Annotated in this window: 93 protein-coding genes, 3 pseudogenes and 3 riboswitches; of the genes and pseudogenes, 11 read left to right on the top strand and 85 right to left on the bottom strand. The window is 39.9% G+C overall.

Annotation, left to right across the window (positions count from 1 at the left end; translation table 11 throughout):
• From J7E66_RS07565 to J7E66_RS07460, 23 genes and pseudogenes are all read right to left on the bottom strand, one after another.
• A partial coding sequence (locus tag J7E66_RS07565; protein ID WP_214998838.1) for a hypothetical protein occupies nt 1-182 on the bottom strand: 182 nt, incomplete at its 3' end.
• Nucleotides 136-648 carry a hypothetical protein gene (locus J7E66_RS07560; RefSeq protein WP_214998836.1) on the bottom strand — a complete coding sequence of 171 codons (513 nt, stop codon included), beginning with the start codon at nt 646-648 and terminating at the stop codon, nt 136-138. The genes J7E66_RS07565 and J7E66_RS07560, both read right to left, overlap by 47 nt.
• Complete coding sequence (locus tag J7E66_RS07555) at nt 641-1834, bottom strand: restriction endonuclease subunit S (protein ID WP_214998834.1); 1194 nt, start codon at nt 1832-1834, stop codon at nt 641-643. Before J7E66_RS07555 ends, J7E66_RS07560 begins: the two co-directional genes overlap by 8 nt.
• Nucleotides 1835-2331: 497 nt before the next feature.
• Nucleotides 2332-4236 carry a DUF5011 domain-containing protein gene (locus tag J7E66_RS07550; RefSeq protein ID WP_214998832.1) on the bottom strand — a complete coding sequence of 635 codons (1905 nt, stop codon included), beginning with the start codon at nt 4234-4236 and terminating at the stop codon, nt 2332-2334.
• A 2-nt stretch (nt 4237-4238) separates the two neighbouring features.
• Nucleotides 4239-5303 (bottom strand): nucleoid-associated protein, encoded by a 1065-nt coding sequence (locus tag J7E66_RS07545; protein WP_214998830.1) that lies wholly within the window; start codon nt 5301-5303, stop codon nt 4239-4241.
• Between the two features lie 94 nt (nt 5304-5397).
• Nucleotides 5398-5640: a hypothetical protein gene (locus J7E66_RS07540; protein ID WP_214998828.1), complete on the bottom strand. Its 243-nt coding sequence runs from the start codon at nt 5638-5640 to the stop codon at nt 5398-5400.
• Between the two features lie 393 nt (nt 5641-6033).
• On the bottom strand, nt 6034-6339 hold the full coding sequence (locus J7E66_RS31675) for a reverse transcriptase domain-containing protein (RefSeq protein WP_251032816.1): 306 nt from the start codon (nt 6337-6339) through the stop codon (nt 6034-6036).
• 965 nt (nt 6340-7304) lie between these two features.
• A pseudogene (locus J7E66_RS32795) lies at nt 7305-7634 on the bottom strand (competence protein ComK); the annotation flags it as partial.
• 1342 nt (nt 7635-8976) lie between these two features.
• Nucleotides 8977-9108 (bottom strand): hypothetical protein, encoded by a 132-nt coding sequence (locus J7E66_RS32270; protein ID WP_285289199.1) that lies wholly within the window; start codon nt 9106-9108, stop codon nt 8977-8979.
• Nucleotides 9109-9396: 288 nt separating this feature from the next.
• Entirely contained in the window at nt 9397-9816 is a 420-nt protein-coding gene (locus tag J7E66_RS07525) for a hypothetical protein (protein WP_214998824.1), read from the bottom strand.
• A 43-nt stretch (nt 9817-9859) separates the two neighbouring features.
• Nucleotides 9860-10495, bottom strand: coding sequence for a DnaB-like helicase C-terminal domain-containing protein (locus tag J7E66_RS07520; RefSeq protein ID WP_214998823.1), 636 nt, complete (start codon nt 10493-10495; stop codon nt 9860-9862).
• Nucleotides 10488-10715 (bottom strand): DnaB-like helicase N-terminal domain-containing protein, encoded by a 228-nt coding sequence (locus J7E66_RS07515; RefSeq protein WP_214998821.1) that lies wholly within the window; start codon nt 10713-10715, stop codon nt 10488-10490. Before J7E66_RS07515 ends, J7E66_RS07520 begins: the two co-directional genes overlap by 8 nt.
• Nucleotides 10715-11716, bottom strand: coding sequence for a DnaD domain protein (locus J7E66_RS07510; protein WP_251032821.1), 1002 nt, complete (start codon nt 11714-11716; stop codon nt 10715-10717). The genes J7E66_RS07515 and J7E66_RS07510 overlap by 1 nt, the downstream gene beginning before the upstream one ends.
• A gap of 461 nt (nt 11717-12177) precedes the next feature.
• Nucleotides 12178-13494 (bottom strand): MATE family efflux transporter, encoded by a 1317-nt coding sequence (locus J7E66_RS07505; RefSeq protein ID WP_214998819.1) that lies wholly within the window; start codon nt 13492-13494, stop codon nt 12178-12180.
• Nucleotides 13495-13588: 94 nt separating this feature from the next.
• Nucleotides 13589-14398, bottom strand: coding sequence for a nickel import ATP-binding protein NikE (nikE, locus tag J7E66_RS07500; RefSeq protein WP_214998817.1), 810 nt, complete (start codon nt 14396-14398; stop codon nt 13589-13591).
• A gap of 26 nt (nt 14399-14424) precedes the next feature.
• Nucleotides 14425-15252, bottom strand: coding sequence for a nickel import ATP-binding protein NikD (nikD, locus tag J7E66_RS07495; protein ID WP_214998845.1), 828 nt, complete (start codon nt 15250-15252; stop codon nt 14425-14427).
• 15 nt (nt 15253-15267) lie between these two features.
• A complete protein-coding gene (gene nikC / locus J7E66_RS07490; RefSeq protein ID WP_214998815.1) occupies nt 15268-16101 on the bottom strand; it encodes a nickel ABC transporter permease subunit NikC in 834 nt (277 codons plus the stop codon).
• On the bottom strand, nt 16098-17042 hold the full coding sequence (gene nikB, locus J7E66_RS07485) for a nickel ABC transporter permease subunit NikB (protein ID WP_214998813.1): 945 nt from the start codon (nt 17040-17042) through the stop codon (nt 16098-16100). The genes nikC and nikB overlap by 4 nt, the downstream gene beginning before the upstream one ends.
• A 17-nt stretch (nt 17043-17059) precedes the next feature.
• Entirely contained in the window at nt 17060-18685 is a 1626-nt protein-coding gene (gene nikA / locus J7E66_RS07480) for a nickel ABC transporter substrate-binding protein (protein WP_214998811.1), read from the bottom strand.
• Between the two features lie 61 nt (nt 18686-18746).
• Nucleotides 18747-18962: a hypothetical protein gene (locus J7E66_RS07475; protein ID WP_214998810.1), complete on the bottom strand. Its 216-nt coding sequence runs from the start codon at nt 18960-18962 to the stop codon at nt 18747-18749.
• Nucleotides 18959-19240 (bottom strand): DnaD domain-containing protein, encoded by a 282-nt coding sequence (locus tag J7E66_RS07470; protein WP_214998844.1) that lies wholly within the window; start codon nt 19238-19240, stop codon nt 18959-18961. The genes J7E66_RS07475 and J7E66_RS07470 overlap by 4 nt, the downstream gene beginning before the upstream one ends.
• A gap of 417 nt (nt 19241-19657) precedes the next feature.
• A complete protein-coding gene (locus J7E66_RS07465) occupies nt 19658-20353 on the bottom strand; it encodes a hypothetical protein (protein ID WP_214998809.1) in 696 nt (231 codons plus the stop codon).
• 260 nt (nt 20354-20613) lie between these two features.
• Entirely contained in the window at nt 20614-21765 is a 1152-nt protein-coding gene (locus tag J7E66_RS07460; protein ID WP_214998807.1) for a class I SAM-dependent methyltransferase, read from the bottom strand.
• Nucleotides 21766-22314: 549 nt separating this feature from the next.
• Between J7E66_RS07460 and J7E66_RS07455 the strand changes: the two are divergent.
• Nucleotides 22315-22551 (top strand): annotated as a pseudogene (locus J7E66_RS07455) (group II intron maturase-specific domain-containing protein); the annotation flags it as partial.
• 32 nt (nt 22552-22583) lie between these two features.
• Here J7E66_RS07455 and J7E66_RS07450 read toward each other — a convergent pair.
• The 21 genes from J7E66_RS07450 to J7E66_RS07350 all read right to left on the bottom strand — a co-directional run bounded on the left by J7E66_RS07450 (nt 22584) and on the right by J7E66_RS07350 (nt 41304).
• Entirely contained in the window at nt 22584-23351 is a 768-nt protein-coding gene (locus J7E66_RS07450) for a TatD family hydrolase (protein ID WP_214998805.1), read from the bottom strand.
• Nucleotides 23348-24088, bottom strand: a complete 741-nt coding sequence (locus J7E66_RS07445) for an ABC transporter ATP-binding protein (protein WP_214998803.1) — start codon at nt 24086-24088, stop codon at nt 23348-23350. Before J7E66_RS07445 ends, J7E66_RS07450 begins: the two co-directional genes overlap by 4 nt.
• The gene (locus J7E66_RS07440; RefSeq protein ID WP_214998843.1) at nt 24085-24852 is read right to left on the bottom strand and encodes an ABC transporter permease; all 768 of its coding nucleotides are present in this window, start codon (nt 24850-24852) and stop codon (nt 24085-24087) included. The genes J7E66_RS07445 and J7E66_RS07440 overlap by 4 nt, the downstream gene beginning before the upstream one ends.
• The gene (locus J7E66_RS07435) at nt 24852-25142 is read right to left on the bottom strand and encodes a thiamine-binding protein (RefSeq protein ID WP_214998801.1); all 291 of its coding nucleotides are present in this window, start codon (nt 25140-25142) and stop codon (nt 24852-24854) included. Before J7E66_RS07435 ends, J7E66_RS07440 begins: the two co-directional genes overlap by 1 nt.
• 13 nt (nt 25143-25155) lie before the next feature.
• A complete protein-coding gene (locus J7E66_RS07430; RefSeq protein WP_214998799.1) occupies nt 25156-26151 on the bottom strand; it encodes an ABC transporter substrate-binding protein in 996 nt (331 codons plus the stop codon).
• A 147-nt stretch (nt 26152-26298) separates the two neighbouring features.
• Nucleotides 26299-26408: riboswitch (TPP riboswitch) on the bottom strand.
• Nucleotides 26409-26727: 319 nt separating this feature from the next.
• Complete coding sequence (eat, locus tag J7E66_RS07425; RefSeq protein ID WP_214998797.1) at nt 26728-28131, bottom strand: ethanolamine permease; 1404 nt, start codon at nt 28129-28131, stop codon at nt 26728-26730.
• A gap of 138 nt (nt 28132-28269) precedes the next feature.
• On the bottom strand, nt 28270-29214 hold the full coding sequence (gene mdh, locus J7E66_RS07420; RefSeq protein WP_214998795.1) for a malate dehydrogenase: 945 nt from the start codon (nt 29212-29214) through the stop codon (nt 28270-28272).
• A gap of 25 nt (nt 29215-29239) precedes the next feature.
• Nucleotides 29240-29593 carry a BMC domain-containing protein gene (locus J7E66_RS07415; RefSeq protein ID WP_214998842.1) on the bottom strand — a complete coding sequence of 118 codons (354 nt, stop codon included), beginning with the start codon at nt 29591-29593 and terminating at the stop codon, nt 29240-29242.
• Between the two features lie 3 nt (nt 29594-29596).
• Nucleotides 29597-29872 carry a EutN/CcmL family microcompartment protein gene (locus tag J7E66_RS07410; RefSeq protein WP_168243714.1) on the bottom strand — a complete coding sequence of 92 codons (276 nt, stop codon included), beginning with the start codon at nt 29870-29872 and terminating at the stop codon, nt 29597-29599.
• Nucleotides 29873-29889: 17 nt separating this feature from the next.
• Nucleotides 29890-30744: a phosphate propanoyltransferase gene (locus J7E66_RS07405; protein WP_214998793.1), complete on the bottom strand. Its 855-nt coding sequence runs from the start codon at nt 30742-30744 to the stop codon at nt 29890-29892.
• Nucleotides 30745-30763: 19 nt separating this feature from the next.
• Nucleotides 30764-31057 carry a BMC domain-containing protein gene (locus J7E66_RS07400; protein ID WP_144555092.1) on the bottom strand — a complete coding sequence of 98 codons (294 nt, stop codon included), beginning with the start codon at nt 31055-31057 and terminating at the stop codon, nt 30764-30766.
• Nucleotides 31058-31072: 15 nt separating this feature from the next.
• Nucleotides 31073-32596 carry an aldehyde dehydrogenase family protein gene (locus J7E66_RS07395; protein WP_214998786.1) on the bottom strand — a complete coding sequence of 508 codons (1524 nt, stop codon included), beginning with the start codon at nt 32594-32596 and terminating at the stop codon, nt 31073-31075.
• 78 nt (nt 32597-32674) lie between these two features.
• The gene (gene eutL / locus J7E66_RS07390) at nt 32675-33328 is read right to left on the bottom strand and encodes an ethanolamine utilization microcompartment protein EutL (RefSeq protein ID WP_214711718.1); all 654 of its coding nucleotides are present in this window, start codon (nt 33326-33328) and stop codon (nt 32675-32677) included.
• A 15-nt stretch (nt 33329-33343) separates the two neighbouring features.
• On the bottom strand, nt 33344-34315 hold the full coding sequence (eutC, locus tag J7E66_RS07385) for an ethanolamine ammonia-lyase subunit EutC (protein WP_214998784.1): 972 nt from the start codon (nt 34313-34315) through the stop codon (nt 33344-33346).
• A 12-nt stretch (nt 34316-34327) separates the two neighbouring features.
• Entirely contained in the window at nt 34328-35692 is a 1365-nt protein-coding gene (locus J7E66_RS07380) for an ethanolamine ammonia-lyase subunit EutB (RefSeq protein ID WP_214998777.1), read from the bottom strand.
• A gap of 17 nt (nt 35693-35709) precedes the next feature.
• The gene (locus J7E66_RS07375) at nt 35710-37155 is read right to left on the bottom strand and encodes an ethanolamine ammonia-lyase reactivating factor EutA (protein WP_214998775.1); all 1446 of its coding nucleotides are present in this window, start codon (nt 37153-37155) and stop codon (nt 35710-35712) included.
• 138 nt (nt 37156-37293) lie between these two features.
• A complete protein-coding gene (locus tag J7E66_RS07370; RefSeq protein ID WP_214998773.1) occupies nt 37294-37794 on the bottom strand; it encodes a EutP/PduV family microcompartment system protein in 501 nt (166 codons plus the stop codon).
• A gap of 39 nt (nt 37795-37833) precedes the next feature.
• Nucleotides 37834-38175: an ethanolamine utilization microcompartment protein EutS gene (gene eutS, locus J7E66_RS07365; RefSeq protein WP_168243707.1), complete on the bottom strand. Its 342-nt coding sequence runs from the start codon at nt 38173-38175 to the stop codon at nt 37834-37836.
• Between the two features lie 88 nt (nt 38176-38263).
• Nucleotides 38264-38851 (bottom strand): ANTAR domain-containing response regulator, encoded by a 588-nt coding sequence (locus J7E66_RS07360; protein ID WP_214998771.1) that lies wholly within the window; start codon nt 38849-38851, stop codon nt 38264-38266.
• 3 nt (nt 38852-38854) lie between these two features.
• Entirely contained in the window at nt 38855-40288 is a 1434-nt protein-coding gene (locus J7E66_RS07355; protein WP_251032814.1) for a sensor histidine kinase, read from the bottom strand.
• Nucleotides 40289-40479: 191 nt separating this feature from the next.
• Complete coding sequence (locus J7E66_RS07350) at nt 40480-41304, bottom strand: MerR family transcriptional regulator (RefSeq protein WP_214998769.1); 825 nt, start codon at nt 41302-41304, stop codon at nt 40480-40482.
• Nucleotides 41305-41425: 121 nt separating this feature from the next.
• On the opposite strand from J7E66_RS07350, the gene norA reads away from it, so the two are divergent.
• Together norA and J7E66_RS07340 are read left to right on the top strand one after the other, a co-directional pair.
• Complete coding sequence (norA, locus tag J7E66_RS07345; protein WP_214998767.1) at nt 41426-42628, top strand: multidrug efflux MFS transporter NorA; 1203 nt, start codon at nt 41426-41428, stop codon at nt 42626-42628.
• A 296-nt stretch (nt 42629-42924) separates the two neighbouring features.
• The gene (locus J7E66_RS07340) at nt 42925-43398 is read left to right on the top strand and encodes a hypothetical protein (protein ID WP_214998765.1); all 474 of its coding nucleotides are present in this window, start codon (nt 42925-42927) and stop codon (nt 43396-43398) included.
• A gap of 263 nt (nt 43399-43661) precedes the next feature.
• Here J7E66_RS07340 and J7E66_RS07335 read toward each other — a convergent pair whose 3' ends face one another.
• The 24 genes from J7E66_RS07335 to J7E66_RS07225 all read right to left on the bottom strand — a co-directional run bounded on the left by J7E66_RS07335 (nt 43662) and on the right by J7E66_RS07225 (nt 67280).
• Nucleotides 43662-43829, bottom strand: a complete 168-nt coding sequence (locus tag J7E66_RS07335; protein WP_214711685.1) for a hypothetical protein — start codon at nt 43827-43829, stop codon at nt 43662-43664.
• Between the two features lie 305 nt (nt 43830-44134).
• Nucleotides 44135-45427 (bottom strand): M20 family metallo-hydrolase, encoded by a 1293-nt coding sequence (locus tag J7E66_RS07330; RefSeq protein ID WP_214998763.1) that lies wholly within the window; start codon nt 45425-45427, stop codon nt 44135-44137.
• Between the two features lie 136 nt (nt 45428-45563).
• A complete protein-coding gene (locus J7E66_RS07325) occupies nt 45564-46760 on the bottom strand; it encodes a M20 metallopeptidase family protein (protein ID WP_214998760.1) in 1197 nt (398 codons plus the stop codon).
• Between the two features lie 402 nt (nt 46761-47162).
• Nucleotides 47163-47648, bottom strand: coding sequence for a hypothetical protein (locus tag J7E66_RS31670; RefSeq protein ID WP_251032813.1), 486 nt, complete (start codon nt 47646-47648; stop codon nt 47163-47165).
• 88 nt (nt 47649-47736) lie between these two features.
• Complete coding sequence (locus J7E66_RS31665) at nt 47737-48003, bottom strand: hypothetical protein (RefSeq protein WP_251032812.1); 267 nt, start codon at nt 48001-48003, stop codon at nt 47737-47739.
• A gap of 189 nt (nt 48004-48192) precedes the next feature.
• A complete protein-coding gene (locus J7E66_RS07315) occupies nt 48193-48993 on the bottom strand; it encodes a HoxN/HupN/NixA family nickel/cobalt transporter (RefSeq protein ID WP_214998758.1) in 801 nt (266 codons plus the stop codon).
• Between the two features lie 105 nt (nt 48994-49098).
• Nucleotides 49099-49992 carry a GHMP family kinase ATP-binding protein gene (locus J7E66_RS07310; RefSeq protein WP_214998756.1) on the bottom strand — a complete coding sequence of 298 codons (894 nt, stop codon included), beginning with the start codon at nt 49990-49992 and terminating at the stop codon, nt 49099-49101.
• Nucleotides 49993-50139: 147 nt separating this feature from the next.
• Nucleotides 50140-50697 carry a cob(I)yrinic acid a,c-diamide adenosyltransferase gene (cobO, locus tag J7E66_RS07305; RefSeq protein WP_214998754.1) on the bottom strand — a complete coding sequence of 186 codons (558 nt, stop codon included), beginning with the start codon at nt 50695-50697 and terminating at the stop codon, nt 50140-50142.
• 15 nt (nt 50698-50712) lie between these two features.
• Nucleotides 50713-51282 carry a nitroreductase family protein gene (locus tag J7E66_RS07300; protein ID WP_214998752.1) on the bottom strand — a complete coding sequence of 190 codons (570 nt, stop codon included), beginning with the start codon at nt 51280-51282 and terminating at the stop codon, nt 50713-50715.
• A 1-nt stretch (nt 51283) separates the two neighbouring features.
• Nucleotides 51284-52069: a uroporphyrinogen-III C-methyltransferase gene (gene cobA, locus J7E66_RS07295; protein WP_214998750.1), complete on the bottom strand. Its 786-nt coding sequence runs from the start codon at nt 52067-52069 to the stop codon at nt 51284-51286.
• Between the two features lie 20 nt (nt 52070-52089).
• The gene (gene cobT / locus J7E66_RS07290; protein WP_214998748.1) at nt 52090-53130 is read right to left on the bottom strand and encodes a nicotinate-nucleotide--dimethylbenzimidazole phosphoribosyltransferase; all 1041 of its coding nucleotides are present in this window, start codon (nt 53128-53130) and stop codon (nt 52090-52092) included.
• Nucleotides 53127-54644 (bottom strand): cobyric acid synthase, encoded by a 1518-nt coding sequence (locus J7E66_RS07285; RefSeq protein WP_214998746.1) that lies wholly within the window; start codon nt 54642-54644, stop codon nt 53127-53129. The genes cobT and J7E66_RS07285 overlap by 4 nt, the downstream gene beginning before the upstream one ends.
• Nucleotides 54637-56007: a cobyrinic acid a,c-diamide synthase CobB gene (locus tag J7E66_RS07280; RefSeq protein WP_214998743.1), complete on the bottom strand. Its 1371-nt coding sequence runs from the start codon at nt 56005-56007 to the stop codon at nt 54637-54639. The genes J7E66_RS07285 and J7E66_RS07280 overlap by 8 nt, the downstream gene beginning before the upstream one ends.
• Before the next feature lie 17 nt (nt 56008-56024).
• Nucleotides 56025-57146: a cobalt-precorrin 5A hydrolase gene (locus J7E66_RS07275; protein WP_214998741.1), complete on the bottom strand. Its 1122-nt coding sequence runs from the start codon at nt 57144-57146 to the stop codon at nt 56025-56027.
• Nucleotides 57146-57919, bottom strand: coding sequence for a precorrin-4 C(11)-methyltransferase (cobM, locus tag J7E66_RS07270; RefSeq protein ID WP_214998739.1), 774 nt, complete (start codon nt 57917-57919; stop codon nt 57146-57148). The genes J7E66_RS07275 and cobM overlap by 1 nt, the downstream gene beginning before the upstream one ends.
• Entirely contained in the window at nt 57916-58617 is a 702-nt protein-coding gene (gene cobI / locus J7E66_RS07265) for a precorrin-2 C(20)-methyltransferase (RefSeq protein ID WP_168243619.1), read from the bottom strand. Before cobI ends, cobM begins: the two co-directional genes overlap by 4 nt.
• A gap of 2 nt (nt 58618-58619) precedes the next feature.
• A complete protein-coding gene (cbiE, locus tag J7E66_RS07260) occupies nt 58620-59825 on the bottom strand; it encodes a precorrin-6y C5,15-methyltransferase (decarboxylating) subunit CbiE (RefSeq protein WP_214998737.1) in 1206 nt (401 codons plus the stop codon).
• A complete protein-coding gene (locus J7E66_RS07255) occupies nt 59812-60915 on the bottom strand; it encodes a cobalt-precorrin-5B (C(1))-methyltransferase (protein ID WP_214998735.1) in 1104 nt (367 codons plus the stop codon). The genes cbiE and J7E66_RS07255 overlap by 14 nt, the downstream gene beginning before the upstream one ends.
• Before the next feature lie 3 nt (nt 60916-60918).
• On the bottom strand, nt 60919-61566 hold the full coding sequence (locus tag J7E66_RS07250) for a precorrin-8X methylmutase (protein WP_214998733.1): 648 nt from the start codon (nt 61564-61566) through the stop codon (nt 60919-60921).
• Nucleotides 61567-61582: 16 nt separating this feature from the next.
• Entirely contained in the window at nt 61583-62380 is a 798-nt protein-coding gene (cobK, locus tag J7E66_RS07245; RefSeq protein WP_214998731.1) for a precorrin-6A reductase, read from the bottom strand.
• On the bottom strand, nt 62377-63300 hold the full coding sequence (locus J7E66_RS07240) for a sirohydrochlorin chelatase (protein WP_214998729.1): 924 nt from the start codon (nt 63298-63300) through the stop codon (nt 62377-62379). The genes cobK and J7E66_RS07240 overlap by 4 nt, the downstream gene beginning before the upstream one ends.
• Nucleotides 63301-63361: 61 nt before the next feature.
• On the bottom strand, nt 63362-64987 hold the full coding sequence (gene cobJ / locus J7E66_RS07235) for a precorrin-3B C(17)-methyltransferase (protein ID WP_214998727.1): 1626 nt from the start codon (nt 64985-64987) through the stop codon (nt 63362-63364).
• A gap of 52 nt (nt 64988-65039) precedes the next feature.
• Complete coding sequence (locus J7E66_RS07230) at nt 65040-65423, bottom strand: (2Fe-2S) ferredoxin domain-containing protein (protein WP_214998725.1); 384 nt, start codon at nt 65421-65423, stop codon at nt 65040-65042.
• A gap of 125 nt (nt 65424-65548) precedes the next feature.
• Nucleotides 65549-65726: riboswitch (cobalamin riboswitch) on the bottom strand.
• A 177-nt stretch (nt 65727-65903) separates the two neighbouring features.
• Nucleotides 65904-66093: riboswitch (cobalamin riboswitch) on the bottom strand.
• A 254-nt stretch (nt 66094-66347) separates the two neighbouring features.
• Nucleotides 66348-67280 (bottom strand): VCBS repeat-containing protein, encoded by a 933-nt coding sequence (locus J7E66_RS07225; protein ID WP_251032811.1) that lies wholly within the window; start codon nt 67278-67280, stop codon nt 66348-66350.
• Between the two features lie 266 nt (nt 67281-67546).
• On the opposite strand from J7E66_RS07225, the gene J7E66_RS07220 reads away from it, so the two are divergent.
• The 3 genes from J7E66_RS07220 (at nt 67547) to J7E66_RS07210 (ending at nt 69790) form a co-directional block, all read left to right on the top strand.
• A complete protein-coding gene (locus tag J7E66_RS07220; RefSeq protein WP_214998723.1) occupies nt 67547-68467 on the top strand; it encodes a hypothetical protein in 921 nt (306 codons plus the stop codon).
• A 5-nt stretch (nt 68468-68472) separates the two neighbouring features.
• The gene (locus tag J7E66_RS32580; RefSeq protein ID WP_214998721.1) at nt 68473-69207 is read left to right on the top strand and encodes an SH3 domain-containing protein; all 735 of its coding nucleotides are present in this window, start codon (nt 68473-68475) and stop codon (nt 69205-69207) included.
• Nucleotides 69208-69571: 364 nt separating this feature from the next.
• Nucleotides 69572-69790 carry a YczF family membrane protein gene (locus J7E66_RS07210; RefSeq protein ID WP_214998719.1) on the top strand — a complete coding sequence of 73 codons (219 nt, stop codon included), beginning with the start codon at nt 69572-69574 and terminating at the stop codon, nt 69788-69790.
• On the opposite strand, the gene J7E66_RS07205 is transcribed toward J7E66_RS07210, so the two are convergent.
• The 8 genes from J7E66_RS07205 to J7E66_RS07170 all read right to left on the bottom strand — a co-directional run bounded on the left by J7E66_RS07205 (nt 69787) and on the right by J7E66_RS07170 (nt 87979).
• Complete coding sequence (locus tag J7E66_RS07205) at nt 69787-70893, bottom strand: GerAB/ArcD/ProY family transporter (protein ID WP_214998717.1); 1107 nt, start codon at nt 70891-70893, stop codon at nt 69787-69789. The genes J7E66_RS07210 and J7E66_RS07205 overlap by 4 nt on opposite strands.
• Before the next feature lie 28 nt (nt 70894-70921).
• Nucleotides 70922-72130: a Ger(x)C family spore germination protein gene (locus J7E66_RS07200; protein WP_214998715.1), complete on the bottom strand. Its 1209-nt coding sequence runs from the start codon at nt 72128-72130 to the stop codon at nt 70922-70924.
• 17 nt (nt 72131-72147) lie between these two features.
• A complete protein-coding gene (locus J7E66_RS07195; RefSeq protein WP_214998713.1) occupies nt 72148-73734 on the bottom strand; it encodes a spore germination protein in 1587 nt (528 codons plus the stop codon).
• 369 nt (nt 73735-74103) lie between these two features.
• On the bottom strand, nt 74104-82446 hold the full coding sequence (locus J7E66_RS07190) for a glycoside hydrolase family 94 protein (RefSeq protein ID WP_214998711.1): 8343 nt from the start codon (nt 82444-82446) through the stop codon (nt 74104-74106).
• A gap of 289 nt (nt 82447-82735) precedes the next feature.
• Complete coding sequence (speB, locus tag J7E66_RS07185) at nt 82736-83734, bottom strand: agmatinase (RefSeq protein ID WP_214998709.1); 999 nt, start codon at nt 83732-83734, stop codon at nt 82736-82738.
• A 110-nt stretch (nt 83735-83844) separates the two neighbouring features.
• Entirely contained in the window at nt 83845-85029 is a 1185-nt protein-coding gene (locus J7E66_RS07180) for an iron-containing alcohol dehydrogenase (RefSeq protein ID WP_214998707.1), read from the bottom strand.
• 61 nt (nt 85030-85090) lie between these two features.
• Nucleotides 85091-86563, bottom strand: coding sequence for an aldehyde dehydrogenase family protein (locus J7E66_RS07175; RefSeq protein WP_214998705.1), 1473 nt, complete (start codon nt 86561-86563; stop codon nt 85091-85093).
• A gap of 27 nt (nt 86564-86590) precedes the next feature.
• Nucleotides 86591-87979, bottom strand: a complete 1389-nt coding sequence (locus J7E66_RS07170; protein ID WP_214998703.1) for an APC family permease — start codon at nt 87977-87979, stop codon at nt 86591-86593.
• Between the two features lie 120 nt (nt 87980-88099).
• On the opposite strand from J7E66_RS07170, the gene J7E66_RS07165 reads away from it, so the two are divergent.
• Nucleotides 88100-88942: a MerR family transcriptional regulator gene (locus J7E66_RS07165; RefSeq protein ID WP_214998702.1), complete on the top strand. Its 843-nt coding sequence runs from the start codon at nt 88100-88102 to the stop codon at nt 88940-88942.
• A 762-nt stretch (nt 88943-89704) separates the two neighbouring features.
• On the opposite strand, the gene fabF is transcribed toward J7E66_RS07165, so the two are convergent.
• A complete protein-coding gene (gene fabF, locus J7E66_RS07160) occupies nt 89705-90943 on the bottom strand; it encodes a beta-ketoacyl-ACP synthase II (protein ID WP_214998700.1) in 1239 nt (412 codons plus the stop codon).
• A 122-nt stretch (nt 90944-91065) separates the two neighbouring features.
• On the opposite strand from fabF, the gene J7E66_RS07155 reads away from it, so the two are divergent.
• Nucleotides 91066-91914 carry a helix-turn-helix transcriptional regulator gene (locus J7E66_RS07155; RefSeq protein ID WP_214998698.1) on the top strand — a complete coding sequence of 283 codons (849 nt, stop codon included), beginning with the start codon at nt 91066-91068 and terminating at the stop codon, nt 91912-91914.
• A gap of 228 nt (nt 91915-92142) precedes the next feature.
• On the opposite strand, the gene J7E66_RS07150 is transcribed toward J7E66_RS07155, so the two are convergent.
• The 7 genes from J7E66_RS07150 to J7E66_RS07120 all read right to left on the bottom strand — a co-directional run bounded on the left by J7E66_RS07150 (nt 92143) and on the right by J7E66_RS07120 (nt 98102).
• Nucleotides 92143-93183: an NAD(P)-dependent alcohol dehydrogenase gene (locus J7E66_RS07150; RefSeq protein WP_214998696.1), complete on the bottom strand. Its 1041-nt coding sequence runs from the start codon at nt 93181-93183 to the stop codon at nt 92143-92145.
• Between the two features lie 416 nt (nt 93184-93599).
• Nucleotides 93600-93935: an IDEAL domain-containing protein gene (locus J7E66_RS07145; RefSeq protein ID WP_214998694.1), complete on the bottom strand. Its 336-nt coding sequence runs from the start codon at nt 93933-93935 to the stop codon at nt 93600-93602.
• A 111-nt stretch (nt 93936-94046) separates the two neighbouring features.
• Complete coding sequence (locus J7E66_RS07140) at nt 94047-94460, bottom strand: RrF2 family transcriptional regulator (RefSeq protein ID WP_214998692.1); 414 nt, start codon at nt 94458-94460, stop codon at nt 94047-94049.
• Between the two features lie 147 nt (nt 94461-94607).
• Nucleotides 94608-94742, bottom strand: coding sequence for a BA3454 family stress response protein (locus J7E66_RS07135; RefSeq protein WP_214998690.1), 135 nt, complete (start codon nt 94740-94742; stop codon nt 94608-94610).
• A gap of 114 nt (nt 94743-94856) precedes the next feature.
• Nucleotides 94857-95252, bottom strand: a complete 396-nt coding sequence (gene spxA, locus J7E66_RS07130; protein ID WP_214998689.1) for a transcriptional regulator SpxA — start codon at nt 95250-95252, stop codon at nt 94857-94859.
• 450 nt (nt 95253-95702) lie between these two features.
• Nucleotides 95703-96677, bottom strand: coding sequence for an NAD(P)H-dependent flavin oxidoreductase (locus tag J7E66_RS07125; RefSeq protein ID WP_214998687.1), 975 nt, complete (start codon nt 96675-96677; stop codon nt 95703-95705).
• 519 nt (nt 96678-97196) lie between these two features.
• Complete coding sequence (locus tag J7E66_RS07120) at nt 97197-98102, bottom strand: DMT family transporter (RefSeq protein WP_214998685.1); 906 nt, start codon at nt 98100-98102, stop codon at nt 97197-97199.
• A gap of 160 nt (nt 98103-98262) precedes the next feature.
• On the opposite strand from J7E66_RS07120, the gene J7E66_RS07115 reads away from it, so the two are divergent.
• The 3 genes and pseudogenes from J7E66_RS07115 to J7E66_RS07105 all read left to right on the top strand — a co-directional run bounded on the left by J7E66_RS07115 (nt 98263) and on the right by J7E66_RS07105 (nt 102563).
• Nucleotides 98263-99639, top strand: coding sequence for an aminotransferase-like domain-containing protein (locus tag J7E66_RS07115; RefSeq protein ID WP_214998683.1), 1377 nt, complete (start codon nt 98263-98265; stop codon nt 99637-99639).
• 453 nt (nt 99640-100092) lie between these two features.
• A complete protein-coding gene (locus J7E66_RS07110) occupies nt 100093-100908 on the top strand; it encodes a DMT family transporter (RefSeq protein ID WP_251032810.1) in 816 nt (271 codons plus the stop codon).
• Between the two features lie 428 nt (nt 100909-101336).
• A pseudogene (locus J7E66_RS07105) lies at nt 101337-102563 on the top strand (IS110 family RNA-guided transposase).
• Between the two features lie 162 nt (nt 102564-102725).
• On the opposite strand, the gene J7E66_RS07100 reads toward J7E66_RS07105, so the two are convergent.
• Entirely contained in the window at nt 102726-103217 is a 492-nt protein-coding gene (locus tag J7E66_RS07100) for a DUF6584 family protein (protein ID WP_308162483.1), read from the bottom strand.
• Nucleotides 103218-103359 lie beyond the last annotated feature (142 nt).

Genomic DNA, 103359 nt, shown 5'->3' with positions numbered 1-103359 from the left:
ACTAAATAATATATCAATAACAGTTTTACGAAAACTATGTGCAGTGTAAACAATCGAAAATCTTTTTCTCCGTTGTATTTTTCTCTGTTGTAATCTATTTTAATGGTAGCAGTATAATCCCCTTCCATTTCAAATTTATCTTGTCCAACATACACACCATTCACTGTTTCTTGCATTTTCATAGAAATACCTCCATGACTCATCCCTTGCATAAATTGAGCCCTGTGAAGCTATTTTCATAATTAAATGTTCAAATACTTGACCATATAAGTTATTTTCCATGTCACTTTTAGAATCTTCAAACTCTGCATCTAAATATTTAATTAATTCAATAAACGTATTATCACCAAAAGGAAATGGTAATATTTGTAAATCTCTAAATAACTCCTGATTTACATTAATTAACTTATGAGCTTCAAGCAATCTTTCTTTATAGAAAGATACAACTTCTCTGTAATCCTGGTTTTTAATTACATCTACCATATATTCCCAAATCCTGATATCTTTATGGTATCTCCGCTCTAAAGATCGAAAATACAGCAAAAATCCAAGATGCTCTAAAATATTAAGCGAATCTGCGATTTTATTGACATAACATATACGCCATAATCGATCTGCTACTTTTTTGGCATAGTCTTCTTTAGTCATCACTATTCCCTCTCTCTAAATTAAATTTCGTTTCTTCAAAAAACTCAATATTCAAAGACTCATGCAGTTGTACTAAGTGCTTTAAAGAACGTCGATGTTTTTTTGTAATATTGTTAGATGTTCTTGCCATGGTAGTAAAGAACCTGTGGTTAACTTCGTTAGGAATATGGACTGGAAGTCTATAAAGGTGCTCAACCATCTGCTTTAATCTGCGCGAACGAAAAATCGTATTGATTTGTGGGTACTCTACACATAACAATGCTGCTAAGTACTCCGCAGAAATGTGAGATAGTGGTCTTATTCTAACCCAATCATTAGAATAGGAAATAGGCCAATTCCATGTATGCACTATTGCTGCCGGTTCTTCGCTAGGCCCATCATTTTTCAAATACCACAAGATATCTCCAGGTTCTGCAAGAGGAATATTCCTAATTAATCCCCCATTTTCGACTTCATATTTCATATTTTTATCCCATGAATCAAGAAGAAATATGTCTGATTTTTTCTTTAAAATAGGAATGTAAGACGAAATTTCGTCATCATTTCTGAAGGGGACACCAATTTCTATCTTTGTTGCATATTCTCTTAAACTTCCTTTTTTATAGTTAACATTTCCTTCATGCTGGTCAGCTTCTGATAAATAAAGTGCCATAATGTAATTATCTATGAGTGTAATTGCCTCTCTATTTTTTTTTATTAGTTCCCTGACTTTTGATAATAAAGTCACAATATATTGTTGAATATAAAGAGGCGGAAGAGGAATCATTAACTCTCTAAAATCACTTATATTCCACCGTTTGTAATTAGGGAAATGTCCACGTAACCAACAAAAGTAATAAAATAAATACTCGGGAATAAGTTTGTCGGATTTTAATTTAATTGCACAAATCCTATTTTCTGTGGTTGCTTTTATCCTAAGCAAACCAATTCCACGATGTAACCTGTCAAGTGAGACCAAAATAGTCCCTTCTTGATACACTCTCTCTTGTCCATTTATACTCACTTCTTTTGAACACTTTTGACCAAAAATATATGGATCTTTGCTTAAGTGACGATGAGTAACTCGATAGACTTCGGTAAACTTTAACATATTTTTTGCAGAAACACCTGCTCTTTTACCTAGCAAAGCTAGTTCTTCAAGCGGCACATTTCGCCACTCATTTGAAAAAAATTTTTTTTTCGCCATTTCTTTAGCTCCTAACAACATCAATAAATTCTGCGATAATAATTATTTCTAACCCCTTTTTAAAAGTCAAAATTATATATCTTAAACGAACCAACTTTAGTTAAACAGTAAATAATTAAATATTGAAATAAACTACGAGAGCTGAAACAAAGTATTTATCTAACGATTCATCTTAAGATTTGTTGAAAGCAAGCGGGGAGCGTTAAAACTTTAAAACAATCTTTTAATAAACACCTTTAAAGGGATATTTCCAACTATTCTACCAACTATTAATTTAAAATTACATTTTTTGTAATTTTATTGGCTATATTGACACCTAATATATATTTTAAAAAAACAAGACCAAACTTTTAATTGAGGTTTTAGTTAGTAATGGAAGTAATTATTTTCGACTTAACCCCATACCCTACTAAAACCAAACAAAAGAAATACTGAAGTGTATGGCTAGTTTTAAACACCATACACTTCAGTATTACCGTCTTATTTTCTAATCAAAGTTATTTTACTGTTATTTTCCTCTTAATCACTATTTTATTGCCTGATTTATCGTTAACAGTATAAGTTAGTATGTTTTTGCCTATTTTCTGTGTGTTTACACTACCCGATATTATTAAAAAGTTAGACAAATCACCATCAACGTTATCCTTTGCAGTAACTCCTGCTTTTGGATTGAATGATGAATTCATATTAATATTTTTATTTTTTGCTCCTACAATAACTGGTGAAACATTATCCACGACTTTTATTTTTCTTTTAACTATTGTAATATTTCCAGATTTATCAGTAACCGTGTAAGTTAGTGGATATGTTCCAAGTTTATTGGTATCTACTTTACCTGTAACTTGTATTATACCTGTTAAATCACCATCAACATAATCCTTTGCAGTTACCCCAGTTTTAGGATTAAATGTCGAATTAATATTAATTTTCATTGAAGAAGCACCTGAAATAATTGGTTTGCCATGACCATTTAAATAGTTTCCAATTACCTTATAACCAATAAATAATAAAGCAATGATGAACGAGGACAATATAAGCCTATATGTTAGTACTTTATATTTTCGTAAATTAATTTTTATTTCTTTAATACTTGGCTGTAAAAAATCTATTTGAATCTCTTTCCATTCTTCTTTGGAAACAGAAGGTATTCTATTTATACTTCTGTAAAACGATCGATAAATTTGCATAATTTTTTTTAGTGCAAACGAACGGTTATATTTAAAAGAAACCCAAAAATATATAATATGTAAACCCATAGCAATAACTAAAAATATCAAATCCCCTTTAGAAAGAGCAACTACGCCAGAAAAAATAGATGTAACCATACCAATCATTGCTATATTAATGCTATTAACCACTTTGTCAGAGGCATCACTTGCCGAAGAGGCAAATTTCCTTGCTTCTTCTATTGCGTTTTTTGTATTTGAAAAATAATCTTTTACTTTGTCTGAAATATATAAATTAAAATGTCTTTCCACTGTTTGTTCAATGTTGATTAATTGATTATCTAAATCTTGAAGTTTACTACTTGGGTAGTAATAAGTACTGAATACATTACGGGTAATTTCCAATTTGTCGTAGACAAACTTCTCTAATTTATAAATGAATTTAATCATTTTTAGAAATGCTTTTGTATTTTGAGGAACAAAGTCATTTGTCCATTCTATTTCAATGCTTTTATTACCTCTGATTATAAACTTCTTATCTTTTTCTTTGTTACATACATGAATTAAGCACAAATAAAACAGATTTTTATCTAGTGTTGTTTTAATAATGTCTTCCTTGATTGTATTGGAATAAAAATTAAAAAAATCAGGATTTGGATACCACTCCTCAATTCTAGAATAATCCCCCCTTACTATTTTTATTCTTTTCACTTCAACCTTTATGTCATCTAATATATTTTCATTCGCTGCAATTTTTATATTGTAAGGTAAAATCTTTAAAAAATTATTTTCGTAATGTTCTGATATTGGTAAGTAAATATTAATATACTTATTTTCATCGTATTCATCTAAGAATTTTCTAAATTCCGCATAATAAAAATTGAAACAATCACTAAAGTTTTTCAAATCAAAAAATAGAATCTCATTTGAATTTAAATCATAAAAATCCTTTTTGTTAATTAATAGAGAAATATTAACTTCTTCATCCTCTAAGAATCCGTATTCTCTAAATTCCTTGTCATAAAAACGGTTACCATCAATATTGAATTCAAAAGTAACATCGTCGTCTTCTAGATAATTTTCGAAATTGTCCTTATTCAGAATATCTTTAAATTTGCGATATGCTGTTTTTAAGTTGTAGGTGCTAACTTCGATGGTTTCACTTGATAAATTTAGTTCAAAATTCAAATCCAAAGTACTAATAAACTTATTAAATTCTATTAGTTTATTATTCATAATCATCTCTTCTTCTTATATTTTACCTTCTCTGCTAACTGTTCTCCTACAATTTTAATATACGTGCCAACTTCCCCACTGTCTTTATCATTATAATCTTCTATCCATATTTTTTTTCGAAAAAGTCCACTTGGAAATGACAATTTTAGATTAGTATCTTCACTGACTAAGATGGCATAAGATTCTTCTTTTTCGACTTTAAATTCATAATATACGTCTTCATTTCTTTCCCGCATTTTTAGTTTAACTTTTTCGGTTAAATCCTCAGTATCTTCTTCTCCTTTTCCAATACTCCTAAATATATTTTCAAGTACGTTGTCTACGTTAATGGTATCCCCGTCTTTTAACGAAGAATCAATTCTTGATTTGAAAGCCATTATGTTTTCAAACTTTTCTTCTCGGGCCACTTCAATTAATGTTTCCGATAATAATTGAGTCATTTTCTTATCGTTTGTATTTTCCTTCGCGTCAAGAAAATTGTCTAAGAAGAATTTAGAGACCCCGTCAGATTTTTGTTGTTTATCTAATACGGATAAATGTGCTAAATCCGCTAATAGATTTTCTTTAAGCTTAATAAATGCTGATTTGTGCAATTTCTCTTTTATACTAGGTAACATATATTCTCGTAAAGTGAATTTTAAGGTGGTAGTGTCTAATTCAATCCCCCGATTTGGATCCATTTTTAAAATACCAAGGTATTGTTGAGTAGTTTTTCTGTCAGTATAATCAAGAAAAATTAGGGTTCCTGAACTAGTCGTACTCGTAGTTTTCATAAATCCGAACAATTCATTTGTCATTTGCTTGGTTGATTCAATAAAAAGACCATCATTATTTGGATCGGCAATAATGTTATTGCAGTGAGTAACTACTCTCCCAGTATTACTTTTAAATGAACATGATTTTAATTGTGGTGTTATCAATGCCTTTTTTACATGCGTGGAAAAGAAGGCTAAAATTTCAGTTATTGTTTTATCAGTAATATCAAATAAGGCATTGACAAATGTAGGTTTTTCTTGATTTAAATCCATGTAATGAGCAATAAAACGATTTATTTGTATATCTTCCACTTGCATTTCTCTCCCTTAGAATCATTGACTACACCAAGATTACCATAATATAGCATTAATTTAAAGAATTAAAAAAGCAGGGATTACATCCCTGTCAAAAGTTCACTAGTTCAAAGTCATTAATCTTCCCATTAAATTGACATACATTATCCCAAATTCCTTCTACTTCATTTTCATTTATCGAATGTATTTTGGGATTGAGAAAAGCGTAAAGCAAATACTCTGCTGCCTCTATATCCGTCAAATTTTTTCCATATTCCTTTTCAATTTTTTCTTTTAGTTTTGAATCCAAAGATACATTAGCTTCAATACCGAGTGAAACTTTAATATTTTTCACTTTTTTTCCTCTTTTCAATTATTTAATATCAATATACTAGCCAATAATAATATTATTAATCAAAAATTTTTTAAAAAAATAACAAAAATAAATTTCAATCAATATACACTTACACTATAATTATATGGGCATCTTCCCATTTGGTGATAAATTGGACCTTTAACTTTTTCTAAATTATTCATGTAAATCAATGTAACTTATTAAATTGAATGCGGAGTTTCGCCTCATCAAACCGTACTTGAGGATTTCCCTCATACGGCTTTTTCGGTACATGAGACATGAATACAAAGTGAGTCCGCCCTTCCTTCGAGTTGGTAACTTACGATTATGAAAGCCTAGAAAGTCAAAACCCTCTATATCATCCCTAAGGTGGACTAACTAGATTTATCTCAATTAATCGAAAGGTCTAGTTTTCCCATTATTGCTTGAATAGCTTTGATAATTTCCAGTGGTTTTACACATGATGACGAAGTCATCCGAATACCATACTAAATCACCTAATTGGTTAAATCTGTACACCCAAATTTTATCCATTGCATTTAGATAAATGTTTTCCAATAATGGTGATACTACACCACCTTGCCGTGTTCCAAAAATGGAGTTTCTTAGTTTAGCCTCCTCCATTGCGCCTTCCTTTAGCCACTTGCGAATCAGCTTTAATATTCTTCTGTCATTGATAGGTTGCTCAACCAATATCATCAATTTTACCTGGTTAATGTTATCAAAATATCATTGGATATCGACGTCGACTACCCAACAACATTTCTTGCTTGCTTTCCGAGTCTTTCGCCATGGCTTGCTGAGCATTTCATTTAGGACGAAAACCAAATGAGCAGTCATGAAAATCAGCTTCAAAGATTGGTTCAATAACCATTTTGGTTGCCATTTGTGCAACTCGGTCTTTAATGGTTGAAATTCCTAATGGACGTTTCTTTCCATCACCCTTTGGTATGTAGGATCTTAGGACTGAATGTGGACGTGATATCTATTCTCTTTCAACTCTAGATAGAGTTCATTCAAGAATTTATTCTTTTCCCATATTCCTTTACGATATTCTCAATAGACTGTGCATCTACACCTTCACTACATTTCTTTCGTTTCACACGTTGCCACGCCTCCCACAGGATATCTGGTCCATACAAAGCATGAAGTTTACGAGTGTTCTCCTTGGCAAAAAGATATAACGTCTTCCAGAGTTTTGAGCTTTTGCATTATTGGTGTAGTTAGTCGTTTACTTGACATTTACTGACTCTTACCTCCTTCTGATATATGAACGAAGTATGGTAATAGCTCTTTCCGTCCTTCCCTAGACAATGTTGTGTTGTCATTGTCATCATTGGTACTATGACCCCCTCCGACTCCCGCTCATCCATTTTACCACTTCGTATATCACTTATAGGTTTCTGCTTTACTTCCATTTGAAAGTGATGAGGGAGGGTATCATCAGTTCCGTTAGTTACTTTTCTAACATGTCGTTGCCTTTACCACGGGAGATTCTTGGCTGCTGCTACTCCAAGTTTTTCACACCTTCCATTGTATTCGCCCATAGTCTCAAGGCTCGACTTCTCCTTAGCCACCGTAGGTGGGTTCCTTTCACAAGACGGAGAATCCTTTTTCTCTTCTTTTTTATCATTGGAAGAATTATTAATATTATTTGAAATTCGTTACCGTAACTTTTCAGCATTTCGACGTTTTGTTTGGAATGTACTTTCCTTCATTTTTATTGTAATTTTATGTCCATATCGTAGAAATACTTCTGTTTGTTGTACACTTTGTGGTAATGTATCTTCAATATGATTGAGTACGAAACATACACAATTTGACTTTTTATAAGATTTGCTAGGAAACAACCAGATATCCAAAGCTGAACTTATTTTTATAGGATACATATACATTACACCAAGTACCTCTTTAGAACTTTTTATAGCACCATTTAAACTCGATCCATACTGAAGTAGGCACTTATCGATAAGCTGAACAGGAGTCATTGCAACTAAAAAATTTTCATACCTTCTATAACTTTAGTATAAAGAGCTCCGTTTGTGTAATACTCGCCCATAATTAAACCTGTTTCTGATTTTTTAGGTAATCTACTTTAACTTCCATGTACGTAACCCTTCTTTCGTTTTTTATCATTGGTTGTTTTCTTAAAAAAGGGTATACTCAAATAAAGTTGGTATACCCAACTACACTTGCCCTCGAGTTACTGTCCGCCAAGACTACTTATTCGAGGGTTTGTTTATTTCACTTCTTACATTTACCTCACCTCCTTTGCTGTTAGAGATAATTTAATTGTTGTCCAATTTTTATTTCTTAAGTAGCGTTACCCTTTGAACTTAACCTTCTTATATCCTCCATACTTTCTTTTACAATAGGTCTTTCCCCTCTTACTCTAACCCCTCAAAGATTTGCAGTACAAGCCGATTGTGAAAAATTTATAACCTCAGTTCTAGTCTAATTGTATCCGCTTCCATTTATAGTCATGGATATACAAATTGTATTAATTGACAAATTTAACCTCGTGACTATTATACCAGTTAGTTATTTTTCTTATAAAATAAAATTATTAAATTCTATTAAAAAGTTTTTATAAAACCGTACTGTTTAAACATTACTAGATTATGTACCCATGACAAAATTTATCTTTTTAGTAAAATATTTGACCACATATTATTAATACTATAAAAATTGCCCCTTATCAGAGGTCAAAGCTACAAAAAGTCTATTTTTATTAACATTTTATTGGTTAATTGGGATTTAATGGGGTAATTATTAAGGAGATTATATTAACAGACACCTTAATTAAACATAATGAAGTTTCCTCACTAATTTCACAAATATATCATAATTTTATATCATTCCCTTATATTCGACATTTTTTAAAGAAGTGAGGATTAATAACTCGAAACTGAAACAAATTATACATCCAAACATTCCCGATTTTACGTTCCTGATGTACTCTGATCAACTTAACGTAAAACCTAATTTTTACTTTGGAAAAAATATCCCCTTAAGGTAGACAGAAAGAACAAATTATTATTCGCCCTGTTTTATGTTCTACTAAAGGTGTTATCGAAATAAATGGAGTTTGGTCCAGGAGCCCGTAAACGTGGCGATTTCAAGATGTTTACTGTGGGCATTATCAAAATACCAAGATCATCTTGAGTGCGTAACATTGCCTGCAGAATACGCTGTTTTAGTACCGGACTCAAACTTTTCATTCAATTTGATGGTCACTACAGAACTTCCGCTGGATGCGTAACCAAATGACCCTGACATAAGGGTTGAAACCTCATACCTTATATAGCCTGATGCAGGTGCTACCCATGGGATCGGCTACAGGTGACAGTGGATGTCCTCGGATTTCCCATCGATAACAAGGTGGTTGGCTGTTCTAACTGCAATCCGCTTACCTGTGATAATGCTGTAGAAATTTCCTGTTTCGCGGTGGACATGTAAATTACTCATTAAGCTATCATTCTTGAGCGGAACTAAAATCCATGCAATAAGCTTAAGATTAGATATATTTAAATCAATTCTTATGGAAAAAGATGTGTAAAGTTAATTCTAATCCTACCGGTTCCAATCCTTTCCCAGCAAAACAAAAAACACTCCCAAACGTTGATTAAACAGCATTTGGGAGTGTTTTAAAAGTTTTTAAAACAAAATGCCTTACGATTAACTTTTAATGTCAAAATCCCTAGTAAATTTCGCAAACAGTTGAACCACAACAGAACCCGACTCGAAATCTTCACCTCACCTCTTAAAATACCCCGCTATAGCTGGAAAACTCATGAATTCCTTCCTCATGTCCCGAAACGAAATCACATCATTTCCTCTAGCAAGCTGGAAATCTAGCGAATAATCGTGACAGTTCAATGGGCATTTATGAAATGTTTTGGTATAGAAATGCATGGCTTCTTGCTTGCTGGCCGCAAAAATAAAGACAAAATCCTTCTGGTTCATCTTCAGCGAGTAGATGCCAACTTTATGAATACCTAATACATTGTTTTGAACCAATTCCCTTACTTTCTGATGGTCGGCTTGTTCTAAGTCTATCTTGGATATGTCGTCATCTAATGAAATTTTCTGCTCTGCTAGTAAATGGTAGATACAATGGGCCAATGAGGATTCTTCATAACGGAAACAATCCATGTAAAGTTCTTTAACTATCATGTGATAGCACCTCGAAATAAGATTTTTTTCGGCTAAATAGAGGTTAAACACCGATAGGACTTGATTCCTTCTGGTCTTCAATCCTTCCTGTATGCTCGTTATAATATACATCGATGCTTCCAACTGGACCATTTCTGTTTTTCGAGACAATGATTTCAAGGGAATGATTGTCCGTTTCCTTGTCATAATACGACTCCCGATATAAGAACAAAATGACATCGGCGTCCTGTTCCACACTTCCCGATTCCCGAATATCAGACATCATCGGCCGTTTATTGGCTCTTGATTCCACCGACCGATTGAGCTGGGCCAAACAAATGACGGGGCAATCAAAATCCTTCGCCATTGTTTTAAGGGATTTGGATATTTCCGTTACTTGTAAATGGGAATTCCCTCCGTAAAATTGTCCAGAATGGATTAGTGTTAAGTAGTCGATAAAAAGGATTGGTTTCTTGTATGGAAATTGATTGATCATTTTTCGCGTTTTCGCTCTCATTTCGGCAATGGTTTGTCCCGCCCCATCAAAAATTTGCATATGGGTTTCCGTGAGATCACCAATTACATCCGACCATTTATTCTTTTGATTTTCAGTAAGCATTCTTTTTGGATCTCGCATTTTTGCACGGTTAAAGCCTCCAGTTGAAGCCATTAATCGGGAAGTTATCAGCTTTTCAGGCATTTCTAAGGAAAATACCAGTGGCAGAAACCCGGCCCAAGTCTGGTAAGGTTGTCCATGTGATTAAATCAACATTCTTACCCGCCCGTTTTAACTCCACCATTCTTCGCATGATTTCTTTATGCCGTGTACTTTCTAGCTGTTCAGGTTGAATGATGGTATCTTGGAGCAAGTACTCCGCCTTCATCAAGCTTCCTAAAAACGCTTTTTCCGCAATACTCATCACTCTTCACCTGCCGTAAGGTCAAGTTTAAATCCACGTGGAATTGCTCTTCCGGCAGGAACCGATTCGGTTGATTGCCTATGCTTTGGTGTAGAATTTTGACTCTCATAAAAGGAATCAATTTCTTCTACGGTCAGTAAGGAGTCATTTACCCAGTTTTTCAGAATCCCAACCACATAACTCAACCTTCGCTTGTTATTGGCACAGGCAATATTCATCGCTTTTAACATCACCTCTTTTGGCTGTAAAAAGCTAGAATCATCTAACCAAGATACTAACTGTTGTTTGGCATTCACGTTCGAAAAACCAAATCCATTGTTGTCCCAAAACTCAATAATTTCTTTTACATCTACTTCTTTTTGATTATTTTCTGTGTCTGGATTTTTCTCTATATTTGGATTAAAAGCTTCTTGTTGTTGTTGTTTTTCTTTTTTATTATCTTTTTTATACTCTTCTTCTTTTTGCCCCCTTCTCGTCTCACGGTGCGTCAACGTATCGTCAAGCTCTCCACATTCAAGTTCTAGATATGTATCATTTTCATCATGGCCGCTAACTTCCTTGCCGAAAACCAGCTCTTCTTGTTCACAAAATGATTCAAATAGACTGCGAATTTCCTGTTTTTGAATCGCCTTCGAAACATATTGAATCAGTGAGAGATCCTCCACATCCTTTAACTCGGAAGATATACAATCCATGAACGGTTTCCCGCCTTTATCCAGGTTATATTTCCCCCAGTTCTTGATCGCCAGTTCTCTCGTTTCAGGATTGTAACGAATCAGCTTGTGATGCACGATGAATCGTTCCATTAACGAGTGAACACTCTCAATCGAATAACCCAAATCAAAAGCCATTTGTTTTTTTGTAATCTTATAGATTCCAATTTGTGTCGTTTGTGGATTCGTAAGAAGATAAAGACAGAAGAATTTGTCCTCTGGAGTCATCTCCTCTGAAACAAGCGGATTCTTCCAAAAATCAGTACGTACCATTCTAAACTTTGCCATCTTCAACCACTACCTTTCTCCTAAAAAATCCCTTCATACTTGATATAGAAATAAATGAAGAAAATGGTCATATGTTTTTCAATAATATGTGAATACTTTATGACACCTTTTCATCACCTTGTTCGTTGCGCAGGATTTAGGTGAAAACCCGCATCCTTTGCACTTCTACGATATCGAGATTGGCGAGGTAAAGCGAATCGCCAATTTTCAAATTTGAGGGCATTTTTAGAGCGTAAACGTCAAAAAACGCCTTCAAATTTGATTTTTGAAGGCGTTTTTTGCATTTTGAGTTATTTTCTAGCTATTTTTGTGCGAATGCGATTTCTTTATTAGGTTAATGTATTTAAAGAAATGTTAAGAATTGATCCTCCCTCAAAAGATATTTCATTTGTGTACCTGGCTATTTTTTTATGCCTTCTTGTTACATGACAAATGATTCATTTCAAAAGTAGCTGTAATTTTCAGATTCCTTTGTTTATAGATAATAATCTTTTATTTAATCTAGGAGTATACATGATCAAGAATCCAGAACGCCCAAACGTGTATAGAATGAAAGCCAGCCATAGGCCATGATTATGCCAGATAGGTGTTGCCGTAATTTGTATAAGGATATAGACGATCATTGCGTAAATCATAGAGTTTCGAACGGGAGCAATTTCAGTTGCACCTGTGAAGGCACCATAAATGACAAGGCCAAAACACGCGGCAAACGGGTAAAGAATAAGCCATGTTCCATATGTAGTTGAAAGTTCGATTACACTTCGTAGATTGGTAAAAAGCGCAATAATTTGTTCTTGAAATAATCCATAGATGCAAGCTATCACAAAAGCCGTAATCACCGACCATTGTTTTGATAAAGTAAGTGTTTGTTTATATAAATCCTTGTCGTTTGCTCCTACCGCTTTGCCGACGAGAATACTCGTAGCGTTAGCAAACCCCTCAAAGAAATAAGCCATAATGTAATGAATTTGAAATAGAACAGCATTGGCCGCTAAAAAGTTTGTTCCAAACGAAGCACCCTTTGCTGTAAACATATTAAAAACAACTAATAAACAAATCGTTCGAATAAACAAATCCTTATTAACGTTAAACATCTTTTTCATAGACTGTGTATCTATAACTTCATGAAAGAATGGTAACCTCCATTCAAACGGGGATGCCTTCTTCACAATGACCATCCCTAATAAAAAGGCAGTCACTTCAGCAATCAAAGCGGCAGCAGCGACCCCTTTTACAGCAAAAGAAAAGACATGGACAAAAAGAATGGCCAAAATCATATTCAAAACATTCATTAACACCTGTAAGCATAAAGATTCTTTAATCTTTGCCATCCCCATTAGCCAGCCAAGGATAACATAGTTCAGCAATGTAAAGGGTGCTCCCCAAATTCTAATTCGAAAATATTCAGCTGCAAACTGACTGACATCAGAATCATTTGAAAACAATATCAAAGCTACATATTCAATCGGCCATTGTAAGAGAATAAAACACACCCCAACCACAATAGCTAATAAAAATGGACGCGATAAAGCAAGAATTCCTTGGGCTTGATCGCTTGCCCCATTCGCTTGTGCGGCAAAAGCAGATGTACTCACCCGTAAAAAACCGAATACCCAATACAAAGTATTAAAAATAAGAGTCCCGACTGCAACTCCTCCAATATATGCCGCATCAGGAAGCTGTCCCACAACGGCTGTGTCTACAGCACCTAACAAGGGCGTTGTCATGGTCGAGATCGTTAAGGGAATCGCCAAGGTGAGGTACGCACGATGATTCATTAGGAATTTCCTCCTCCTATCCATTCAAATAGAACAATAGCCCCGATTATGCAAATGAAATCGAGGCATTCGAAAAGTGTATATACTGTTTAAATTAAGCACGTCTAACCGAACGAAAACGTGGGTGCTCAGCCAGCATGGAATCTCTCATCTCATTTACTACAGGATGTTCTGAAGTAAAAAACTGTGATTTTTCATCATAAAGCTCGACCAATTTTCCTTTTTCTAGTACACCTAATCTATCACTAATCGTATAGGCAGCTTTAATATCATGGGTAATAAAGAGAAATGATAACCCGAAGTCTGCTTTTAACTCCTTGAGTAATTCTAAAATAAGGGTTTGATTCACCATATCTAGACTACTGACAGATTCGTCTAAGACAATCAGCTTTGGCTTGAGTGAGATAGCTCTTGCAATATTGATTCTTTGCAATTGCCCACCGCTAAATTGATTAGGGTATTTTTTTAAGTCCTCTTCACTTAGCCCCACCCTTTCTAATAAATCAATAACGGTTCGTTTTTGCTCAGCTATTGTTAGCTTTTCATAGTTTTCTAGAGGCTCTGCAATAATTCGTTCAGCCGTCATACGAGGGTTAACCGATGAGTATGAGTCCTGAAATACAGCTTGAAGATCACGACGGATTTTTTGACGACTATGCTTATCTGCGGTATAAATATCATGCCCTTGAAACAGAACCTTTCCACATTGCGGCCGTTCCAGACCAAGAATCACTCTTCCTAAGGTACTTTTACCAGCTCCGCTCGTACCAAGCAAACCTAAACAGGTTCCTTCCTCAATAGAGAGAGATATGTCACAGAGTATTTTTTTAGAACGATCTTTCCAGTTGAAAAACGTTGGAGATCCAAAGCTATGGGTTACTTCATTTACTTGTAATAAACTCATTTTTTCACCCCTTATAAATGCCTAAGTCACGCCAAATGGATGACAGGTTCATCTAAATGTAATATGGACCGTGCATTTAAAAGTTTTTTTGTATACTCATGTTGTGGCTCATCAAATAGTTGGAATACACCCGCTTTTTCTACTATTCGACCATTTTGCATAACGGCAACTTCATCAGCCATTTCAGAAATGACACCGAGATCATGGGATATTAATAATATGGCTGAACCATATTCAGAACGAATTTTATCTAAGTGGTACAGCACTTTCTTTTGATTATTTACATCAAGAGCAGTTGTGGGTTCATCGGCAATAATGACGGCTGGATGTAAGCAAGCTGCAATAGCAATCATCACCCGTTGAAGCATACCACCACTCAATTGAGAAGGAAAGTATTTTAATAGTTTAACAGGATCTGGTAAGTTCACATGATGCATCGCCTCAATGGCAAGCTCTTTTGCTTGTTTTTTATTCCATTGTGTATGCGATCGAATGGTTTCAATAAATTGGTGGCCAATTGTAAAAACAGGCGTAAATGCATTCATCGGATTTTGCATAATAAAAGCGATATCCTTACCACGAATCATACGCATTTCTTTCTCTCCTAAACCGTTCAATTCGCGTCCTTTTAATACGATACTGCCTTCAATCGTTGTCGTTTTCCGATTGAGAAGCTGAAGAATGGACATACTCGTAACGGTTTTTCCGCATCCACTTTCCCCAACAAGACCCAGTACCTCCCCACGCTTCAGTTCAAAATTGATATTCTCAACAAGCGTGGTAGCACCAGTTTTTGTTTTTACCTGTACATGTAAATCTCTCACTTGTAACACATATGACTGTTCTGTACCCAACATTCTCATTCCTTTTTATGATCGACGTTTGACACCGTAACGTTCGGATAACGCTTCGCCCAATAAATTGAAGTTCACAATTACGAGCATAATCATCAAACCTGGAAAAAGCATTAATTCAGGATTCGTCCGAATATACGACTTTCCTTCGTGAATCATCGCTCCCCATTCAGCTGTAGGCGGTTGTACTCCTAAACCAAGAAACGACATGGCGGATATATCCATGATGGCCCAACCCATTTCTAATGTACCCATGACCACAAGTGGAGGGAGTACATTTGGGACAATATGATTTTTAATTATCTTCCCTTGCGATGAGCCGCTTATTTTCGCCGCTGCAATAAAGTTTTGTTCCTTCAGACTTAGAACCATTCCTCGGAACATTCTCGCGTAATATACCCATTGCACAAGCATCAGCGCTAAAATGACCTGCGAGAGTCCAGGACCGAAAATACCAACCAGTCCAAGTATAAGGATAAGACTAGGAAAAGCCATCACACCATCACAAAATCTCATCAAAACCTGATCCACCCAGCCGCCTTTATATCCAGAAAAGGTTCCAATTATTAAACCAATCGTTAAAGATGAAATGAAAATGAGCATGGCAAACCCTAAAGATATTCGTCCCCCATATAAAAGGCGTGATAAGTTACATCTTCCTAAATGATCCGTTCCTAATGGGAATTCCCAGGAGGGAGGCTGTAGTTTATAAACTAAATTGACCGCAATCGGATCATTGGGTGCGATCCAGGGAGCCAATAACGTGATGATAAAAAGAATCCCTAAAACAATAGTACATATAGGAATCACTTTTTGACTTATAAATATCCTGCGTATACTGGTTATCATCGTTGTTGCCCTTCTTTCCTGGATATGCGCGGGTCAATAAACATTTGAATCAAATCCACCATTAGGTTGCTAAATATAAATAAACTAGCGGCTATTAGTACATAGCATTGAATGATAGGTATGTCATGGTTAAAAATCGCTTCAATAAAATAACGTCCAAATCCAGGCCAAGAAAAAACGGTCTCCACGATAATCGTTCCTGTCAGCAGTTTCCCAAGATTCATCCCCAGACCAGTAATCATCGGGGAAATGGCAATTCTTAAGACATGCTTGGCCATAATGGTTTTTTCTTTTATCCCCCTTGTCCTTGCAAATAGCACATAGGGCTCTTGTAAATTTTCAAGAATGCTAGCACGCAACAATCTTGTGTACATCGCTATTAAAGGAAGAGCAAGCGTAATGGAAGGCAATACAAGATGTTGCCATGTTCCAAACCCTTCAACTGGGAAAAGATCCAATTTTACAGAAAAGAAAAAAATCAATAAATAACCTAGCCAAAAAGAAGGAATGGATGCCCCGAAAAAGGAAAGTATGCGACTGAAATGATCAATTGCGCTGTTTTTCTTTACTCCTGCTAGAAAGCCAAGAGGGACACTGACAAGCACCGCGATGAATAAACTCCCTAGCGCTAGCTGGAGGGTTGCTGGAATTCGGTAGATCACCTCGTCCCAAACGGGCTTATTCGAAACATAAGATATGCCAAAATCAAGTTGGCATATCTTCATAATAGACTTTACATATTGAATGAAGAATGGTTGATCTAAACCAAACTCATGTCTTTTCTGGGCCAAAATCTCATCGGTCGGTTCGATATGTGCTGCTGTTAAATAAGCCTCGGCCGGATCCACCGGTGAAAAGTGAATCATTCCAGTTGTTAGAAGTGCGGCCAAAAGAAAAACCGGGATAATGGACATTATTCGTTTTATAATATAATTGCCCATAATAGCCTCCTACTTGCCTACTGCTCGATGATAATTCCTGTGAATGGATTTTCGTCACGATTCGCAGAAAAATTGAAGTTCTTGACATCTTTTTGATAAATCGCTGTTTTCTTAATATAAGAGATAGGAAGAATTGCTCCTTGGTCCTGCAGTGATGTTAATATAGATGTGTACAGCTGTTGACGTTCATTTTCGTCAGTTGTCTGAGGTACTCGGGCCATTTGTTGGAGTAATTCCGCTTTGTTTGGATAGGCTGAAATGGCTTCATTAAATCCAAATCCTTCTTTTGCCACAATGTTTATAAATGTATGCGGATCATATGGAGCACCGTAGTTACTAAAGAAATTAATATCAAACTTATTATCTTTAAATCTTTGAACTTGAACAGCAAGCTCTACCCCAACAATATTTAATTTCACACCAATGGCAGCCCATTCTGATTGTAGCGTTTCTGCCATTGCTTTTTGAATAGATTCTGCTGAATCATACATCATTTCAATTTCAAGTGGCTGTCCATTTTTTTCCCGAACCGTTTTCCCCTTAGGAAGTGTCCAACCTGCTTCGTCTAATAACGCTTCTGCTTTCTTAACATCATATCCAATCTTCTTAACATCAATTTCGGAAGTATAAGGCAAGTTTGTCGGTAAAATAAAATCTGCTGCTTCTTCTAGTCCAGAAGTGATTCCTTTCACCATTGCCTCTTTATTAAATCCATAATGTAACGCTTGGCGAACACGTTCATCGAAAAGCTGTTTTCTGTTTGTATTCATAACAAGCTGTCTTGTCGCGACTGGCTCAGAAATGCTAGTTTCATATTTATCAGTTGATTCTAATTGTTTGAAAGCGTCTAAACTGATAACACCTTCTCCGTAAATTAAATCTAGCTCACCTTTTTCAAACGCTAGTACTCTCGTTTCTGCATCAGGAATGACTTTCACTTGAATTTTTTCTACTTTTGGAAGCTCACCCCAATAGTTTTCGTTTCGTTTGAAAATCGCATATTCATCCGCTTTATACTCTTCCAAAATCCATGGGCCTGTACCAACTGGTTTCACAATTCCTTTTGAGGTATCACCATTTTCAGGGAATCCAGCTTCACCTAAGAAACGAACAGGTCGAACAACAGCTAACTCCTGAATCGTTGGATAATAGGCTTCAGTTAATGTCATTTTAAACGTATTTTCGTCGATAACTTCCATATTTTTAATTTTAGAAAGGAAACCCAACCAACTATGTAATTCCATGTGATTCAAAATTGTATCAAAATTCTTTTTCACAATTTCTGCATTAAAACTTGTTCCATCAGAAAATTTCACATCTTTACGCAGATGAAATGTATATACTTTTCCGTCTTCAGAAATTTCCCATGACTCAGCAAGATGAGGTTTTAGCTCTCCTCCAACTCCGTAACTTACTAACGGTTCATATACCATTGACTGAGCAAATAATTGTGAAGGATTATAAACATGGGGATTCATTTCGCCCACATCCCTCGCCCATGCAATCGTAAGCATATTATCTTTTACATTCTTTGACGTTGTATCCTTATCACTAGCATTTGTACAACCAAGTAATACTGATGATAATAAAAAAATAAAAATAAATGTTAATAAAATATTCCGACGATTAATTGTATAAGACATATAACTTCCTCCAATTGATGTTGATAATCATTTTCAATTGTAAGAGCATTACATAGTCTTGTCAATGTAGTGTTGGATATTTTATTTTTTTAAACCCACTAGCCCCCATAGATAAAATTAATTTAAATAGCAAATAAGCTGTTGAGGCAAACACCAGCTTTCGCATTAATTCTTTATGCCGTGTACTTTCTAACTGTTCAGGGTGAATGACGGGGTCTGGGAGTAAGTACTCTCCCTTCATCACGCTTCCTAAGAACGCTTTCTCCGCGATACTCATCCCTCTTCACCTGACGTAAGGTCAAGTTTAAATCCACTTGGAATTGCTCTTCCGGCAGGAAACGATTCGGTTGATTGCCTATACTTTGGTACGGACTTTTGGTTCTCATGATAGGAATCAATTTCTTCTACGGTGAGTAAAGATTCATTTTCCCAGTTTTTCAGAATCCCAACCACATAACTCAGCCTTCGCTTGTTGTTGGCACAGGCAATTTTCATCGCTTTTAAAATCACCTCTTTCGGCTGTAAAAAGCTAGAATCCTCTAACCAAACTAACAGCTATGGGGTATCAAATATATACTTACATTTAGTATCGTTTTTAGACTCCGTCCAGTTATTTGGATTGGTCTTGCGGCTAAAAAAATGTCAGACACCTTAACGGGAGCCTGACATTTCAGCATTTAGTTACTTCTATTTAGAGAATACATGGATTGCTTAGAGTGTGTTATGAATAGTGCTTCGCAAAAACTTCTTCATTAGTATAAAAGAGCTCAAAAGAATCTGTTAGTGCCAAAAATTATTGCTTGATATACCATTTTTCTAACCGGATAAATTGTACTATCTTTCTAATTTTAAAAACACAAGGAATTAGTTAGAAGAATTTTTAATAAAATGTATATTTGGGATAAAGGTATACCTTTTGAAGGGGAGATTATGACTAAAAAACGTTTTTTCCGTAAACGAGCCTCTTGAAATCTAGTTTAAATCTATTGGCCTTGTAAAGTTGTAATTCGTTCTAAAGAAACAATAAATCGGTTCAGATGATTTTGAATGAACAACAGTTGTTGGCGATTCGGGATTATCAATACTTAAAGATATAGTTACATGATCATCGTTTGGTAAATTAGGGTCATAGATATGAATGGACAGATTATTTTCATTGAAGTCATACCCATATGCAAGAACTTGATGGTTTTGTCTAATCTGAAAAGGATTAAGGGATTTTACTCTGACTAAACCAAGCGGTGATAGCTTTCCGTTATCAAGATCATTTTTTATTCTCGGCCATTCCTCATTAATCATTCTCCACGTTCTTCCGTGCGGAGCAGCTCCTAGTTTACTAGCGGTTGTTTCATGATCCGGGAGGACAGGATTCATCAAAACCATATATTTAATAAGACCAAAGGGCAAATGAAAGCTTTCCATCTGCCGATTAACGATATATTTGAACAATAGACCAGATGGAGGGGCTGTCGGATTGGACGGGATCGGCATTTTTGCTTCAAAGTAATCTATGACTGCATAAATCATTCCGCCACAAAGGCCATATGATGCATTACCGATTGGAATCCGCAGACCCAAAACATCCATTTTCCATAATGGAACTTGTGGGAAGCTGTTTCCAAATTTAAAAGCGGATGTGCTGGGCAGAAACCCTGTTAAGGTTGACATAATGACTTCCCTCTATTTCTTATAAAATGATTGTAAAAATATCGTGAAACGTTGACCGATAGGATCTATTTTATGCATATTTCCTGCTATCGGGAATAAACACTTGCCCCTTTTGAATTTTTAAAGAGAAAAAAAGCCTACAATTTCATGTAGACTCTCTAATTCTGCAAAATTAATTTTATATTTAAACCCAATAGTTTCTTTATAGCCTTTGAATTAAGTATAAAATAGCTTTCTGGACGTGCTTCCAGGCTGTTGTATTATACAATTGGTCCGAGGTGACTGGACTTTTCCTTTGCCTCCTCTATCAGCAGTTGTGCCTCTATATATGCACCGGCAGAAAGTATGTCCAAATGACGATGCCCCATATTACCGTAATTATAGACAATCAGAAAACTGCTGGTCTCCCAAATTTCAAATCGAAACATATGCCAGTGGTTGGGCACATCCAGATAGTGGCCTGATTTGAATGTTTTCTCCCCCAAGCGGTGATAGGCAAACTCAGCTTTCGCCCCGCTGTAGCATTTCCCGGACTCTAATACGATTGGATGATCTTTCGTATAAAGGTGTTCCATACCTTCTAAGGTTATGATCCCAGTCTGTCTTTTTGTCGCTACAATAATAGGAGAACGCTTATTTGCTCCTAACTCATGATAATCTATGATGTCGCAGTCATCCCACTGGACTTGGAGATTGGCTTGTGACAGTGAATTTGCCCACTTCCCGACATCTGCGGGGTTTTCCAATCGCTCACAAGAGAGATAGGTTCCGTCCTCGGTTAACAAATCATCGACTATTTGTAAATACTTACTATCTCCATATGTTGGATTTTCCTTCAAGTAATCTGGTAGTGACCAATACTTTGGGAAGAAAAGAGGTCCCATAATCTCATGAAAGGCCCGCACAGAAATAATGAGATCAAAAGAGTTCAGCAAAAAATGCTCTCTTAAATCCATAAAATCGATTCGATAAAAGCTCACATTAGTAAGACCTAGCTGCTTAGCCAAGTATTTGGCACACCGGATTCCGTTCCCTGACTGATCGATTCCAATTATCTCCGCATCCGGAAACCGTGTGGCGTACCAGCATGCCAACAATCCATTATCACATCCGATTTCCAAAATTCGCTTTGGCTTTAGTTGTTTTTGCTGGTTTATCCAAGTCAGGAAAGACTTATGAAATGACTTCGTCCATGATTCCACTGCCAAGCTGAAAGGCAGAGTACCATTCTTTACCTCATAAATATTTCCCTGCTTTTTGCGGCATATAAGTGGTTCAAGTTCCTCTGCCAAGACTGAATCTACTCCAGTAACGTGCTTCCAAAAGCCCCGCTTGCTTTTACAGTCCTTGATTCCGAGTGTCTTAAAATAAGCAGAAATTCTTGGTTTCCTTTGTTTCGTTTCGATTGACATGTTTTATCTCCAGTTTATTTTAAATTATTACTACATATTAGTACTTGGTCTTAAAAATGGTTAGTTTTATTATAATAGGAATTTGCTATTTTTTCAAAAAATTTCTGTTTTTTACTAGATAAAGTGTTTGTTCTCGTTCAGATTGTTTGACCAAAAGAAAAACGCTAAACTCAATTTGGGATAGAGTTTAGCGTTTTTACTTTATGTGGTACATAAAAGCTCACACCATAATTCCGCTTTTATCATTCTCCACGCCCTTCCGTGGGGTGCAATACCTATTTTAGTTGTTTCATGGTCCGGCAGTGTTGGATTCATCCAATCTATATATTTCATAGGTCCTGAGGGCAAATTAAAGCAATCAATCAGCCGGTTAACATATAATCGAACAATGGACCAGAAGAAGGAGCTGTCGGATTTGATGGAATCGACATTCCTGCTTCAAAGTAATCCCTGACAGCACAAACCATCCCGCCACAAAGGTGATTTAAAAGGAGTAACAGAATTATTACCACTAGGTACTTAAATTAGTGGTCAAATAAAAGTATCTTTCATAAGAAACCGAAGGTTCGGATATCCAAGGAAAGTATCATAAGACTAAAGTCGAAAATACGGGAACTAACTTCACGTTCAAAATCCATCCCAATGGAAACAAGAATTGAGAAACTAAATCAATACCTAACGGGGTGGTATGGTTACTTTGCTTTAGCGGATACACCAAGTAAGTTTAAAGAATTTGATGAATGGATAAGAAGAAGACTCCGTATGATTGAATGGAACTTTTACAAATAAAGAAAGCTGCCAATGTTTGATCGGCAGCTTCAAGATGTCAATTGGTAAAACCATTTTGTGTTTTGATGTAAGACATCTGAAACTTCCGCAGCGGAAAGCTTCTTAAGCAGTGCAATTTTCCTTATGGACTCCTCCATCATATTCGGATGGGTCATTTTCCCCGCAAATGGACCTTCAAATGGCCAAGGTCCATCTGTTTCAACCATCATGAGCTCGAGAGGATAGACATTGACAAGCTGCTGGATTTCTTGTTCATACACCACATCCGGGGTAATAGAAATATGGTAGCCGTTTCGTATCATTCGGTCTATTGTTTTCTGATCCCCTTTAAACCAATGAAAATGCGCTTTGGAAACAGAATATTTTTCGAGAAGGTCACAAACGAGAGGCGCATCATCGTAAACAGCATGAAGAACAATCGGTTTGTCCCATATTTTCGCCTTACTTATAAAAGCTTCTAATACTTCAAGATAAGGAGCAATCGAAATCCCTTGCTCTTGCCTTAAGTAGTATGGCAGCCCCACCTCTCCTACAGCAATCATTTCATTACGGTGGTTGTCCATCCAATTTAGCAGCACGTTCAGCTCGTTTTCAGAAGGCAATGTTTGTTCTGGATGGTAGCCAAATGCAGGTTTTACCTTTTGATATTTTTGTGTAAGCAAAAGGTTTCTTTTACTGGAATCCAAATGAAAGGATACAGAAATCAAGGCTTCGATACGGGCAGAATCCAATACAATCCTTTTGATTTCCTCATCCTGATAGCGATCCAAATGTATATGAGCGTCGATCATGTTCATTTGACTTCACCTACTAATTGGTAATATAAATCCCTTTTGCATTGAATAAAGCTTTTATCTAGCAGAATACCTTCGTGCCGTGGCCTTTCAAATGGAACCTCTATGTTTGAAACGACCTTAGATTGCTTACCAGACAGCATCATCACTCGATCGGATAGAAACAGTGCTTCCTCAATATGATGAGTAATAAAAAGAATAGTCCTTCGATGTGATTCCCACATTTCCAATAACCATTTCTGCATTTCAAACCGGGTTAGCTCATCTAAAGCTGAAAAAGGCTCATCAAGACAAATCACCTCTTGCGGACTCAATAAGGCACGGATAAAAGCAGCCCGCTGCTTCATTCCTCCAGATAGCATGTGAGGATAGGCGTTTTCATAATCAGAGAGTCCTGCAATCGCCAGCATCTCTCGTGCTGCTTTTACTTCTTTTTTTCCCTGAAGCTCTTGGCCAAGAAGGACATTTTCAAGTATCGTCCTCCACGGGAAAAGAGAAGAAGTTTGAGGCATATAGCTAATAAAACCACGCTTGCCATTAATGCACTGGCCGTCTAATAGGATTGCCCCTTCATCTGGTGAAAGAATTCCTCCTATTAAATTGAAAATGGTGCTTTTCCCACTACCTGAAGGGCCAATAATAGAAACAAATTCATCTTTATTAATGGAAAAATCAAGGTCTTTCAGTACTTCATTTTGCCGGAAACGTTTCGAAACGTTTTGAAAACGAAGATAGCTCATTTTTTCTCATCCCCTTTCGGCTGCCAGCGAACCACTCTTCGTTCCATAAAAACGATTAAAAAGAAAAATAAGAGGCTTAAGAACATGATGGTAAAAATAGCTACGAACACCCGGTCCGTTCTAAAAGACGACGATGCGAATGTCATAAAGACACCAATCCCCTGCTTCGCACCAAGCCATTCAGAAATAACGGCACCCATTACACTATACGTGGCAGAAACCTTAAAGCCTGAAAAAATAGAGGGCAACGAAGACGGCAGCTCCAATTTCCAAAATAGCTGTGTTTTGGATGCACCTGCCATCCTCATATAATGCTTCAACTCTGAAGGAGTTTGGCTAAATCCATCCAAGGCGGCCACTGTAATGGGAAAGAAACAAACAAGAGTGATGACAATCATTTTGGGCAATAAGCCAAACCCAAACCAAATGACCAACAGTGGAGCTAGAACGATAATGGGAACATTTTGTGATAAAATCAACAATGGATAGAAGGAATCCCTTAAAACAGGTATAAGATGGAATAAAACGGCGACTGCCAGTCCAATGAATGCTCCAACTACAAATCCAAATAGTGAAATTTTAACCGTTGAAAACACATCTGGATAAAAATCACGCCAACCAGCAATGGCCTCTGCGAAAATCTTTGATGGCGGAGGAAGAAGCCATTCCGGCACTTCTGTTATTTTAACAACAATCTCCCAAATGACAAACAAAAGGAGGAGAACCAAAATCGGTCTCCACCCTTTTACAAGATTCTTCCTCATCATCGATATTTCTCCGTTAAGTCATCCATGGCAATGCCTGTTGGCTGATAAAGGATTTTTACTTGAGAAATGACATTTTTGCTTCCTATTTCAATCATTCGTTCATTCATTTTTGAAATCACCGTAAATAATTCGTGAAGTTCGCCTTCCATGGTTGTTTCTAACGGGTGTACCTCATATTTCACACCAGATTCAGCAATGACTTTAATGGCTTCATCAACGTATGGAATGACGTCTTCTCCACCCTTTGTTTTCGGGATGATTTGAATGCTGATTAATGCATTCGCCATATTTTTCTACCTCCTATTGTTTTGGTAAAAATTCATTTGTAAATGCTTTTTTCGCATCTAATTTCTTATCAAGAAGCTTATTCTCATACATCCATTGGGCATAATTTTCCCAAATCTCTTGCTTTTGAATTCCCCATTCTTTTGCATCATCCTGATATTTCGGAGACAACCATTCTTGACTCTTCTTTACCAGCTTTGGATCTAAATCCGGTGCTGCTTTAATCAGGATATCTGCAGCTTGATCAGGGTTTTTAATGGCAAATTCATACCCCTTGGCAGCGGCATTTACGAATGCCTTAACCGTTTCTGGGTTCTCTTCAATCATTTTTTCGTTTGTTTCTAAAACAGGTGTATAGTAGTCCAGTTTGTCAGAGTAATCTGTTAAGTAAACCATATTAATTTTTTCATTACGAAGCTCTGCTTCTACACCAGTCCACCCATAGTAAATCCAAGCGAAATCGATGTCTCGTTTCACAGCTGTAAAAAAGTCCGTATCCCCCATGTTCACGATTTTCACCTTATTAGCATCGGCGTTTTCCTTTTTCATTAGAGAAGTGATAACAGATTTTTCGACTGGCGAGCCCCATCCACCGTATGTTTTTCCTTGAAAATCTTTCGGAGATTGAATCTGTTTGCCAGCTGGTGAAGCGAATCCTGATGTATTGTGCTGAATCACTGCAGCGATCGATACGAGCGGCACCCCTTGTATACGTGCCTGGGTAATCGCTTCTTGGTAGCCAACACCAAACTGCGCCTTGCCAGAAGCTACTAGTTGGTCAGCTCCGGCCTCACCCGGCATGATAATATCCACATCCAATCCTTCTTTTTTAAAGAATCCTTTTTCTTTTGCTACATATAATCCAGTATGATTGGTATTGGGCGTCCAATCCAGTACAATCGAGACCTTTTTAAGCGGCTGTTTTTTTTCTTTTGCGTTTTCTGTTTCTTTTTTGCTGCTGCATCCAGTCACTAGAAGGACTGAAAGGACTAGTACTAGCCATTTCTTCATGTTGAATCCCCCATATGTAAAAATAAAATCTAAAGTGAAACAAATGAAATAGGCTGAAACCTAAGTGTTGGGTAGAAGGCAAAAACTTGCTTAAACAAAATAAAGCACCCAGGCAAAGAAACCTGAGTGCATATCAGCAAACAATTAATTGTTTAAGAATATGTTCCCTCCGCCGGTATCAACCAGATCAGGTTCCAAGGGTCATCGTCTCACGGACTAAATCTCAACCGGCATCACCGGTTCCCCCACATTACATCGTATTCCACTTCATATCCTACTATTATATCAGTCAAGGCAGACAATGCCAACTGCTTTTATCTATTTATGCTTGTTAACAAATACTTCCTATCATGAAACATCCAGTTCTCATCTTCTGTTGGCACGTAAACAGAGGTTAATTCACCTGCACGAAATAACTTTGCTAGTTAACCTACGGTGTTACGAGTAAGGAGCTAGTTTCGTTCATGATAACTTATACGAACAGGGGCATTATTTGAGGATCCGTCTGTATCCAATCATTTCAACTAATACAAAAAAGATGCCCCACCTCAATGGAACATCTTTTTCTATTGAACGTTATCCAATTTTCTCATCTGTCCCTTTTTCTCCAGAAGTCACATCCTCAATTAAAACAAACTCCTCCGACATTGGACGAAGTTTCTTGGATCCTACTAAGAAATAGTAGACAATCGCCACACCAAAAATCGTCAGAATCACACCCGCCAAAGGCAGCTCCACTCCAAACAAAGGAAGAGTTGTCGTTAACACGCTGTATTTTACCACGCAGAAGAAAGAGAAAACACCCAATACTAATGCAATCGCCGGTACAACAGGGTAGCTCACCTTAAATGGTCTTTCCAAATTTGGCTCCTTTTTACGCAGCACAAACAACGAAACCATACTTAAGCAGTACATCGTAATCGCACCAAAAACGGATAGGATAATCAACGCATTTGCAAAGTTTGCTGAGCCTGCTGCCATAACTCCAATCGCTCCAGGAACAATCAAGCCCCAATGCGGCACCCCGCGTTTCGAAAGATTAGACAAAAACTTAGGCAGGTATCCTGCACGAGCCAGGGCAAACGTTTGACGGGAATAACCAATAATAATACCGTGCAAGCTGGCAATTAAACCAAATAAACCGATAATGGCAACTGATTTTGGAATAAAGCTGCCTTCTCCATAAATACTTTCCAATGCCTGTGGAAGAGGATAATCCGCCGGTTTACCGGTACCGCCGCCAAGTCCTGCCGTTACGACTAAGGTTAAAATCGTTGCCACACCAAGCGTTAAAATACCGGAAATAAAGCCTTTTGGAATATCCTTCTTCGGGTCGCGCACCTCTTCTGCTGCCATCGCTCCCCCCTCAATCGCAAGGAAGAACCAAATGGCAAATGGAATAGCTGCCAAAACACCGGACCAGCCATGACTAAAAGCCCTATCATTAAATATATTGGATGATTGAACATGAGGTAAACCGGCCACATAATAAATCGAGAGACCGATCAGTGCCAATACCGTTGCCACTAACTCAATGATAGCGGCACCTTTTACACCGATGAGGTTGACCAAAATAAATAAAATAAACATTCCGACCGTTGCATAAACGGGATTAATACTTGGGATTAGGAAATTGATATACGCTCCAACAGATACTGCAATCGCTGGAGGGGCAAAAATGAATTCCATTAAACAGGCTAAACCGGTTATAAAGCCCATAAACGGCCCCATTGCCTTTCGAGCGTAGGCAGACGGCCCGCCGGCATGAGGGATGGAAGTTGAAAGCTCTGAATAACTAAAAATAAAAGTCGTATAAAAGACAATAATAATCAGTGCGGCAATGCCGAGACCGATGGTGCCACCTGATTCAAAACCATAGTTCCAGCCAAAATATTGGCCGGATATGACCATCCCTACAGCAATACCCCAGAGATGAATTGGTTTAAGCGCTTTTTGTAAATGGTTGTTTCCCTGCTCCATAAACCCTTCCCCTTTCAAAGTAAATCTCCTGGAAATATTAAAGTAAAACCATATCCCATACACGACTATTTCCAAAACTAGGTGCTACTAGTTTAATATAGAATTGCAGAAGGATTCACAGGATATATTATCCAAATATTATCGTGTCTTCAAAACCGACATAACATTCCGAACAGATTGGGCTGATTGATCAAGGGCTGTTTTTTCTTCAGGGGTTAACGCAATTTCAATTACCGTTTCAATCCCATCGCCGCCAAGGATCGTTGGAACCCCTAGATATAAATCCTGATAGCCATATTCCCCTTCCAGATAGGCAATACATGGCAAGATTCGTTTTTTGTCTTTTAATATGGCTTCAGCCATTTGGACCATCGAAGCTGCCGGGGCGTAGTAGGCACTGCCTTGACCTAGCAAACTGACAATCTCGCCGCCGCCTTTACGCGTTCTTTCCACAATCGCTTCAATTCGGTGAGGCGGAAGAATTTTATCAAGCGGGATTCCGCCGGCATAAGAGAATCGAACCAATGGGACCATATCATCACCATGACCGCCAAGGACAAAACCTGAAATATCTTCCACTGACACATTCAATTCCTGTGCAACAAAAGTGTTGAAACGCGCAGTATCTAAGACTCCAGACTGACCGATAATCCTATTTTTAGGAAACCCTGTTGTCTTATAGCAAACATAGGTCATCGCATCAACAGGATTACTTAAAACGATAATGTAGCTATTCGGCGCATATTTTTTAATATTTTCAGAGACTTGCTCAATAATTTTTGCATTGGTAGAAACCAAATCATCCCGGCTCATCCCTGGTTTCCGCGGAAGCCCTGCAGTGATTAACACCAAATCAGCATCCTGTATATCCGCATAATCTGAGGTACCCGTTATATTTGCATTAAAGCCTTGGACAGGGCTTGCTTCCAGCATATCCAGTGCCTTCCCTTTGGTCGGATCGTTTTGAGACGGGATATCAACCAGAATGACATCTCCTAATTCTTTTTGCGCAATCATCAGCGCCGCTGTTGCACCAGTATATCCTGCACCAATCACTGCAATTTTTTTACGTTTGAAAACCATATTTCTTCCTCCATTCTTTTTAAAATTATTCTGTTTGTGCTGGAGGCTCATCTTGTTTTGCTCTTTGACCCCTTTTTGCAGGTTTTGGTTTCTCCTCGCCCTTTTTCGGCATCTGTGACAACATTTGCCCTACTTCCTCATCCGGACGCGGGATCACATGCGCGGTTACCAGCACCCCGACACTTTGAGCAGCATACTTGCCAGCATCGACCGCCGCCTGGACAGCCCCGACATCTCCTTCTACTAAAATCGAAACGAGTCCGGCGTCCACTTTTTCTTTTTTAACTAAACGTACATCCGCTGCTTTAACCATTGCATCTGCTGCAACGATTGAGGCAATCAGCCCTCTAGTTTCAATCATTCCTAAGGCTTTTGACATCACTTACGCACCTCCTTCAACATCAATAGAATCGATAATTCCGATAATGACAGCATCAATCGGCATTCTATGGTCACCGATAATATTTGCTGCCGCACTTCCCGTTGTGACCATCACTTTATCTCCGACTCCGGCACCAATCCGATCCACCGCAATAAACGGTGAAAGGATAGGCGCCCCGGATGGAAGCTCCGGCTGGACAAATAAATATTTTAATCCTGTTAGATTCTCTTCCTTCCTTGTCGCCCATACATTTCCTATCACCGTTCCAACTAACAAAAAATCATCCCCTTAAACTAATCCATAACCTGGATGCTTTTTTTCAACTCTCTTGCTGCATCTCGTGCCAATGGAGTCACAATTGTGCCTTTCCGAACCGATATCATTTCGTACTGACATGCCTGCACATCTCTTTTGGTTAAGAGATTTTTTTGAAAATGAACTTCTTTTGGTTCGTTTTGTTCAGGTGATACCTGATTGGTCACAGGCTGGGGTTTTACTAAAGGCTCCCCATCCTTAACAATGAAACCAGCCTGACCGCTTGTAATTAATCCGGCATTAGCTTCATCGGTATCGATATGCATTTCAAGCTGATATCTCGGTGAAACCCTTATAAGTACTTTTTCAAACGAAACCGGGCGTTCCCCTTCTGTTCGGATTCGTACATACTCGCCGTTTTCAACGCTAAAATAAGCGGCATCCTCAGGGTGCATATGAATATGAGCCTGAGCAATGATCAGTCCTTCATTTTTGAAAATACTTCCTTGGGGCCCTGCCAGAGTAATCGGTGCAGAACCAGCAATATTGCCAGATTCCCTTACGGGCGGTTTCAACCCAAGCTTTACTGAATCCGTTCTGCTGACTTCCACTTGTGTTAAAGAACGGGCCGGACCGAGGATTCGCACTTTTTCAATGCTTCCTCTTGGTCCGACAATGATCACCGTTTCATTAGCCGCAAATTGACCGGGCTGAGACAAGTCCGCTTTTTTCGTTAACTCATACCCTTTGCCGAAAAGCGTTTCTAAATCAGCTTGACTTAAGTGGCAATGGCGTGCAGAGACAGCCATCGAGATTGTATTGGGTCTGAAGTCCTTTTTTAACAATTGCTGAATCACTTCTTCAACAACCGTTCGAATAGATTGTTCATTCATCGAATTGGCTCCTTACTTCTTACACTTCCACTTCTAATTTTGGTAAAATGCTCTCCAATTCGTTGTGCGGACGTGGGATGACATGTACAGATAATAGTTCACCAACACGTTCTGCTGCTGCCGCACCTGCTTCAGTTGCCGCTTTAACCGCACCTACATCTCCGCGGACAAGAACCGTTACAAGCCCGCCGCCAACATGTACTTTACCGACTAAATGTACGTTTGCTGCCTTTACCATTGCATCTGCTGCTTCCACGGATGCTACCAAACCTTTTGTTTCCACCATTCCTAATGCTGTTAATTCTCTCGCCATTGTAAATTCCTCCTATTAATTTAATTGATATTTTTTTAATACTTGATTTACCAATTCAGAAATGACCTGCGAATCTAGCTGGCCCGATACATTCACATTGCTTAAAACCTGATTCACAATCTCGTCTACATGGTTGCTGGCACCCCATTGTAGAGCAGGACTTTTGCTGGATGGTTTTGGAACGTTAACCTCTTTTGTTCCATAGGCCATTCTTTTGATATTGATTAAATGGCGGGCCGTTAGATTGTCTGAAGTAATATTACCGCCATATGATCCACAGCCAAGTGTCAGCGATGGCATCAATTCCGTTGTGGCTCCCACCGCACCAATGGAAGAAAGAGTATTCACCATCAGTCGTGATACTGGCATGAATAGCGCAAATTCACGGGCTACATTGTCATCATTGGTGTGAAGGGATAAGCTATGTCCCATCCCGCCTAAATTTAAGATTTTCACACACAGCTCTTTTGCACTTTCATAGCTTTCAGCTGTATAAATCGGAAAAATCGGCGAAAGTTTTTCAATGGAAAAAGGAACGTCCTTCCCTATCCGCGTTTCTTCCGCAATTAAAATCGTTGTGTCGGCTGGAACGGAAATACCCGCCAATTCCGCAATCTTGACAGCACTTTGACCAACAATTGCCGGGTTCAGCTTTCCTGGCAATGGTGAAATCACCTTTTCTAAAAGTGATTTCTCCTGTTCATTTAAGAAATAGGCGCCATTATTTTTAAGCTCCCTTACCGCCATTTCTTTGACATTCTGGTCAACCACAATGGCTTGTTCCGTTGCACAAATCGTGCCGTTATCAAACGTTTTGCTTTGAACAATCATTTTGACCGCTTTTTCGATATTGGCGGTTTTTTCGATATAGACGGGCACGTTTCCAGGACCGACACCATATGCAGGCTTACCTGAACTGTAGGCAGCACGGACTAAATCTTTTCCGCCAGTTGCTAAAATCAAATTAATATCACGATGGTGCATTAATTCAGTGGTTGCTGCCATTGTTGGTTTTGAGATCCAGCCAATAATTCCGTCCGGCGCTCCCGCATCGACGGCTGCCTCCAAACAAATCTTTAAAGCGGCGACTGAGCATTTCACTGCCCGTGGGTGCGGACTAAATACGATTCCATTTCTTGTTTTTAGGGCGATTAATGCTTTAAAAATCGCACTCGAGGTTGGATTTGTCGTTGGAATGATCCCGGCAATCACCCCAAAAGGTGAGGCGACTTCGACTATTTTCTTTGTACGGTCCTCGTTAATGATTCCAACTGTCTTCTCGTTTTTAATAGATTCATAGACAGCATGTGAACCGACGTCATTTTTCATTTTTTTATGTTCGACTACACCCATTCCGGTTTCTTCGACCGCCATCTGGGCTAATTCAAGTGATTTGGCAGCAGCCGCTTCGGCTGCCCGTTTCACAATTTTGTCGACTTGTTCTTGGGAAAACGCCAAGTACTTTTGCTGTGCTTCTTTAGCTTTCTGTACTGCATCCCGCATTTCCTGAATGGATTGTAAATCTAAATCGAATGGCAACAGGGACACTCCTTTCTCTCTTGTTTTTTGTGTAAAAAATTACACGTATGCAGCATTATCCGCCAATTAAATAGGAATCTAATACTGTCGTGGATTTCTCGCAATCTCGATAATCACAGCACGAAAAGCATCCGCTGCCGCCTGGCATGCCGATTGCGACCCGGTCAATAGCCCACCTCCAAAGTTTGTTTCCGAAGGCGGTCCAAAAAACTTAACCAGCTCTACATCAGCAGCCTTTAACGCCGCATCCATTCCATACACCGCCTCAAGCGGCGGAGCAATCAAATAGGCTAGTGCTTCTCCTTGATTAATCCCTGCCTCAGCTGATAGATAAGAACCGGTTCTTGCCACGACATGGGCATACAATGCATGGTTTTTTTCCTCATTGATTGCCTCAAAATACGCTTCATTTTCTGCGGTTTGAATCACCGCATCTATCCCGCTTTTCACTTCATCTGGACTTGGACCGGCCAACACGCCGATCATTTCACCAGACAATGGCCCTGATGCATGCGCAGAACCTGCGTAGAAGGACTTTGCATAGACAACATCAACATCTGCGCGTTTTGTTGCTTCATCTAGAGCTGTATAGCCGACATCGTCAATCGTTGAGGTAAAAATCGCTAAACTCCGTTGATGGGGTTTTAACTGAAACTGAGCTGCTAAGGCAGGGTCAACGTTTGGAATAATCCGAACAGCCAAGATATTTGCATGAATTCGTTCTAATGCCATTTATTAACCCTCCCCTTATTGCTCTTTTTGTACCAGCGAAACACCGCTGGCTTCATATTTTAATATTTTTTGCACGATCGTTCCGATATAGGCGCCGGCCTCCACCGGTGGAATGCCGCCCTTATGAATATTGGAGATGACCATCCGGTCGGCCTCAATGGTGCCGTGGCGTGGTTCGTAGCAGAGATACGCACTTAACGATTCCGCACTCACAAGACCTGGACGTTCACCAATCAAGTAAACAATCACTTTCGGTTTTAGGATCTCCCCAACATCATCCATTGCCGCCACCCGGCCTTTTTCGATAAAAAATGGTGTTCCGACATCGAGACCTAAGCTTTGAAGCGATTGATTAAGAGATAAATAGACATCCTCTAAATTTTCCTCGACCGCTTTCGAACTTAAGCCGTCAGAAACAATAATTTGAACCGTCGGAGACTTTTTACATTTTTGATCAATTAATTGTTTTGCCTCATCAGAGAGCTTTCGGCCGAAGTCCGGACGGCGGACATAAACCTCTTTGTCGGTAACCTTCGTGTTAACTTTTAATAAGGATAAGCTTTCAAGTATTTTCGGATCGACATCACCATAAACGGCATCGACTGCTGCCGCATGGTCAAAGCGAAACTTCAGCCAAGTGTCCGTTTTGGGCCTTAATCCCGCACGGCCGACGCCAATTCTTGCCGGTGTTTTGCTAATTAAAAGATCCAGCTCTTCCTTATTAATCGGATTTTCAAGTCCTACAGGCGGCTTTGGTTCAAGAAGTATTTCTTTTTCATGGGCTGACACCACGCATCCCGGACTTTGATTGCACTCTGTTTCAACATGATTCGTCCGGTGGCTCCAAAATTTCACCTCCACTTTTGCCGATGTATCATCGTTCGTCTTTTTCTTAACTTCTTCCACCGCCGCACCGCCAGCAGCGGTCTTCGTCTGCAATTTTTCAACCACCATTTTCGTGATTTGTTCCACTAACTCAGGCTTCACTCCTTACACCTCCTATCGCGAAAAAATCGTCGGGTCACCTGCATATTTACTTAATTTCCCGTTTTCAAAAATCCCCGTTTTCTCCAGCCATGCTTCAAATGATGGTGCCGGCCGTTTATTCAGCGTCTGTCTTAATGTCGCAACATCGTGATAACTTAAGCTCTGGTAATTGAGCATACAATCATCACCCATTGGCGCAGCGATAATAAAATTCACCCCTGCCGCGGAAAGCAGCACGCCAAGATCTTCAATGTCATTCTGGTCTGCTTTAATATGGTTCGTATAGCAAATATCAACGCCCATTGGAATGCCATGCATTTTTCCCATAAAATGATCTTCAAGACCGGCTCGAATCACTTGTTTGTTGTTGTACAAGTACTCTGGTCCTATAAAGCCGACTACCGTATTGACAATATACGGGTCATAGTAGCGGGCAAAGCCATAATTCCGGGATTCCATTGTCAATTGGTCGATATCATAATGAGCTTCGGCGGATAATTCCGAGCCTTGACCTGTCTCAAAATACAAACGTTGTGGACCAGTTCCTGTACCGTATACTTTCGCCATTTCATTGGCTTCCTCCAAGAGGGACGCGGTAATCCCGAAAGAACGATTCGCCGCTTCGGTTCCGGCAATACTCTGGAAAATCATATCTGCCGGCGCCCCCTGCTGGACCGCTTTCATTTGAGCTGTCACATGGGCAAGCACACAGTTTTGCGTTGGAATTTCCCATTTTTGAATAAAGTCATGTGTCGCATGCAATAACCGTTTTACACTTTCAACGGAGTCATCTACCGGGTTTATTCCAATTACTGCATCTCCAATCCCATACGCAAGCCCTTCTTTCATTGAGGCCATCATCCCGTCGACATTATCCGTCGGATGGTTTGGCTGCAGCCTAGAGGCTAACACTCCTTTTTGACCAATCGTAATATTGCATTTCGATAAAACTTCAATTTTATTGGCGGCATGGACTAAATCGAGGTTGGACATGATCTTTGCCACCGCTGCAATCATTTCACTATTCAGACCTCGGCTGAGGCGTTTCAAGTCTTCACCAGTAGTTGAATCGTTCAGGATATACTCGCGAAGCTCCGAAACAGACCAATTTTTAATCGATTGATAGATGGGTTCGTTGATCTGACCCTCGATAATCCTTGAAACCTCATCCTCTTCAGGAGATAGCATGGGATTTTCCCTAATATCTTGTAGTGTTAAATAGCTCAACACTTGTTTTGCTGCGATTCTTTCCTGAACGGTCTCAGCAGCGATCCCTGCTAAGCGGTCGCCGGATTTTTCTTCATTTGCTTTCGCAAATAAATCCTTTAGTGAGGAAAATTGATAGACGGTACCTAAATAGGTGGACTTTAATCTCATTAGAATGCCCCCTTTCGTCATTTCTGGAATGTTAATGTTTTTATGATGACAGGAACAACATCGGTTTCGAGCACTTGGCCTATATCCAAATAGTCCCCATTTTCAACTTTAATTTGATCAATACAAATGACGGATTGCACCGGAGCCTTCCGCTTCAGTGTTTGCCCAAGAACTTTTGCATAATCCCGGTCAAGCACAAGGACCAACTCTTGACTTTGATTCGGTTTTTGTTTCATTGCTTTGAGGATGGATTCAGCAAATTCATCGATTTCACGGAATTTTAAGTAAGGCAGTTCTGAAAAATAAACCGCAAAATTCTGTCCCTCACGCTGTGGGTCATAGAGATCTAGTGCTTCCTCAATCCGCCTGGATAATTGGTTTATTTCCGTTTTAAAATCACCCTCGAATCGAATCTGGTAAACCGGCAAGTTTTTCATCGGCAATTTACGATTATCAACTTCAATGGTTGCCCCGCTGATTTCAGTCGTTTGCATTCCTGCGCCCAGCACTGTGGCCCGAACCGTTTCCTGCGGCTTTACCCAAGTCCATTGAGCAAGACTTGAACTTTCCTTTAAGGAGGCGGCTAACATCAACCCGATATCATCGTATTTGGCCGACTGTACGTTTCCGGTCTCATGCTGATAAATGCATTCACTTATCCCGCCTGAGAACATAATCACCTCAATATCTTCCACCCAGTTAGGTTCATGCCCTAGCAGCAACGTTAGATCCTCGTTTGTGAGTGCCTTTTTTAACATCCGCGCAATGACATCTGCCATAAAATCGGTTACTTGTTTTATCGCTGATGGATTTTGGTTTTGCCCCTCCACCATCCTTGAATCCCATTGTCGCAGTAAATTTTTAACAGGCGGAGAAATACTCTGGATTTTATTATCGTTACATTCAATTAATCTGCCGCCTACATGAAGCGTACAGGTTCCACAAAGTCTGCCAGATTTATAAACGGCCACATTGGCTGTACCCCCGCCGATATCGATATTGGCGATAACCTTCCTCGTATCTTTCGAATATTCATAGGCGCCCGATCCCTTAGCGGCAATAATTCCTTCTAAGTCAGGACCAGCTGTTGCAACTAGAAACTCCCCAGCCTGGTCAGACAGCTGATGCAGCATTACTTCTGCATTTGACTTTGTGGCTGTTTCACCCGTAATGATCACTGCTCCCGTTTGAATATCCTTTGGCTCAATACCTGCTTTCTGATATTCCTTTCTGACAAAGTCTTCAATTTTTTCAATATCAATGGTGGTTGATGAAAGCAGCGGTGTCCGGTAAATCGGGCTGCGATGGATGACCTGTTTGTCAATGATTTCAATTCGCGGCACATGTGCACCGCCAGCCATATTCATTAACGTGAACCGGCTGATTACCAGCTTTGTTGTACTTGTGCCTATATCGATTCCCGCACTGATCATTTCTTCTTTTTGCGGGCCTTTGAACTTCATCTCAACTCCCCCAAAAAAACAAAAAGCGCCCCTTGTAAACTATCCCAAATTAGATAGTTTAAAAGAGGCGCCATTGCCATTAAATTCATTTGTTATTCATAATATAAATTATTTTCTGGATATTGTAAAGGCTTTCATTTAAAAAATTACAAATGGGGATGGATTTCCTTCAAAATACTTCTTCATTTCATGTGTCGAACGGAAGTTTACCAGATTCCGGATCTCCTCTATTCCTTCATTTTTTAGGGAAGAGGTAATGACAATCGGACCTTTGGTTACGATTACCTTTTTTAACAAAGAAATGGCTAGTTCAACGTCAGCCTGGTCTGAATCACTTTTTGTGACCACCCCAATGGGGATTTTATTGATTCCACTGCTGAATCCTGGCGGGAAAATCATTTTCTTCTTGGTCGCATCCTGTAAATACAGGACATGTGTCACTTCTAATGCTGTTGCCATGATATTTTTATAGTAGAACGGGTTTTCACAATATTCTCCTGGGGTATCAACAATCCAATCATAGTAATTCAGCGACTGCGTTTTGACAGCAGGCACGTCCCGGTCAAGCAATGCATTTGTTAACGTCGATTTTCCTGCCCCAATGGAACCGATCAGCATGGCTCGGTTCTTTTTCGTCATCATATTTCCTCCTTTCTTAAAAAATTCTATTTTCTGATTCTATGACTTCGTGATCTCCGCCGGGGTATATTTCAGCGTATCCTGCAAAAAACGGTTGATTTCCTGCATCGCCATTTCCACCTCTGAAACATTGCCGACAATCACAAGACTTCCGGTAAAGCGATCCAAAAATCCTAACTTGACATTAGCCGATTTGGTGGCTAAATCTCCGGCAATAATCACCGTCTCACTTGGGGTCAGCGTCAAAATCCCTAATGCCCCAGCCTCCTGTATCCCCAGTTTTTCAAACATATCCGGGTCCGGATTGGCAATAATATGGCTTAAAGTTACCTGTTTCCCTGGGACAAACTCCTGTATAAACCTCTTTTTCTCTTCGTTCATGACAAACCCGCCTCTCAAATTAATAAAAAAATGCCTAATAGACTTTATTTTTATAAAAAATAAAACCTACTAAGCACCTTTGCTTCATCTATTCACTTGTATACTCACTTGGGTACTTCAAAATAATGTACTTTGCCACTTTTTCCAATGGCATTTGTTTTTTCATACTAAGGTCTCTAATCTTATTGTAAGCCTTTTCCTCCGGTAAATTCAATTGTTTCATTAAAATTCCTTTTGCTTTTTCAACTATCTTTCGGTTTTTCAGTTCCCGATTCATTTCTTCTACTTTTTCTTTATAAAGAATAGCATTTTCTGCCTGCTTCAAAGCAATTTCAACTGCAGGAATCAAGTTAGCCTCCGAAATCGGCTTTACAAGATACCCTAAAATATTTGCCTTCTTCGCTTTTTCTATATATTCCTTTTGACTATAGGCCGTTAACAGCAAAATCGGGATATTGAATTTGTTGGAAATAATCTCACTGGCCTTTAAACCGTTCAGCTTCGGCATTTTAATATCCATGATCATTAAGTCAGGCTTAAGGCTGTAAGCCAATTCAATTGCTTTCTCTCCATCAGCTGCTTCAGCCACAACTTCATAGCCAGCATCCTTCAACATGAGGGAAACATCCAATCGGACGATGGACTCATCTTCAACAACGATAATTCGCTTTTTCATTCCTTAATCCTCCCACGCAAAGGGAAATTCTACGGATACTTCCGTTCCTTCACTTGTTCCTTCAATTGAAAAATGGCCCGATAAATCATGTTCTATCATCATTTTAACAATATCAAGCCCTAATGATGGCTTCATAGAAGGAGTATAGCCAATTCCATTATCTTTTACAAGGACTCTTACAGCAGAAGCCTCTTCCTGGATGACTACATCAATTTGGCCCTCTGACATTTCCGCAAATGCATGCTTCACACAATTTTGAATTAATTCATTTATAACAAGAGCAACGGAAACAGCTATATTCGATTTAATAAGGATCTTTGGGCCGGAATAGTGGATCGAAATCAATTTTCCTTCATGAACTTCACTAAAGACCAGCATATTCCCAATTTTTTCTATTAAACTAACAATCTCTACATCATCCTGATTTTCAGAATTGGATAAGATGATTTCATAGACAGAGGCAATACTTAAAATTCGGTTGAGGCTTTCGATAAAATAAAACTTGCTTTCTTCGGGGACCCCTCTTCGCATCTGCAGCCGAAGAAGACTCGCTACCGTTTGCAAGTTATTTTTTACACGATGATGGATTTCCCGGATGGCCACTGTCTTTACGGTAAGCTCCCTCTCCTTTTGGCGCAGCTCTGTTAAGTCACGAAAAATGATAAACGATCCGCTATTTTTCTCATGCTGCACAAGAGCAATTTTTTTCATTTGAAAGACTTTATTTTGAATGATGATTTCTTGGACCACAAGTTCATCCGGCAGCCTGCAAATTTCTGCAAGGTTAGGAAAATAGGAAGTAAAAAGATTGCCGCTTTTACATTCCTCCGAACACATTTCTAAAACAAGATTCATCGCAGCAGGATTCGAATATTGAATCTGTAAATCCTCGTCAATAATGAATAGAGATTCCTCAATCACATCTGGGATAAAAGGGCGATTTTCAGCCATTCCCAGTAAGAGTTCGCTAAGTGTCTCATTCGCTTCTGTTAGCGCTTTCAGTTTGTTTTGATTTTGGAGCTTATCACTGTTGTCTTTCTCCATGATCAACGTGCCAATCACTCGGTTATGAATTCCAACAATCGGAACAACGCTTTGTTCGACTTTTTTCCCTTCCTGGGTTAAGGCATGATTGAGAAAAAGTGGCTTACCCGTCCGAAACGCATAAAAAACTGCAGGCTCAAACGTTTCGTAGGCAAACTTTCCGACCACCGGATTTTTATAGACAGAATTGGCCGTTGCAGGTGCTGCTTCTGCCACCACAATAGCATGCTTTTTTTCACTTGTTTGGCAATCTACAAACACATTTGCTTGATTTAAATCGGCAATTAATTGCAGGTTTTGAACCACTTCTTGAATCTTTTGTATGTCTTGTTCCGATAGGTCTGTGTGAAGCTGACATAGAGTTACTACGGTGTTCATCTCAGTTTTAAACATGTCATAGCCCCAATCTTTTATCTTTAAATATATAAAAATATTTTATATATCATTTATCATAGTGTCAATCTTCTGTTTTTTACAAAAAATGGTTCACCGTGCCCGGTAGCTGGTCGATTTGACCAATAATAATAGCTTGGATTAAATTTCCCAAGCTTGTCTAAACAAGAATTATAGAAGAATTAACTATCCTATGGATAGACTTGTATCATAATTTTGGTGACGTAATGTTCCTTATGATTCATTACAACCGTATCGTAAATATACTCTTCAAAAACATAATCACCTAAGGTTAAATTTAAACGTTCCATTTCTGTAAAAAGTCGCCCATATGTTTCATTAATTGTTTTCTCATCCCCAACATGATAGCCAATCAGAAAATCACCCTTTACAGCCTGAAAATACGGATATCCTACCTTTGGATTCGGTTGCTCAATATATAAATAACTATAATTAGAGAATTCCCCCTTTATTACTTGCTCTCGTTTTGTGATTCCACCTATTGGATATCCTGAATCAAGTTGAGAAACGTTTAATTCATTAATAAAATCTGAAATGACCTCTACAAATTCTTCATCCGTTATATTTTCGATGTTTCTACTTAAATAAAGGGTTGCTTCTGGTAATTGTTCAAGCGTAATTCGTTGAAAATCAAGGTGTGACGCTTCTTCCATTAAGGCGATTTTTGCCTTGATCATTTTTTCCTTCCTATCAATCTCCTGACGCTTTTTCACAATCTCTTCTTTTTTTTGATACATTAACGATAAAAAACTTTCAGGAGATTTATTCTCCATGTATTGTTGAATATCGTTCAGAGGCATATCAAGTTCTTTTAATAAATCAATAACAAAGAATAGCTCTATTTGGCGAATTGAATAATAACGGTAACCTTTTTCATTTTTCAACACCGGAGACAAAAGCCCAATTTGATCGTAATAAAAAAGTGTCTGTTTGTTTACTTTGCAAAGCTTTGCAAATTCACCAGTGGTTAAATATTTTTCATTTTTTTTATTCATTTTTTACAACACCACCCTTGACTATATAGTAACTATATACACTAGGATGGAAATTGTAAACAACTGATAAATTCCCTAAGTTTGTTTGCAATATTAGTTTTGTTTGAGGAGAATGTAAAAGATGAAGACTCATAAAGTCACTTTAGGTTTATTATTAATGAATTTATTCATTGCATTTTTGGGAATTGGTCTCATCATTCCAGTCTTACCTACGCTGATGAATGAATTAGGGATAACTGGGAAAACAGTGGGATATTTAACGGCAGCTTTTGCCATCGCTCAATTGATTGTTTCACCATTTGCTGGGAAAGCAGCAGATAAATTCGGCAGGAAAATTATGATTGTCATTGGCTTATTTATTTTCGGCATTTCAGAATTATTATTTGGGATCGGAAAAGGAATCGAAATGCTATTTATTTCCCGTATTTTGGGTGGAATTAGTGCTGCGTTCATCATGCCAGCTGTTACAGCTTTTATTGCTGATATTACAGATTTGGATACTCGCCCAAAGGCACTGGGTTATATGTCAGCTGCCATTAGTACAGGATTTATTATTGGTCCAGGCATTGGTGGATTTTTAGCGGAATTTGGAACACGTATACCATTCTTCTTTGCAGGAGCACTTGGTACCATTGCATCTATCCTTTCTATTATTTTATTATCTGAGCCGAATCGTAAAGAAGATTATAATGAACAAATCTCAAATGATAAGTTTGGCTTAAAGCGTATTATTGCCCCAAAATATTTTCTTGCGTTTATTTTAATTTTTATCGCCTCATTTGGTTTAGCAGCCTTTGAATCGTTCTTTAGTCTATTTGTGGACCATAAATTTCAATTTAAACCATCCGATATAGCCATTGTTATCACAGGTGGTGCAATTTTTGGCGCAGTTTCACAGGTCATATTATTTGATCGGCTTACACGAATTTGGGGTGAAATTAAACTGCTTCGATATTGCTTAATTTTATCAGCCTTACTTGTCTTTTTAATGACTGTTGTCCATTCATATTTCTCTATTTTACTTGTTACATTTCTCGTTTTTGTAGGATTCGATTTATTCCGACCAGCAGTAACGTCATACCTTTCAAATATCGCCGGGAACGAACAAGGTTTCGTTGGTGGAATGAACTCCATGTTTACAAGTTTAGCGAACATTAGTGGACCAATTCTAGGGGGTATATTATTTGATATAGATATTAACTACCCTTACTACTTTGCAACTGTGATCCTTTCTCTGGGAATCGTGATTACATTGTTCTGGAAGAAGCAAGCAAGTGATTCTTCCATCAAAGTGAAGGCTAGTGTAGCTAATCATTCAAATTGAAGTAAAGACGAAAATCATGAAACCTTTCTTAAATGACCCTAAAAGATTGATTCATCATCTTCTGGAATAATAAGTAGAGTTTTAAATGGCTTAAAAACAAAAGGAAGCACACGTTCTATGTGCTTCCTTTTATACGAAGGTTGAATGTTTTAGATTACATTGTCCTGGTAGTGTTAACTATAACAGGACCAGACTCGAATTCTTCACCTCACCTTCTAAAATACCCCGCTATCATATGAAGGAAAAGACTGGTTATACTAATGAGGACGAATTGACTCAGAAAGGGGGAAAACGCTGTGACACGGAACCTGGTAGCCTTTTTTCTGTTTGCCGTCCTCACTTTCGCCGGCGGTCTCCAGACAGACGGCCAAGCCCCGCCCGACCCCATCCAGATGGGGATGGAAGAGGGATATTATGAGGGAATCCGTTCGGGGCTAGAAGACCGACATAATTTCCGGATTTCCCGTGCCTGGCAGCAAATGCCACAATCCCGGCTGTTCATGGAAAACAAGAAGGAAATCGTCCTGCCCCTCATAAAAGTAGGGCTTCTCCGGCAGGTGTATCTCTCTTTTTCTTCCGGGAAGAAATTCTACTCATACCTTCATGCCCACCCGGAATTGACGGCGGAACAGGCGGCCCGACGGATACTCGGGCAGAGGTTTGTAAGGGCGTACAAAAGAAGCTTCCGGAAAGGCTATGAGAGATCCCTCACGGCCCCACCTGAAGAGGCGGCAAACTATGCGGCCTTTTTGAAGGAGAAAAGCAGATAAGGGGAAAACAAAAAGGGCAATCTCTTACTGAGGACATAACTTCTGCATCAAAATAAAACTCAAAATCATTGCGATAACGATGATCCATTTTAGGAATTTCCAAGAATATAAAAGGACATTGGAAGTAATAACAAACGACCTGTTGGGTCGCTTTAAATCGTAATCACGCTATTTCATTTTGTAGTGGACTAAGTTCTTATAAATCCAGGTTGGCGGGGCTGCGTGGGAATCGAACCCACCAGACCTGGGGGCCACTTTACGTGCTAATCACGTCTAAATGATTTATCAGCTGTAATATCGTTAAATGGCAGAATCAGTTTTTTCACCTTATCAAGGCTCATCGAATCTATTTCCTGTACTAATCGTGGAATGGACTGCTCTGGATAACCGTAATCACGAAGTAATTTTTCCTTTTCTTCATTATGCACCATGTATTGACACCTCCAAAATCTTTTTAGAATTAAACTTTGATATAGTTACCAAAAAAAGTGCTGTATATCCAATTTGCCAATAATGATACAAGACCGAATGCTATATTCATCATTGATCTATGTACTCCTCTACCTAATTAATACTTTTTGCCACTTTCTTATAAATATTCCTTATGTCTCTTATATCTGGGATTTTATTATCTAGTTGAACCTTTAAGAATACTCAACTACAGTATGATGAATAATTCCTTTTACATATAAGGAAGTAAAGGTTCACTTTTTCTCTCAATTTAGTGATTCATCATTTATAAAAGTTTTAACGTTGTCCTGAATAGTACCTCGCACCCAAGAGCAACATCTTCAAAAGAACTCCACTCATCTGGATGATGACTTATGCCATTGCGGCTCCTTACAAAAATCATTCCAATATCTGTAAGCTCTCCCAACACCATTGCATCATGAGCAGCCCCGCTTGGTAATTCATAAACAGGATACTGTAATTCTTGCAGAGAATCTTTTACTGCATCCATCACTACTGGTGAACTCATCACAGAAGATAGGGATTGAACCTGCCTAATTTCACACCCTAAACCACGGTTTGCAGCAATGGTCCGAATGGAATTATAGATTTTAGTAACCGTATTTTTACGCCGTTCATTAGATATATCCCGAACATCAAGTGTAAAATCCACTCTCCCAGGAATGACATTACTACTTCCAGGTTTTACTTCCAATTTTCCTACTGTCGCAACACTTCCGATATTGTCCAGTGCTATTTTCTCAATGGCTACTATACATTCTGCTGCAGCTGTTAAAGCATCTTTTCTCTCTTTCATCCAGGTCGTTCCTGCATGCCCCGCTTCACCCATGATGGTTACTTCCGCCCATTCTCCACCAGAGATCCCTGTAACTATTCCAACAGCTAAATCTTTATTTTCTAACACTTTTCCCTGCTCAATATGTACTTCAATATAAGCTTTTATGCCATTGTTACTTAACTGAGCTTGTTCTAAAAGGTCTGGATTAATCTGATTAAAATATTCCCCTTCTAGACTGGCTTGCTTCATGGCCTCCAGATAGGAGATCCCATCTTTATCTGTTGCTGAAGCTAAATTTTTCTTTAATTTCTTCGAACCTTCTGTCCCAACCAAAGCGGCACTACCTACAAAAGCATAATCAAAACGAGCCCCTTCCTCATCTGTTAAGGATACAACCTTTATCGTTCTTTCAGGTTGAATTCCCTTTTCTTTCAACGTACAAAGCACCTCAACACCCATTAGAACACCCATGGCGCCATCGAAACGCCCGCCAGAATTTACTGTATCAAGGTGAGAACCAATAAGAATGGCAGGTAATTCGGGATTTTTACCGATTATTTGCCCAAAGATATTCCCAGCTGCGTCCATATAAGGGGATAAATCAGCTTCTTCCAGTAGTTTCAGAAAAAATTTTCGTGCTTCGATATCATTTTGATCAAATGATGTTCGAGTGACCCCGCCATTGTCTTCTTCTCCTATTTTTCCAAGGGCCATTAATTGGTTCCAAAGACGGTTTCCATTAACCGTTAAATTTAAACCCTCCATGAAATTCGCTTCCATAGGATAAAATTCTCCCTTCATTTGAATGTCCAGTATAGAGAAAATCCTGCTGTTTCCTTTCGAAAAAAAGCAGGATACCTAATCTTTATGTTTTTATTGGCGAGGAAAATGAGATAGTTCTGCCAAAGTTAAAGGTTTATCTCTCCAATAATTTAAGCACCGATTGAACCATTAATTTAACTCCAATTTTAATGGCATCTTCATCTACCATAAATTTCGGGTGATGCCACCCATATATAATCCCTTTTTCTTGATTCCCTGAACCAAGCCACACATAGCAGCCAGGTACTTCTTTTTGGTAAAAAGAAAAGTCTTCACCACCCATGGTTGGTTCTGCCCGTATCGTATTTTCTTTCCCAACTATTGTCTCAGCTGCTGACTGAACAATTTCTGCCACCTTGGCATCATTATAGACAGCAGGCAGAAGAAACTCATACTGAATCTCTACTTCCCCACCATGTGCTGCCACGGTATTTGTTACAAGTTGTGTAAATACCTCATATATTTTCTTTCTCACTTGTTCGTTGGAAGTTCTGACCGTTCCTTTGAGAATAGCCTTATCCGGAATGACATTATTTGTCATCCCTGCTTGGAAGGAACCAATGGTGACAACTGCAGATTCCTTAGATGAAATCGTACGGCTGACCAATGTTTGCAGCTGACTCACAACTGCACTGCCAATTACGATCGGATCAATGGTTTTCTCTGGAAGCGCAGCATGTCCGCCTTTACCTTTAATGGTTAGGGTAAAGTCATCTACACTTGCCATTAAAAATCCTTCCTTCACACCTATTTGACCAGTTGGAAGTTCGGGAACATTATGAAGACCGATAATTGAACTTATCTCTTCCAATAAACCTTGCTGGATCATAGATTCAGCTCCACCTTCAAATTCTTCAGCTGGCTGGAACAATATCCGAACATTTCCAGGGACTAGATCCTTCATTTCTTCTAAAATAATCGCTGCCCCAAGTGCAATCGTTGTATGAACATCATGGCCGCACATATGACTTACACCATCAATTTTTGAACGAAATGGAACATCTGCTTCTTCTTGAATGGGGAGAGCATCAATATCCGCTCGTATTGCAACCGTCGGTCCCTGTTCGATTCCCTTTACTTCTGCAGCAGTCCCAGTAGCTAAGCTAAGTGGTATTTGTTGAATTCCAAATTCATGTAACCATCCGTTTATTTTTTCGGTAGTTTTAAATTCTTGTTTACTAATTTCAGGATACATATGAAGATTCCTTCTTATTTCAACTAATTTAGGAAACCATTGTTCTACTTTATCATGAATAATTGAGGTTATTTCTACCTTTGAATCTTTCAACATGAGGGCTCCTCCTTTCTAATATGTCCTAAATATTCCTTCGTCCGATCATGCTTAAGAAGCTGGATTCCTTTTTTCTTTGCTTCAGCTTTGGTCATTTTTTTTCAATTAAATAGGTGCTTCCATATCTCACTTTATCTCTTTACTTATTTATCAAAGTAAAATGTTTTATTATGTAATTCATTGTAATTTTATGCATAAAAAAATACAATACCCTCTAGAAATATCCGATTAATTAAATTCTTTCAATTATTATGAATTTATGAAATTTTAATAAGAAAAAACAAAAGACCTCTCTATTATTAAATAGAGAGGTCTTCATCACCACTTATGGAATCCTCTCTTATTTGTCAAAGCAATATGCTTTGCAGGAATTAGCACCTTTTAATTTTGTGGCTTCCATTTTCATATATTCGTTGGATTCCAATACATTAAAGCAGCATGAAACGGATATACGTACTCATATGTACCGTCTTTTTCTGACACATATTTATTAATAACGGTCTCCACTTCATGACCATTATAGTGCTCATTCAAAATCTTGGTGGTATTATCGCGAATCAATTGCTCATAGGAAGAATAGCTTTTCCTGCTTTGCAATTTTACGATTTTACAGTTTGCCAGAATTCCAAGCTGGTATAGTGCATTCAAGATATGAATATAATCTCGGCGTCTTAAATTGATTTTATATCCCATTTGATATAGTTCCATGTAGTGAGGCTTTTCTGGACCTGTTGTCATTCCTGCAATTACTAGACGGTTTGCTGACTCATTCATTTTTAACAATGCGTTTCCTATATCATACATACGGTAGTAACAATTGAATCCAAACACCACATCATATTTCGCTCCTTGTTTTTCACTTTCCCATTTATCGTGAATCAATTGCATATTACAGACACCTTTAGTGGCAGCCTGGGACTTTAAAAATTGCACAATACTTTTTGAACTGTCTATACATGTGAGCTTACGAACTTTATCAGCTATTGCAAAGGTATAGTTCCCCCCATCCAGGGCCGAGTTCCAATACATGATCATCACTATGTAAAAGAGGAAGAAGTTCCTCTTTTACAATTTGTGCATATGAATCTGGTTTATGCCTTATCTTTCTCTCCAACATTGAAGACCAGAAGGCTTCTTCAGCCTGATCATCTTCTAATCGCTTTGGTATATTTCCATTATGATCAATCATAGATTCTTTCCATAACTCAAGGTAATCATAATCTTTTTCTATTCCAGTCTTCATTCATGCCTCTCCCTGAACTATAAAATTCAAATATTTTTAAAAAAAGAATTATTTGTTTCCATATAACTGCTTGTGAGCAACTAAAACAGCAAAAAAAGATTGTAGATTCTTAATTTACGTAATTTTACGGACGATTATTATAGAGGATAAAAGAGCTCTGACACTATAAAATTGTCAGAGCTTTTATAATTAATTCGTAGTATTTATTTCATAATTCTGTTTCTTAGAGTAAACGCTTATAAAGATAAATGATGCGACTAAAAAAATGAAAAGAATGACTCCCACGATTTCGAAATCTAGTTCTGCCCAAGGGTTAAAGAAAGTAAATGCCAGATAGAAGGAAACCCCGTATGCCAAGACGACAATCACCCAACCCATTAGTCTTGAAGCAGCTTGACCGATTTTGCTGGACTGGTTCACCATTTTATAGACAATCATCGAATCAATTGTATCTGTAATCATCATGCCAAACATAAAAACTAGCCCTAAAAATAAAGGGGTATATTTACTTGCATTTCCTGCCGCCAAAGACCAGACGGCGGTTTGACTTACTGTCTCGGCAGCCAAGGCAAACAAAGCCCCTACTAAAATAATAAGAAAAGGATTTGTAGTCCCCTTCGCAATTTTTGGAATAAACTTTCCCTTTAGTCCGCTAAGTTGAAACTCTTCGTGATTGTTTCTAGTGCGTAACAGATTATACGTATTTAACGTTCCAATAAGGAATAAAGAAATAATCGACACCCATGATGCAAAATTATTAAAATAAGCTGGGAATGAAAAATTCTCTATCACCATTCCTAAAATACCTGCTGTTAATGCTACCATTCCTCCGTGACCCAATGAAAATAATGTCCCCACCCAACGTGCAAACGAATTGCCCATTCTCCAATTATAACGGGTTTGTCCATCAATAAATGCAAGATGATCAGCATCCAACCCATGCCGAAGCCCCAATACAAAAACAAGTAAAAACAGTGATACAGTTTCCATTTAAACATTCCTCCCTTTTATAAACAGTTGCAACATAAAAAATCAATCGACATCATAAATCACTTCTCGTTCCTCTTGACTAAACATGTTAACCCCCTTTTGAAATCAAACTTTGCGAGTCTTTAAAATTATGATCTTTTCCTTGCTTTCATAATGAAATAAATTTATAGGAACACCCTTGAAAGCGAGTGACATTTCCCTAAATAAGTGTGAAACCACCTCATCACCGTTTGGAAGATTTCCATCTAGTAAAATTCCCGCGACCGTTCCACTGTGGGCGACAACGACTCCGCCCTGATAGCGATGGGCCATCTGATCTAATAGAGGAAAAACGGGCTTTGGCAATATTTTTTGATTCACCCGTGCACTGAGGGTTGCTGCCTCCGCAATATATGTTAAATTTTTCTCCTTAAACCCTTTTGTAACCAGATCATAAGCTTTCATAAATTGCTGTTGATCGTTCTGGCTGTACTCTTTCGGAATTTCATTAAATTCAATTGTGTTGATCATACCCCCAAGGTCGATACCAACGAGGATGAATGGGGGTAAGGCCCCAAAGCTTTCAATCAGCTGACCGTGAATATAGTCATAGACCACGACTTCCTCATACATTACCCCATCGGTAGGTTCCACTTTTGCGGCAATCATCGAGATCATTTCATTTGTGAGCGGAAGACTATAGCTGTCAGCAATTGCTCTTAATGCAGCAACAATATCTGCTGAACTGCTGGCCAGACCTTTACCAACTGGGATATTCGAGCGTATCTCGAGATCCCCGCCGCCCTTTACCCCAAACAGTTGGAATAACCATTCCCCTGCTCTTTTAGCTTTTACTTTTGAGTCTGCCACTCTTATTCCGTTAACGATTGGATCTGGAATAAACCTAGCCTCACTTCTTAAACTCGATATCGGCAGGGTGATTAAATAAGGGCGATCACCCATGATTCCTTGGACCAATTCTCCAAATGTTCCATTGCAGCTTCCTTTTCCTAGTTTCATATAATTAGACTCCCAATGCCTTCAATGTACCGCAACGGTTCGCCCATCTTTGCTCGCTCAGAAGGTACACCGAAATAGAATCTTTACGAAACAGTTGCCTGGCCGTCAGTAAATCGCCGCCATGTCTAAATTTTTCAATGTAGACCATTAAAACTCAATTCCCATCACGGCAGAAATTCCTTCATTATAATAGTGCTTAACGGGCTTCATTTCGGTTACTAAATCAGCGCAAGTGATGATCTCCTCTTTAGCAGACCGTCCGGTAATGACCAGGTGCATCCCCTTGGGGCGCTGCTGAATCAACTCCAGTACTTCTGTCAACGGAAGGACATCGTCAATCGGGAATTTATCAATCGCGAGCGCATTATTCAGTTCATCTAAAATGACAACATCGTAGCCGCCAAACAGTACCTTTTCTTTCGTTAACGCCCACGCTGTTTTTAGGGCTCCCCGATGTTCCACCGGTGTCTTCGTCCACGTAAAGCCGACTCCTGTCTGTACGATTTCAATCCCCAATTTCTCGAACGTAATTTTTTCTCCGTACGTTCGATCAGGCGATTTAATAAATTGAATCATGAGTACCCGTTTTCCCCGGCCGGCGGCACGAACGGCGAGCCCAAGGGCTGCCGTCGTTTTCCCTTTTCCATCACCGGTATAAACTAATGTAAGACCGCGCTTTACTTTTTTTTCTGTTACCTCTTCCATCCGCTTCGCTCCTCGTTACAGCCAGACTGTTTTTTCTTCAAAGGATGTCCGAGCCGGCACTTTCGCCTTTTTTAATACTTCTGGATCGGGATAACCGATAAACAAATTTCCGATAATTTTCTTGTTTTCAGGTGATCCAATAAACTCAACCATTCGTTGGTCGCGAACAAGTCCGACGCCCCTTGTCCTCCAGACCAGCCCTAGTCCCAATTCTTTGGCGGCAAGCCACATCGAATGGATTGCACAGCATACGGCATATTCATTATCGGCAGAGGCCTCTTCATCGCCTGGAACGATGTCGGCTGTAACGACAATATGAACCGGTGTGGTTTTTAGCACTTTTAAGGAGCTTTCGATTAAATTTGGTTTGGTTGGAAAGCGTTCCTGTAAGTATTCATAGGCCAACGCCTCATATTGTTTTTTTGCTTCGCCTTTAATAACATAAAAGCTCCATGGTTCCCGCATCCGGTCATTCGGTGCCCATGTCGCTGCTTCTAATAAGCTGTGAATCTTTTCATCTTCGACCTCTCGCGCCTCATAATCACGGATCGCTCTTCGATTTTTGATTTCCGCTATAATCGACATCTTAGTCCCTCCCTATTCCTACTTCTTGTTTTTCTTCTGCTTCTTGAAACCAGCGTAATTTCTCGCGCAGGCCGACCACATCACCCACCAGAACAATCGCCGGATGAGTAATCCCAGCTTCAAGGACCCGGACTTCGATATCCTTTAAACTTCCGGTCACCGTCTTCTGCTTGGTTGTCGTCCCCCATTGGATAATCGCTGCTTTCGTATCAGGGTTTTTTCCATTCTCGATTAATCTCGAAACAATATAGGGTAAATTCCCAATTCCCATATAAAAGGCAATCGTATCGATTCCTTGAGCGAGGGCTGGCCAATTTAATTGATCCTCATCCTTTTCCGCTCGGCTGTGGCCAGTGACGATCGCGAAGGAGGAAGCATAATCGCGGTGGGTCACCGGAATTCCGGCATAAGCAGGCGCTGCAATACCAGCTGTAATCCCCGGCACCATTTCATAGCGGATCCCATGTTCCGCGAGAATTTCCGCTTCTTCACCGACACGGCCGAAAATACAGGGATCGCCTCCTTTTAATCTGGTGACAATCTTGCCCTGACTGGCTTTTTCAATTAACAGCTCGTGAATTTGATCTTGAATGATCTGATGTCTTCCTGGCTGTTTGCCGCAAAATATCAGCTCTGCCTCCGCCTTTGCATATTTCAGCAGTTCCTCATTTACTAAGCGGTCATATAAAATCACATCCGCCTGCTGGATACACTCCATCCCATAAACCGTGATCAGCCTAGGGTCTCCCGGTCCAGCACCAACAAGATACACTTTTCCATTTGTCATCTTCTCACTCCTTTCCTACGTTACTCATTAGAAATTCCGGCCGATGCAAAGGTGGCCATTTCTTTCAGCATTAAGGCCGCTGATTGTATGATTGGAAAGGCCACTGCTGCCCCGCTTCCTTCGCCAAGCCGCAAATCTAAATCAAGGAGTGGTTTCTTGCCTAATAACTGCAGCGCAATTTCATGTCCAGGCTCGACGGAACGATGACCGACTATCATATAATCCGCTGCTGTCGCACAGATTTCCCTTGCCAAAAGAGCTGCTACCGTGCAAATAAATCCATCTACCAATATCGGGATCCGGTTCCGAGCGGCGGAGAGCATTGCACCGGTCATACCGGCTATTTCCAAACCGCCAAGTTTAGCTAAGATATCGATTGGATCCTTCCGGTCAGGGTTTCTTTCCTTCAGTGCCCGTGTGATGACCTCTTGCTTATGCCGGATTTTTTCTATCGCAATCCCTGTTCCTCGGCCGACAAGAGCACTGATGTCCTGTCCGCTTAAAACCGCTGCGATCGCACTGCTTGGCGTCGTATTGCCAATCCCCATTTCACCAACAATTAAGCATTTGATTCCCTGTTGAATCATCTGTTCCGCCCGTTCATAGCCAACGGCGATGGCTTGTTCGGCCTCTTCTCTTGTCATTGCATCCTGCTGGCAAATATTGTTGGTTCCATAGCGAATTTTCCGATTCACAAACCCTTCAGCCTCAATATCTGCTGCGACACCGATATCGACCACTTCAAACATAGCCCCGATTTGCCGGCTAAAGACATTGATGGCCGCACCGCTGTTTAAAAAATTCATAACCATTTGCACAGTTACTTCCTGCGGAAAAGCGGACACCCCTTCTTCGACCACGCCATGATCAGCGGCAAACACGATCACTCCAGGCGGTGACACGACCGGAAAGGCTTCAGATGTCATTTCCGCCAGTTGAATGGCTATTTCCTCTAATCTCCCCAAACTGCCCGGAGGTTTGGTTAACGTATCGATATACTCACGAACTTGCTGCCCCATTTCTCTATCGAGAGGTTGTATCGCTGTTTTTATGCTATTCATTGGGTGATCCCCCTTTTGTGGTAATCCTTCATTAATTGTTCAATGACATCGAGTTTTACATGTTCCCTAACATGTTCTGCCAGACGGTCAAACGCCTCTTCCCTCAATTGGTTAAAAGATGGGCGGTTATGGATGGGCTCCAACCCCTTTTTGCGACGGATCTGATTAAGCAATTCCTCGCGAAATTCATCATTATGAAATATCCCATGAAAATAAGTGCCAATGATGGTTTCGTCTGAAGAATAACAGCCATCCCATTTTTCATTCGTAAAAATAAGCCCTTGGGACGCTCCTGTCGTCAAGGTTTCACCCATATGAATCTCGTAACCTGTCACATGAAAATTTTTTCCGAAAAGATGCAACATCCCATTTGATAGGATTGTCGTCTTTTCTTTCGTAATGGTCGTTTCAATTGGCAGTAACCGAAGGCCATCGATTGCTTGATGGAGCGACTCGATCGCTAACGGATCCTCAATTTTATCCCCGAGCATTTGATAGCCGCCGCAGATCCCGAAAAGAACGGAGTGTTTCTTTTTCTGTAATTCTGCTATTTTTTGAGCGATGCCGCTCTTTCTTAAAAACAGCAAATCTTCAATTGTATTCTTGCTGCCAGGGAGAATCACTAAATCTGGGTCGTGTAATTGATCCGCTCTCGTTATAAAACGGACATGACAATCCGGCTCGGCAAAAAACGGGTCGACATCGGTGAAATTGGAGATTTTCGGATACTGGATCACCGCGATATCCAATTCTTTTTCGGTATTTTGTGTGGAAGTATATTGATTTAAAATCACGGAATCCTCGGCATCAATATTTAAATTTTCCAAGTAAGGAATCACGCCGAGAACTGGTTTACCTGAATACTCCTCAAACCACGTTAATCCGGATTCCAGCAGGCGGATATCGCCGCGGAATTTATTGATAATCACGCCTATCACTCGGTCGCGGTCCGCTGGTTCCATCAGTTGGAGGGTTCCTACTAAACTAGCAAACACTCCGCCTTTTTCGATATCCCCAATCAGGATCACAGGGGCATCCGCCATTTTAGCGACCCGCATATTGACCAATTCCCGATCATTGAGATTAATCTCGGCCGGACTGCCTGCCCCTTCGATGACAATCCGTTCATAATTTTGGGACAGGGTGGAGAGTGATTGTTGAATCAGTGTCAATCCCGTTTGAAAGAATTCCTGGCGGTACCTTCCTGCTTCCATATTCTTAAATGGTTTACCATGGACGACAATTTGGGATTGGTTATCCCGGTTCGGCTTTAGTAGAATCGGGTTCATATCCGTGGTTGCCTGAATCCCTGCGGCTTCGGCCTGAACTCCCTGGGCTCTGCCGATTTCTTTTCCGTCCACGGTAATATAGGAATTTAACGCCATATTTTGTGATTTAAACGGAACCGTTGTATGTCCATCCTGAGAGAAAATCCGGCAAAAGGCCGTCACGACGACACTTTTGCCGACATCCGAATTAGTCCCTTGAAACATAAGTGGTAGAGCTTTAACCATTTTCTTTGAACCCCTTACATTTCTTCACCCAATTTTCCACAAGCTCAGGGCAAGAGCCAAAATGAAAATGGGTATAACCTGCAATTAAATTCCCTTTCCGATAGCCCTCCTGCTTAAACCCACGCATTCCTTTCGTTTGATAGGCCGGGTCAAAGTCTGTTCTCGGATGAAAGGTAGAGTAGTGAAATTCATGACCTCTTGCTTTCAGATTTCCCGCTAACAAGAAATTTTCTCCTTCTGCAGTGATTTCCCGGTATCCCAAAGCCGCAAGTTTTGTCTGCATTTTCACCTTTCCGGGAATGATCCCGACCATTTTGTAACTCGTTTCATCCGTTGTTTCCAACGATTCGGTTAAGTACATAAACCCGCCGCATTCTGCCAAGGTTGGCAATCCTTTTTCAATGGCTGTTCGAATCGAGTCCTTTACATTTGTCTGTTTGGTCAGCTCCTCGGCAAATTCCTCTGGGAACCCGCCGCCGATATACAAGCCATCGACTTGTTCCGGCAGGCATTCACCTTTTAATGGAGAGAACTCGATCAGCTCAGCTCCGGCCGCTGCTAACATGTCGAGGTTTTCCTGATAGTAAAAATTAAAGGCGGCATCTCGTGCGACTGCAATTTTTACAGTTGCCTGCTCTGCTCTCTTAAACTGGGATTCTTTTACCTTTAAAGGGGAAGCTTTCGCCAGCTCATATAAAGAATCTACATCGACGGTTTCAAGCACTAAATCACCAAGCTGCTCAAAAAATGGATCCAATTCTCCTCGTTCAACGGAGGGTATCAACCCTAAATGCCGTTCCGGAATCGAGAGTTCCTCGTTTCTTTTCAAATGGCCAAGGACGGGGATACCGCATTCTTGCTCAATCGCGGTTTGGACGATTTTAAAATGCCCTTCGCTGCCCACCCGATTGGCGATTACCCCGATAATATTGGCTTCCTCCAGAAACGTTTGAAATCCCTTCACAATGGCAGCCGCACTACGGGCCATGCTGGCACAATTCACGACCAAAATGACCGGACTTTCTGTGATGAGACTGATTTCAGCTGTCGAGCCCGTATTGTTGAGTGGATTTTTCCCATCAAAGAATCCCATTACCCCTTCGATAACGGAAATATCCGCCCCAACACTTGCGCGGTTGACAATCTCTTTGACCATCTCGTGGTTGAGCATCCAGCTGTCAATGTTTCTTGACGTTCTTCCCGTGACGGCCGTATGATAGGTCGGGTCGATATAATCTGGACCGCATTTAAAGCCCTGGACAGTATAGCCCTTTTTCCTTAAAGCCGACATCAGCCCAATCGTCAGGGTTGTTTTCCCGACACCGCTGCCTGTCCCTGCAATTACAAGTCTGCGACTAGACATTCTATTTCCCTCCTCTATCAATTGGGAATCACCGCTACTGAAATGGTGACATTACCTGATTTCTTCTTCATTAGCGCTAACTGTTCCGCACCGCTGTACAATAAGGCTGCCGGCTCACTGACACCGTACGCACCGGTATATTTAAAAACCGTTTCAGAAGGGTTCTGAAGTTTAATGGCATTCAATTCAACTGGTGTGTAATAAATAAACTCCCAGCGGTTTTTATTTACCACTTCGAGCAGTCCCGCTTCATCCTTTTTTAGATCAATCGTGCAAACCGCTTTGACACTTTTTTTCGAAAACCGTAATTCCTCAAGCGTTTCATCGATTACTGCTTCGATTTCAGCTGCAGTTGTCCCGCGGTTGCAGCCCATTCCAAGGACAATCACCTTTGGTCGATATAAAACACCATTATGTAAAATCTCCGTTTCGTCTTCGGATAAATTCCGATGGGTTACTACTAGGGCTGCATCTGGCTTTTGTGCCAGAGCTTCTTGGATCGATGAATACGGCTGAATATTTCCCGGGAGCGGGCGGCCATATGGCCACCAGCCTTTTTCACCTGACTCCTGGACCACGGCAATTGTTTCTTCGTTCACAACCGAAGCGCTAACGGGCGTCAGCTTTTCAGCCGAGTCCCAAATCCAGCCAAACCGTTTTCCGAACAAATCAACCGCAATCGTTTCCTGTACATCTGAAGCGGTGGTTATAATGGGGCGGGCCTTTAGGGCGGCCGCCACTTCTTTCGTTAGTTCATTGGCACCGCCGATATGGCCTGACAGCACGCTGATCACATGTTCGCCCTTATCGTCGATAACGACAACGGCAGGATCTGTTTTTTTATCCTTTAAAATAGGCGCAATCATTCGGACCACGGCTCCAAGGGAAATGATGATGATCAGCCCCTTATAGGCCTCAAAAAGAGAGGGCAGGAGAAGGCGAACGCTTCCGGTGAATAACTGGATGTCCTTGTCCCTTTCATCTCCTTTTTCAAACTTCGCCATATAGTACACATCGGCATGTTGAAACGAATGTCCCAGTTTGCGGGCCAGTTCAACCCCATGCTTTGTAATCGCAACAACGGCATAGTCACCCTTCTGCTGAATGACCGCCCTTTGCGCTTCTTGGAGCTCGATCATTACGACTCCACCCCCCGGCGGAATCCATGTGTAAATGTTTTGTCATACAGCTTGGAACGATAATCTTGTTCGTGAATGTTTTCATCTAGCGCCCAGCCGGCTAAGATCATCGCCTGTTTACGAATCCCATTCACCCGCATATCTTCGTCCAACCGTTCCAGTGTAGTCCGGACAATTTTTTGATCCGGCCACGACGCTTTATAAACGACCGCAACAGGGGTATCCTTGCTCCAGCCAGCCCCGGTCAATTCCTTGACAAGCTTTTTCGTTAACGTGGCACTTAAGAAAAGCGCAATTGTGCAATGATGTTTGGCTAAATCCGCCAGCTTTTCAAATTCTGGCACAGGTGTCCTGCCCTCGGCTCTTGTCAGGATCAAGGTTTGCGTTAAATCAGGAATCGTCAGCTCAGCTTGAGCGGCCGCGGCGGCTGCAAACACTGAGCTCACACCCGGAACAATCTCTACTTCGATTCCTTTCTTTTTTAACAAGACGATTTGTTCCATAATCGCCCCATAGACAGCTGGATCGCCCGTGTGGACACGAACGACCTTTTTCCCTTGCTGGATTCGGTCTGCCATGACGTCAACCATTTCTTCTAAATGCATCCCGGCGGTTTTCAATATTTCGGCAGAAGGTTTTGCTTTAGCAATTAAGTCTTCGTTTACAAGAGAATCCGCATAAAGAACGACATCTGCCTCCTGAAGATGCTGAAGACCTTTTACCGTGATTAAATCAGGATCGCCTGGTCCTGCACCAATGATATAAAGCTTCATTTTCTCACCACCATTAATGTTAAGTATTCAAGCTCTGCTCCTTCGAGCTCATCTGCCCGCCAAATAATCTCCTCATCCGACGTTACCTTTGTGACGACTGAAGCCTTGTCAAGCAAATCTAAATCACGTAATACTTCCAGCATCAAATCAATGACTTTCGCTACTTTTATAAAAATGACACAATCATTGTCTTGAATGACTTTTTTCATGGTTTCATAGTCATCCCGTGCTGGAACAATCGCCACATGCTCATCCCCATCTGCCAATGGAATTCCCAGCCTAGAAGCCGCCCCATTGATGGACGAAATCCCTGGAACGACTTCAATCGGAACCTGCGGATACTTTTCCTGCATTAAACGCATCATATGAATAAACGTGCTGTATAAAAGAGGATCCCCTTCAGTAACAAAAGCGACATCCTTTCCCTCCTGCAGTTTCTCCCACACATTTTCCACGGTTTCTGTCCATTTTCTTTCCAATGTGGCTGGATCCTTCGTCATCGGAAAGACAAGGCCCAGCATTTCTTTTTCGTTCGGCTGAAAATAGACATCAATGATACGATGGGCATAGCTTTTGCTGCCCTTTTGTTTTTTCGGATAGGCAATCACTGGTGATTCCTTTAATTTACGAAACGCCTTAACGGTAATAAGCTCTGGATCCCCCGGGCCAACCCCAAGGCCGTATAATGTACCTAACATGTTTACTCCCCTTCCTTGCGCCATGCCTCTATTATGTAAATCGGATTTAATGCATCAAATCTTGTCAGATTCAAAATAGGTTTGCTTCTGGATATTTGCGCGAGAGTAATATTCGTCTCATATCCCCGCTCTTTAAACGCCATCATCGCTTCGGAAAGATTTTCAATCGTGACGGCATTTAAGACAATGCGTCCACACGCTTTCAAGCGGCTGCAGCAAATATCCAAAATGTCTTCCATCCCGCCTGCCGTCCCGCCAATAAAAACCGCATCCGGATCTGGGAAGGTATCTAATCCCTCTGGTGCTTTCCCGTGAACGAATGTTGCATCCACACGGAACTTGGCTAAATTTTGCTTACAGTTTTCCAGGTCGCCCTCGTTCTTTTCGATGGCAAACACTTGTCCTTCCCTGGCGATTTTCGCAGCCTCAATCGCAACAGAACCTGTGCATGTGCCAATATCCCAAACCGTACTGTCTTCCATTAACCTTAGGGCACTAATGCTTAGTGTGCGAATTTCCTTTTTGGTAATTAAGCCCTTATCCGGTTTGCGCTGAAAAAACTCCGAATCGTCAATGCCAATCGGCCAATGTGGACTTTCCCCTTTTTTCTTGAGAATCACCACATTGAGCGGTGAAAACTCTTCATCTTTCATTTCATCAAGGGTAAACCAGCGGCATCGTTCCTTGTCACTGCCAAGGTTCTCTCCCACAAACGCCTCATATTCAGTCATGCCAAAGGAAAGCAAATACTGAGCGATTTTATTTGGGGAATTTTCTGTGTCGGTTAAGATTGCGACCGTTTTTTTTCCATCCACCCGCTGGGCAAGCCCTTTTATACTCCTGCCGTGAACGCTGGTAAAATAAGCATCCTGCCATCTTTCTTTCATTCTGGCAAAAGCAAGCTGGATCGAACTTAAATATGGATAAATATCCAAATCGATTTTAGAAGATAAATAGCTTCCAATTCCATAGAACAACGGGTCTCCGGAAGCTAGAATCACTACGTTTCTCGTCTCCGACTGCATCCGTTCGACGAGTGAAGAAAGCCCGCCTTCAATCGCGATTTTTTCACCTGCGAATTCAGGAAAAAAGGAAAGCTGTCTCTTTCCACCTATTAATAGTTCACTTTCATTAATCCACTTTTCGTACATCGGGAGCAGGCTGACTTTCCCTTCGTCTCCAATGCCGATCATTTTAATGGATGCCATTCTTTCGCACCGCCTTTCCTAACAAATCCCCCTTCATGGTATAAAGGGTCGTATCTATATCGATCCCGCCATCGACTTCCTTTAAAGCAGCAAGGCAGCAATGGTCGCTTAGCCGTTCGAAAAAGGATAGATGACCCTGTGCTGTCATCAAATCACCAACCTGTGATGCCGTATTGGCCGTTCGAATTTTCTCGACCAGGGCGGCATCCGCACCGGTACGGCTTGCCGCCTCCGCTAAAAAATCAAAATCTACCGGGGCGCTTTTTGAGTGGACCATCATGATCCCCATTGCTACCTTTGAGAATTTCCCCATCATGCCGACCATCGAAACTCTTTTTACCCCTTGCTTCTTACATTGTTTAAGGGTAAACCCGACAAAGTCACCCATTTCGATAAAAGCTTCCTCAGACAGCTCGGGGAATTGCTTCATCGCATTTTTCTCGCTCCGCCCGCCTGTTGTAATCACAACGTGCTCACAGCCACTGGCCCGGGCAACACTAATTGCCTGGATGATACTGGCCTTATAGGCGGCTGTGGAAAAAGGAACGACAATCCCGCGGGTTCCGAGGATAGAAATCCCGCCAATGATTCCTAAGCGTCCATTGAGTGTTTTTTTAGCAATTTCTTCGCCATCTGGAACCGAAATAACGATTTTGATTCCTCTCGTAATCCCAAATTCTTTTAAAACCCCTTCGGCCGTCTCACGAATCATCCTGCGGGGAACGGGGTTAATCGCGGCCTCGCCAACAGGAACGGGTAATCCGTCCTTTGTGACCCGGCCAACCCCAATTCCCCCGTCCAGGACGATACCTGGTTCATCGAGCCATGACACAGTGGAAACGATCAAGGCCCTGTGGGTGGCATCCGGGTCATCCCCCGCGTCTTTAATGGTACTGGCGATGGCCGTTTGTTCCGTTACCTCACAGCTTTCTATCAGAAAGGTTGCAAACCGCTTGACGGGCAAGTAAATCGTTGATTCTGTTTGCGGCTCACCGGTAATTAATGCCGTAAGCGCCGCTTTGGTGGTTGCCGTTGCACAGGCCCCTGTCGTATATCCTTCCCGCAGCTTTCCTTTTGGTACTTCCTGCATGGGTTATCCCCGTTCAGCCATAATGGAAATAGCATTTAATGCGGCAACGGTCACGGTACTGCCGCCTTTCCTGCCAATATTTGTGATGAACGGGATATCGAGCTTGGCTAGTTCTTCTTTTGACTCAGCCGCAGAAACAAACCCAACTGGCAAACCAATGACAAGACTTGGTTTCGCTTCTCCTTCTTTAATCAGGCGAATGAGTTCGAGTAAGGCGGTTGGGGCATTCCCGATGGCAAAAATGCCACCGTCCGCTTCCTTGATCGCTTTCCGCATCGAAATAATTGCCCTTGTGGTATTCAGCCGTTTGGCTTCCTGTACCACATCCGGGTCAGAAATATAGACCTTGATTTCTCCGCCGTACTTTTCAATTCGCGCTTTATTAGCCCCGCTTTGAATCATTTGAACATCGGCAACTACCATTTTCCCGCTCCGAATCGCCCGAATACCGGACTGAATCGCGTTAGGATGGAAGAGGACGCTTTTCCCGAGTTCAAAATCAGCGGATGCATGGATGATGCGCTGGACAATCGGATACTGCTCCTCGGTAAATGGGTGCTCCCCAATTTCTTCATTAATCATTTCAAAGCTTCTGCCTTCAATCTGTTCCGGTTGGACGGTTAACGGTTTAAATTCGGTACGAAAATCCATTTCTATCACTCCTGTATTAAAATGATTGTTCTGTTGTGACGGCTGGTGTGGAATCAATCCTATTATCTAATTCTGAAATGACATCAATAAAATTAGCATAGACGGTTACATAATTCAGTTTCGGACGGCCAATAAGGATGACCTCAATCCCCAGTTCCTTGGCGGCTTCGACCTTTTCATCGACCGATCCGACTTTCCCGCTCTCTTTCGTCACCATTAAGGTCACGCCATATTGCTTATATAGGGCTTTGTCGAACTCTTTTGAAAATGGTCCCTGGATCGCAACAATATTTTTCTGCGGCAGCCCTAGCTGTTCACATTTCTCCATATTATCCATACGAGGCAGCATCCTGGCGATCAAGCGGATGTCCGGGTTTCCTAATAGTTTTTCTGTGAAAATTTGAAGCGTCTTGCTGCCGGTCGTCAGCATCACTACGCCTTTTTTGGCCAATGCAAGCCCCGCTGCTTCCTCGTAGCTTTCGACGACTGTCATGTTTTCATATTGGAAAGTTTGTGACTCCCGTTCATACCGGATATAGGGGATTCCCGCTGTTTGGGCCGCCTTGATTGCGTTTTTCGAAGCTTCTTCCGCAAACGGATGACTGGCATCGACAACCGCTAGAATCCCTTTTGTGTCAATCAACCCCACCATGTCTTCATCCGTTAATCTTCCTACTTGAACAGGTATCCCTGACTCCCTTAATTCAACCGCTGCATTTTCTGTGACAACGGAGGCCAAGAGATCGAAGCCCTTCTTTTTTATTTCTAAAGCAAGGGCTCGTGCATCACTTGTACCAGCTAATACGAAAATCATTCTCTATCTCCTGCCTTTTGCACTGCATGTTCGTGATCATGATGATGGTCGTGGTCATGGTCATGATGGTGATGGTCATGGCCGTGATCATGATCATGGTGGTGGTGATGATCGATATGTTCCATCACATTGAGACGGTATTGGCAGGTATCGCAGTTCATCTTCACCTCATCACGGAGGGCTTCTTCCACCCGATCGATTAAAATCGTCTGTAATTTTGGATGATAACCAAAATAGTCAGCCAACTGAAATTCAACCGTGGAATATTGATTTTGAATAGGAACCATCATATCTTCTAACCGTTTAATCAGGATGCCGGTGAATAGAAAGTAAGGCAGGATTACCACTTTTTTTGCTCCAAGCTTAATACAGCGCTCAATCCCTTCGTTCACAAGGGGATTGGTCACCCCCATAAAAGCAGGTTCGACGATTTTATAGTTTGTTTTTTCCCATAGTAATCTAGCAATTTTATATAAATCACTATTCGCATCGGGATCGCTTCCGCCCCGTCCTAACAAAAGGACAGCCGTTTCGTCTTCGATGGATTCTAGATTCTCGCCAATTTCCATTAATCTGGTTTTTAGAATTTCAAATGTTTCCTCATGAACGCCGATTGGCCGGCCATAAGTAAATTGAACAAGCGGATATTTATTCTTTGCCTCATCAATAGCTGCTGGAATATGAATTTTGGAGTGTCCTGCCTGTAAGAGCATGATTGGAATCACGACAATATGGTCGGCCCCTTTCTCCACACACAGATCGATTCCTTGATTAACGGTTGGCCGTTCAAATTCTAAAAAGCACGTCTCAACCAGGAAAGAATCGTCCCAAGTCTTTCTCATCTCACCGATGAACTCGCGAACCTGCTGATTTCCCTCTTGATCTCTGCTCCCATGCCCCACAAATAAAATTGCTTTCAAAATATTTCCTCCCCTTTGTTTGTAAATGCCTTACCTGCCAATTGACCTAGACTTCTTCCCTTTACTCCCCGCAAACAGCCGCTTCGATTTTAAGGTTTGGTGTGATATCCTGGTACACAAAACCTTGAACCTCTTTGATCCGTTTAAAAAATTTATAGAAACGTTCATTTGGATAGGCCTTTTGTTTGTACTCTTGAACAATCCCCTCTATGACCCCGACAATTTGGTCCGGTGCGATTCCTTCCGCTACGATTTGGCCAGGATGTGCGGTTCTTCCAGCTGTCTTGGCTCCTAAAAATAAATCAAACGCCCCCTTACGGTAGACAATGCCAATATCTTCTTTTACGGCTCCATAACAGGCCATACCGCAGCCATTCACACCAAGTTTCAATTCTTTGGGGAGTTCCATGCCGCCAAGCCTTTCCTGAAGCTCATCGGCATAAGGAATGGAATCCTTCTTTTCTCCGTCACAAAAATCACAGGCTTTTACGGTTAATACGTCGCCAACAGGAGCAATCAAAAAGTTGGCCGCCTTTAGCTTTTCAACAATCTCATCAGGCCTAGAGGTTAAAATTTGCAGCTTCATAAAATGGTCTTGTGTGTATTCCATGCCCCCTTCTTCTCCGACAATTTCGGAAAGAATGACCATCTGATTCGCGGTAAATTTTTTATTGGCGACACCAGGGCTGACCGCTACTTCAAAAATAGATTGAAAGTCTTGCTTCACCATTAAACCTTGGGAAGGTCCATCGTTCTCACCAAGGATCATTTGCAAGGCTTCCTCAGCCAGCTCTCTTGGCGACTCTTTCACTGAGGTTGGGGTGACTAGTTCCTTGTTTACCGGTTTTACATCTTCCATTTGCTCCAGTGCCCATGGTTCGGCTTCCTTTTGCAGACGCTGATGCGGTTTCAACGGCTGAATTGCCTGATTTAATGTATACTTCCGCTGATAACCGCGCGGAGTGATGATCAAGCCGTCGTAGAAAAATGTGGAAGAGTTGCCAATTAAAACGGTGGTTAACATGCCAATTTCATGTTCGAGCATCTCTTGTAGATTAGTTAAGACGATCTTTTGACTATCACGGTAAGCACTCTTTACCAATCCTACAGGGGTGTCTGGCGAGCGATATTTTAGTAGAATTTTTTGTGCTTCCATGATCTGCCGTGTTCTTCTCCCGCTTTTTGGATTATATAAGGCAATCACAAAATCAGATGAAGCGGCCGCTTCGATTCGTTTCTCAATCAAGCTCCAAGGTGTCAAATGGTCACTTAAGCTGATCGTACAGGCATCATGCATGACCGGCGCGCCTAATAAAGCAGCACAGGAGTTGATGGCGGAAATGCCAGGGACCACCTCCACTTCTACCCCTGAGTCTTTTTTCCAGCCTTTTTCGATTAGCACTTCGTAAACCAGTCCTGCCATTCCATATACACCGGCATCACCGCTCGAAATGACGGCTACCGTGTAACCGAGTTCGGCCTGTTTCACGGCCTCCTGGGCCCGGCCCACTTCTTCTGTCATTCCTGTGCTGATGATTTGCTTTCCAGCTATTAATCCCTTGATTAGATCAACGTAGGTTTTGTAGCCGATGATGATATCACTTTCTTCGATGGCTTCTTTTGCCCGTCCAGTGATATGTTTTTCATCACCAGGGCCAAAACCAATAACCAATAATTTGCCTTTCACACTATTACGCCACCTTCCAAAATTTCAAACTAGAATCCAGCACTATCCGCTGTTACATCTTTTCTTTAACCACTTTTTGTACTCCTTCGATGCATTCCGACCCTTCTGGCGGTATGAATCCTGCTTCGGAATATTGATAGATCGCATGCTCCTGAAGGCAATGACCTTCTGCTAGATGACGCTTTACAATCGTAGTTCCCACTTCTGGGGTTACGTTTTTATACCAAGTCCCTGACGGATAGACGATGGCAACGGGTGCATCCTTACATCTCCCATTGCATTTCGTTCTTGTTGTATGTATGAGTGAATCTAAGTTTAAATTGGTGATTTCATTCCGAATCGCTTGTGTCGCTTCCTCCCCACCCTTTCCCATACAGCTGCTGCCGTTGCAAATAAAAACATGGTGTTTCGTCCCTTGTAAATTCCAAGTAGTCATGTCACACTCTCCTTTTCGTTTTTTACGTAAAAAAAGCACCCCTATGGACATAGAGGTGCAAAATATACACACAAAAAAATAGCGATGTATGTTCAGCACTTCTACCTATGTTCCCGTAGGTTGATGGAAGTTATTAGGTAAAGGCAGGTCTCCTGACTTAGGTTCATCATTTCATTGCGTCTTCCCGAATTCCTTCAGTGACATCTGCAATGAACTCCCCATACAGTGGCGGGTACCGTGACGGATTTAAACCGTACTTCCCTATTAAGCACATATTCGTGCACCTATCCTAATCTATTCAATTGTTAAAAAGGCTTGTTCCTTCTAAAGCTAAACTATGATAATTAAAAATGATTTAGAATCATCAAAACGAAAAAATCCGTTCAACATTAGTTGAACGGATAAAACGTCAGCACAAAGAAAGATAATAAATAATCCTTTTTGTCCAAACGTTCCATCTTCTCAACCCCCGAAGAAATCGAAACATTAAAAGTTAAGACAGGACTCCTGACTTGTGTTTCTTCCTACTTTAGACCCTTCCCGAATCGTCAATAAAATAAACGGTCCGGTGGTTTGTCTATTTCGTCCACACTTACAGTTGCGGGGACAGTTCTGGCCTTTCACCAGATTCCCAATTAAGCCCTAAGGCATCTTAACTAATTGTTAACAAATTCATATGTAATTTTAAGAGATAATAATTATACTAGTCTAACAAATAGAATATATCAAGTGCTTTTTAAATTCCCTTATATTATTTTAGGGGGGCGGCATAGCGATCGGATTGCTGGATACCTACAACAACTTCTTTATTCCCATTCCCTGTATTAATGCCCTATTAGTTATTATGAATCGTGGTAAAAGGAATCGGTAAATGATGAAAGAAAACTTCATTATGACATTATCAATCGACAAAAGGTCCAATTGTTACATTTCCCCACCAAAGGTGACCACCGTCTGTCTATCAGGACCAAACGCCTGACCATTCCATTTCAATACAGTTTGTATATATCCCAGACTGTCCGCATTATACCTGCCAGCTATCCTTTGATACGCTTCGAGTTCATATCTATCATCCCTGTTAAAATCAATCGGGTATAAACCAGACAAGGGATTCACCCACCCATTAATAGGAGCCTTTAATATACCTTGGGGGTTATAGATTTCCGATAAATATTCCTTCCCCTTATAAGTAAGGTCAAGAATATACTTTTCTCTGAGATGATAACTGATTACCTTTGCTTTGTATTGATTTTCATAAGTCACATCGTACTTATAGGAATCATTGAATGCATCTGAATCAAATATTTGCCTTATTTGACCGTTCATATAAGAAAAGATATACGCATAAACCGTGCCGGCGCTTCCTCCGGTGTCAATAACCACTAAAATATCTTCCCCCTTGTTGCCTGTCAAATCACCTAGAAAAAGTGTGGGGTTGTATCCTGAGTTATTTTTAAAATGGATGTGATCATAGTGATGTGTTCTCCCATTTTGGACAACCAAAGTGATATCTTTCCAAAATGGACTATCAGGAGTTTTATATGCCGTAAGATAAACATTATCCTTTATCCCGTCTCCGTCAATATCACCCCTCTTTACTGTTACGATGGCTGGACTATTAGTATATATCTGTCTTGAATCAGCTGATTGCAGTCCCGCCCGTATTTCAAAAAGTTTGTGCTTTGAAGGATAAGGATTGGGAAAGGACAAAGCCAGATCAATTGTTTGCAGTGCTTCATTTGTTAATCCTGCTCTTGCCTGCGTTTTAGCCAAACAGTACCAATAATAGGGATGATTCGTCTCACGTATTTTTGTGTAATAATGATGCAGCTCTTTATTAAAATCATTGGTTTCCATCTGCAACCCACCTGTCTTATGATTCTCCATATAGATTTATGTACAAATCCACAGGAGCATTCCAAAATCCTGTCTACATGGGTGTTCAAAAGCATGTCGTAAATAATATTCAAAGGGATCCCTTAATTCACGGCCAGCATACGTTACTCCCTCAATCCCCATTTTCTACAAAGATATGGGGGCTTTTCTTCCGATTGTCTGCATAGAATGTAGACAAGGGTAAGTGATCTCTCAATGAAAATAGTTAACCTGGAGGGAATAACCTAATGCAATTTATTGAAGATGTTAAAGACGTGAAATTTAGTTTTTTGGAAAAGCCGCCGGCGTCGTCTATGACCTATGCCTTTGTTTATGTTAATAATCACAATGAATACTATGCAGTTAAAAATGGAGAGCGTTTGTCACGTAGTGAATTGCGGATTGGCAAATATAAAAGGGTTTATACAGTCAATATGCAGCAGCAAACCATCACCTACAAGGAAGAAGTCCCAGCGGCTACAAGAGGAAGAAGGTTTTCTGTCAATTTATTTATCGATATTGCCGTTGAACACCCCGAACGGTTAATTCAACAAAATGCAGGAGAAATTGGCAACATTTTTAACAATAATCTACCCTTCTGGGTGGAGTCGGAAGCAAGATTTTATCCTATTGAAGAGGATCTGAGTTTTGCCCGGCATATTGAAGAATTTTTTCAAACCTCGCCATTAGTAAAGGTATTAAGAGAGGCTGGTATTGTTGTTAGAAATGTTCGTGTTTTGATCCGGCAAGGTATTCGGGACCAGCGTCATGATGAGGCTATCGCCGATTTAGACCGGAACGCAGAACTATCTGCCTATCAAGAGGCTCTGGACTTGGAGGAAGCGCGCCGGATTTCGGCCTCGATTAAAGAAGCCCTTCAAGCAGGTGATTTTATCACTGCAGGGAAGCTTGGAGAAAAGAATGAAATGGCAAAGCGGTTAGTGGAATCGGAGTTTAGCCAAAATCAAGCCTTCAAATATGAGGTAAACAAACAACTTTTAAACTTGATCAACGATCACTCTATTGACCAGTTTGAGGCAGAACAAAGATTAGCCAAGCTAAAAAAGCTATTCCCCTATCTCCCCGTCAATCTGGAAAACATCAATAGAAAAAAACAGATTTCTGGTCCAAGGAGAGAACTATTATCCTATTTAAATAAAGGAGATTAGCGATTGTGGAATCCATTTTAAATCAGCTGTTTTGGATCTGGTCACTTATTTCTGTCCTGCCGGAATGGATCCGTATTTTTTTGGCTCTCTTTGTGCTCCTGCAGTTCGCAAGGCTGATTTTGTTGTACATTATACCTCCCTTCTTAAACTTATTGTGCCGTTTGTTGAAAAAAATGCTTTATCTCATTTCTTACCCAATCATGGCACTTCTTTGCATGATTCAAAGAAGTCGGAGAGAAGCAGGAAAAGCTGGCATATCTGTTTGGATTGATATCATTGAAGGAATGTTTGCCTGGTTCGAAAGTTTTCTCAACAAAATGATTCAGCTTTTCATAAAACGGAAAAGGAATAAGACAAGGATTAAAAGATGGACCTTCTATTCTGCGACAACTTTAGTGATTTTGCTTACTGCAGCAATGATCAACAATCCAAATGAGTGGTATACACAAAAATGGAAGAAAGCTGAGATATGGTTAAACCAAGAACCTGTATACATTCAAGCATCCGGAGTTTCCCCTGATCCAAAAGAATTAATTTTAAATAAGAAATACGAAGAAGGCGGAAATATTCGTGTAGCTCCCACACTTACCGCACCCCGACTATACACTATTACAAATGGAGAAATCATGCACTTTTTGAATGAAGAACAAGTAGATTCCAAAGGAATTAAGTGGCTAAAAGTTCACACCGCAAACGGGATCGAAGGCTGGATTTCAGCCTTGATTGTCAGGGAAAAATAATAAATTGAGAGGATTATTTACCGACTTAGTGTCGCAACGAATGGAACAATTTCCGAGATTTTTTGATCCTTTATCCAGTTCATAGAACAACCTAGATAAGGAGAGTGGACCCCTATGGGAATAGTTCCCTCTCCTTTTAAATCTTAGGAATTCAAAAACAAAACAGAAGAAAATTTTTTAAGTGCATCTTTATAATTTAATAACAGGGGAACTTCCTTCAATACAAAAAACTCCTTCCTTATTTGGAGAACCGTTTTCTGCATGATTAGGTTTTAACATATTGTTCCTGCCAACAGCAATAATGAAAACACCATCAATAAGTCATACTATGGGAAAGTTGTAACACACAGGAGGTTTCATTTTCATGAAATCATTCTTTATATTTGTTTTTCTTCTTATACTGAGTATAGGTTTTGCTGTTGCAATGGACTTGTTTTTAGGTCAGACAATTTCTCAATGTTGGCAGAACTTAAATAACCCGTTTTGGTTGATGGATTCAACGGAAATATCCTCCTCTTTAATTTTAATTTCAATATGGTTTTTAAAGCCTATGATTATGTTTGTGAAAAAGAAAATTCATTAAATATCTCGTAATCGTTGACTAAATTTTTTTCGAATCACAGCTATAAGCAGAAGGAATGCGGGTATGATTTCTCCAAAAAGAGGAAATATGGTTTTGAGTGAGAAATTTCCCTCCTCCAGATGTCCTGAAAAATCAAATGCGATCATACTAGAAGAATAGAGAATGATGATTCCGATAGGAGCTACCATTTTCCTATAATCTTGAAGGTTAAATAAAGCTGTTGCCCCCATAACAGCTGCATAATAAAAAACAGCAATTTTGAAAAAGTTGCAAATAATTAACGTTAAAATAACAATTAAATCTAGATGTTGTATAAATTCCCCAATGTTTATTTTACTTATCATTGTTAACAATGGAAATGATGAGCGACCTGCAATGTCAGAACCGAGTACAGCTATATCAAGTGCGATTGTATAGCTTAATGTCAAACCACTAAAAACCACTGCCCAAAATCCCATTTTTACCCCTTGTTTGTCGCTTTGCAGCAATGGAAATAGCATCGCAAAACAAATCATTTCTCCAAAGGGGAAAGATAATGTTTGACTATACAATGTTGTGAAAACAGGCTTCCATCCGTCACGAAGTATGGGTAATAAGTTATTTATATCAATAACTCCAGAATATATGAGAAGAAGGTTGCTTATTAGCCCTAAACATATAACCAGTACCAAATAGATTTGAGCTGTTCTGACTAACACTTCAATTCCCTTATAAAGAACATACGCGATTGTTATAATGATCGAGAGGTTAATAATCAGCAATGGTGTTTGATCTAATATGGCGCTCGTGAGAATTTCCCCCCCATCTCTCACATCTCTAGCTGCACCATAGATAAAAAAAAGGATATACAGTAAACTTAACGGCCATCCTATATATTTCCCTAAAATAGTTTGAATATAGCTGATAAGCGGTTGCTGCGGATATATTCGAAAAAGAGAACGGTATATAAAAAAAAGGATGATCCCACCTGCTGCTCCAAAAAAAATTGCCAGCCAAGCATCCTTCTTAGCCTGTAACCCTAAACTAACGACAAGAGCCGTACCAAAGTTAAACAAAACAATGAGAGAAAAAAACTCCCCGGCACTAATTTTTGCTTTTTCCATCGTTTACATATCTCCATTCCGCTTTTATCTATTCCTTTTCACTGAAAAGATATGGGATTGATCTCATCCCAGGACGTCTGATTCTCGTTTCGACATGAACTTCTACTTTGGATTTTGCAAAGATGTTACTCCAGTTATTTTCCATTTCCTTCCATTCTTGTTTATTTGTTCGTTCTAATGCTTCTCCAAAACCAAAAATATCCGTGTGATTTCTTTGTGCTTGTGATATTGCTTTCTCTACTTCTTTTTTCGTTTCTTTCGCCCATTTTTTTTCTAACTTTCTAATCTCTTTAGACTTTTTTAGGTCAATAGCACACAATATATGTCCAATACTGCCCTCTTGTTTAACAAACAGCTGAATGGTAGGAATACGATCTTGACTGCTGGCTTTAATTTTAGTTTTGGACCTTCGAACTTCAATACTAAGTCCCCTTTTTTTCTGTTTACAGCCGATACTGACAGCAGACCCTCTCAGCTTATTATTAATCACTGCAGCGCCTCGTGCTGTTTCACCATTCAACCATCCAACTAGCTTGCCGTGTTTAAACATAGCTAGACCGCTAATCTTTATAATTGTGGCTGGTGTGGTTCTTCTTATATCGGATTCCTTTAATCCTGATTCGGCATGTTCAATCAGTTGAACTCCACTAATAGCAGGCCCGCCACCTTTTCTTAATGCTCCCCGTATCACCTCATCCAGTTCAATATCGTAGCCTTTAGACAATTTTTTGACCATTGTTTCGAGCTTCCCTTTTATTGCAAATGCTGGGACTTTTTCTATAGGTGTAAGTGTTTTAAGGACTTCTTCCGCTTTAGCATCTTTAGCTATGAGTAAATTTGACGTTAAACGACCTTCATCATCTCTTTCAAAAAAATCTAATATACCGTGTATACCTTCTTTTGCTAGGTCTTCTCCGATTACAATAATGTTTATATGGGAAATCATTAGCTGTCGGGGTGTTACTTCTGCCGCATTGCGAAGTGCTTCGAATACCGTAGAACCAGAACTATTGTAAACTGTCACAGGTGTAGTTCTTCCTGTCCCTGTTTTTCCCGAAATTTCTGTTGGATTCACAACTTCATACGAGACGCGATATTCCTCTTTTCCTTTTGTTTTATCTAACCCTATGGCCATTACAAGAGCTATTTTATTTAACTCACGCTGATCCCAACAACCCGTAAGGAATATTGTACATACACATAATAAGCAAAAAAGACTGAAAACCGTACGCTTCATCTGCATTCCCCTTTGCTTTATTTCCTCGATTCACTAGCCGATGATTTGAGTTCATCAGTTTGGGTATTCCCTGCATCTTTTTGACTAATGAACCGAGATTGTGTTTCATTAGACTTGAAAGGAGCACGAATTACGGTATCCTTTTGGCCTTTTAAAGAAAAAGGCGTGAAGGGGGCCAGATATGGAATACCGAAGGAACGTAAACTATTCATATGAGCGACTAATAAAATCATCGCTAACGTCAGTCCGTAAAAACCAAGCAGTGCTGCTATGATCATTAAAGGAAAACGAATCAATCTCGCGGCAATGGTCAAATTGTATGCGGGTATCGCGAAACTCGCAATCCCTGTTATCGCTACGACGATTACCATTAATCCTGTGACAATCCCTGCTTCCACAGCAGCTTGTCCTAATACAATCGCTCCTACAATCGAAACAGCTTGTCCGACTGCCCGAGGCATACGAATGCCAGCCTCACGTAATATTTCAAATGTAGCTTCCATAATCGCAGCCTCGATCAAGGCAGGGAAAGGAACTCCTTCTCGTTGAGCCATAATATTAATGAGAAGAGAAGTTGGAAGCATTTCCGGATGATAGGTAGTAACTGCAATGTAAAAGGATGGTCCCAGTATTAAAATAAAAAAGCTTGTATATCTAATTAATCTCATTAGTAAGGCAATATCAAATCGCTGAGAATAATCTTCCGATGATTGAAAGAACTGCGAAAAAACAGTTGGTAAGATGAGAATAAACGGAGTACCATCAACTAATACGGCTATTCTCCCTTCCAATAAGTTACCAGAAACTACATCCGGCCGGTCTGTATTATATATAGTTGGAAAGGGAGTAAAGGTCCGATCTTGAATAAGTTCTTCAAGGTATCCTGATTCAAGAACAGCATCAATCTGGATATCTGTCAGCCTCTGTCGAACCTCCTGTACAAGCTCATTACTAACAATTCCCTTTATATACATAATTGCTACATTAGTCTGTGAAACCTTTCCGATTCTCATCGTTTCTAATCGTAGCTGTGGACTTTTAAGATGTCTCCGAATAAGAGCAATATTAGTTGTAATGGATTCGTTAAAACTGTCCTTAGGTCCTCGGATAGTAACTTGCGAAGTCGATTCTGTAATTGGCCTCCACTGACCACCTCTTGTACTGCCCGATATAGCTTCAGCATACCCATCTATCAAAATGATTGTATCGCCTGACAAAATGGAAAAAATGAGTTCATTCCAATCTTTTAGAATATTTACATTCCCAATTGTTAAAGCATTATTTAAGATAAGATCGAATACATGATTAGAATCTATTTCTAATTTACTGTCTGCCGTATCTACCATTAACGATCGTATAACATAGTCGTTAACAGCTTGCTCATCCGTTAACCCGCTTATATAAACAACCACAACTGGAATGCTTGGAGTGCTCCCAATCTGAAACGAGCGAATAACGAGATCAGGGCTATCACCAATTTCTTGTTTAATTTTATGCAGCATAGTTTCTAAATTAGGCTCGAGTGAGTATCCTTCTGTATCAGATATCAGTTTTTTTCTTTGCTCTGCCTTGGAATGTTTATTTTTAATTCGCAGGAATTTCATACCATTTGAATACTCCTATTCATCATTTTCATATAACCTATTATCAGTTTTACATATTTAGGTTATTCATTAAATATTTTCTATTTATTTTCAACTTGGTATGAGTAAATTGGAAACACAGTCGTAGACGTCCCGTTCCTTTCAAAGAATAGCAAAAGAAAAAGGCATTATCACAAGCATGTCCCGGAAAGGAAAATGCTGCTTGGATAATGCCCGACATTGAATCCTCCACTATAAGATAGGAAGAATTCCACTCGAACAGGGAGCATAAATTGGTGCTTTTTCATTGTCTCACTTTAATAGGTCTGTTCAATTAATCCAAGAGCTTTTTTATTAAGTAAAGGGAGCTTAGCAATGTTTTTATTTTTCCTAAATTCTTAATTCCACATGATGGTCGAGTCCGTCATCTCGTAATTCCACAAATGGTCCAGCAGATTTTTCCTTTTCAGAAATCGGAATTTGCACACCGTCAACTGTCAACTCACTTTCACTGTTACCAGAACCATTCTTAACGTTAATGTGGTAACGAGTATTCCCAAATCGGTACGTAGCCGAGAATCCCGGCCACTCACTTGGAATACGCGGATCAAGATAAAGTCGAGTTTCTCGTCGCCGAATCCCTAATATCCATTCGATACCGGCCTGATAAAACCAGCCTGACGCACCCGTATACCAAGTCCATCCTGAATGTCCCTGATTCGGTTCTGCCGTATACACATCAGCAGCAATTGCGTATGGTTCACCTGTATATCTTCTTACTTCTTGGTCGGTACGAGTATGCGTGATCGGATTAAGCATCGTAAACATCTCCATTGCTTTTTCACCGTTACCAAGCTGACACCAAGCGATGATGCCCCAAATAACTCCATGAGTATATTGGGCACCATTCTCCCTGATTCCTGGTGGATAACCTTGTATATATCCAGGGCTTGGTTCGGTCTGATCGAAAGCTGGAGTCAACAGCCGAACAACAGCAAGGTCCCGCTCGACGAGCTCCCGGTCGAACGAGTTCATTGCCTGAACAGCACGATCCATTGGTGCTGCACCTGAGATTACGGACCATGATTGAGCAATGGCGTCGATCCGACACTCCTCATTTTGAATGGAACCGAGCCATTGACCTGCATCGGTAAAAGCCCGTCGGTACCACTGACCATCCCAGCCCTGCTCGTTGAGAGAGTTTGTTAACTGTTTGCGCAATTTCTGGAATGATTCCACCCGTTCAGAATCCCCACGCAATCCGCAGAGTTCGGCAAATCGGTTCAGCACATCACAAATAAACCAGCCGAGCCACACGCTTTCGCCTCGTCCCTTCACACCAACCTGATTCATGCCATCATTCCAATCTCCCACTCCGATTAATGGCAAACCATGCTCACCAATCCGGCCCAATGCCCGATCGATCGCTCGCAGGCAATGGTCGTATACCGTGCCCGTTTCAGAAGATCGTACGGTCGGTTCATAGCGTTCGTGTTCACCCTCAGCAAGCTTTTCACTCGTTAGAAACGGTGCGACTTCGTCCAAAACCGTTTGATCACCAGTATGCTCGATGTAACGTGAAACCACATACGGCATCCATAATAAATCATCAGAAAACGTCGTTCGGATACCACGTTCAGTTTCTTCATGCCACCAGTGCTGCACATCCCCCTCTATATATTGGTGGGAAGCGTGGAGCACAATTTGTGCTCTTGTTTTTTCTGGCATCGTATGCAGGAGTGCTAGTGAATCCTGTAATTGATCGCGAAAGCCAAATGCTCCTCCAGCTTGATAAAATGCAGTTCTTGCCCATATTCGACAGGCAAGTGACTGATATAATAACCACCCGTTCAACAAAAAATCTGTTTCCTTTGACGGGGTTGACACTTGAATTTGGCCTAAATGCTGATCCCAAAAAGCAGTAAGCTCCTCCATCGCTTGATCACAAGTGGAAGGTTGGCTGTATTTCTTAGCTAACTGTAAGACACTCTTTTTAGAGTCGTCGCAGCCTAACAGAATATAGACAACCTGTTCTTCATCTGGCTTTAGCGTGAGCTTAGTCTGAATCGCACCACAAGATTCGTAATGCGTGCCTGTCCGACACGACAAACCAACACGACCCATTCCCGCTGGATGTTCCATGCTTCTATTTCGTCCAATAAATTCGTTGCGGTCCGCCGTCCACGTAAGATCGTTTGAATAGTCAGGGCCCGTATCAGCACCTTGCTGCGGATATATCCCCAAAAATGCGGTTGCATCACGGAAGGTTTCTTGATATGTGTTTTTGGCGATCATGACCCGCTCAGACTCAACCCATTCTGTCACAATAAATGGTGCATTCGCTTGTCGTTGAACCCCTAAAACCCATTCGGCATAATAGGTAAAAGAAATATGCCTTTGCTCCGCAGTCTTGTTTTGCAGCTTCACCCTGATGATTTTCACAGGATCCTCTAATGGTACGTATACCAGCATTTCGTGTTTAATGCCGTTTCTTTCGTGATCAAACTTTGTAAATCCTTTGCCATGCGTTATTTTATATGGCTCGTTTGAATGGACTGAGGATGGTGCACCTGACCACACCTGGCCACTTTCTTCATCTCTTAAATAGGCTGTTTCCGTGGGTGGATCAAGGACGGGATCATTGGACCATGGCGTAAGCTTGCATTCACGGCTGTTCCCCCACCACGTATAACCCGATCCCATCTCGGAAATGAGACAGCCAAAACGAGGATTGGCCAGGACATTAATCCACGGCGCCGGCAAGTGATTTCCATTTTTGATCATGATCCGGTACTCTTTTCCATCGGGGGAAAACCCGCCCCAACCGTTAAAAAATAACCAATCCTTCGTTTCCTCTTGGATGGTTTGCCCAGAAAAAACGTACTTATTTTTAGCAGAAGGCACCGGCTTAAGTTGTTCCGGCAACCCATTCTCCGTTTCAGCCTTAAGCAGTCCATTTTCTGTTTCAACCTTAGGCAAGCGCATTTGCGTTTCTAAACTAGCTCCGCCTGCGCGGAACTCGACTCGAGCTACTGCCATTAACAATGCTTTGTCCTCCGCAGCCAATTGATTAGAGGCGATGACATATACACCAGATAAACCTGCACCAAAACGGTCCACTCCATGTTCTGCCGACTGCTGAAGTGCTTCTTGCAAGAATTGTTGATAGCCTTCCTCCGATTCATTAAGGAGAACAAGGTCGAATAAAAGACCTAGTCGCCTGATGTATTCATGACCTGTTAATATTTTAACCACGAACGGCATTTGGCTGCGGTCTTCAATTCGGACGAGGACGATCGGTCGATCCCCAGATACCCCAAAACTCCAAAGTCCAGACTGACCTTTAGTATTGATTGAAATACTTTGCCCTCGGCCCTTCTTGAGCGGGGGAGTATATAAAATATGACCTGCCAGCCTTTGGAAATTAGTTGCCTCTTTATTCGTTAAATGCAGATTACGAATTTCAATCTGTCCTCGGTTCCATGATAATTGAAACGCCCGTTCCACTGCTTGATTAGGAGCAAACTTACGCACAATTTCGATCGCATCTTCCTTTGTCTCACTAACCGAAGTAACGGCAACTAATCGAATTTGCTTACCGGGTTCAATGCAGATCCGCCGTCTCATCACAAAGGCTGGATCGGCCACCGAACCAACCTTACCACGAAGGCGAGTACGAATTCCTTGGGGATTGGAGAGTCGATAGCCCCGGCCAATAAAGCTAGCTCGGTCTGTTTCAAATTCAACCGATCCAAGCGTATCACCGTCCACCATGAGTGAATGTGCTGACCAAAGTGTCTGGTCATTCGCTTCACGAGGTCTTCGGCCAGCGATAAGGCAGCCTGATTCCGCATCGAAAGCAGTCCGAATAAACAGCTTGCTAAAGGCAGTATGGGCAATATCTGCGATGGGATTGGACAAAGCTAGCTCAACAAAAGTTGTAACCTCCAAAACTTTTGCTTCTTCACTGCTATTTGTCAATGTTATTCTACGCAGCTCCGCATTCCATTCTGATGAAACGCAAATCTCCATACTTGTCTTAACCTTTCCATCCTCCCGCATATATGTTGCACGATCTAATCCAAATTGTACGCGTTGTTCCGAAGAATTAACTCGGCATGGTTGGTACGACGCTGACCATAGTTTATCTTGGGAGATATCTCTAATATAAACATAGCTTCCCCATGGATCCATTACCGGGTCTTCGCGCCATCTAGAGACTAATAAACCTTTGTACTGGCTAAAACCACTGCCGGTATTCGTTACCACTGTTGTGAACGAACCATTTGAAAGAACGCTGACCTCGGGAACCCTTGTGTCAGGTGAAATATATTCTCTTACGGTTTCAACATCCTGAGCGCTTTTTGAATAAGGCTTGTGTACACGTCCCAAAGCTGGATGCTTAATATACTTAGGCGTTTTAGGAATCCGTTCTTGTAAGAGCAATTCAGCTGAACGTATTTGTTTGTTCCGATGGAATCTCTCTACCATTGTTTTTGGCAGTAATAGGTTCGCCAAAGTTAGGAAGCTCATCCCTTGATGATGGGCCATAAAACTTTGAATCACCTTATGTTGCTTGCCATTAGGCAGCCGTTCTTGCGTAAAATCCATTGCTTCATAAAAGCCATATTTTCCTCGACCATTTAACTGTTCTATTTTTTTCAAAGCATCCAAAGCTTGATCCTTTGCAAATGGCAGAGCCATGATCGTGGCGTAAGGTGCAATCACCAAATCTTGTTCAAGTCCCCGTTTAAATCCGAGACCCGGGACACCGAAGGCCCGATACTGGTAATTCATTTGATAATCAAACGCATAATAGCCTGACTCGGAGATCCCGAATGGCACTCCACGCTGGTGTGCGTATTGAATTTGGCGATCAACAACCGCAGCATACGTCTTTTCCCACAATGTATTTCGATAGGTCCTCATTAACAGCCATGGCATTAAAAATTCAAACATGGTTCCAGACCAGGACAAGAGGACGGGCTGTTTCCCAACTCTAGTCATCGTTCTTCCAAGTACATGCCAGTGGGACACAGACACTTGACCAAGCGCAATCGCAACAAAGCTAGCAATTCTTGCCTCAGACGCCATTAAATCATATAGAACCTCATCCTGTATATTTCGATCAGCATGGTATCCTAAGGAAAATAGCTTAGCCCTATGATCAAATAGTGGCTGGAAATTGGTTTCTTCAATCAATTTTTCGATACGTTTAAGCAACATTTGACCCCTATCGCGCCAAATAATACTTGCCTTCTTACCATTTAGTTGTCTCGAGACATCTGGTGCGATTTCTTCGGAAAAAGCAGTCTGCAGCTTATCATTGTTATGAAAGTGGTAAATCGGAGTTTCCTTTTTATCATAGGATTCCAGCCACTCGGCTAAGCCTTCTTTTACCGTAATAAGACAGCCGACTAAATTTCCTGAATCAACGGTTGATATATACCTTGGCGATAACGGGTTCAGTGTCTCTGTATCATACCAATTGTATAAATGCCCTTCCCACTTTTCCATTCGCTCAAGTGTCTCCAATGTACGCTCCAACCGCAAAATTAATCCAGGGGTATCAATAAACGCAAAATCCCTTGCCGCTAAAGCACAGGTAAGATACATCCCGATATTGGTAGGAGAGGTTCGATGCGCCACCCCGTTCGGCGGGTCCATTTGCACATTGTCAGGTGGCAGCCAGTTTTCTTTTTCGGTAACATAATCTTCATAAAAAGACCATATTTGCTGAGCCAGGTTCGTCAATTCTTCGAGCTCATCTTCCGAAAAAGCCATATGTTCCTGTGGAGACGGCTGATCGAGCCACCTTATTACTAATGGAGCACATACCCACATCACACTTAAGGTAAGCCCAATGATTTGCACCATTTTATTTTCATTAAATAATGTTGCCGCCAAAAACAAAATACAAAGAACATAACCTCCCCACATGCCTTGGAGTAAAGGAGTCCCCTTCCGTTCGCTATTGCGATTCACTTCATCTGATGAGACCCATTCGAGCAATCGTTTTTTTGAAAACACTAAACGGTACAACGTTCTAGCAATGGCATCGAGCAAAAGGACCATTTGAAACGGCAGGGTAACAATCCCTAACAAGACTTGAGCCCCCGTGTTTAAAACACTACGCAGATTCATGAAACCGATTTGAGCGGTGACAAGCTGGCGAAGAACCGGCAAAAACCAAGTTGCAGCCACCAAAGCTAACCAGCGTAAAGGTGAACCCGGAAGGATCGTGACTGCTAAAAAAAGGATGACAAATAATGACGTAGACAATAGACTCCGCCGCATATTATCAATGATCTGCCACCGAGTCAGCACAGACAAATCGACTGGCAGCATTTCACCTCTTCGGTTATACATTCTTGGCAGCAACCATAGTAATAGCTGCCAATCTCCTCTTACCCAGCGATGGAGCCGCTTTTGAAAGACGAAAAACTTTGTTGGATAATGATCAATTAATTCAATATCGGAAAGTAGGCCTGCCCGCAGGAAACTGCCTTCAAGTAAATCATGACTCAACACCCGGTTATCCGGAATCCGTTCACATAGCACTTGATAAAACGTATCAACATCAAATATTCCTTTTCCGGTGAAAATTCCCTGACCTAGCGCATCTTGATATGGATCAGAAACTGCAAACGCATATGGATCAAACCCTGGATCTGCCGACCAAAGACTGGCAAAGCGCGATTTCATTGAGGCCTCATGGCTCATACTGAGTCTTGGTTGAAGCACCCCGTAGCCCTCTATCACTCTTGTCTTTGTATCATTTAGGACCGGCTGATTATAGGGTAGATGCAGCGTCCCAATCATTCGCTGTGCGCTTTCAAGTGGAAGTTGCGTATCTGAATCGAGAGTAATGATATAACGCACATCCTGAAGTATAGTCAAATCGGCTTTTATTAAAGCAAAGCTGGTATCCTTTCTCCCTTTTAGCAGCTCTACAAGTTCTACTAACTTTCCTCGCTTTCTCTCCCATCCCATCCATACACCCTCAGACGGGTTCCATTGCCGCTTTCGCTGAAAGAGATGAAAGTTTGTGTTGGAATAAGTATTTCGTAATCGTTCAATTTCTCGTTTGGCGGCTGTTAAAATGATTTCATCCTGTTCGAGAGACTCTGTCTCCGCATCCTTGAAGTCGCCCAATAACCCGAAGTGAAGATTGGAATCCCGATTCGCCAAATAATGCAGTTCAAGCCGGTCCGCCAACTCCTTTACTTCTGTTATCGATGTCCAGATGACAGGAATCACAACCATCGTTTTCGCATCAGCGGAAATTCCTTTTGAAAAATCAAATCTCAATAATGGGACTGGACCTTTGACTCGTTCAATGAACCAATGAGCTGAAGTAACTGCCCATTCTGTCGCTGGGAACAAGAGAATTCCTAGAATAGCAAGCCATTGAAGCGGTGAAAAAAATTCATCCCAACCTATCCAAATCGAAAAGCCAATCAAGAAAACAACGAAGTATACTGCTAACATATTAAAATACGTCCCGGTGGCTCGGCGCATTAACCCTGTTTCTGGGAGAGCTCGTGGTTTACCACACATTTTTAATGCTTGTCTCAATAGCATATTGCCCTTGGGATCTAATAAGTAATAGGCAACAAATAATTGCCGATTTTTCTCCTTACTATTTCTCTCGCTAAGTTCCTTTCCATTTTTATCGGCTCGTACCTCGCTATTTGCCGGTTCTCGCGGTGCCTCAACTGATCGTTCCTCTCCATATTTATCCGCAAGTTCCACTGCCTGTGATGCCACAAGGTTTTCCGGCAGATTTAAACGTCTCGCTAGCTGCTCGACCCTCTTTCGGAGAGTTTCACGACTGGAGAAGTCCAATTGCGCATAAAAGCCGGTCTTCTCTTTCCTTAGTGATTGTTCAACTATGCTAATTTGCTCAAAGGTTTCCTTCCAGTCCCAGCGAGAAAGCTTACGCAAGCTTGTGATCAGGTTACCTGTCGTCACTTGCAATGCTGCTTGGAGCTGAAATTCATATGACAATATGTGATCCAGGCTCTCTGGTCCATTCTCCAATTTGCAAATGAGCCATTCACCGACTGTTGCTGTATAATCAGCTCGTTCGCGCAGATGTTTTACCAAATGGACAATCATCGGTCCAGAAAGAGGCATTTCATGTCCAGCTTCCTCTATTACTTGCTTCAGTTTTTCTGGTGTGATCTCCGATGTCTTGATACCAGAAAGTAACTTCTCAACCAACACACAAACATCGCGTCTTTCCTTGACTGTATCCATGATTTCGGCCAGCCGACGAATCAAAGCCACCCTCATAATAAGCGGTACTGCCCAAACTTCACCCAATGTCAATACGGAAACTTCCTGATATGACTGGAGATAGGAAATATATGAATCCATATCCAAATGCCCGTCGTTAAATTGAAGATAGTCTGTACAAATAGAAAAAACTCTGGAATCCCCCGTTTTTTTAAGGTGGGGTAAAGAGTTAACAAACTTCTTTGTTAAATTTTGGTTTACTTCAAGTACCTGCTCTTCCAAAAATTCCGCGTTATCTAGTAACCACTCTTCAGCTGGCTGTGAACAGGATGAACGATTATCTCTTAAGTCGTTAACAAAGATGCGCAATTTCTCAAAGTCCGACTCATTTGACCGTAAAAAGCGCGCTGATGTCTTTCGGCTTATGAAAGGATCGTGGGTTAATGCAGTTTTATGCGCTTCTTCTCTTAGCTGCTCTTTATTAAAAATCATTATTTTCCTCCCCAAAAAGCATTTTTCACCAATGTCTTATACTGATAAAAATTGCCCATTTTGGCTGGAAAATATGCAAAATGGTTCCAAGGAGAATGTCAAGAGCTGGCATTTGAACTGAGTGCATGGAGTGGAAATCAACAGGCCCATTAGCAGGTACAATGAATAATTAAATGCTGAGAATAAAAAATTGCCGAGAAAAATACCCTTTCTCGACAATCTGAGAGGAGCGCGTTGCATTCCTCTCTTTTTATTAACATCCATTCGTCCCAGTAGGAAGCAATCCCAGTTAAAAAAGCATTTCTTCTTTTTCTTTTCCGTCTTTTTTATTCACTTTTTTCTCTTTTTCTTTTAATACATAGCTGAGTAAGTCTAGTACAATACGGGCTGCTACTTGTCCGGTCATGCCCGTTGGATCATATGGAGGGGCAACTTCTACTAAATCAAACCCGATTACTTCTCCTCTTTTGGAAATCCCTTCAAGCAATTCATTAACCTCATCGTAGAGGAGGCCGCCTGGAGAAGGTGTACCTGTTCCAGGCGCAATTGACGGATCGATTCCGTCAATATCAATCGTTACATAATATTTTTCGCCGGCAGGAATTAGCTCCAGCACTTCCTTAAGTCCTATCTTTCTCATCTGACGCGGTGATAGTATCACGCTGCCATATGTTCTTGCTGCTTCGACGTCTTCTTTTTTGCTGCTGCTGATCCCGCGAATGCCAAACTGAAATATTTTCTGAACATGATCCAGCTCAGATAGGCGGCGAATGCAATTTCCGTGAGCATACCGCATTCCTGAGCGATGATCCGCCCAGTCTAAATGGGCATCAATTTGAATCACATGAAACGGACCTATGTCTTTAAGTCCTTTTCCAACTGCTGCTGTGATGGAATGATCGCCGCCTAATACAACCGGCATAGCACCTTTTGAAATAATTTTTCGGATTGCTTCTTCAGTATTCTCATGGCACTGCATAATATCCCCGTGTACCATGTCTACATCACCGCAGTCAACGACTTTCCATTCAGGCCCTAGATACATAATATCGTTTTCAATATCATAAGCACCATCCAGACCGAAACTATATAATGTAGAACCTTCGCGGATTCCTCTAGGGCCCATTCTTGCTCCTGATTTCCATTGTGTACCCATGTCATTTGGCACCCCGATGACCGCCACATCTGCGTCAAGCTGGTTCAGGTTCGCACACATTGGGTATTTTCCAAAAGTGCAAATGCCTGTAAAAGGTAAATTTAAAAACTGTTTTTCATCACGATCAGACATTCATGCTGCCCCCTTCTAGATTTTAATTCTCGCTTTTTCCTAAGGCAAGGTTATCTGCCGGTGGGCCAGTTCTTAACCAAGGATTATAAATTTTGCTTCTATATACACAATTAATTTTCAATTAAAGTTGTGGTTTTCACCTCATAAGTCTTTTGAAATAAGTTCAGATAGTCTTCTTTTGTCAAATCTCTTGAATTCGCCTGTGTACACAAATGTTTAAAGGCTCCTTCGGCTAGGAAAGGGAAGTCTTTTGGATTTACATTGCCTAAATCTCGGAAGATAGGAATGCCGATTTTATTTGCCAGCTCTTTTAACAACACAACACCTTCGTTCGCCGTTTCTTCAACTGTTTTTCCTTCAGGATTTGCCCCAAGCTTGATTGCTACCATGGCGTGCTTTTCTGGATTTGAAGGAATATTAAATTCAAATACATGTGGAAGAAAAATAGAATTCGCCACTCCATGTGGAGTATCATAGAGTCCCCCAAGTGGTTCGGCCATCGCATGTACTGCCCCAAGATCAGTGTTATCAAAGGCGATACCTGCAACTAAACTGCCCAATAGCATATTTTTCCTAGCCTCTAAATCATGCCCATTTTCTACTGCTAATGGAAGGTTTTTAGCTATTAATTCAATGGCATATAGTCCCAAAGTATCTGAAAGTGGTTGAGCAACTTTGCAGGTATAAGCTTCAATTGCATGTGTAAGTGCATCCATTCCTGTAGCAGCTGTAATCGATTTAGGCAATGTTAAAGTCAATTCAGGATCGACAAGTGCCAGTTTAGGAGCGATTTTCAAATCTAGTATCGCCTCCTTCTGTTTCGTCACGGTATCGGTAATGACAGAACCTCTTGTAACTTCACTACCGGTACCTGAAGTTGTCGGAATACAAATTAGTGGAGGGATTTCTCGTTCTAGTAAATTTACGCCGTAACGTTCTCTTAGCTCTCCTCCATGTGTAAAAAGTGTCCCAATTGCTTTGGCTGTATCCATTGAACTTCCACCGCCGAGACCAATTAAAAGATCGATGTTCTCGTTTTTAAACTGTTGGTAAGCACTCTCACAATCTACATCTTTTGGATTAGGTGATATTTCATCATAAACAATATGATTGACACCTTCCTGATCTAATGACTGTGTGATTTTTTCCAAAATTCCAGTTTGTGCAAGTCCTTTATCGGTAATAATTAGGGCTTTATTTCCGCCTAATTCCTTAGCCCTTTTCCCAATATTCTTTACTTTTCCATTCCCAAACTCTATAGATGTAGGCAGATTAAAATGAAAGTCCCATAACATAATGAATTCCTCCTATTTTTTTAAATATTTTGAATTTAATGTTGATATTTTCTATATTTAATTAATTGCTAAACCATTCAGTTGGCTTAACATCTAAATTAATATTGATTTGTTTTACCTCAGTAAACGTATCCAAACCAAAGGTTCCTAACCCGCGGCCAATTCCGCTCTGCTTGTAACCTCCCCACGGTGCTTCATTATAGGCAAGGCCATAAGCATTAACATAGGTAATCCCGGCTCTTACTTTTTTAATAACCCTCAAAGCTTTGGCGCCATCTTGTGAAAAAACACCTGCTGCAAGCCCGTATGAAGTATCATTTGCCAGCTGGATTGCTTCCGCCTCATCTTTAAACTTTTGAACGACAAGAACTGGTCCAAAAATCTCTTCCTGAACAATTCTCATGTCAGGATTGGTGTCAACAAATATTGTTGGCTCAAAGAAATAACCATTTTCAAGCCCGTTGCTTGTGATACGGTTGCCACCGCAAGCTAATATAGCCCCTTCGTCTAAGCCAATTTGAATATATTCAAGGATATTCTTCATATGGTCTTCACTTACAAGCGGACCCATCTCGGTAGACGAATCATCCCCAGGGCCAACCTGAATCTTTTTCGCTCTTTCTACCAATCTAGCAATGAACTTATCATGAATGCTCTCTTCTAATAGTAAACGGGATCCCGCATTACATACTTGACCAGCATTGGTAAAAATCCCATTTAAAGCATAATCGATTGCTGTCTCAAAATCTGCGTCAGCGAAAACAATATTTGGCGACTTGCCACCTAGTTCGAGTGAAATGTTTTTAATATTTCCTGTTGCTGAATTCATGATGCTTCTACCCGTTGCTGTACTACCTGTAAAAGAAATCAGATCCACCTTTTGGTTTTCCGCTAATTCATTTCCTACTGTTGAACCACCTCCCAAAACTAGGTTTGCAACACCAGCTGGTACCCCCACTTCTTCCATGATCTCAAATAATTTGTAAGTGGTGACTGGAGTGATTTCAGCTGGTTTAAATACAAGCGTATTTCCCGCAGCAAGCGCAGGGGCTATTTTCCAAGCTCCCGTCAACAATGGAAAATTCCATGGAGCGATAAGTCCGCATACACCGACAGGTTCCCGAATAACCATGGCTTGCACAGGATCGGCAACAGAATACGTTTGACCATTTGGCTTTGTCACTAACCCAGCATAGTATCGAAAGCAATTCACAGTATCAGCAATATCAAACTCTGATTCTTTAAGGGGTTTTCCCGTATTCTTTGTTTCAAGTTTGCTAAGCTCGTCTGCCTTTTCTTCAATCTTATCCGCTATTTTAAATAAGTAGGATGCACGTTCAGATGCCGGTAAGTCTGACCAAATTCCGGAGTCAAAAACTGTTCGTGCAGTATTAATCGCCATTTGGGCTTCTTCTCTACTTCCATGCGGAGCCTCAGCCATAATTTTACCGTTTGCAGGATTCACAACATGACTCTTTTCTCCGCTTAATGAATCCATCCATTCACCATTAATAAACATTTTCAACTTCAGCATTTTTACAAACCTCCAATATATTATTTTTTACCTTACCTGTTGAGGGATAACCTCTCGATCAATGTCTTGGACATCCTGTGGAATCATTTCTTTATCAAAATGAAACTCAGGAAGTGGTTTGCGGAACCATTTCGTCATATAGACAAGATAAATCAAGCCGCATGCCATCCAGATTCCCCCTAGAATCAACGCATCCATTTTTAAATGCGACCATAACCATATCGTAAACGCTGCACCAATGAGTGGTAATAATAGGTACCGAATGCAATCCATAAAAGAACGCTTATGATTTCTGATAAAATAATGGGCGATTACAGACAGATTTACAGATGTAAAGGCAATTAACGCTCCAAAATTGATAAACTTAATAACTTGTTCTAGGGTTAATAGAATTGCGAGTAAAGAAACTACGCCAATCACAATGATGCCATGTGACGGTGTTTTAAATTTAGGATGAATGTATCCAAATATATTTTTGGGTAATACGGAATCTCGTCCCATCGCATATAACACTCGCGATGCGCTTGTAATTGAAGCGATTCCTGAAGAGAAATTACCAATAATCACTGCTGTAATAAAAATGGACTTAAATAAATTTCCTCCGACAAGTACTGCAATTTCAAGGGCTGCAGAATCAGCATGTTTGAATGAAATACCCGGACTCACCAATTGTGCTAGGTAAGAAGAGCCAATATACAAAACTCCGATAAACAATAGCATGATAATAATGGCTCTTGGAATCGTTTTTTCGGGATTGATTGTTTCCTCTGATAAAGTGGTGAGTGAGTCAAAACCAAGAAAACTAAAACAAAGAATGGTAGCACCTGCCAAGATAACGGACAAGGAAACATCTGCATCAAACAAGGGCTTAATTGAGAAAAGACTACCCGTCCCTACTCCTTCTGATAAACTTTTGAAGGTTAATATCCAGAAAAGGCAAACAAAAATGACTTGAGCAATAACAAAAATTTTACTAGTTATTGCTGATATCTCCACACCTAGTATGCTCGGAGACACTATGCTTGCAGTCAACACAATTACCAACACATAATGCGGGATTCCAGGAAATACAGCACTTAAAAAGACAGTGGACATCAAGCAGGTAACCATAGGCGTTAACAAATAATCCAGCATAATCGTCCAACCGATAATGAACCCAACCTCAGAATTAATAGATTTTTGCGTAAAGGAATAAGCTGAACCTGAGATCGGGTAGGCTTTCGCCATCTTGCCATAGCTGAGAGCTGTAAAAAGTATTGCTAGAAAAGCAATAAGGTATGCTGTCGTAATAACACCTCTTGAGGTAACGGCAGCAATTCCATAGGTATTAAAAAACACCATGGGGTTATTCCATGCAATCCCTAAAAAAACAACCTGTGACAAAGTAAGTGTTCTTGCAAGCGCTTTCTGTTTCATAACTCAACTCCCTCCGCGTTAATAAATTTAATTCTTAGATGATTTAAAAGATTTCGTATTTTTATTATAAACATTGTTGTTACACAAAGGTCAATAGGTGTATTATATTTTATAGGGGGGGTGATTTCACTGAAAATAAAGGAAAAATTAACCATTGGCGAAATGGCGAAGTTACGAGGGGTAACGACGGAGACCTTACGCCACTATGATAGGATTGACCTATTCAAACCGCAATATGTCGATCCTGATTCGGGGTATCGCTACTATTCTATTTTTCAATATGAAGTTTTAGGGACCATTAAAGAGTTGCGGCAACTTGGGATGAGTACGGACGAAATAAAGGATTATTTTAATGAACGTAATTTTAATAAGTCCTTGGATATTCTGAAAACCAAGCATACGGAACTTGTGTCAAAACTGGACGAGTTACATGACTTGGAGGAAAATATTCGGGGGAAAATTGGATACTTGGAGCATGTAGCGAAAGAAAAGGAACTTCAATCGGTGTTTTTCCGCGAAATAGGAAGAAGGAAGTTAATTACCTTAAATGAAAAAATAAATAATAATTTGGAACTCAGTTATGCTGTTATAAGGTTAGAGAATATGCTCACCGAGAAGACACCAATTCTGGCTAGTAATAGACTAGGCATTATCATCCAGGAAGCGGATCTTAGAGCGAAACGATTTGAAGAACCATCCATTATTTTTGTAGTGGCAAAAAATAAAGAAAAAATACCTAAACAGTGTCAAATGACGGTTCCTGCTGGGGTATTTGCGTGTATTCGTTATAACGGGGAATTATTATGGAATCGAAGCGAAAGTTTGAGTAAGATATTGGAATATCTTGATGAAACCGGATATCACATAACCGGCGATGCGCTGCAAATTATGCACGTCGATATTACAATCACAGATAAACCAAATGAGATTACATTCGAAATTCAAGTTCCAGTTCAAATATAGGGTCGGGGGGACAGGAACCTCGTCCCGTTAGCTAAAATCTGGAAAGAATACTCTGTTAAACTGCTTCTTTAGTCGAAAAAAGAAAAGCCACCAGGAATGGTAGCTTACTTCTTTAAATATTGCACTCATGAATTTAATTTATTCAAATTATACTCGTCTTGTCATTTTTTTTAGCCTTTAATCGTTTTAATTTTCTTTTATGGGTTCTTATTGCGGTTTCCTTCTTTTAAACTGGTAGTAACTACTCCATTGCTTTCTATTACCACCAAATTATTAATTCCGCTTTGATAGTTTCTATAGGAAATAAACATAAATATCATCCTTCCTTTATGAATAATATCATTTGCCTTTCCTAAATTTTTTGCGGGAATTCATCCGGTTACTTAAGATAATTCTAGTCTTTATTTTTTAAGTTTATATTAAAAAGCAGTAAAGTTTCCTTTAATTAATTCTTACAAATTGACCATTTTAAAAGGTAAACAACATAAGTCAACTGCTTATTTAAATTCATAAAGTCTACTTAAAATCTATTTACCCTCTAAACAGAACAGATGTTTTGTTATAAAATAGGTGCGTCCGTTTTGTTTTACTAGAATAATAATTGGCAAAAAGGCGACCTTCATGTTGAAGAATCGCCCTTTTAACCGTCCTTTAACCACAGGTTTCATTTGTCTTTTATAACTAAAGAATTTAAAATCCGCATAATGCTATTTTTCTTTTAAAGAGTATTGTTGATTTTCTAACAAATTTTTAAAATTATTTTTACATTTCATATTTTTTCAAAGCAATGACTGCATTATGCCCGCCAAACCCAAATGAATTGGAGAGACCTATTTTGAGATTTGTTTGTCGGGCTACGTTCGGTACAAAATCTAAATCACATAAAGGATCGGGTTTTTCTAAGTTGATAGTGGGAGGAATAATGCCCTCCTGCAGGCTTTTTGCTAATGCAATAGCTTCAACTCCACCAGCTGCTCCTAATAAATGACCTGTCATCGACTTATTTGCAGTAACAGGTATTCTGTATGCCTGTTCGCCAAACAATTTTTTTATAGCTATTGTTTCAGAAATGTCACCTATCTTTGTACTTGTTGCATGAGCACTAATCATATCAACATCATCAATAGAAATGGACGCATCCTTTAAAGCCATTTTCATTGCAAGATAAGCTCCCCTACCTTCTGGATGAGTGGAAACCATATGATATGCATCAGAACTAGCACCGTATCCAATTACTTCAGCATAAATTCGTGCATTTCTTCGTAAAGCATGTGTTAATGATTCAAGTATTAAGATTCCTGCACCTTCAGACATTACAAATCCATTTCTATTTGAATCAAAAGGACGACTCGCCGCACTTGGGTCATCATTCCTTGAAGATAAAGCAGTTGCATTTTCAAAACTGGCTAATGACAATTCTGTTACGGCTGCTTCAGCCCCTCCAGCAAATGCTATATCAGTGATACCATACCGAATAATTCTGAACGCCTCACCGATAGATGTATTTCCAATTGCACAAGCGGAAACAGGTGCCATGGAAGGTCCCAATGCACCATATTTAATACTTATTTGTGCCGAAGCCGCATTTGCAATCATCGATGGAACCAACGTGGGGCTTACCCTTTGCGGTCCTCTTTCTCGAAGAATATCAATATTTTTAGTCAAAGTCTCAATTCCACCTATTCCTGAACCAACATATACACTAAGACGCTCTAAATCGATTTCCGTAATGTTCAGTTTGGAATCGTTCCATGCTTGTTCAGCTGCAACTAGAGAGAATTGACAAAATCTATCCATACGCCTAGCTTCCTTCTGACCAAGTATATCTTCAGCTCTAAAATCCCTAACTAGTCCAGCAATTTTGGTTTTATGTTTACTAATATCAAATGTATTAATGTAAGAAATTCCAGATCTGCCTTCGGCTAAATTCCTCCAAAATTTTTCAACATTGTTTCCCAAGGGTGACACGACACCCATTCCTGTAATCACAACTCGTTCCATTTCTATTCCCCCTCGTAAAGATTATCTATATTTTCACACTGTATTTATCCTATTACAAGTTGTTGTTTATCATAGTATAATTAGTAATATGATAATCGTTTTAAGATAGGAGTAATGTGAACATGAATAGCAAAACTAGATTAGAAGCCCTATCCGAATTTTTAAAGTCAAAACGTGCAAATATACAACCTCATACAGTAGGAATACCAACGGGAACTAGGCGGAGAACCCCAGGTCTAAGGAGGGAGGAAGTCGCCCAGTTAGCGGGAGTTAGCACTACCTGGTACACATGGCTTGAACAAGGGCGGGATATTAAGGTCTCGTCTTCTGTACTAGATTCTATAGCATCTGCTCTACAATTAAATAACGATGAACGAAAGTATCTATACGATTTAGCTTTAGAAGTAAACACAAATGTGTATAAACAAGAAGTTTTACAAACAAAAATTTCCCCTTCTTTAGAAAAAATTTTAACAGAATTAAAATATTGCCCTACTCTGATCACAGACCGACATTTCCAAATCGTTGGTTGGAATCCTGCTGCAGCCTATGTTTTTTTGGATTTTGAACAAATTCCCATTGAACAGAGAAACTTAATTCGCTTAGTGTTTACTAGGAAAGAATTGAGGTCTTTAGCTGTCAATTGGGAGCATTTTGTGAAAGGCTTTCTTTCCATCTTTCGGGTTTATTATGGACAACATATGGGGGATGAATGGTACACTCAATTTCTCGAAGAAATGACTAATCTTAATCCAGAGTTTCAGTCCTTATGGCAAGAAAATCAGGTAAATATGGCTCCCGAAGTATTAATTGAATTTAGACATTCCAAGGCAGGTAAAATGATTTTTAATTTAACTTCTTTACAAGTTCATGGTAATACTGATTTTTGGTGTAGCATTTATACTCCTGTCGAGGGTTCCTCTACTGAAGAAAAATTAAAGAAGATGATGAAAAAAGGTGAAAAAAGTTAAGTTTAGAGCTGAAAGTAGTCCTAATTAGGGGGACTAAAACCTCCACCTTTTTTTGTGCTATTTGGCATCAGGTTTTTTCCGCTGCTGCTGATCTGTTTTTAAAAGAAATTCAGGCGAAATTTTCAAAAGTAAAGGAAAATATTTAAGGAAAGCAAATAAAAAGGATGTCCCAAAAGCTGGATTTCGGGACATCCTTGATCATATCTTCATATTTATCGCTTACACAACTTACATTGTGCTGATATCAATCACAAATCGATACTTCACATCTGAAGCTAATACGCGTTGGTAGGCTTCGTCAATTTGGTCAGCCGAGATTACTTCAATTTTAGGAACAATATTATGTTCTGCACAGAAATTTAACATTTCCTGAGTCTCGCGGATGCCTCCAATCATTGAACCTGCAAATGAACGACGATGACCGATCAGTGAGAATACGTTAACTGACAACGGCTCCGCTGGCGCACCGACGTTGACCAGTGTACCATCCAGAGTTAATAGTGAGAAATAAGCATTAATGTCGATTTTTGCACTTACCGTGTTAATAATTAAATCAAAGGTTCCGGCAAGTTTCTCGAATGTTTCAGGGTCGTTTGTAGCATAGTAGTTGTCTGCACCGAATTGCAATCCATCGTCCTTTTTGTTTAATGTTTGTGATAGAACGGTGACTTCGGCACCCATGGCATGTGCAATTTTGACAGCCATATGACCAAGACCGCCCATACCAACCACAGCTACTTTCTTACCTGGTCCAGCTCCCCAATGGTTTAATGGAGAATATGTCGTAATTCCTGCACAAAGTAATGGTGCTGCGACATCAAGCCCAATATTATCTGGAATTCTAACTACAAAGTCCTCAGTTACAACAATATGGGTAGAATAGCCGCCTTGAGTTGGCTCACCGTATTTGTCAACACCAGCATAAGTAGGGACATTTCCTTTTAGACAGTATTGTTCTTCCCCTTTACGGCAGTTCTCACATTCACCACATGAGTCAACCATACAACCGACCCCAACTCGGTCACCGACTTTATACTTCGTTACCTCGGCTCCAACATCTGTGACAATTCCCGCAATCTCATGTCCAGGTACAAGAGGATAGTTCACGGGACCCCATTCGCCGTGAGCAGTATGGATGTCAGAATGACATACGCCTGCATATTTAATTTCAATTAGAACATCATGTAAATCAAGGTCACGTCTTTTAATTTCAGCAACTCGAAACGGTTTGTCTGGACCGTCGACTGCTCGCGCTTTAGCTGTTATCATTTGTTTAAACCTCCAATATCATTTGATTTTTCAAGAGAATTGACTTGTACCGGGTAAGATACTTAACTTCCCTTTGATATTCATTTCTCCCTTTTTCTCTTGCAAAAACTAGAATAATCCCTAGAGTTAACTCTAGGTCAAGCAAAAAGTTTATATGCAGAATACAACACAAACCATAAAATGGAACTCAAAAATAATAAATGCAACTATTATATGACTGCATTGGATGCAGGAACGGAAGGTATTCATAAAAAAGATAAAATAGGGAGTCCTATAAAAAATTAAAAAGTGCATTAAACCATTCCTGGAATAATGCACCTATTTGTTCCACTATTTGGACTAACCTTTACCATTAAACATTTGATATTCCTAGCATCTTTAACTTGTCACGAGCATCGGAATTCCATCTGTAAGTTTTAATGTACTCCATTAACAAGCTGCTTCATCACGTTTAACTCCGAAGAAAGCGCCAAAAACCATTCCTTATCCCCTGTTGATAAGGCCAGGTCTAGTAGAAATTCAATTTGTGCCTTGTTGGTAACATTAGAAACAGGCATCTTTTTAACCTGTTTACTTAAAATAGGTATGGTTTTGCCAATCGTTTGATTATTGTCACTTGTAACAACGGTTACCTTTACTACTCCTTCTATACTAGACAGTGATTCAATATAACCAATGATTAATTCGCCATCCCGTGATTCTGCCTTAATCCAATCACCTGTTTTTAAAATGGTATTATTATTGGAGAACATACTTTTTTCACCTTCTTAATTTTTTGGTTTCATCTTAGAATATGCCAGTTATAATTAATCTGTAATTTTTTTATTACATTTTAGCTAAAGAAGTATACGGCCACATACCGGTCACTGACGCTTATTAACAAGATCAACAACCTCTTTGATTGTATAATCCTTTAAATATTCTCCCAGATGTTCTTCAGCACCGAAGAAAATGCTACAGAGTACTCTTTGCATATTCGCCCCTACAATACACTTTTCATTTGATTCAGGACACTTGGGCTGGAGAGCACCTTCTGAGGTTATCTTATATATATCCCAAAGATTTACTTCACTAAGATCTAGCTCAAAAATAAATCCGCCGCCAGTTCCCTCTTTTGATTTAATAAATCCATGTTTTTTTAACAAACTTAGCACTTTTCGAATGCGTACCGGATGGACGCCAGCACTTTCTGAAATGGCATCGCTAGTTGACATGCGGTCCGGCTGAAGCGCAAGAAAAGATAAACTATGAATGGCAAGGGTAAAATCACTATTCATGAGCTTGCCTCCTAAGGACAATAACTTCTTTTTACTATTACATGTATTGTCTGCATCTTTTTTTAAAATTAACAACTGTAATACTAAACATTACAGATTAGCTAGTCAACCATTTAGCTTTCAATGTCCGTGGTAGGCTGGTTTTATTTAAATATCCCACTGCTTTTTGACTTGTTCTTCTGCTATTTGTTTAATTTTTTTCCATGCCATATCTTTTTTCACTATCACATTGGTATGGTAATTTCGATCTTTATAATTTACTGTCACGAATACTTCAATCATTTTTTTTACCTCCTTTAAAAACATATTTACACATTAAAGATGATCGTCCTTCTTTTCAGTTCCAGGGTTAGTTTAAACTGTTAAGACTTAGAATTTTTTCCTTATTGTTTCATATTAATTAGCCGCTTTTTGCAATTCGTTGTACAAATATGAGCGAATTCTACGGGGCAGAAAACTACGAATTTCATCCTCGTTATATCCCACTTGTAATCTTTTTTCGTCCAGGATAATTGGCCGGCGCACCATTGTGGGATGCTCGATTATTAATTTGTACAATTCATTAAGCGGAAGAGATTCAATATTTACGTTTAATTCTTTGAACACCTTTGAATTCGTTGAAATAATTTCGCTAGTCCCCTCTTCTGTCAAGCGAAGAATCGATTTAATCTCATCGACAGTAAGGGGATTAGATATTATGTTTCTTTCCATATAATCAATTTGATGTTCCTCAAGCCAAGCTTTTGCTTTTCGGCAAGAAGCACAGCTGGGTGTTGTAAAAAGAGTCACCATACTTTTACACACTCCTTACGTATATTTTGGCAAACATATTTAAATGTAATAAAAAATTTTACAGTTACTATACTGTAAGTTTAATCATTACAGTTAATTTTGTCAATTGTAAAGTTTTGGATTAAATATAATATCTATAAAAATACCACCTGATCGGCGGTATTTATCTTCAATTTGGTATTATTGGTAAATCACCATATATTTTTTCTATCTTCATAAAAATCCCCTCCGTCATTTATTTCTTGATAAACACTACTTCTTTAAAGGTATCTATTCCTTCTTTTTGTTGAACTAACCCGCTTTGTTAGTAAGAAAACGTTCCTTCCTTTTGGCAGAAACGCCCCCTATAGTTTAAATACATTTCTTCACAATCTTTGCTTTCATAATAAAAATGGTTACCGAAGCAACCATTCAGGATTCAGATAAAACGTCAATAAATATAGTAATAAATTATCTATGGGTTCGCTCTCCCATAATATTACCTATACGGCTCAATCCTTTTTCTGCTGTTAGAATCATCTCATCAAATAACTCATGTACTGTAGGAATATTGTTGATAAGTCCGATTACTTGTCCAACCCATCCGAAACCTGCTTCATTTCCATCATAGATATAGCTGCAATTAGCTTTTCCGCTGATTATATCTTTCAGGTCTTCATAGGTTGCTCCTTTCTTTTCACGTTCAATAATATCGAGAGTAACTTCACTTTTCAGGACTCGTCCTGGTGAACCCAATGTTTTCTTTATAATCACTGTATCCGTTTCGTTTGCATTAACAATTGCCTGTTTATATTTCTTGTTTGCATGTACGCACTCTTGAGTGGCGATAAAGCGAGTCCCCATTTCAATTCCTTCTGCCCCAAGTGCAAAAGCTGCCAATAAACCTCGTCCATCGCCAATTCCACCACTTGCTAATACTGGTATAGATACAGCATCTGTGACACGAGGAATAAGTACCATTGTACCAATTTCGTCACGTCCTAAATGTCCTCCGCCTTCTTGTCCAACCGCCATTAAAGCGTCAGCTCCTAGTTCTTCGGCTTTTTGTGCTTGTCTAACCCCGGATACAAGTACCAGTGTTCGAATGTTTTCTCCTTTAATTCGTTCAAAAACAGGTTGCGGGTTAGCTCCAGTTATAGAAATTGCTGGTACCTTTTCCTCAATGGCAATTTCCAGCAAGTCCTGATATTTACCGTCGTGTCTTGCAATAGCAAAATTTACACCAAAGGGCTTGTTGGTAAGTGTACGCACTTTACGGATTTCCTCCCGAAGTCTTTCAGGTGTACCTAGCGTTGCCGCAGTAATTTGTCCAAGTCCTCCTGCATTCGAGACCGCAGCTGCCAGTTCAGCATAAGCAAGGTAAGCAAGTCCTCCCTGTACAATTGGATATTTAATTCCAAAAATTTCTGTTACTCGTGTTTTCATAAATACTCCCACTCCTTTTCAGATGTTCCATGTTATGAGATTAGAAATTCGACATAAAAGATAATTAATCCTGTAATGTTCCTAAAAAAGGGAAGCTCTTGTTGGGGTATTCTGCCCCTTTAGAACAATAGGAAAAGGAGCCGCTGCCGCAGCTCCATCTTCATACAGATAGGTAAGGGTTTGAAGTTATCACTCCCTTTTCCCCCTGTCCACACCGTATGTGCGGCTTTCACCGCATACGGTTAACGAACTCCCTTCCCAAAAGAAGGGAGTTCAACGTCCTAAATCAGAGCTGTTGAATATAATTTGGAACATCAATGCATCGAATTTATCGCCGAATGGTTGACCATAACGCGACGGATGAAAAACGCCATAGCCAGACCAATTAACGTTACGGTCAATGGAACAAGAACACGTTCTGAGAACCGCTCCCTCATCGCATTAGCCATTTCGGTCGGTTTAGTATGCGAGGTTGAGCCGTGCAATTTATGGCCCTTAGCTATCCCAATGCTGAACATTTTAGTTAGTTTTTCTTTGATAGTGATCTTTTTTTGAAACGGTAGCATTTTTGCCTAATATAACAGAAAAGACAACAATCACTGCTATTACAAGAGTGAAATATGTGATGGATTCATGGAGGAAAACTGTTGCAAATAGGATCATCAAAACTGGTTGTAAGTATTGAATCTGACTAACTCTTGCTATTCCGCCCATAGCCATTCCGCTATACCAAGCAACATATGCTAGAAATTGACTAACAACTGCAAGATAAATAAAACTGACCCAAGCTTGTAAAGGAGCATGAAGCATTTCAGTTGTAAGGCTTAGCCAAACTGGAATAATGAAAAATGGAGCACCGATCATAATCGCCCAAGCAATCACTTGCCAGCTACCTAATTCTTTCGATAATCTCCCACCTTCTGCATAACTAAGACCAAGTATAATCACGGCTGCTAGTAAAGCTAAATCGGCAAATTGTAATTGACCGAACCCTAGATGAAGGGCATACACAATAACAGCTAAAGAGCCGATTATACTTGAAACCCAGAATTTGAGAGAAGGGACTTCTCCAGCTCTAAACATTGCAAATCCGGCTGTGGCTAATGGTAATAGTGCTAATTCCACAGCTCCATGAGAAACAGGCAAAGATTCCATTGCCCAAGAAGTGAGGAGAGGAAATCCTAAAACTGCACCAACAGCAACAAAAAGGAGACTTTTGAATTGGCGAGGAGAAGGGAGTTTTTCTTTTCGAAAAATTAATACTACAGCAACTAAAATAGCGGCAACAACTGTTCTTCCTAACCCGACAACCGTGGTCCCAAAATACTCTACTGCAATTCTAGTAGATGGGAGCGTTAAGCTAAAACAAATAACACCTACTAATCCCAACAATAATCCAAATTTCTCTCTGGTTTCTCTCTGCATCTTATCCTACCTACCTTTTAACTTCGTATTATATCTGTACCATTTTCTGCTTTTCATAAAAAACAGTTCTGATATAATTAAAATATTAATAGGTACACACAATAAAAATAAACCATTTTTTCACCCATCTGTACCGGTACAGTTGAAGGAGGATAAATGTATGAGCTCAAAATATATTGAGATAATGGAAGAAATTAAGCTTCGGCTAGCAGATGGGTCGCTTATTGCAGGGAGTAAACTCCCTTCTGTTCGTCAGCTATCTGAGCATTTTTCATGTAGCAAAAATACGGTCATTAAAGCATACGAAGGACTAGAAAAAGAGCATTTAATTTATTCTGTTCCTAAAAGTGGCTACTTTGTTGTGAATGAATTTCAAAATACGACGAATGAAAATGACGTGATTGATTTCTTGTCGGCTGGTCCAGATAAAAACGTTATGCCTTATATTGAATTTCAACACTGTATGAATCAAGCAATTGAACAATATAAAGAAGAGCTTTTTACATACTCTGATCAACAAGGGCTTTACTCATTACGCGTACAGTTAGTGAAATATTTGCAGAATCTACAGGTGTTCACTCAACCTGAAAGAGTAGTCGTTGTTTCTGGCTCACAGCAAGCCCTTAATTTATTAGTTTCAATGCCGTTTCCAAATGGAAAAAACAATATTCTAATTGAGCAGCCTACCTATTTCGGATTCATTGAGTCCATCAATCTGCAACAAGCTAATACTTTTGGAATTGAGTTATCGATGGAAGGCATTGATCTTGATCGTTTGGAATACATTTTTCGAAATAATGATATAAAATTTTTCTATATTATCCCGAGATTTCACAATCCACTTGGACATTGTTACTCGAATGGCGAAAAGAAAAAAATCGTTGAGTTAGCAAAAAAATACGATATATATATAGTGGAAGATGATTTTTTAGGGGACCTTGACCCAAATGCAAAATCAGATCCTTTATTTTCTTTTGATCCTTCCGGGAGAGTGATTTATATTAAAAGCTTTTCGAAAATTTTCCTCCCAGGGCTAAGGATTGCTACAGTCGTTCTTCCTACATTAATGATTAACAATTTTTTACGATATAAATTTAGTTCGGATTTTAATAGTTCAGCACTTTCTCAAGGTGCACTAGAAATCTATTTAAAAAGTGGTATGTTTAATAACCATCTCAAAAAAATAAAAGAGGTATACCATTCTAAAATGCAAATCCTTCAAGAAGCCTGTGAATTATTGCTACCGGCTAATACTCATTTTTCAAAACCGACTTCAGGATTCTATCTATCCATCAGTTTGCCAGAGAATGTGACAGCAAAACAGGTAGTTCATATGCTAAACGAGCAGCATATATTTGTTGATGATGCCTCTAGAATGTTTTTGCCAGAATATAAAAAGGAAAATCTCCTTCGATTAAGTATCTCTCAAGTGAACGAGAGTCAAATTAAACTAGGGGTAGAGCGATTGGCTCATTGTATTGCTTTAATTAACATTAGAAAAAATCGTATTACTCCAAATAACTTTTTACTCTTTTAGTTGTTGCCTTGAAAAATTAACTTTATAAACCTTGATAATAGAGCAAATAATTTTCAAAAGCTTTTTCGTGTAAAGGATGTTTTTGTTAACTAAAGGACTGCCTCCGGAACCCCGTTATTCAACAAAAGCACCCTTTACTTTAAGAACACTATTTCACAATCTACTCACCGTATAGTAATTTATTAAAAGCTTGATAGCCACAGGCTTAGTATTCTTTGCTATAATAAAACACAGATAATTGTGGTAGGATTGAGGTGAAACAAAATGTTTTGGACTCCATTATTTGAAAACGATGTACCAGTAGCTCTCTTCTGCTCTTAATGGAGTGAAGGTGACTACATCTCTCCGTTAGGGGCATTCACGACCTAAACAAAAGACGGAGGGTACAAAAAAATGAAAAACACCTTATTAGGTTCTTTATATTTAATTTCAGCTTCAAGTATTTAGGGCGGTATGTACGTTGTTGTTAAAGTTGTAGTATCGGTCATACCTCCACTGGAACTTGTGTGGATGCGTTATTTAGTGGCGATTGTCGCACTTCTCTTGATTGGCTTCATAACAAGACAAAAATGGCGAATTGAAAAACGTTATGTCTTAATAATCATAGCCATTGGAATTATAGGTAATGCCATTTCAATTGTTGCTCAGGAAACTGGTACTATGCTATCCACAGCACAAATGGGAGCCATTATAACTTCTTCAACACCAGCATTTATGGTTATTTTTGCTCGCTTAATCCTTAAAGAAAGGATGACCATAAAAAAGGGAATCTCCGTTTGTTTAGCGACAATTGGAGTGCTTCTCATTGTTGGAATTAGTGATGTGAATATGTCCAGTACTCTTGGAGGTATTGCACTACTTATTGCAGCTTTAACATGGGCACTTATGTCTGTACTTGTAAAGCTTTTGCCGAGTGATTATTCACAAATTGTGGTAACGACCTATTCAACCTTGGTAGCCCTAATCGTGTTGACCCCTTTTGTTATGCCAAGCTTACATGAAATTAATATCTCTCAACTGACTCACCCGACCATTTGGGGAGGAATATTGTATTTAGGTATTGTCTCAACAGCAGGTGGATTTCTACTTTGGAATCGTGGATTACAAATGCTTAACGCCTCAAGTGGAGGAATATTTTTCTTCTTTCAACCCGTGGTTGGAACATTACTAGGATGGCTTATTCTAGGAGAGACCATTGGTGTAACATTTTGGATAGGCTCTCTTCTAATTCTCACAGGTGTTTTATTCGTTATCATTGAGAAAAAATAGTATTAAAACCCCCTTCAAATTCAGTTCATTTGAAGGGGTTTTGCTTCATTTTTCCTGATAAAAAAGTTCTCTGATGTTGAACTAACCTGCCACTATAGTCTAACAACAAAAATACTTCTGCAACGATCATCATTTTTACTATTGTCATCCGACCTAATCACATTATATTTGTAAACGCTTACAATTGTAAATGTATTTGCTCAGTGTCTACAAATAAAAAAAGGTGGCTTGCTACGACGCAATCCCAATTTCAACAAAAGCACCCATGTAGCGCAAAAATCAGCGCTTCACCACAGAGAATGAAAATGGGTTAGAACCGTCAATACTGATTTAGCTCCCTTGCGGGAAGCACACATGGTAGATTAATCCTATTCTGGTTGTTGCACCAGCCTCTAAACATAATGAACGCCGTAGAAAGGATGTTTTCAATGGATGTAGTCATTGAAAGAGCATGCGGTATGGATGTCCATAAGGACAATATTACTGCCTGTATTATGACACCAAAAGGAAAGGAGATTCAAACGTTTTCTACTAAAACTGTATTTCTATTACAGTTGGTTGACTGGATTAAACAACATAATTGTACCCATGTCGCCATGGAAAGCACGAGTGTTTATTGGAAACCTATTGTGAATTTACTAGAGGCTGAGGATATTGAGTTTTTAGTGGTGAATACCCAACATATAGGAAGGCTGTTCCAGGACGCAAGACAGATGTGAAGGATGCAGAATGGATTGCTAAACTTCTTCGTCATGGACTACTTAAAGCTAGTTATATCCCAGACCGAAATCAACGTGAATTGCGTGAACTTGTTCGCTATCGTAGAAGTATTATTGAAGAGCGTGCCAGACAACATAACCGAATCCAAAAAGTGTTAGAAGGCGCGAACATTAAATTGGGGTCGGTTGTTTCAGATGTGTTGGGTGTTTCAGCACGAGATATGCTTGATGCCATTGCCGATGGTGAAGAGGACCCTGAAAAACTAGCAAACTTTGCACGACGCTCGATGAAAAAGAAGAAAGAAGAACTGGAACTTGCCCTAAAAAGGCTATATTAATTCACATCAACGCCTCATGTTAAAAACCATTTTAGGTCATATTGATTTTCTGACTGAGCAAATCGAGATGCTTGATAAGGAAGTTGGGACATAGTCAGCTCTCATCAAGAAGATGTATCAATATTGGATTCGATTCCTGGTATAGCGACCAGAATGGCTAAGCAAATCCTATCTGAAATTGGGATTGATGTGAAAAAACAATTCCCTACTGCAGCTCATATGTGTTCTTGGGCAGGATTAGTTCCTGGGCAAAATGAAAGTGCTGGAAAAAGAAAATCAGCCAAAACTAAAAAAGGAAAATAAGTATTTAAGATCGGCGTTAACCGAAGCAGCTCATTCAGTAAGAGGATCCAAAAACTATCTCGGTGCACTGTATAGGCGTACAGCATCCCGAAAGGGTAAGAAACGTGCGAGTATTGTAGTCGCTCATGCAATGTTACGTATCTCTTATTATCTATTAACACGAAAAGAAATGTATGTAGACTTAGGTGAAGACTACTTTGATAAGCAGAGACAACAATCAATTGTTCGGCATTCTTTAAGACGACTCGAAAGTTTAGGATACATCGTTACGCTTGAAGAACCTAAAGCCTCTTAATCCAGTTCACTTAATTACCATAGATCAATGAAATTGGTGCTCTCCCCTTTTTTAAAAAAACGAATGAGCTGCGTCCTCTTTAGTATTGCCTTTTTCACTGAATTACAGAATTTTATTTTCATGGTAGCTTAAGAACAACTCCTAAGCGAATTGAAACTTTTGTTAAAATATCCATCTAAAGATAGTGATAATCCCAATTGATGTAAAGCAAAAAATTAATATTAAAATAAAGATACATCCAATGGTTACTAATTTATCACCTAAAGTATTAGTAGGTACTTCCACTAATTTTTCTTTAACTTTATCCTTAATAGGAGAGGATCCCTGCTCTAAATGCAATTTTTTTATTATGTCAGGATTTCCTTTATACTTTATTGCTCTTGCTATTCTAGATGAATTATTCCCCTCAGATTGTTCGAACATTGTACACGCTTTTTCCATTTCAGGAGTCATTTTTTCTTCTAGATACCAATATCGACCAGCCATTGTTGGATATTTTAATGAAAAATAAATATCTCCCAATTTTCTACGCAGCTCTATTTCATTAGGATAAGTAGAAATTAATCCGTGAAGTCTATCTCTCGCTTTTCCTAAATCATCATTCATAATGTCCTCTTCTATCTTCTTTAAAGTTTTAACAGGAATCTTACTTATCGTAGTCCCCCTCCTTAATTTATTTAAGACATTTATTAATTAAACCTATTTACTTAGCTATATAAGAAAAAGCGTCAGCGATCCTTCTTGAGCTCTAGCACCCTTTAGTTGAATAAGCTCGTGGTATGTCAACACTAAACTA

It is taken from the genome of Bacillus sp. ISL-7 (assembly GCF_018613065.1).
The sequence above is the reverse complement of the archived record's forward strand: the minus strand, read 5'-3'. Positions and strand labels throughout refer to the sequence as shown.

Coding starts and splice junctions, on each gene's coding strand:
- J7E66_RS07560 (WP_214998836.1), bottom strand. CDS start 648: ATGACTAAAGAAGACTATGCCAAAAAAGTAGCAGATCGATTATGGCGT.
- J7E66_RS07555 (WP_214998834.1), bottom strand. CDS start 1,834: ATGGCGAAAAAAAAATTTTTTTCAAATGAGTGGCGAAATGTGCCGCTT.
- J7E66_RS07550 (WP_214998832.1), bottom strand. CDS start 4,236: ATGAATAATAAACTAATAGAATTTAATAAGTTTATTAGTACTTTGGAT.
- J7E66_RS31675 (WP_251032816.1), bottom strand. CDS start 6,339: ATGATATTGGTTGAGCAACCTATCAATGACAGAAGAATATTAAAGCTG.
- J7E66_RS32270 (WP_285289199.1), bottom strand. CDS start 9,108: ATGAGTAATTTACATGTCCACCGCGAAACAGGAAATTTCTACAGCATT.
- J7E66_RS07525 (WP_214998824.1), bottom strand. CDS start 9,816: ATGATAGTTAAAGAACTTTACATGGATTGTTTCCGTTATGAAGAATCC.
- J7E66_RS07520 (WP_214998823.1), bottom strand. CDS start 10,495: ATGCCTGAAAAGCTGATAACTTCCCGATTAATGGCTTCAACTGGAGGC.
- J7E66_RS07515 (WP_214998821.1), bottom strand. CDS start 10,715: ATGAGTATTGCGGAAAAAGCGTTTTTAGGAAGCTTGATGAAGGCGGAG.
- J7E66_RS07510 (WP_251032821.1), bottom strand. CDS start 11,716: ATGGCAAAGTTTAGAATGGTACGTACTGATTTTTGGAAGAATCCGCTT.
- J7E66_RS07505 (WP_214998819.1), bottom strand. CDS start 13,494: ATGAATCATCGTGCGTACCTCACCTTGGCGATTCCCTTAACGATCTCG.
- nikE (WP_214998817.1), bottom strand. CDS start 14,398: ATGAGTTTATTACAAGTAAATGAAGTAACCCATAGCTTTGGATCTCCA.
- nikC (WP_214998815.1), bottom strand. CDS start 16,101: ATGATAACCAGTATACGCAGGATATTTATAAGTCAAAAAGTGATTCCT.
- nikB (WP_214998813.1), bottom strand. CDS start 17,042: ATGGGCAATTATATTATAAAACGAATAATGTCCATTATCCCGGTTTTT.
- nikA (WP_214998811.1), bottom strand. CDS start 18,685: ATGTCTTATACAATTAATCGTCGGAATATTTTATTAACATTTATTTTT.
- J7E66_RS07475 (WP_214998810.1), bottom strand. CDS start 18,962: ATGAGTATCGCGGAGAAAGCGTTCTTAGGAAGCGTGATGAAGGGAGAG.
- J7E66_RS07465 (WP_214998809.1), bottom strand. CDS start 20,353: ATGTCAACCTTAACAGGGTTTCTGCCCAGCACATCCGCTTTTAAATTT.
- J7E66_RS07460 (WP_214998807.1), bottom strand. CDS start 21,765: ATGTCAATCGAAACGAAACAAAGGAAACCAAGAATTTCTGCTTATTTT.
- J7E66_RS07450 (WP_214998805.1), bottom strand. CDS start 23,351: ATGAACATGATCGACGCTCATATACATTTGGATCGCTATCAGGATGAG.
- J7E66_RS07445 (WP_214998803.1), bottom strand. CDS start 24,088: ATGAGCTATCTTCGTTTTCAAAACGTTTCGAAACGTTTCCGGCAAAAT.
- J7E66_RS07440 (WP_214998843.1), bottom strand. CDS start 24,852: ATGAGGAAGAATCTTGTAAAAGGGTGGAGACCGATTTTGGTTCTCCTC.
- J7E66_RS07435 (WP_214998801.1), bottom strand. CDS start 25,142: ATGGCGAATGCATTAATCAGCATTCAAATCATCCCGAAAACAAAGGGT.
- J7E66_RS07430 (WP_214998799.1), bottom strand. CDS start 26,151: ATGAAGAAATGGCTAGTACTAGTCCTTTCAGTCCTTCTAGTGACTGGA.
- eat (WP_214998797.1), bottom strand. CDS start 28,131: ATGGAGCAGGGAAACAACCATTTACAAAAAGCGCTTAAACCAATTCAT.
- mdh (WP_214998795.1), bottom strand. CDS start 29,214: ATGGTTTTCAAACGTAAAAAAATTGCAGTGATTGGTGCAGGATATACT.
- J7E66_RS07415 (WP_214998842.1), bottom strand. CDS start 29,593: ATGTCAAAAGCCTTAGGAATGATTGAAACTAGAGGGCTGATTGCCTCA.
- J7E66_RS07405 (WP_214998793.1), bottom strand. CDS start 30,744: ATGAATGAACAATCTATTCGAACGGTTGTTGAAGAAGTGATTCAGCAA.
- J7E66_RS07400 (WP_144555092.1), bottom strand. CDS start 31,057: ATGGCGAGAGAATTAACAGCATTAGGAATGGTGGAAACAAAAGGTTTG.
- eutL (WP_214711718.1), bottom strand. CDS start 33,328: ATGGCATTAGAACGAATTCATGCAAATATCTTGGCTGTTCGGATTATT.
- J7E66_RS07380 (WP_214998777.1), bottom strand. CDS start 35,692: ATGAGATTAAAGTCCACCTATTTAGGTACCGTCTATCAATTTTCCTCA.
- J7E66_RS07375 (WP_214998775.1), bottom strand. CDS start 37,155: ATGAAGTTCAAAGGCCCGCAAAAAGAAGAAATGATCAGTGCGGGAATC.
- J7E66_RS07370 (WP_214998773.1), bottom strand. CDS start 37,794: ATGACGAAAAAGAACCGAGCCATGCTGATCGGTTCCATTGGGGCAGGA.
- eutS (WP_168243707.1), bottom strand. CDS start 38,175: ATGAACGAAGAGAAAAAGAGGTTTATACAGGAGTTTGTCCCAGGGAAA.
- J7E66_RS07360 (WP_214998771.1), bottom strand. CDS start 38,851: ATGAAAAAGCGAATTATCGTTGTTGAAGATGAGTCCATCGTCCGATTG.
- J7E66_RS07355 (WP_251032814.1), bottom strand. CDS start 40,288: ATGTTTAAAACTGAGATGAACACCGTAGTAACTCTATGTCAGCTTCAC.
- J7E66_RS07350 (WP_214998769.1), bottom strand. CDS start 41,304: ATGAATAAAAAAAATGAAAAATATTTAACCACTGGTGAATTTGCAAAG.
- norA (WP_214998767.1), top strand. CDS start 41,426: ATGAAGACTCATAAAGTCACTTTAGGTTTATTATTAATGAATTTATTC.
- J7E66_RS07335 (WP_214711685.1), bottom strand. CDS start 43,829: ATGGTGCATAATGAAGAAAAGGAAAAATTACTTCGTGATTACGGTTAT.
- J7E66_RS07330 (WP_214998763.1), bottom strand. CDS start 45,427: ATGGAAGCGAATTTCATGGAGGGTTTAAATTTAACGGTTAATGGAAAC.
- J7E66_RS07325 (WP_214998760.1), bottom strand. CDS start 46,760: ATGTTGAAAGATTCAAAGGTAGAAATAACCTCAATTATTCATGATAAA.
- J7E66_RS31670 (WP_251032813.1), bottom strand. CDS start 47,648: ATGCAATTGATTCACGATAAATGGGAAAGTGAAAAACAAGGAGCGAAA.
- J7E66_RS31665 (WP_251032812.1), bottom strand. CDS start 48,003: ATGAAGACTGGAATAGAAAAAGATTATGATTACCTTGAGTTATGGAAA.
- J7E66_RS07315 (WP_214998758.1), bottom strand. CDS start 48,993: ATGGAAACTGTATCACTGTTTTTACTTGTTTTTGTATTGGGGCTTCGG.
- J7E66_RS07310 (WP_214998756.1), bottom strand. CDS start 49,992: ATGAAACTAGGAAAAGGAAGCTGCAATGGAACATTTGGAGAATTGGTC.
- cobO (WP_214998754.1), bottom strand. CDS start 50,697: ATGGAAGAGGTAACAGAAAAAAAAGTAAAGCGCGGTCTTACATTAGTT.
- J7E66_RS07300 (WP_214998752.1), bottom strand. CDS start 51,282: ATGTCGATTATAGCGGAAATCAAAAATCGAAGAGCGATCCGTGATTAT.
- cobA (WP_214998750.1), bottom strand. CDS start 52,069: ATGACAAATGGAAAAGTGTATCTTGTTGGTGCTGGACCGGGAGACCCT.
- cobT (WP_214998748.1), bottom strand. CDS start 53,130: ATGAATAGCATAAAAACAGCGATACAACCTCTCGATAGAGAAATGGGG.
- J7E66_RS07285 (WP_214998746.1), bottom strand. CDS start 54,644: ATGGTTAAAGCTCTACCACTTATGTTTCAAGGGACTAATTCGGATGTC.
- J7E66_RS07280 (WP_214998743.1), bottom strand. CDS start 56,007: ATGTCTAGTCGCAGACTTGTAATTGCAGGGACAGGCAGCGGTGTCGGG.
- J7E66_RS07275 (WP_214998741.1), bottom strand. CDS start 57,146: ATGATCGAGCTCCAAGAAGCGCAAAGGGCGGTCATTCAGCAGAAGGGT.
- cobM (WP_214998739.1), bottom strand. CDS start 57,919: ATGAAGCTTTATATCATTGGTGCAGGACCAGGCGATCCTGATTTAATC.
- cobI (WP_168243619.1), bottom strand. CDS start 58,617: ATGTTAGGTACATTATACGGCCTTGGGGTTGGCCCGGGGGATCCAGAG.
- cbiE (WP_214998737.1), bottom strand. CDS start 59,825: ATGGCATCCATTAAAATGATCGGCATTGGAGACGAAGGGAAAGTCAGC.
- J7E66_RS07255 (WP_214998735.1), bottom strand. CDS start 60,915: ATGCAGGAAGTACCAAAAGGAAAGCTGCGGGAAGGATATACGACAGGG.
- J7E66_RS07250 (WP_214998733.1), bottom strand. CDS start 61,566: ATGGATTTTCGTACCGAATTTAAACCGTTAACCGTCCAACCGGAACAG.
- cobK (WP_214998731.1), bottom strand. CDS start 62,380: ATGATTTTCGTATTAGCTGGTACAAGTGATGCACGAGCCCTTGCTTTA.
- J7E66_RS07230 (WP_214998725.1), bottom strand. CDS start 65,423: ATGACTACTTGGAATTTACAAGGGACGAAACACCATGTTTTTATTTGC.
- J7E66_RS07225 (WP_251032811.1), bottom strand. CDS start 67,280: ATGGAAACCAATGATTTTAATAAAGAGCTGCATCATTATTACACAAAA.
- J7E66_RS07220 (WP_214998723.1), top strand. CDS start 67,547: ATGCAATTTATTGAAGATGTTAAAGACGTGAAATTTAGTTTTTTGGAA.
- J7E66_RS07210 (WP_214998719.1), top strand. CDS start 69,572: ATGAAATCATTCTTTATATTTGTTTTTCTTCTTATACTGAGTATAGGT.
- J7E66_RS07205 (WP_214998717.1), bottom strand. CDS start 70,893: ATGGAAAAAGCAAAAATTAGTGCCGGGGAGTTTTTTTCTCTCATTGTT.
- J7E66_RS07200 (WP_214998715.1), bottom strand. CDS start 72,130: ATGAAGCGTACGGTTTTCAGTCTTTTTTGCTTATTATGTGTATGTACA.
- J7E66_RS07195 (WP_214998713.1), bottom strand. CDS start 73,734: ATGAAATTCCTGCGAATTAAAAATAAACATTCCAAGGCAGAGCAAAGA.
- J7E66_RS07190 (WP_214998711.1), bottom strand. CDS start 82,446: ATGATTTTTAATAAAGAGCAGCTAAGAGAAGAAGCGCATAAAACTGCA.
- speB (WP_214998709.1), bottom strand. CDS start 83,734: ATGTCTGATCGTGATGAAAAACAGTTTTTAAATTTACCTTTTACAGGC.
- J7E66_RS07180 (WP_214998707.1), bottom strand. CDS start 85,029: ATGTTATGGGACTTTCATTTTAATCTGCCTACATCTATAGAGTTTGGG.
- J7E66_RS07175 (WP_214998705.1), bottom strand. CDS start 86,563: ATGCTGAAGTTGAAAATGTTTATTAATGGTGAATGGATGGATTCATTA.
- J7E66_RS07170 (WP_214998703.1), bottom strand. CDS start 87,979: ATGAAACAGAAAGCGCTTGCAAGAACACTTACTTTGTCACAGGTTGTT.
- fabF (WP_214998700.1), bottom strand. CDS start 90,943: ATGGAACGAGTTGTGATTACAGGAATGGGTGTCGTGTCACCCTTGGGA.
- J7E66_RS07155 (WP_214998698.1), top strand. CDS start 91,066: ATGAATAGCAAAACTAGATTAGAAGCCCTATCCGAATTTTTAAAGTCA.
- J7E66_RS07150 (WP_214998696.1), bottom strand. CDS start 93,183: ATGATAACAGCTAAAGCGCGAGCAGTCGACGGTCCAGACAAACCGTTT.
- J7E66_RS07145 (WP_214998694.1), bottom strand. CDS start 93,935: ATGTTCTCCAATAATAATACCATTTTAAAAACAGGTGATTGGATTAAG.
- J7E66_RS07140 (WP_214998692.1), bottom strand. CDS start 94,460: ATGAATAGTGATTTTACCCTTGCCATTCATAGTTTATCTTTTCTTGCG.
- J7E66_RS07135 (WP_214998690.1), bottom strand. CDS start 94,742: ATGATTGAAGTATTCGTGACAGTAAATTATAAAGATCGAAATTACCAT.
- spxA (WP_214998689.1), bottom strand. CDS start 95,252: ATGGTGACTCTTTTTACAACACCCAGCTGTGCTTCTTGCCGAAAAGCA.
- J7E66_RS07125 (WP_214998687.1), bottom strand. CDS start 96,677: ATGAAAACACGAGTAACAGAAATTTTTGGAATTAAATATCCAATTGTA.
- J7E66_RS07120 (WP_214998685.1), bottom strand. CDS start 98,102: ATGCAGAGAGAAACCAGAGAGAAATTTGGATTATTGTTGGGATTAGTA.
- J7E66_RS07115 (WP_214998683.1), top strand. CDS start 98,263: ATGAGCTCAAAATATATTGAGATAATGGAAGAAATTAAGCTTCGGCTA.
- J7E66_RS07110 (WP_251032810.1), top strand. CDS start 100,093: ATGTACGTTGTTGTTAAAGTTGTAGTATCGGTCATACCTCCACTGGAA.